The following is a 115,343-nucleotide window of genomic DNA, read 5'->3' on the forward strand; positions in this document are numbered from 1 at the left end:
CCATCTCCCCCTAAATACAACTCACCCGCTGAGCCGTACGGTACAAGCCCTCGACGCCCGTCGTCACTTAACACATATGAGCGCATATACGATAAAGGCTTGCCAATATGAACCTCTGTGCCACTGACATGTGCCATCGTACTGTTCACGGTACATTCGGTTGGCCCGTACACATTACGGATCTCTATCCCTTTAGCGGTATACCCTGCCAAACGTTGCCATAATGCTTGGCTTATTGCTTCCCCTCCCACCAATAAATGTGGCGGTGTAAAATCGTGCCATGTATCGAGCCAGAATTGCAGCACACTCGGCGTGCAATCGAGTAATTCTATATGGTGTGATTGAATATAGTCTTGCAGTCGCTCTGGTTGCGTTTTGATATCTTCAGGCACCACGATTAATGTTCTGCCTGAGAATAAACACACGATCCCCTGTAAAGACGCATCAAAAACATAGCTGGCCCCCCAGCCAAATCGTGTCACACCGGTAAACCAATCAGACATTTCATGCATGAGCGCTTGCGCACTACGATGCTCGATCATCACCCCTTTGGGCTTACCTGTCGAACCCGACGTATAAATCACATACGCCAAATTACTGGACGATAACCCCAATGCCCCCTTATCTAAATTATCGGTACTGTAATGACCATACTGCGCTGCTTCTAAAGACACCAACGCACCCGTAAATTCGCTCAAGGCCGCAGCCCCTGCCCCCTGATGTAATACCAAGCTTAACTGCGCATCTGCCAACATATAACTTAAACGCTCTTGCGGGTAATGTGGGTCCAGTGGGACATACGCCCCACCCGCCTTCAAAATGCCTAAAATCCCGACCACCATCTCCAACGAGCGTTCCACACACAAGCCCACTAAACTGTCTGGTCGAATAGCATGATGCTCTCGCAGGTAATGCGCCAATTGGTTCGACTGCTCATTCAACTGCTTGTACGTCAGTGTTTTATCGGCAAAGACCACCGCAACCTTATCCGGCTGCTGCTGTGCTTGTTGTTCAAATAAGGTATGAATGCATGCCGCTTTATCGTATGCAATCTCCGTATTATTAAGCCCTGTCACTAAATGCGCTGTCTCTGACTCCGACAACATCGCCAAACTAGGCAACGCCACCGTCTCTTCTGTGACTTCACTCAAACTCGTTAATAAACGACACAAGTGTGCGTTTAACCGCGCTATCGCTGCTTCACTGAATAAGCCAATATCATATGTCCAGTTAATACCCACCCCCGCATCGCTCAAGGTCAGCTCAACATCAAGGTCAAACTTGGCCTGTACCGCATCACTCTCATACGCGCTCATCTGCACCCCTGGTAGGGCGACTGACTCACCTTCATGATGCAAACCATAGTCTGTATTCGTTGTCATCATGATTTGGAATAACGGGCTATGTGCCTTACTTCGCGGTACCTTCAATCTATCTACTAACTGCTCAAATGGCACGTCTTGATGCGATTGCGCCTCTAAATGTACCGCTCTGATATGCTTAAAGTATTCCCCGACCGTGTGGTACCCCGTGTTCGCTCTGAGCACTAATGTGTTCACAAAAAACCCTATCAACGGCGTCAGCTCTGCCTGCATTCTATTGGCTACTGGCGTTCCTATCACAATGTCTGCGCTATTACTGTGTCTTGCTAGCAGCAAAGATAACGCACCATGTAATAACATAAATGGCGTTAATTGATATTGCTTCGCCACGGCTTGTAATTTCTCCCCCACAGTACTTGGCAATGAGCCCGATAATAACGCGCCCTCATACGCCTTTATTTCTGGTCTTGGGTAACACAGTGGTAAACTATGCACACCCGGTAACTCATCTAGCTGTTTCGTCCAATAATCTAATTGATTATCCAGTACCTCTCCCTCTAAATGCGTGTGTTGCCAATGTGCATAATCTGCATATTGGATTTCCAGCTCTGGTAATGGGCTTACTTTTCCTTGGCTATACGCGTCATATAACGCAAAGAACTCTTTGGCCAATACATCCATCGACCAGCCATCTGAGGCAATATGGTGCATATTAAATAGCAACACGCCTGCACTGTCAGCCGTTTTGATATAGCTGACACGCAGCATCACATCTTCTGCCAGATTAAACGCCTGCGTAAACTCACTGTCAACCAATGCTTTAACCGCGTGTGCTTGCATCTCACCAGTGAGATGAGATAGGTCTTCGACTGCCACCTCAAAGTGCACCGCTGACATCGCGCAGATCTGTTGCTTCGCTACCCCCGCCACTTCAATGTAGCGCGTTCGCAAAACTTCATGACGCGCAATGATGTCACTAAAAGCACGATTAACCACCGCGATATCGAGCGCGCCCTGCACTTCAAAAGCCATCGGCATGTTGTACTCAGCGGAGCCCCCTTGTAAGCTATCAATGAACCATAAGCGCTGTTGCGCAAAAGAACATACTTCTAAGGTTTCGTGATTGTCATGGACTCTCCTCACAATTTTGTTGTGAGTCAGCTCCAGTTCTTTTTTCTGTAAATAACTTAACAAAGCCTCTTTATTATTTTTGATCAAGATAATTGTATCCTGATCTAAGCGTCCTTTGGAAGATTTGGCTTTCAGTTTGCCCTCATCGATATACAGCAAAGTTCCTTCAGAAATCAGTTTTGAATAGAGCTCGTTCATATTAATCACGTCACCTTAGATTTTTGTTATTGATGTCTCTCAAAATAAATGAAATTACATATCCGTTATGCTTAAAATTTATTGGTTCACTAATACGATCACCAAATTACTTTTCGAGAGATTTTTATAAAGTTTATTCTTCGTTATGTTTCTTAAGTCGAGGCATAATAAGTAATGCACTGTCGCAAAAGCTCAGTGCATTACTTAACTTATCTCATGAGTCCATATCATTAAAACTCATATTCAGTGGCATCTTCTGATTCCAATAAGGCCTGCTGTAAGAGTTCTTCAGCTTTTTGGTGCTCGCACAAGTTACACAAATCTGAAATACTTGCTATATCATAAAGGTCTTTTAACTCAATGTGCGTATAACCAACCTCCTTCAATTGAGCAAGAAAGCGCACCACTAATAGAGAGTGGCCACCTAAATCAAAGAAGTTTGCATTGACACTTATATGCTCAGCATCGATATAAAGCAATTTAGATATCAAATCGATAATTAACCGCTCTGTATCCGTTGTTGGTGCAACGTAATCATGGAGCAATACACTCTCTGCCACTGGCAATGCCCGTTTATCGACTTTACCATTTGGCGTCAACGGCCATTCATGCACTACCACAAAAGCACTGGGTACCATATATTCTGGTAATTGCTCAGTTAAAGTGCTCTTTACTTGCTTCATAAATAACATGTGTTCTTGTGTTTCAAGTCGCTCCGATGGCTGAATATAAGCGACTAATTGTTTACCACCGGCCACCATTTTCGTCATCACTAAGGCTGACTCAACTCGTTGCTGCTGCACTAATTGTGCTTCGACTTCACCAAGTTCAACCCTAAATCCACGAATTTTGACTTGATCATCCGCACGGCCAATGAACTCTAGCGTACCGTCGGCTAAATACCTTACCAAATCTCCCGTACGATATATTCGTTGTGAACTATGTGGATCATTAGCATTAAAATAGGGGTTTTCAATAAACTGCTCTGTTGTAAGTGCTGCGCGGTTTAAATAACCTCGAGCCAACCCATCCCCTCCAATATATAATTCCCCAACAGCACCAAAAGGGACAAGTTCAGTATTCAAATCAAGTATAAGTAACTGATTGTTAATGTTTGGCTGTCCGATAGAGACCGTGCTACATTTTGCATCTGCTTCAGATGTACAATACGTTGACGCTGTAATCGTTGCCTCTGTTGGGCCATATGTATTCATGAGTTGAACATGACGACCCAGCTTTTGATAATGGTGAGATACTGTGGATGGTGTTAATGCCTCACCCCCAACAATGACTAACCTTATCGATGTGTTTGTAAAGACCCCTTTATCAACCAATAATTGCGCCCAAAATGCCGTGGGTAAACTGACTACAGAGACTGTATTCTGCGTGCAAAAATTGATAAATTCCTGTAATCCTTGTCTGCACTCGTCATTACTGATAACTAATCGGGCTCCCTGACACAATGTACCGAAGAACTCTTCAACAAAGATATCAAAGCAAATATTTGAAAACTGCAACACAGCATCATTATCATCGACATTATAAGTTTCACGAATATGCTCTTGGTAGTTAGCTAAAGCACGATGCTCGATCATCACCCCTTTGGGCTTACCTGTCGAACCCGACGTATAAATCACATACGCCAAATTACTGGACGATAACCCCAATGCCCCCTTATCTAAATTATCGGTACTGTAATGACCATACTGCGCTGCTTCTAAAGACACCAACGCACCCGTAAATTCGCTCAAGGCCGCAGCCCCTGCCCCCTGATGTAATACCAAGCTTAACTGCGCATCCGCCAACATATAACTTAAACGCTCTTGCGGGTAATGTGGGTCCAGTGGGACATACGCCCCACCCGCCTTCAAAATGCCTAAAATCCCGACCACCATCTCCAACGAGCGTTCCACACACAAGCCCACTAAACTGTCTGGTCGAATAGCATGATGCTCTCGCAGGTAATGCGCCAATTGGTTCGACTGCTCATTCAACTGCTTGTACGTCAGTGTTTTATCGGCAAAGACCACCGCAACCTTATCCGGCTGCTGCTGTGCTTGTTGTTCAAATAAGGTATGAATGCATGCCGCTTTATCGTATGCAATCTCCGTATTATTAAGCCCTGTCACTAAATGCGCTGTCTCTGACTCCGACAACATCGCCAAACTAGGCAACGCCACCGTCTCTTCTGTGACTTCACTCAAACTCGTTAATAAACGACACAAGTGTGCGTTTAACCGCGCTATCGCTGCTTCACTGAATAAGCCAATATCATATGTCCAGTTAATACCCACCCCCGCATCGCTCAAGGTCAGCTCAACATCAAGGTCAAACTTGGCCTGTACCGCATCACTCTCATACGCGCTCATCTGCACCCCTGGTAGGGCGACTGACTCACCTTCATGATGCAAACCATAGTCTGTATTCGTTGTCATCATGATTTGGAATAACGGGCTATGTGCCTTACTTCGCGGTACCTTCAATCTATCTACTAACTGCTCAAATGGCACGTCTTGATGCGATTGCGCCTCTAAATGTACCGCTCTGATATGCTTAAAGTATTCCCCGACCGTGTGGTACCCCGTGTTCGCTCTGAGCACTAATGTGTTCACAAAAAACCCTATCAACGGCGTCAGCTCTGCCTGCATTCTATTGGCTACTGGCGTTCCTATCACAATGTCTGCGCTATTACTGTGTCTTGCTAGCAGCAAAGATAACGCACCATGTAATAACATAAATGGCGTTAATTGATATTGCTTCGCCACGGCTTGTAATTTCTCCCCCACAGTACTTGGCAATGAGCCCGATAATAACGCGCCCTCATACGCCTTTATGTCTGGTCTTGGGTAACACAGTGGTAAACTATGCACACCCGGTAACTCATCTAGCTGTTTCGTCCAATAATCTAATTGATTATCCAGTACCTCTCCCTCTAAATGCGTGTGTTGCCAATGTGCATAATCTGCATATTGGATTTCCAGCTCTGGTAATGGGCTTACTTTTCCTTGGCTATACGCGTCATATAACGCAAAGAACTCTTTGGCCAATACATCCATCGACCAGCCATCTGAGGCAATATGGTGCATATTAAATAGCAACACGCCTGCACTGTCAGCCGTTTTGATATAGCTGACACGCAGCATTACATCTTCTGCCAGATTAAACGCCTGCGTAAACTCACGGTCAACCAATGCTTTAACCGCGTGTGCTTGCATCTCACCAGTGAGATGAGATAGGTCTTCGACTGCCACCTCAAAGTGCACCGCTGACATCGCGCAGATCTGTTGCTTCGCTACCCCCGCCACTTCAATGTAGCGCGTTCGCAAAACTTCATGACGCGCAATGATGTCACTAAAAGCACGATTAACCACCGCGATATCGAGCGCGCCCTGCACTTCAAAAGCCATCGGCATATTGTACTCAGCGGAGCCGCCTTGCAAGCTATCAATGAACCATAAACGCTGTTGCGCAAAAGACACCGGTTGGATATCTGAGGTGCGCGGTATAGCACGTAAAGGTGTACTGACCATCGCGTCGCAGTGATAGTCAGCCAATGTCAGTGCCAGTGCGGCCAAATTTGGGGTATCAAAAATTACTTGTACCGGTAATTCAACTGCAAAGCGCTGACGTATTTTTGCCATCAAACGAATACTCAATAATGAGTGGCCCCCCAACGCATAAAAGTTTGCCGTGGTGCTAATACCTGTCGCTTCTATTCCTAACAGTTCAGACCAAATCTCAACCAGCCCTAATTCCGTCTCTGTTTGTGGGGCAACATACTCTGTTTCTAAACTCTGACTCTCGATCGCTGGTAAAGCCTTCCTATCTACTTTACCATTCGATGTAAGTGGCCATTCACTTACAACCACAAATAGACTCGGCACCATATGCTCTGGTAAAGCACGACCCAGTGACGCTTTTATATCTGCTACAAAGGTACTCTTATCATCTTCTAGTAACGTATCTGTTGGTTTGACATAGCCTATCAACTGCATTGATCCCGCCACCTCCTTGGCCATCACCAACGCAGAATCAACCAAAGGCGCATTCCCTAACTGATGCTCTATTTCTCCTAACTCTATACGTAGCCCACGGATCTTCACTTGATGGTCGATTCGACCTTGATATTCTATTTCACCATCTTCTCTAACGCGTGCTAAGTCACCTGTTTTATACAATCGCGGTGAACTATGTGGCAAACCCGCATCTAAATAGGGATTATCGATAAACCGTGCTTGCGTTAGCGCGGCTTGGTTCAAATAACCTCGCGCCAATCCATCTCCCCCGATATGCAGCTCTCCTATCGCACCCTGTGGCACCACATTTAAATGCGGATCTAACACCATCAACTGAATATTATCTATGGCTTTTCCTATCGGAACACCCCGACTAATGTCACCCGCACAATCCCAATAACTCACATCTATCGCCGCTTCCGTCGGACCATATAAATTATGTAACTCTGCCGTCGGTAAGTTGTCTCTAAATGCCTTTACATGACCCTGTTGTAGCGCTTCACCACTACAAAAAACTTGTTTCACACTGCCACTATTTTTAAACCCGCTATGCTCTAAAATAACCCCTAACATCGAAGGCACGAAGTGCATTTTTGTGATCCCTTGAGATTGGATCAACTCACACAAATACTCTGGGTCTTTATGGCCATCGGGTTTAGCCACCACAAGCTGCCCACCATATGCCAATGTCCACACAAACTCCCACACCGACACATCAAAGCTGTAAGGGGTTTTTTGCAGCACTTTATCCTCCGCAGTCATCCCATACTTATTGTGCATCCAGTGGATCCGATTAAACAATGCTTGGTGCTCTACCATCACACCTTTAGGCTGCCCTGTTGAACCTGATGTATAAATTACGTAAGCCAAATTCCGTGATAACACCTCTGAGTTCTCGTCATTGTCCGCCGATACAGGCTCAAAGAGCGCTTTATCATCTAATGCAATAAGCTCACCAGTAAAGTCCCCTAGTTGCTGCGTGGTATCGCCTTGGGTTAATACCACAGATAATTCAGCATCCTCTAGCATATAGTTCAAACGCGCCTGTGGGTAACTTGGGTCTAATGGCACATATGCGCCGCCGGCCTTCAAAATACCTAAAATTCCTATCACCATTTCCAGCGAGCGTTCCACACACAAGCCTACCAAACTGTCTGGCCGAATAGCATGATGTTCCCGTAGGTAATGCGCCACTTTATTTGATTGCTCGTTCAACTGCTTATACGTCAGCATTTTATCTGCAAAGACCACCGCAACCTTATCTGGTTGCTGCTGGGCTTGCTGCTCAAATAAGGTATGAATACAGGCTGTTTTATCGTACGCCACTGATGTCTCATTTAATGTATGAGTCAAATGGTAAACTTCCTCTTGCGCCAACATGGGTAACGAATGAATGGCATACTCAGGCTGTGCTTGCAATGTGCTTAATGCAGATAACAGTGTACATAAATGCTGATTTAGCTGGGTAATATGGGCATGCGTAAACAAACTGGTATCATATTCCCATGTTAAGCCCAGCCCCATATCACTGAGACTCATATCAATGTCTAAATCATATTTAGCGCGAATAAAGTCACTCTGGTAGGTTTGTAACTCGACATGAGGCAATTGAAATGACTTTGTGCTGCTGTCATCGTGAATACCATAATCGCTATTGGTGGTCATGACTATCTGGAATAAAGGGCCGTGCAATGAACTACGGGGGATTTTTAAACGTTCTACTAGCTTCTCAAAAGGCACATCCTGATTTGATTGCGCATCTAAGTGTACTTGCCTGATATGCGAAAAATATGCGCTCAGCGTATCATGATTGGTATTTGCTCTGAGCACCAATGTATTGGCAAAAAACCCAATCAAAGGGTTTGTCTCTGACTGCAACCGGTTTGCAACTGGGGTACCAATAACAATATCAGCGCTATTACTGTGCCGAGCCAACAATAATGAAAGCGCACCATGTAATAACATAAAAGGGGTCAATTGATGCGCATTTGCTACCGCTTGTAATTGAGTTGCAATATGCGCTGATAACTGCCCTTGCACAATCGCTACTTTACGCTCTTTTTCATTTGAACGGGCTTTATCTAAAGGCAGAGTATGCTCTGCGGGTACATCCGCTAATTGTTGCACCCAATAATTGAGCTGCTTTTCAAGTACTCCCCCTTCTAAATAGGTTCTTTGCCACTGTGCATAATCACTATATTGAATATCTAACGGGGCCAATCCACTTTCTAGGCCCTCGCTATAAGCATGGTAGAGGGTAAAAAACTCTTTTAGAAGTACTTCCATTGACCAACCATCAGAAGCGATGTGGTGCATATTCAGCAGTAGCACACCTGACTCTGAGGTCTGTTTGATATACCCGACACGAAGCATCACGTCTTGTTTTAAGTTAAATACCTGACGGGTCAATCGGGTCGCTTGTTCTGCAACTTCTGACGTTAACGTCTCACCTGTGAGATGGGTTAAATCTATCTGTGTAATATTGAAATCAACCTCAGACATCGCACGAACGACCTGATATGTCTCTCCTTGCACTTCCCGATATACAGTGCGCAGTACTTCATGACGTTCAATGATGGTGCTAAATACTCGGGTTAATAAGGGGAGATCCAACTCTCCCGACACCTCAAAAGCGATGGGCATATTATATTCTGTCGTGCCCTCTTGAAGGTTATCAATGAACCATAGTCGCTGCTGTGAATACGATAACGGGATATTCACTTCGTGAGTGGGGTGCTTAATTATCTTTTTATATCCGTTGGTATTTATATAATAAACAATCTGTTCTTTGTGCTGCTTTATCCGTTGGATCAGTGCGGGGTCTGGCTGCTCACTGTCAAAGCCTACCTTTAACTGATCATTATCAACTACTTCAAATGAGAATAGCGCCTCTGAACACTCCGCTATCAAGTCTTTAATATTTTCCACTGAAACTCTACCCTTAATATTTAAAATAGCCCTATTCTTAATGACGGTTACCCACACTGCGAACAAAACTTAATCGTGATATTACATCTATAATAATGTGTTGTGACGCTCATCCTATCCGTTGCGATATGTCGCAGCAGCCACGTAAATTCCAATAACTAAAAAATAATCAGCATGCTTTTAAGTCTTCTCGGCGAAAGCTTAACTTGCTCATTTATCCTCTTCAATTCCTCATACCCATAAATTAATGTGAATTGTTGTAATAACATCGACTAAACAAAGCTTCACAAAAGCAATAATGCCAAAATACGCACAACCGTTGCCTAGTTTCGATTCTTGTATGTTCTTATTCTATTCAATAAACAACAACTACTTTATAGGAACCTAGCATTTAACTGATATCTAATTGCATCAACTTATGACTCACCTTATGGCACTCTTACGGTCGCTTTAGTCATAATTGAATAAATTATAAATCACCGATATTTATATTTAACGCCCTGGACGACAATAAACATCGCTTTTTTGCTTCTCAAAATATCATCAATTTTTGATAACAATCCTATTAGACATACCCTTCTTACGTACAACCTCAAGATATAGGATGAGTTAGCATGTTTTTTTATCTGCTCTTCGCACCAATAGTGTTTACCCGATAAACCAATAGCAAAAGTCATCCATTGGACTAAGATTCTACACAATTGCGTAGGAAACAATATTGATATTAAAGCGAGTACTTCTTAGTTTACCGCTAATTTAATTTAAAAAGCAATACCCTTTTGAAGCAGATGTGGGGTGATATTACCAAGACATGGGTTCATTTATAGCGTAAGCAGGCGATTTTTAATTATGGCCTGCTCCAATAATTCACGTTACGCTAACCGGATTACCTCTTGCCAACCGTGATTTTTCATCAACTTAGTTGCATGTAAATTATGCTTTTTATCTATATGCTCATCTCAGCATCTTTATAATGTGGGTAGTGAATAGATTCGAAACTATCCATTAATTGGAACTTGCAACTATAACTCCCCAAACACTGAAATACTCACCACATAACGCTCTCAAAGGCAAAATACCAATGGAAAAGTATTTCATGGTCTCTAATAAAACTCCTTTCTCAGATGAAATTTTAGACCGCTATAATGTTAAAAATGAAAGGGGTTGAGATCCCAATTACAAACACAATTTAGAGATCGCCAGATTAAAACGAGCTCTATGAATCACACTTATAATTCTACGCAAGATCTATACTAAATTAGGTGGAGTTCATTATCCTTAACCTCTAAAATAACCCTATTTTTAATCTGGGTTACCTGTGTAATGTACTACCATAGCAGGTAACCTTTTGTGTAAAGCAAACTATGACATACGTGCCACTGCCATGATTAATTGCTTAAATAGCAGGTAACACAACACTGTAAACCGCCCAGTTCACCGCTCACTTTACTCATGCTAAATAACCTCAGCTCTGGATAAGCGAATTTGCCCAATAAAGCTATTTTTCTCACTCTCGGCGTTACTTTCATTTGTAATAGCCTGCTATTACCGCATAAAAGCGCCTTGATATTGAACAAAATATCATCATTGGATTGTACGTAAGTTTGTTTTCAAAACATTTCCTATTCCAAAACCCTTATCCAAACCTGAGGTTAAATAAGACTTAATTTACAAATAATGTTGAGCTTACTTTTTTATTTTTCGCTTTCCACCAGCTCTCAACAATTAAAGTTCGTAAAAGCCATCGATCTTCACCATTAAATTTCGGCTCATAAGCATTACGGGAATGTACAACTCTGCGATTATCAAAAATGAGTAAGTCTCCCTCAGCCAAAGATAACGAGATGCAATTTTTAACAATCGACTCTTTGACAGCAGCCATTGCATCTTTAGACTCATTGCTACATGCCTCCATGTAGGCTGGATCGTAAATTATCTCAGGATCGGAGGTGCCATCCAACACTTGAACTTTACTGCTTTGCAATTCGCCATCATTAATAAACGTCAAATCTTCCCAAATTAAATAGTCAAATTTGCTCAGTTGCCGCTCGTCACTATCAGATAAATTAAGATGACGTGCGGGCATCAAGTACGTCTGTACCTTGTGATCTTCTCTTAAACAAAGCAACGACACATAGTCTGCTTTCATCTCATGAAAACCATCTTCTACATGCCATTCAAGAAACACACTATTCGTCCCAACTTGTTTATTAGAATCTTGTTTTATAGGAAAAACATCATCCACTAAACCACTGGTTATTTTATCTTTAAAGTTATACAAGTAGCCTAGAGAGACCGATATAACCGATTGTAATAGCGCAGCAAAATCACGTTCTCGGCTAATGACATCATGTTTTTTAGGTGGGGTAGGACATAGACCTGCTTGTAGCGGCAAGTTTTTTAACAGCAAATAGCTATTCGTATTCCCTTTGAACTTAAACTCCAGTAATTTCTTTTTAATTCTCTCTGGAAATTTAGTCCATGTCTCTAAATAGCTATACATAATCTCTGCACCATCGTCTGATTCAACAGACTGATGTTCACCAATAATCTTTTCTATTTTCTTTTTTTCAAGCTCTGATAAAACCAAAACGACACTGGTGCTTAACGTGTCACTGTCGCTCATATTAATTATAGAGCTACACTCTTTTCTCAATTCCATATTTCCCTCCTAAGACAAATACATGTCCCGTTAAAAGTTGTCTGTGCCTGAAATCAAATAGCGCATGCTACACATCTACCAACAACCGCAAGGCCTCGTTGGTTTTTTCTTTGGTAGCCTAAAACCGTATTGCTCAATCAAAGCAATACGGTTAAAGACAGTACTTTTTAACCTGCGATTAGAGGCACCTATACATTATTTTTATATCACTATTGAATTCTTGCTTTCAGACACCACAGGTACGACTGCGGGTTCGGTTAACGCTTGCAACTCAATAACCTTCTCAGCAATATGCTGAATTGTCGGGTTACCAAATACGTCTTTAATAGACACACTCACACCATATTCACTATCAATAGAGGCGATTAATCGACTAATTAACAAAGAATGGCCCCCCAACTCGAAAAAGTTTGCTGTGATACTGATCGTAGTGGCGTCTAGGTTAAGTAATTGCGCCCAAGTATCGGCTAAATTACGTTCCACATCCGTTGTGGGTGCACTATATTCATCCTGCGACAAATCTGGATCTGGGAGTGCTTTCTTATCTATTTTTCCATTTGACGTCAGTGGCCAAGTATCCACCACAATAATCGCACCAGGCACCATGTAATCTGGCAAGTTGGCTTTTAGTGATGCTTTAGTACGTGTAACAATATCTAACTGAGAGCTGTGTTCAAATTCACCATCTAGTTTAATATACCCTACCAGCTGTTTACCCGTTGATGACTCTTTGGCCATCACCAGTGCAGTATCAATATCAGTCAATCCGATTAACTGTGACTCCACCTCACCCAACTCTATTCTAAAACCCCGAATTTTAACTTGGTCATCTGCACGGCCAATAAACTCTAAATTACCATCAGGCAAATAACGGACGAGATCTCCCGTGCAATATAAGACATTTCCAGTGAGATCTTGGCTCTGATTTTGTACGAACTTTTCATTCGTCAGTGCCGTGTTATTATAATACCCCATCGCTAACCCATCACCTGCCACATACAGCGTCCCAGAGACACCTTGCGGTGCTAACTGCAAATTATCATCTAATATATAAAGTGACGTATTTGGAAACGGTGTACCCAATGGCATTGAATGCATGTTAGTTTGCGCCATATCCTGATAATTCGCTTTATAGTAACTCGTATCGATGACGGTTTCCGTTTGTCCATATAAATTGTAAACGTTTGTTTTTTCATCAATGACTTGCGTGAGTAATGCTAAATCCTCTTTTTTCCATGCTTCACACCCAATCGATATATGCTGAAAGCTCGTTAATCGGGCTTTATTCTCCAATAAGTGACTAGTCAGCACTCTAATAACACTTGGCACAAAATCACCGTAGCTCACTTGATGATGCTCTATCAGTCCATGAAGATCACTCGGAGATATCAGCGTTTGGTACGAACAAATAACCAGCTTGCCACCATTACTACATAGCGCCTTAACAATATCGCCCAACAAAATATCGACCGACAAACCAGCCATTTGTAACACTGTGAGCGGCTTCTTATCAATTTCGAATATCTCATCCCAACCTACTTTCCGCGCAATTAAGGCTTTATGCTGAACCATAATCCCTTTTGGTTTACCAGTTGTCCCTGACGTGTAAATTACGTACACCAAGTTTTCAGACGTTAAGCTTATTGATGCCTTATCAATATTATCAATTGAATACTCGGTAAAGATAGACTCACCATCAACCTCCTGATCCAGTATGAGCAGTTTACCCTCAACGCTAGACAATTTATCCGTCAAATGAGCCTGAGTTAATACAACCTCCGGTGTTGTATCCTCTAGGATATCATTGAGTCGCGACTGGGGGTGTGTAGGATCAAGTGGCACATAAGCCCCCCCAGCTTTTAAAATACCCAGTATACTTATCACCATTTCCAATGAGCGCTCCACACATAACCCCACCAATGTATCAGGCTTTACACCATGATTTATCTGTAAGAAGTGAGCAATTTGGTTGGCTTTTTCATTGAGTTGTTTATAAGTGAGTGATTCATTCTCAAAGGTCAGTGCAACGCCCTCTGGGGTTTTTGCGACTTGCTCTTCAAATAACTCATGAATACACTGTTCATTAGGGTACTCTAATTGAGTGCTATTGAGCTTATGGACAAGATGATGAACTTCTTCTTGAGGTAAAATTGGCACAGCATGAGGTGCTTGCTCTGCGTGAACATCCGTATGGCTGAGATTATTTAACAATTCACACAAATGCGTGTTCAACTGAGCTATGTGAGACTCTGAGAACAAACTCACATCGTAGATCCAATTTAAGCTCACACCTTGCTCATTAATACTCACATTCAGCTCTAAATCGAACTTAGACTGAATAAGGTCTGATTGATGCGCCTGTAATTCGACATTGGGTAATTGAAAACACTGGGCATTGCTATCACTATTAACACCAAAATCACTGTTCGTCGTGAGCATGATTTGAAATAACGGACTGTGTTCTGTGCTTCTTGGTACCTTTAAGCGCTCTACCAATTGTTCAAATGGTACATCCTGATTTGACTGAGCATCCAAGTTCACCAATCGAATATGTTCAAAAAAACGAGAGAGCGTCTCATGATGCGTGTTAGTACGCAGCACAAGTGTATTAACAAATAAGCCGATCATCGGCTCTAACTCAGCTTGAAGGCGATTTGCTATTGGTGTACCAATCACAATATCAGCGCTATTACTGTGTCTAGCCAATAGCAATGACAAGGCGCTATGCACAAGCATGAAAGGTGTTAAATTATGACTTTTAGCCAATTCTAACAAACCTTGCGCAAGGTTACTTGAAAGCTCATGTGTAACAATGGCACCGATATGTTGCTTTGTTTTGGGTCGCGGATAATCACACGGTAATGAGTGTATCATCGGCGCGTCATGAAGTTGCTTTTCCCAATAATTTAACTGTTTATCTAACACCTCCCCCTCTAAATATTCTTTTTGCCAATAAGTATAATCTGCGTACTGAATATCCAGTGGTGGTAATGGGTTTTCCTGTCCTTCACTATACACATGATATAAGGTAAGAAATTCTTTGATCAATACTTCCGTAGACCATCCATCCGATGCAATATGATGCATATTGAACAATAATACGCCTGAATTAGATGCTTTTTTCACATAGCTGACACGCAACATTAAATCTTCTTTTAGATTAAATGGCTGGTCCATATCATGACTTATCATGGCGTTCACTGCGACAGTAAGCGCATCATCGCTCAAATGAGTGCAGTCTTCTACTTTAATCTCAAAGTCAATGTCAGATATATCACGAATATATTGATGCGCACGTCCGGCTTCAGCAACGTACACAGTACGTAGCACTTCATGACGTTCTAAAATGGTGGTAAATACACGCGACAAGATCGATAGATCCAGCTGACCTTTTACTTCAAAAGCGACCGGCATATTGTACTCTGCCGATCCCCCTTGCAAGCTATCTATGAACCAAAGTCTTTGTTGTGCATAGGACGTGATTATTGAATCTCCAACTTGTGCCGGCCTTGCTTTTAACTGCGGTGCGTCCGACGTGGCGTATTCTTCTAACAATTCAACAATGTCACTTTTCATGGCCACTATTTGTGCTTTAATCGTATTATCCATCGCGCCGGGAGGCGCTTTAAAAGCTAACTTACCTTTTTCTAAATAAAGTATAATGCCCTTACTATTGGCCTCTTTCAATAAATCTACAACATTCATAATAATCCTCCCTCCATCTCACTTACTTCGCTATCGTGTGTTGCATTTAGTAAGATCATCGGTTCTAAATACGCTGCCAATTCGGCAATTGTTTTATTTTGAAATAACACTCGGACGCTAATATTGACCTCAAATTGCTCTTGGATACGATTAAGTACTTTCATCGCCAACAATGAGTGCCCCCCAATGCTGAAAAAGTCATGAGATGTCCCTATCGTCATCGACGTATCCAATAGCTCTTGCCAAATAGCAACCAACTGAGTTTCCACATCCGTTGATGGCATCACATAATCCGCACTTGTGTAATTTAAAGCCAATGTCACCAAGGCTTTCGAATCCAGCTTACCATTTGATAAATAGCTAAACTCCTCGAGTTCGATCAATTGGGTTGGTACCATATATTCAGGTAACGCTCCTTTCAATTTCAGGATGATCTCTTGCTCAGACACCTTGGCACCAATGTAAAACAGAGACAAACTATTACCGACCACCTTACATTGTGCTTGTTCCGACAAACCATTATTTATGACAAACATGGATACTTCCTCAGGTTCAATCCTAAATCCATTCAGTTTCACCTGATCATCAAGTCGCTCCAGATACATTAAGTTACCATCGGATAAAATTTGTACATGGTCACCGGTTTTATAGAACTTGGTAGACGCTAAATCACAGTACTCAAGCGCAGCAGCAGTGAGTTCATCTTGTCCATAATAGCCAGAAAATACCGAGTCTCCACTAATTTGCAGCTCACCCGACTCACCAACCGCTGCAACCTGGCCACCTTCCGTTATTACTCGGCAGTTCAGGTTATTAATTGGATACCCAATTGGCACAAAGTCAGTCTGTAAACGCTCATCAAAGCGCCAAAATAGTGCATCAATACAACACTCTGAAGGCCCATATAAATTTACAACATCACAATTAAATGCATTCTTTGCATTGAGTGCTGTTATGGTTCTTAACGCTTCTCCCCCACAGAAAATAGTGTCTAAGTGATATGTCTGTGATTCAGAGTTTGATTCTATTAACAAGTCTAGTAATGAAGGCACAATCTGCATGCGCGTAATATGCTGTTCAGTCAAAGTCTGTTTAAATAATGCCTGATCATAATTAATTGCCGGTGGCGCTATTACCATGGTTGCACCAACCATTAGCGGACTCCAAAACTCCCAAATAGAGGCATCAAAGCTTGCTGACGTTCTTTGTAAAAAGCGATCTTGAGAATTAAACTTGAACTCTTCGTTTATCCAAGTCATATGGTTAAGTAGCGCTTTGTGGCTAATGCTAACCCCTTTCGCTTTACCCGTCGAACCAGATGTAAATAAAATATAAGCTAAGTCATCTGGTGCAATCTTAATCGCAGGCGCTGTAGTATCATATTCATGCAAATCCAACTCAGCATAATTAATCGAGTGACACCCCTCAACCATCACATCTCCTTGACAAATCAGAGAGCTGGCCTGTGCATCTTGTATCATAGCGCTGATACGCTGTGCAGGGAGATCAATGTCAACCGGGACATAGGCGGCCCCTGTTTTCATAATGCCCAGCATCGCAATAACAAATTCAATAGATCGAGTAAGGCATAGCGCAATGACATCACCATGACCTATACCTGCGGCGATCAAACAGTTCGCCAATCGATTTGCATCGTCATTAATGTCAGCAAACGTATGCTTTTTGCCATCAATTTGTATTACAGAACCACCCGTTGTGTCTGCAATGTTGGTAAACTGATCCAATACTGAATGACAACTCGCTGCAACAGTGTCACCACGGCCTTGATAAGCATGCTGCTCCTGAGTACGCGCCTCACCAATGTGCTTTATTAAATCAGCTTTACAGCTTGCTACAAAATATGCCATTGCCTGTTCATCCATATAACCTGTGTCATATGTAAACTGTAATCGGCTATTTTTTCCCTGATTAATAAAGATAAATTGTATTTTTAACGCTTCCGATAAACTAATAATTTGTTCAACATCACAGTGCGACGCTGACGATCTGTCAATACTATCAAAAATGAAACTAAACCCTGACATTTCATGGTCATGACTTTTAATAAAGCATTCACCATAATCAATGCCCTGCTCACTTAATGCTTGCTCCTGTTTAATTGCGGTATCAAACACTCCATCCAGGTCAGGAAATAAAGGCACTGCTCGACTTAACGGTCCGATAGCATCGGCAAGATCACAGTCTGCACGACTATCAAATACTCTTGATAGCGCCGCGTCTGATGAGTATCTTTTTAGTGTGTGTCTCAAACTAGCACAAATCACTTCTGCAATGCTCACTTGATGTGTAAATGCATAACTCGCAATGGGATCATACAGGTCATCTAGCGCCATCGTAGCAAACGCATACACACTTTCTGTCGCCTGAACATAACGTTGTAACGACAGCTTTTGCTCTAACGCTCGCTCACTTTTATCTCGAGACCAAAATTTACGGGCATCTAATAATTCTTCATCTAGTAGGAAATCACCTAACCAAGGTGCCAAATCTTCATATTGAATGACCTCGTCATGTAACCGCCCTTGTGCATCCTGAAGGCGGCCGTTACCTGCATCAATTAAAGATTCAGCCAAATAATTCAGTGAGAAAACATCAGTGTTCAACCCCATAACTTCAAGGTGAAGCCAACATGAATCGACCATTTCTGCCACGACAACTCGTATCCACGGTACAGTCACACTACTCATTGACTGTGTTTTTGACTCTTTTTTCTTTTGCTCAGTGACCTCATCTTCATTCAGACCGTGCCAATTCACAGTAGAAAAATGAATTGGCATATCGGTGGCAACGTGCTGCCATAACGCCCCTAATTCATCGGTTTCATAATGTGTGCGGAGGATGTCGAAACACCCGACCAACTGATGTAAGTACGCTTCAATACTCTGAGCATTTAGCATACCAGGGTAGACAGCACTAATAGCGGCAGTATTTAATTGTTCTTTATTCGTATTCTTTAGCTGATTCCAATGCGCTCGTTGGATCGGAGACGCCAGCACTTTATTATTCATTGGTTATTCCTTGTTTTTCCGGTTGATGAACAACCAAAAAATATTCATGTGTGTTTATCTAATTATCAACAAAGAACTCACGACACTTGTAAAAGCATCAATTTAATTTTAGGGAAAGTGATATTTACTGTAAAAATAAGCCTAGCTATATTTAACTTTAATATTATTTAAACAATAAATTTATAAGAAGCTAGCTCTCTCTTAGTCACATCTTTGTTGCTCTAATTTATCTTCCTATAAAAAGCCCATTTCCATTTCTTCTTGCTGGGCATTGTCTGGTTCAGGAGCGTAGGCACCTGTATCCGCAAAATGCTGCATTTCTTGGGCAATTTCACTTAATACAATATTGATATTATCTAATTTTTCTTGATTTTTTCGTAATTCAACTTGTTCACCGACAATGCTAAAATCAAGATACTTTTTAAAAGAAGTAAAATCCTTGTATTGTGCATAGCAACCTGCAAATAAACCTTCCCACCCAGCAAAAGGAGGTGGATACCTGAATTTATCATGCTCTTTAAAACCAAATTTAGGATTAGTAATAATTACTTTAACCGCAATGCCTATTCGTTCAAATTGAGATGGTCCTGACGAATGAAATTGATTGGCCCTGAAAATATAAGCATCACCCAATGAAGGTTTAACAACACAACTTGTTTTCATGTCACTTTTAGAGAGTGTAGAGATTTTTCCTTTTGCATCATAATATAAAAAGCTTTCGTTTAAAGTACGTATGTCCAGCGACGTAAATTCTTGGGCAACACTTAAGTAATCTGGCGATTGTGTTTCGCCATCAATTAAAAAATTACTTTTCGGAAATGAATCTTCATCGTACAAACTCGGTACATCTTCCGCTGTCATTACTTCAAACAAAGGCTTTTCATCTAATTTTTCTAAGGCTTTTTGACGATACAATGGTATCCATAAGTTGTAACAAGGCCCCATCCATTGATCAATTGAATCAATATGCCATTGGTACTTGTTTTCTTTGTTTAACTCTGAAACCGGTCTAACCGCTGAGTTTTCTAAGTTTACTGGTGCAACAAAGTCATTTACATAAGCAATATCACTGCGACTTAAACCAGGATGAAGATCCTTTAAACCATCGATCACAATATCCAAAAACTCATCAGAATTCGACTCAATAAACTTCCTATTTACATAGTGGAGTTGATCATAAAAACAGTCTTTTTTTTCAATACCTGTAATTGTAGAGTGTACTAGTCCCAGTAAAAGCCTATTAGGAATAGGTTTATCTAATTTCAACATAAATGCTGCACCTTTAAATACCGTAAGTTTAAATAAATAATTACATAATAAAAAATTGAGAAGTGCAAATCACCCCTCAAACAAATCCGTAATACAAATTAGAAAACAACACTAACAAAATAAGACAAGTGGGATTATCTTTCTTGAAAGTATATTCATCGCATTTATTTTATATTATTGTACATAATCAATTATTAAATATATTTCAATTAAAAACTCAAGTCAATTAATACTTATTAGAATATAAATCAATTAGAAAAACTTAAGTTTCAATAAAAAATGCGTCAACCTCTCATGCGTGAGACATTAACGCATCATCACTGTTACCCCATCGCAACCAACACTTTACGGTCCCCTTTAAACGGTTTCCTACCGTGTGCGACCAGCCAGTTATCAAGTAGTAGTACGTCTCCCGCAACCCAGTCAAATTTAACTTCTTCTTCGAGATATGCCAAACGGATCGCTTCCACTGTATCATCATCAATTGCGCTCCCATCACCATAACTCGTAGAATATGGAAATTCAGCAAGCGATAAATCTTCTTCCATTCTCGCTTTAACATCTGGGCACAACGTATTTGTATGCCAAAACGAAATATGATTAAACCAAACATTTTCACCACTTACAGGGTGAGCATGCACGGCCTTTCTCACTTGTTCGGTTACCACTTTATCTGCTGCTAATTGAGTGACTTTAAGATCTACTTTTTCTCCATAGGCCTTAATCTCTTCAATGTCATCCATCCCGAATGCTTTCTCAACGCTTGGGCCATATCCATTGCCATAGTTTCTGCGTAACAACCAGCCATCGCGCTTTTCGAATTCGGATGCAATCTCACTACCAATGCGGTTAAGTACTTTACGAACATCAACTAACTGGGTTTGCCCCCCTTCATCAGGGGCATCTAAGCAACAAAATGCTAATTTGTTAGGTGGTTCAGTAACATATGAAAGCTCATTGTGTAAGGAGATCTCTTGGTCTGCTGGGAATTCTGTTGCAGTATACACACCTTTAGCGAGCTTGGTTCTCGGTGTTGCCCCCTCCACATATTTTGCTGTCTCTTTAATACCTTGGGCAACAAATGCCTGAAAGTCTTCTTCACTATGAATATTAAAACCTCTGAACAGTACAGCACCAAAGTCAGCTAAATCCTTTAATACCTGCTGCTCATTCTGATTGTACCATGTTGGTAAATCAACGTTAGGTACATGACATTTATATACGATTGGCAAGGTCGGCGACTCATCTAAAAAGACCCTAGAAACCACCGAACTCTTTGATGTTTTCGTTTCCGAGCTTTTGTTTCGCCACTTGTTAAAACTCATGCTACGTTTCCTTCAATTGGGAATTGTTTTTTATTTTTCACAGGCTTAAATTTACGCTTAGCCGAACGTAACTTACTACGAGCATGTTGATCTAGCTGTGCTTTAACCATAGTTAACGTTAAACTTGACTGCTCACCCAATATCAACAGCTCAATCACTTTTTCTAATTTTGTAAGCTCTGTTTGATTAAATGTACTGCCTTCTAATGACCAAACACCACTCACTAATTGCGAATTTATATTCGTAATTAACAAACTGACTGGACATTTATTTACTGTCAAACCACCTTGTGACTCTTTTATTAAGTTGTTCAAATTGAAATCTAATCGGTAGTCAAATATGTTTTTCAATGTCACTCGATGGAATTTATTATATTCCTGAGTTATCCACGTTTGCTCTACAAAACCATTTTCCAAATCATGATGTAACTTATTCAATGTTTCAATCATATTAGTTTGCACAGTGCCACTGTTATCAAACTGATTAAAAATAAAACCAGACGATGAACCAGCTATTGGTAAGCCAGAAACGGTGTTTAATACACATGTACTTTCTAAATGAATTGCTAAGGCCATATTAAAAATAACTGAAAAAGCTGAGGCCATAGAAACATTATACTGACATGCTAATGTCTCTAATGCAATAGATACTTGTTTGTCTAATAAAAGATCACGCGTGAGCACTCCCTCTCCAACATGTTGACTTTTGCTCATAATATGTTCAGGAGTTGGAAAACCTTTAATCTCTTTTTTCCAAAAAGCAGATTGCTCACTCAGTCTCTTTTTATCAATTTTTCCGTTGCTCAGCAATGGCATACGCTCAACAACAACACAATTTTTAGGCAGTAAGTAAGTAGGCGATGCATCTTTAACCAACTTTTCGAGTCGACTGAGTTGCCCTTGCATATCGTCATTATTATTAATGAAACTTGCATACACAATATTTTCATACACAACAACTTGACGGACCGCTTTGTTTGATGACACAGCCGCTTCTAACTCTAGACTTTCACGAGTCACACTGCCGTCTTTATAATCAATAATCGATAATGTGCCATTGTTCAGCTGTCTCACCTGTAATTCACTATCATACAAGCCTTTACCTGATACGCCTGAAGTATAAAGATGCCCAACTGCGCCCTGTGGTACAGGTGCTGCATTTTTGTATAAAACTTTAGTCTGATCATTGTCGCAAATATGGCCTAAATTTATTGGCTCTCCAGTAACGACTTGTCCTGCACTAATGTAGGTCACCATGTCAACATTGAGTACCGTATTTACGGGGTAAAGTGCGCTCCACTGCCACACTAAGTTTTGGCATCCATGCTCAGCTACCACAGATACCTGTTCAAGATTATAATCATTGCGACAGGGCAACTCTGCCAATAGCGAGGGTGTTAACGTCACATGGCTGATTTCTTTAGAGATTAATACATCTCTCAATGCATATTGATTATCATGTAGCACTAATTTGGCACCTGCCGTTAAACCACTGAGCCACTCTGTTACACACAGATTTGAGGAAGTGGGTAAAATCAACAAAGAAGACTCATCAGTCAGGGCCATACTTTTTTGTTGTCTCAATATTTGCGCACATACCGTACCATGGCTAACCTGAGTACCATTGCCACAGCCGCTTTCAATGGCAGGATCCCCTTCACTCAAAATCACTTCACTAAAGTCTAAATCATCGTCGTCATATTCAACATAAAGAGATTCATCTATAATTAAACTCGTTTTATTGCATGTCTTAGCAAGCTTATTTGCATGAATTAACATGTTACCAGAATGTAGACATTTATACTGCTCTGACAGTGTTTCATACTGTTTTAGTTCATGATAAGCATACACCCCACCCGCCTTTAGCACAGCTAACAATACCACATAGCATTGAATATTTTGCGCTAAACAGACATCAACCGTTTGACCGCTAATTAAGCCTTGGGCGATTAAGTATCTTGCTAATCGATTAGCTTTACCGTTGAGCTGCTGATAACTGATCCATTCATCGTTATCTTGAATTGCAATTGCTTCCTGCTTCGAGTGCGCCACTTGCTCAAACAATTCATTCACTGAATCTAAGCCACTATTTAAATTCTGCTTATTCAAAGCCTTAACTTTAGGAGACAGTGCAATATGTTCAATATCCATATCCACGCTTTTTGATAACTGCTTTAAAACCAAATCAAAGCTTTCAGACAACCCTTTGATTGTTTGTATATCAAATAAGTCCGTCGAATAGGTTAAGTTAAGCCACATCCCCGCGTCATCTTCCTCCGCGACCATTTGAAGATCATATTTCGTTAGCGAGTTTTCACCCATAACCGGATAGGTATCCAAGTCAGCAAGCTTAAACTCTGATTGTTCCGTATTTTGCAATGTAAACATTATTTGAAATAACGGACTATGGCTAAGTTCCCTAGGGATTTTTAATTTATCTACCAATGAATCAAACGGAATATCCTGATTATCAAAGGCCGATAAGGTGTTTTGTCGATTTCTCGATAATAAAGAAGAGAAACTCTCACCTTCTTCCCACTGACTACGGTACATCATGCTATTGATAAAATAGCCAATCATTGGCGCGACTTGAGGATGAGCCCGACCTGCAATTGGGCTCCCGATTACCACATCTCGAGTCTGACTCCAACGCCCAATCAACACAGAAAAGGCACTATACAACAACATAAACAAAGTTGACTGATTGGCTTTGGCTATCGACTTCAAATCATTCATCGTCTCATTACCAATAAACCATGAGTATGTGTCACCGGCAAATTTTTGATGCTGCGCTCTAGGCCGGTCAAATGGTAGGGAGTGACTATACGGCGCCCCTGCTAGCATTTCCTTCCAAAAAACCAACTGATCGGCGATCTTTTCATCTGTATAGTGGTTGCGTTGCCAATGTGCATAGTCACAATATTGAATATCAATCGGTGGCAAGGTGTTTGGCAGCTTTTTACAATAGCTATCATACAAGGTAATAAATTCACCAATCATAATCGCCTGAGACCATGCATCTGACGCTATATGATGAAGTGTAAACAACAACACATGGTCGTGATCAGTGCGTTTCAGCACTTTTGCCTTCAACATTAAATCAGCTTGTAAATTGAAGACTTGATTCATCTCTTTGGCAGACCACTGCTGTACTTGGGCTCTCTGATCCATTTCAGAATATTCACTCAAGTCAATAAGTGGCAACTCCATATGCTGCAATGACTGCACCAATTGACGCACTTCACCTTCTTTCTCAATATATACCGTTCGCAGCACTTCATGCCGTTCGATTAATACATTCAATGCCCATTGTACTGCCGCTAAGTTAATCTCGCCTTTTAAGCCAAACGCAGCATGAATATTATATTGGCTACTTCCCCCTTCTAACTGATCAATAAACCAGAGTCCTTGCTGCGCAAAAGACAAAGGCAATACCGCTTTTTTATCAACCGGTATAATGCGTGTTTTATCTTGTGCTTGCTGCTTCTCCTGCTCTTGTTTTTGTAAATAAGAGCTAATTTCATTTTTATTATTTCTGATCAATGACTTTAAACTTTCTGGAAACTCGCCTTCCTCGCTAATATAAGCCAGCTGCGAACCTTTAAGATAAAGTACAATATTACAAGCTTCTGCATGTGCGATAATTTGTTGTGGTGAATTCATTAAAATGTTCCTTCTTCTACAGCTTTACCCGCTTCTAATAATTGCGCTTTCTTACTCTCAACTTGAGTATCCTCCAGCTCAATCGCCACTTTTTTAGCTAAGTGCTTAATCACTGGCTGTTCAAAAAATTCCGAGATAGATACAACAGACTCTCCGACTGAAAAAGTTTTCCTCACTTCACTAATTACGCGCGTCACAACTAAAGAGTCGCCTCCGAGGTCAAAAAAGTTATCTTCGGTGCCTATTTGTTCAATACCCAAAACATCTTGCCAGATAGCAACCAGCTTTTGCTCTATCTCGTTGCTTGGTTCAACATAATCACTGTCAAGTTCTGGTCGTTCATATAACGTTTGTTGTGACTCGCTAGGTACCTTGTCAACCCACTGTTTTAAACGACTATCCAACGCACCGGTTGAGTGAACTAATTGCGGATAGTACGACATAGATAGCAACTGACTAAAAGCGGTCTCACCTTCTTCGGGAGTCATTGAAAAGCCGATATTATTCGCGGCTTCACCTGAAAAGTCCCAGCCATCCCAATTAACACTGATCCATCGCTCATCTTCTTGAATATGTTTGTTTTGTACAAACGCATCCATATAAATATTTGCAGCCGCATAAGCACTGAAACCCAATCCGCCGAGCACTGACGACAACGAAGACATCAGTAGGCAAAAATCGACATTTCGATTGCGCAATAACTTGTCCAGTACCATAACACCCGCGACCTTTGAACTATATTGTTGTTCAAAGTCCTGCTCCGTTGTTTCAACTAAAGCTGTCATTGACCCATGTAGCTGCCCTGCAGCATGAATAATACCGTTTACCTTGCCAAAATCACGTTCAACCGCATTGAATACTGCTTCCATTTGTGTCAATTCCGCTGAATCTGCAGCCATTACTGACACTTGAGCCCCTCTCGATTCTATCTGTTGAATCTGATTAATACGCTCACAGACCTTTGATTCTGGTTGACTTTGTATTAAGCCCCTCCACTCACTCCGTTGTGGAAACTCCGAACGACCGACGAGCACTAATTTAGGGTTGCTTACCGTTTTACTAATATACCCCGCGAGCAGTAAACCTATGTTACCCAACCCACCGGTGATCAAATAGACGCCATTATCTTTAAGCGTATGTGCCGCTGGCGCATCAGCTGCGATGTGAGTTTGTTCATATTGCTTCTCCCAATACTGTGAGCCTCTCAATGCAGCCGTTGTACTGCGCTGTATTGACATAAGTTCAGTAGATAGCCTCTTACCTAAACGAGTCAAATATGTATCACCCCGATGTGGTTGCAGTTGAATATCAATATGACGACATGATAGATCAGGGTATTCTTGCGGCGCCACCTTACATAAACTGGTTATGGTTGCTTGTCCTGGGTTAATCAACTCCTCCCCTGTCACACTTTCAATCTCATTGGTAATACAATCCACCGCAATATCAGTACTCAGGTCAGCTTTAACAATTGCCTTCATAAAATATAAAGCACTTAAGGCCCCGCTTTGCTGCGTACTCCAAAAACTATCCATATCATCTGAAGGGTTCTGTGCACCAGACGATATGCTCGTTAGGTGTACTAAACGAGTCAGCGGAGTACGTGCATTCACAGCATCAAGTAATGTGTAATGTTCCGCCTCTTGGCTCATATCAAAAGTGTAATTGTTCTCACCAAGGTAACTGAATGTATCACCCGGATACGCGCATACCACCGTGTGACCAAGTGAATGTAAATGTGCCGATAGCTGCTCTGCAACACCTTCAGTATCCATGATGAGCAGCCAAGATTTTAATGCTGTATCGAGCTGCATTTTCCCCTGTTTAACTGCCGCTTTTTGTTTCCATGTCGGCACTGACCACCACATATCTGAAGGTAATTTGGCATTCGGATTGTTAACTCGGGTAGTTGGTAATACGCTTCCCGCCTCTATCCAATAACGTGTTTTTTCAAATGGGTAGGTAGGTAAAGGGACTCGACGTCCGCGCTGACCCAAATTGAATGCATCCCAATTAACATTAATACCATTACTCCACAGTTTGCCTATCGTATTTTGTAGGCTAACGACATCACAAGTCGATTCATTCGGATGTCGTGTCGTGGGTACGATGACATGTTCCCGCGCCTGCGCGCTCTTTCGCGCTAATGTAGATAAACTTCTACCAGGCCCAACTTCAATCATGACCTTCGCAGAACATAAATCTTCATCGTCAGACAAAATCGTCTCAATCCCATCCGCAAATAGCACTGTGCCTCTTAAGTGATTCGCCCAATAGTGTGGATCCTGAGCTTGCTCAGCCGTAATAAACTGACCCGTAAGGTTTGACACATAACGCATAACGGGTGCGTGCAACGCTACACCTTTAATCACTTGTAAGAATTCATCTAAAATGACATCCATCATTTTTGAATGAAATGCGTGCGAAGTATGTAATGGGCGATAGCTAATATTGCGCTCATCCAGTAGTTTCTCTAAATGTGTCAAATCTTCTTTGCTACCCGATGCAACACAGTTATTAGCAGAGTTTACTCCTGCCATACATGTGCCAGTCATAACCAACAGCGGACGTAAATGCTCCGCTGCCATCGATATGGATAACATGCTGCCTGGCGCAGCTTGTTGCATGAGCTGCCCTCTTGCACTCACCAACTTTAACGCATCATCAAGTGTAAACACACCTGCCAAGCACGCTGCAACATATTCCCCGATACTATGTCCTATCATCGCATCAGGCTCGATGCCCCAAGACTGTAATAGCTTCGCCAAGCTATACTCGATTGTAAATAGCGCGGGTTGAGTGATATGCGTTTGATTTAATAGTGTCTGCGCCATATCCGTGGTCACTGAACCATTCTCACTCGGATAAATAATCGCTTCTAGAGATTCTCCTGATAATAATGCTAAGTGCTGTGCACATTGGTCAAATTGTGCTTTAAACGTTGGCTCATTGATATAAAGTTGCTTCGCCATATCTACATATTGCGCCCCTTGTCCAGGGAACATAAATATAATTGAGCGGTTGTCACCTTCATTTTTCACAACCTTTGGATTGTCTTTTAATTGACTAATTGCATCCTCTATCGACTGACAAGACACGTGAGTACTGTATTCATACTGTGTTCTGCCAACCTGCAATGTGTATGCAATGTCGTGCATACTTACGCTACGCTCTGTTTGCTGCTCTAAATGATGGACTAAATTGTGACATGCCGTTTTGACTGCCGTAGGAGATTTTGCCGAAATAGGTATCAGCCAAGTATCTCGTGGTGAGGTACTCGGTGCTACCTCTGGAGCCTGCTCCATAATCACATGCGCATTTGTGCCTCCAATTCCAAAAGAGCTAATACCAGCGCGTCTTACTGCATTCTCTTCACATTCCCACGTTTTCAAGTCCTTGTTAATATAAAAAGGTGTCTTCTCAAAATTTATCTGAGTATTACTTTGTGTAAAGTTAATGCTCGGTGGGATCTGCTTATTTTTCATTGCTTCAACCACTTTAATCATGCCAGCAGTACCTGCAGCAACATCTAAGTGGCCAATATTCGCCTTTACTGACCCCAATGCACAATAACTTTTCTGTGGTGTTTTATAGGCTTTTTGCAAAGCCTTAACTTCAATAGGGTCCCCTATTTTAGTCCCTGTTCCATGCGCCTCAAGATACTGAATTGACTCTGCATCAACATTGGCATTATCCATCGCCTTTTTAATTACCGCCGTTTGTCCCGAAATACTCGGCGCCATATAGCCGACTTTCTGAGCCGCATCATTATTTACCGCGGTCCCTTTGATCACAGCATGAATCGTATCTTGATCGGCCAGTGCTTTATCTAAGCGTTTCAGTAAAAGTACGCACCCACCACTGCCACCGCGAGTACCCGATGCATTCACATCAAAAGGTCGACAATGCCCATCAGATGAATTTACGCCCCCTTCAACATAAGAGTAACCGTCTGGTTTTAATGACGCTAAGCGCGCACCACCAGCCAATGCCATATCACACTCATTAAGCAGTAAGCTATTACATGCTTGATGCACATTAACCAGTGAAGAGGAGCAAGCTGATAATACATTTAAACTCGGCCCCGTTAAGTTCAATTTATATGACAACTTTGTGGCTAAGAAGCCTGCACTCGTGCTAGAAACAAGGCTCTGCGCTGCTCCACCAACTACATCTGGGTTGGAAATTAGATTCTCTATTAAATAGGCACTGTCCGTCACACCAACAAAAACACCCACATCCTTCGGCTGTGACCTGTCACCATACCCTGAGTGCTCTAATGCATCAGAAGCAACTTCAAGCATAAGTCGGTGCTGCGGATCTAATAACTCAGCCTCTCGAGGTGTAAAATCGAAATGTTTCGCATCAAAATCGGCAATGTTATCTAACACGTCCATCGATTTCACATAGTGTGGATCTTGAAGTACGAGAGGATCAACGCCCGCAGCCTTTAATTCTTCATCACTGAAAAACTGTATTGATTCTTCCCCTGAGCGAATATTTTCCCAAAATTTATCGACATTATCAGCCCCTGGGAATCGCCCTGCCATACCAATAACAGCTATGTCGGTATTGCCTAACTCAACTGTTCTTGCTGATTTAGACGGTAACGCTTCCTCTTCTGCTGCGCAATCATCTGATAAGAATTGCGATAAACTATGTATCGTTGGATATTCAAATATATCAGTGAGCTCAACTTCTAAGTCCAAGCGTTCCTGTATGACTTTTTGCAAAGTAATACTCAATAAAGAGTTACCACCCATTTCAAAGAAATTACTATGCGTTGACACTTTTTCTAGCTCTAGTAAGTCACACCAAATAGCCATTAGTGTTTTTTCTATGTCATTCTTAGCGCTAACAAAAACCTCATTACGCACAACATCCCCAGGATGTGGCAATGCATTTTTATCCATTTTACCGTTAGCAGTTAATGGCCATTCATCTACCAAAATAATGAAGCTCGGCACCATATAATCTGGGAGCTGTTTTCCTAATGCCATTTTAATGTCAGCAACCAATATATCCCACTGTTCTGTTTCTGTATCGTGCTGTGCTTTAACATAGCCCACTAACTGCTGTGAACCTGCCACTTTATGTGTTGTGACAAGTGCTGAATTCACCAGTGCTAATTTTTCTAATTGTGCTTCAACCTCGCCAAGCTCGATTCTAAATCCACGGACTTTCACCTGATCGTCAGAACGGCCTATAAATTCAAGGTTACCGTCTGGCAAATAGCGCACTAGATCCCCCGTTTTATATAAATGAGTTGAGCTGTTTGTGGTGTTTTCATCGTAAAACGGGTTCGTAATGAAGCGTTCAGCTGTCAAATCAGGGCGATTTAGATAACCACGCGCTAATCCATTTCCGCCAATATGAAGTTCACCGATACCACCATATGGCACCAGCATATTATTGTGCATGATAAATAGTGATTTACCGGGCAGAGCTTTACCAATACTGACATCATCACGACAGTTGAGCGATGCAACCGTACTCCACACCGTCGCTTCCGTTGGACCATATTCGTTAAACAACACAACTTGTTGATTAGCAAACTTTTGGTAATGTTTTTCAACCACATTCTTTGAACAACTTTCCCCAGCAACAATTGCCCCTTTCAATGCGGGTAGTGTGGTACTGTCGACTTCATTAAGTATCAAGTCATAGAAGCTCGGCACCATCAATAAATGGCTGATTTCATGCGCTTTTAACTGGTTCACAATATATGAGGTGTCACCCTTGTTATGTGTGCTCAGTAAACATAGCTTTGCACCGCCACATAAAGTGGAAAAAATACCTGCAACTGAACTATCAAACGACATCGACGAAATCAGCAAAAAGCTCGTGAACTCAGTGTATGTTTCATATCGGCATTCAGTCGAATAAACCAGTGACTCATGTTCAATCATAACGCCTTTAGGCTGACCTGTTGAACCTGACGTGTAAATAACATATGCCAGATTAGATGCGGTTAAATTTATCGTGCTTGGTAACACGTTTTCTTTCGAGTATTGCGTGAATACATGCGTAACGTGAGCAGCTGCAACTTCTCCCAAATTATCCAATGGTACAATCGTCCCTTGGAAATCGGATAACACATCCTGCACTTGAGATTGACACAATACTAAGCTTAACTGGGCGTCTTCTAGCATGTAATTCAGACGTGATTGAGGATAGTCAGGATCTAACGGTACATAAGCACCACCAGCTTTTAAAATTCCCAAAATACCAATGACCATTTCAACCGAGCGCTCAGCACATAAACCAATGAAAGTGTCAGGTGTTATACTATGATTAGCGTGGATATAATGCGCCAATTGATTCGCTTTTTCGTTCAATTGTTTATACGTTAATTGCTGGTCCTCAAACACAACAGCAATATTATCTGGGTTCTCTTGCGCCTGGTGCTCAAACAATTCATGAATACATTTACCTGTTGAGTAGTTCATTTCATTGTCATTTAAATCATGTATCAAATGGCGCGTTTGCGCTGCTGATAACATAGGCACTGTCTGTGGTGATTGAGTTGATGGAGTTTGGCTCAACCCTGTTAATAAAGTACACAGATGCTCATTCAACTCTTTAATATGTTGCTCTGTAAATAAGCTAACATCATACGTCCATCGTAGCCCAACGCCCTCATCACTGATATTTAAGTCAATATCGAGGTCAAATTTGACCTGAATAAGATCAGATGCATTGGCGCTTAACTCCACATTAGGCAATTGAAATGAATCAATGCCATTTTCACCATCGATACCATAGCTGGTACTCGTGGTCATCATTATCTGAAACAACGGATTATATGCTTTACTCCTTGGGACTTTAATATGATCGATCAATTGTTCAAAAGGCACGTCCTGATTTGATTGTGCATCTAGGTGCACCTGCTTAATGTGTGAAAAGAAGTCAGTCAGTGAGTTATGTTCCGTACTCGCCCTGAGTACTAACGTATTAACAAAGAAGCCAATCAAAGGCTCTAATTGTGTTTGCAACCTATTGGCTACTGGCGTGCCGATCACAATATCATGGGTATTACTATGGCGAGATAGTAATAAAGAGAGTGCACCATGCAATAGCATGAATGGCGTCAACTGATAGTCTTGAGCGACAGACATAAGCTGCTTTGCAATATGACTCGGTAATGTGCCTCTTACCACCGATGCCGCTTGCTGTTTATTAACTGGGCGAGCATGATCAAGCGGTAATGAATGAACCGCAGGGACCTCATCTAGTTGCTTTTCCCAATACCCCAACTGCTTTTCTAGCACCTCACCTTCTAGGTATTCACGCTGCCACTGAGCATAATCGGCATATTGAATATCAAGCGCTGGTAATGGGTTATCTTGATTTAAATAGTAAGCATGATACAGCGTCAAAAACTCTTTTGTTAACACCTCGACTGACCAGCCATCTGAAGCAATATGATGCATATTAAACAGTAATACCCCGGATTGCTCTGTTTTCTTCAAATAACAGACTCGCAGCATTAAGTCACTTTCAAGATCGAATGGTGTCGTAATATCTGCGTCAATCAGTGCTTGTATCGCGTGATCTTGAGTCTCATCCGTGAGATGGGTTAAATCTTCTTGCTGAATACTAAAATTCGCCTCAGCCATATTCTGAACTTGCTGTAATATTTGTCCGTCTTCTTTAAGATATACAGTACGTAGCACTTCATGTCGTTCGATAATGGTACTAAACACAGCATTTAACAGCGTGCTATCAAGCGTTCCTTTAACATCGAAAGCCATTGGCATATTATATTCTGGTGACCCACTTTGCAGGTTATCAATAAACCACAAGCGTTGCTGCGCAAATGACACCTTTGCTTTGCCCGTCGGTCGATCAAACGCCTTGATCTGGTCACCCTCAGTTTGTTCACTGTACATCTCAGCCAATTGTATAAGGTAATCAACCAAAATTGCCTTGTTATTTTTGATTAAATCACGCAGCTCAATGGTGATAGCCCCTTTTGGCGCTTTTGCTTTAAGTTGATTATTATCGTCTAAATAAAGATCAATATCCGACATCGCTAATGTATTAATTATATTTTTTGCATTCATTTTAAAACTCGACCTCTTCCATTTCACTTTCAACACGTTGCGTTAAACGTTCTTTTAATTGCTGTTTTGTTATTATCACATCACACAGCTGTGCCAATTCTTTTATATAAGGCGTGTCATACAGTACTTTTAAGTCTAACGACAAGCCGAATTCGCTTTGAATATGACTAAATAGTCGAACCATCAACAGTGAATGGCCTCCTAAGTCAAAAAAGCTTGCTGTCGTGCTAATTTTACTCGTCTCTAAGTTAAGTAACTCTGCCCAAATCGCGACAAGCGCTTTCTCAGTGTCTGTTTCTGGTGCCGTATATATACCTTCGTGTGCACCCCCTTGTGGTTCGGGTAGCGCTTTTTTATCTACTTTACCATTGGGTGTTAATGGCCACTCATCCACAATCACAATTGCATTGGGCACCATATAATCTGGTAAACGTTGCATCAACGCAGACTTAATCTGGGAGGCATAATTATCAGTTAACGCATCCCCCTGCATATGGCTATGCAGTTTTACATACCCGCTCAATAGCGGTTGCCCATCCACGTATTGCATCATTGCGAAAGCAGAATCTACCCACTCTAATTGCGCAAGCTGTGCTTCAACTTCACCGATTTCGATTCTAAAACCACGTATTTTCACTTGATCATCTGCTCGACAAATAAATTCTAAATTGCCATCTGATATATATCGAACCATATCCCCACTTCGATAAATACGTTCCGATTTACCAGATTCAGTTGTAAAAGTGGTGAACTTTTCTTCAGTCAAATCTGAGCGATTCAGATAACCTCGTGTCACCCCATCACCCGCAATGCATAATTCACCTATAACACCGAGAGGTGCTTGAATACCGTTATTAAGCACGTAGAGCTGAGTATTGTTTATTGGCCGACCTATTAATACACTCGCACTACACTGTGCCAAATCACGTACATCACTGACGGAATAAGTTGTACAACCAACCACCGTTTCCGTTGGTCCATATTCATTAATATATGTCGCATTTGGTAGGCATTCACCTTGCCATTTGTTTACTATTGCTGTTGTTAGCTGTTCACCACCAATCACAATGCTATGTGCATGCAGACATGGTGTCTCATTGGTGAAAAATGGGAATAAACCATCTAAATGCGTTGGCGTTATTTTAAACATCCAACTATCGCCTTGCTCAAATAAGTACCAAGATAACAACTCAAAGGTACGCAGCATGTCCTCAGGCAAAACCACCAGCTCTTTACCCGATACTAACGGTGTTAATAAACTTGTCACCGTTGCATCAAAGCTCAGTGGAGAGCTCACTACAGCCCCTTTATGGTCCGGCTGCCAATATTTCTTCGCATGACATAAATAATTAACAACACCTCGATGCTCAACTAATACACCTTTTGGTTTGCCAGTTGATCCTGATGTATAAATAACATATGCCAAATGGTTTGACGTTAGCGCTTGGGCTTTGCGATTCAAATTGTTGACTGGTAAATGGCCAAACATTGAATTTGTGCTCGCCTGTGTAGTACACAAGTCATCAATCTCAATCACTTGCGCGCTAAACTCACGGTGAAGCTCGCTAAAAGTCGATTGAGTCAATATCAAATGAACATCAGCATCTTCAACCATAAACTTTAAGCGTTCTAACGGGTAACTTGGATCAAGCGGCACATACGCCCCACCCGCTTTTAAGATAGCCAACACCCCAACCACCATTTCCAATGATCGCTCAACACTCAGTCCAATCAGCGTGTCGGGTGTAACTTGATAGTCTGTGACTAATGCATGTGCCAATTGATTGGCTTTTTCATTCAACTCATTATAAGTAAATTCAATGCCCTCAAACACCACTGCAATATGGCTTGGGTTGGCTCTCACTTGTTCTTCAAACAATTCATGGATACACATATCTTTTGCGTAATCACTGTGCGTCTCATTCAGTGTATGTGTCAGGTGTTCCAGTTCATTTTCCGGTAATACCGATATCGCAGTTAGAGGTATACTTTGCTCAGACTCTAAGCTCAATAATAGACCGTTCAGTGCACGTGTAAAATAGTCATGCAACTTTTCAGCACTGGTACCATTGGCTGTTTGAATTGAAATATTAAAGCCACCAGATGCATCATAGTCATCAATATTAATGAATACAGCGTAGTTATTTCTTTCTTGCGCGCCCAATACGTTGCATCCACGTATAATCTCATTCTCACCCTGCATTTCTTGTGAGTGGCGATAGTTTAAAACTGAGTTAAATAGCCCTGAACCTAAAGGCGTTAAGTTAAGTACAGACGATAATGGCGTTTGCTCAACTTCAATCAGTTCCTGCAGGTTGACCGAAACTTGTTCCACAACGTCTTTAACATTTTGCCCCGCAACTGATACTCGAAGTGGCAGAGTATTAATGGCCATGCCCATTGTTCTTTGGCTGCTGGCATAATTGTTTAGCCTACCGGACAATACCGTACCAAACGCAATATCAGTATTATTCGTACATTGCGATGCCACTAAAGACCAAGCCGTATGCAAAATCGATGAAACATTTTGCCCAATACGCTTTGATACATTGCGCAGCACTTTTGCGGTAGAAGGTGCTATATTTTGGCTAAAAATTTGCTCCTCACTCGCTATTTTTGAACTAAATACCTCCGTTTTATCTTCCAAGCCTGCCAGTTTGTCTTGAAAGTACGCCACACCTTGATTTGCGTTATTTTTCATTTTTGCATACGCCACTATATTCCGATAAGGCGTAGGTGGGAGCAGCAGTTCGGTTTGTTGCCCCATAATCGCACTTAACTCCTCAACCATAATATCCAACCCAATATGATCAATGATTAAATGATGGTGCTCAACCAATACGATATATTCCGCTTTTCCTTCACATTTACCCACTTTCAGTTTAAGCAGTGGCCCTTCTTGCAAGCACATTCTGGATTCGAGGTAACTTTCTAATTGTGCACGACCAGCTTCAATAGAGTCATACTCATCCAGCGTTAAATGTCTGACTTCAAGCTCACATTCTTTCAACACAACTTGAGTTGGTTCTGGTAAATCTTCCCAGAAAAAAGTAGTTCTCAATGTATCATGTCGGTTTACCAGCACCCTCATTGCCTCAATAAACCGTTCGAGTACCGCTTTATCATGCAACTGTAAGGTAAACGATGAAAGGTATAAGTCTTCTTCTTTATCCATAATATGGTGGAAAAGCATACCCTCTTGTAACGGACTAAGTGAATAAATATCACTAACGTTGCCCTTCCCCCCAGGCACCTTACTAATCAATTGAGAAAGCTGAGATTCTGAAAGTTCAACCATGTTCAACTGCTCTGCCGTTATAGCATTTCCTGATGAATCGATTGTATTTTTTGGTGGAACGAAGCGCTCAACTTGATCATCATATCTTCGCATTTTATTCGCTAACGCTTGCAAAGAAATCGGCAACAAAATATCGCTTATATTTAAGAAGTACCCCGCCTGCTTAAGTTTTGATTGAATTTTTAATGCCAATAACGAATGCCCACCTAATTCATAAAAACCACTTGTTACACTGACATTATTGGCCTCTAATTTTAGCTCATTGGCAATGATATCCACCAATGCATGCTCAACATCGCCCTCAGGAGCTTGATACGTCGTTAATAATAAATGACTGTCTATTGATGGCAGTGCTTTTTTGTCTATTTTGCCATTGAGTGTCAATGGCCACTCACCCACCACCATGATCACCGTAGGTATCATATAATCCGGTAATTGCGTTAATAGGCTTCGTTTTACCTGTGTGACTAACTCTAAGCGCTCGCTATCATCAAGCTCAGCACTTGACTTAATATACCCAACGAGCTGCTGACTGCCCGCCAACGCCTTCGCCATTACCAACGCTGAATCTACCCCTGAATGCGCCGACAACAGAGTTTCAACTTCTCCCAACTCTACTCTAAAGCCTCGTATCTTCACCTGATCATCAACACGACCTATAAACTCCAAATTATCGTCAGATAAGTAACGTACTAAATCTCCAGTTCGGTATAGTCGTTCCGAGCTATTTGGTTTACCCTGATCGTAATACGGATTGTCGATAAAGCTCTTTGATGTCAGCTCTGGACGATTAAGGTACCCTCGGGCTAGCCCATCTCCCCCTATATATAATTCGCCCACAATCCCCTTGGGAGTCAACTTTTTCTCATGATCCAGTACAAACAAACTGACATTACGTAAATTATTACCAATGTGAATATGAGATCCCTTTAGCTCCCCTACTGTCGCGCATACTGAGGTTTCAGAGGGGCCATAGGCATTAAATAGCCGATAGCTTTTACCCCAAGTATTAATGATATCATCAGCACATTGCTCTCCTGCAACAATCAGTGCTTGTAATGATAAATCACGCCTAAATTGGCTCGACATCAAAAATGCAGGGGGTAGCGTGGCATGCGTAATTTTCTGCTCAAATATAAATTCAAGCAGGAGCTCACTGTTTAGTCGCATCTCTTGATTTGCTATCACGAGCGCCGCACCAAAATTCAGTGCCATCAACCACTCCCAGGTCGCAGCGTCAAAGCTAATCGACGCAAAGTGCAACACCCTACTGTTGGAAGATACACCAAACAACATCGCTTGATTCAAGGATAAATTAACCGCACCTTGATGCTGTAGTAACACCCCTTTAGGTCGACCTGTCGAGCCTGAAGTATATATCACATACGCTAAATGAGATGACGTCAGCGCGAGTGATGATTTCGCTATATTTTCGATACTCTGGTCTTTATAAGAAGATTTATCATCAAGATGAATCACTTGAGCTGCGTAACCGCTTAATACTTCACTCACTTGTGCATGACTCACTATTATTGTCAGTCCCGCATCTTCTACCATATAGTCTAACCGTTCTTTCGGATAGCTAGGGTCTAATGGTACATACGCACCACCAGCTTTAAGTATTCCCAGTATCCCTATTATCATCTCTAGTGAACGCTCAACACATAACCCAATCAATGTATCAGGAGTCACTCCCTGCTGCTCAACTAAGTAGTGGGCCAATTGATTTGCCCGTTCATTAAGCTCCCTGTAAGTCAAAGTCTCATTGTCAAATATCGCCGCAATATTATCCGGATTATCCTGTGCGTGCTGCTCAAATAATTCATGAATGCACTTGTCCTTTGGATAATCCATTGCAGTATCGTTGTGTGCATATATTAGATGATTCATTTCATCATCAGACAGTAATGCTATCTGTGATAACGGCTGTTCGCTCGATTCAATCTCTACAATCCCTTGTAACATAGTGACAAAGTGCGCAGACATACCCTGTATGAAACAAGGTTCAAATAGCGTGTTTGCATAATGCCACTGGCAAATAACTTCACCACGATTTTCAATACAATTTAAATGTAGTTCTATATCTGTCTTTTTATAAGTCGGCTCTAAAATATCGATGTTCATACGACCTAGCGTCGTTACACTCGACTCAAATGCTGAGTAAGTAAACAAAGTTTGCGTCACTAAATCTCCTGATATGGACGCAGTATTTACAATATCATTAAGAGGCAGGTCTTTATGTTCCATAACCTCACTCAGCATATCTTGATAACGCTGTATATTATTTGAAAAAGATACGTGACCATCCACTTGAAACCTAATTGGCAGCGTATTAACAAAGTAACCAACCAATGACTGTAGTTGTGCATCATCACGATTCGCCACTGGCGTCCCAATTACCACATCTTGCTGCTGACTATACCTTGATAGCAACACCGTAAAAGCAAACTGAAGCAACGTATACATGGTCATATTGTGCTTACTACACATTTTTTTCAATTTGCAAATTAACTGCTCATCTAATGTCGTGCTCATTGTCTCGGCAATCAGGGAAGCATTAGCCTCTTTAGTCATACAACTCAAATTTAACGGCCCAGACACATCATTCAAGTAAGTAGACCAAAATGCTCGATCTGCATCAGCAGACGGGTGGTTAAGATAATAATTTTGCCATTGACTAAAATGCCCATACTCATGCTGTAAACTTGGTAAACTGTATGTTTTTCCAGACTCCAGCGCACTATAAATAACATTCAGTTCTTGGTTAATGAGTTCTAATGACCACCCATCTGTTGCAATATGATGACATTTAATGAGTAGGTAATGCTCCGTGTCGCCTTTACTGGCAACATGTGCTTTAAGCATCACATCTGATGCCAGATCAAATTCATAAGCTTGGAAGTTAGCAATCAGCGTATCTAACGCTGCTTGGCTATTGTTATTTTTATGAATCACACTAGATTCAACGGCAAATGAATAATCGTCCAAACATACTGACGCTATCACGCCATCTTTTTCTTGGTAAGTCGTTCGCAATTGTTTATGACGGTGAATAAGCACCGCAAAAGCCTCATTTAATGCTTTATAATCCAACCGACCGTCCAGGCGCAAAATACGGAAAAAGCAATAAGGTTGACCAGATGTGACCTGATCTAACAGCCACATCTGACGCTGACCTTTTGAAATAATAGTGCCATCATCAACGGGCTGAGAGAACATTACAGATTTTTCATTTTGTAATTCTAGTCCCGACAATATCTCTATGATCTTTGACTTATTTTCCTTAATGAAATTTACTTGCTCTAGTTGCAAGACATCTTTTGGTGCATTGACTTTCAACTGGTTGTTATCAACGCTCAACATCACTTGATTATTCAGACAATAATCTAAAAAGGTACTAATATTCATAACTAAATTGCTCTTCTTTTTTTAGGCGGTAGCTAAGCTAGGTAAATGCGTCGGCTCACTTTGGCGTATCGCGAATTGCTCAACTTCTTTCACCGCGCCCGATTCCATTTTTATGACCTTATCGGCACAATCGAAGTACCTATCATCATGTGTAATGGCGACGACCAGCTTTCCTGCTGATCTCAGCTCTGGCAGCACTTCGGTATAAAAGAAATCTTTAAACTCAGGGTCTTGATCCGCAGCCCATTCATCAAAAATATAAATATCTTTGTCTTCCATCAAAGCCACAAGTAAGGCTAAGCGACGTCTTTGACCATCAGACAATTTCGTGGTTGTGAATATATTACCAATAAGCTCAGTTTTTCCGGTCAGTTTAAACATATCCAAGTAACGTTTTACTTTATCTTGGTCAATATCATCTGTAGGTATATAAAGCTTCTTAAATAAATGGTAATTCGAAAAAATAACCCCAACACGCTCTCTTACAGCCATCAAATTCGTTTCTGTTACCGCCGTGTCATCAAATTGCACACTGCCTTGTGTTGGACGATAATGGAATGAAATAAGCTTACTTAATGTTGATTTTCCTGAACCATTACCACCGACAATAAAGTAAATATGACCTTTTTCGAACTCTAAACTAATGGGTTTAATCGCAAATGTTTCTTCTAATTCATCTGACTTATATTGATATTGCACATTTAAGAGAGATAGCTTTTGCCATTCATCTTTAACTGCACCAGCCTCGTTTAAACTATAAATCTCTGGCTCAAGCGTTTGTAATTGATGAATTCGCTCTAATGATACTTGTGCAATTTTTAGTGTTTGCATCATCGATAATATGCCTGCAATTGGCCCTGTAATATACAGTAATGCCATCACCACTCCGAAAGCGCTTGTGCCTGAACTTAATAAATCACTTGGTAAAAGAAATACCACTCCCCCAATGACAAAAAAGCAAATCATCTCACTGGCATTGCCTGCTAAATGGATAACCGCATCACCTTTCTTTTCTTTATTAGTCGAACTACTCAATGGTGCTGCAATCTCTTCCGCCAGAAACTTTCTGCCTTTGCTATGACTTAGCTTCATTTCATAAGCACCAAAAATAAGTCCTCTGATACCTTCTTGTAAAATGTCTTTATCTTCGCGAGAGCGAGTGTAGAGCCCTTTTGCAAATAACACTGGCAATTGAAATAACAACACACCAAATACTATCGCCACACAAATAAAAGCAAACACTTGCAAATTTAGATAGGCTAAGTAGGTGAGCATGCCTAATACTGTCACAAAGGAAACAATCATCATAGGTATCGCCACGGCTGCATCAGTAATACGATTGACATCGTCAACGACAATCGTCAGTATTTTTGAAAAACCGATACGCTCAACGGTATCGACACCAAGCGCTTGTATTCGCTCTGCAACATTTAACTTTAAATTGGCAGACGCTGACTTTGCAATATTGTTCACAAATATTACCGATGTCACTTTCGTCAACAATATCGCAGCAACAAATGCAAAAAAGCCAGCGGAGCCATCTTCCAAAATAACATACCCAGACACTTCAAGTTGTCCGTTTTCTAATCCACTCAAAATAAAAGGAATAATCAAACTATAGAGTGCGCCCGATAACATCCCAAGGACCACAGCAAATATCAGTTGTCGCGGAGAAAAGTTATATAGCAGCCTGCTAAGTGAAGTTAGCTCTTTATTTTTATTCATTGTTTTATGCCTTATTAAAATATCAGCTCTTCGCTATTTGAATCATTTACAATTGTCGCTTGGAGTAATTGCAGCTTGTTTTTATCGCGCTCAGAATCTATTTTCATCGCACACAATCGAATGGTTGGTGCGGTAAAAAATGCCGAAATTGATAAACTGACTTGAAAAACGTCATTCGCTTTGGCAACTAACTTACTCGCCAGCAAAGAGTGTCCGCCTAATTCAAAGAAATTATCTTCTACAGAAATAGAATCAAGCTCAAACAAGTCACACCATAAGTTTTGCATTGTTTTCTCTGTCGGCGTTGCCGGTGCAATATAAACACTTTTCAACTGCGGAATAGGTAACGATTTACGATCAATTTTCCCGTTGGCATTAAGCGGTAATGCATCCAGTTGGCTAAACAATGTCGGTCTCATTGAGACTGGTAAGTGCTCAGTTAACTGCGCTTTGATTTGTGCCAAAGCGTCCTCACTGTCTGCCCCGTGCTTAATACTGTAATACAGTACCAATAAAACATCGGTGTCATTCATCAATTGAGGATGCACAACACAGTGGGTCACTACGCTTATGTCATTGACGCAGCTTTCGATTTCACCTAATTCGATTCTCACGCCTCTTAAACTGATCTGATTGTCTAATCGACCTAAGAACTCATAGTGGCCATCCAAATGGCATTTTACTCGGTCACCCGTTTTATATACTCGTTGCGCTGTACTTTCGTCATAAGTGAAGTGTTTATCCGTTTGCTGCTTGTTGCCAACATAGGCGGCTGCTAATGACAGTCCAGCCACATACAACTCACCACTTAACCCTTTCGGTTGTATCGCACCAAACTGGTTCATTACCAAGTAATTCACATTGGGATGAGGCTGACCAATACAGTAATTTAATGCCGGGACCGACTTTGGATCATAGCTACTGCTCACCACCGATGACTCCGTCATACCATATAAAACCCGAACTTCAACATCTTCACGCCAAGCGTGTATTTTTTTCAAAAGAGTGTCTGGCACGGGCTCACCGCCAACCAATAACAACCTCAAATCAGGATAACAGTCATCACCATAGGCTTTCACTTCATCGATCCAAGGCCCCATTAGGCTCGGCACAGCATGCAATACTGACACCTGCTGTGTTTTTTCAATTAGTTGAGGCAATAAAGATACATCATCTCGAGTAATAATCTCAATTTTCCCACCACTTAATAATGGCACCAAAATTTCAAGCAATGACACACCAAAAGCTTGTGAGCCAATCGTTGGCATCGTGTCATTTTGATTAAAGTTAAATACTTGTTTATTTGCCTGTAGTGAATAATAGATACTGCTATGCGGTACAGCGACTCCTTTAGGCACTCCAGTTGAGCCTGATGTATATAACACGTAAGCAATGTCTTCCTCAGTCAATACCGGGTAAGCGATTTTAACTTCGCTTTTTTGTAATTGTGCCACCGTCACAACCTCAAAATGCGACTGCGAATTGTTGATTGGAAAATGCCCGTCTTGCGTCACTACACATGCCAATTCCGCATTTTGACAGATCTGCGCTACGCGTGCCTGCGGATAACTGGGATCAAGCGGTACATAGGTATAACCAGCACGCATAATTGCCAACATAGCGACCACCATATCGATGGATTTTTCCATGTAAACACCAATTCTGCTTTTGGGGGCATAATGAGTGTCCAGAAAATGGCTTGCAGCTCGAGAAAGTCGATCCACCAACTGTCCATAAGTTAACTGCTCCGAATAATGGCTAATCGCTACTCTGTTTGCATAATCGCTTGCTTGTTCTGTGATCAGTTCCGGTAAACTCTTAAAAACTGGGAACCGATTCGGTTCAATGATCTCAGCTGCTGCATCATGCTTAAAGTGAATACTTGAGAAAGCCATGGTCGGAGACGCAATGAGCTGCGCAATAAAATGCTCTAGATAACGCGCTAAATGCTGAACCCAAGCATCACTAAATAAGTGCGTATTGTATTCCCATACAAACTCCAGCTGTTCGCCTTTTGTATAAATATGAATCGAGAAGTCGAACTTTGACACGTCTTGATCATTATCCATGAGTTCTACTTGGCAGCCATCAAGACGAAATTGCTCTAATGCATTGTCTTGTGCAACTAACATAATTTGCACCAAAGGCAGATGGTTGGCTTGACGCTCTATATTAGCAAGTTCAACGATCTGCTCAAAAGGAACATATTGATACTGCTTCGCATTTTTCACTAGCTTTTGACACTGAATGACTGCTGTGGATAAGCTATCTTCAGCACTGAATTGGAATCTAAAAGGCAATGTATTCGCAAACATACCCACCGTATTAGCAACATTCTCGCCACTACGATTTCCATAAACAGAGCCAAATACAATATCTTGGCTATCACTCATTCTTGATAAGTAACACGCAAATACCGATTGCAATAGAGAAAAACTAGACACTCCTTGCTCTTGCGCACATTGTTTCAACTGACTCGATAGGTCTTTATTTAGCGTCTGCTTCCATCGCTTCCCTTGCACACTCAGCGTGGTAGGTCTAGGGTATTGTATTGGAAAGTTATGACAACTTGACACCCCTTCCAATAGCGCCTGCCAATATGTAATACCTTCTTTTGCATGATCAGACGTTAAGTACGCCTGTTGCCAATCACTGAAATCTGCATACTGCGCAACCCGATGAACCGTGCTACATGGTTGTGCATATTCAGCAGCAAGAGTCTGTAAAATCACCTTTGCAGAGAAGCCATCAGCGGCAATATGGTGAATATTAATGCTCAATACATAATAAGTGTCTAGTTCATAAACATGAACGCGAATCGGCCACTCTTTTGATAAATCAAAGCGATAATTTGCTTCACATTTCAGCGCCTCTACCAAAGACGCTTCATCACGCAGTTTGGAGTGGGGTAAAACAAAATCATGCTGCAACTGAATATGCTGCGTCTCTTCTGGCTTACTGTATATCGTTCTTAATACATCATTGTTGGCAATGAGTTGATTAAATGCATGTTGCAGTTTTTCCAATTGCAGCGAGCCCGTAATTTTATACGCCACGGGTAAGTTATAATATGGCTGTTCTGCAAGTGACTCTAATAGATACATGCTTTTTTGATGGCTTGTCATTTGTGTACTATAGGCCTGCGCTCGAGTGCATATTGCGACATCAAACACATTGCTCTTGTCAGCACTTAAACCGATAATTTCATGCTTATACTTTTTAAGCGCTTGTATCTCTGAACTCGATAAAGCATCAACATGGCCTTCTAATACAAGCTGCCCATCTTGGCATTGCAAAGTGACGCCTTTTAGAGCCAATATTTCCAGTAATTCCGCTAACCTCATAATACTAACTGCCCCGCACTCGCAGCACTTTTTTGCTTACCTGCATACAAGTTAGCTATGCTTTGTTTTAGCGATACATAATCAGCCATAGCGCGAATACTATGATGCTCTAACAAGTCTCGTTCAACCAAATCGATGGCGTCAAAAATGCGACCAACCTCTGCCGCGATCTCTATTGCATTGATTGAGTCGCCACCCAATTGATAAAATGCCGCAGTAACAGAAGCCTGCTCTAATGCTAAGTGTTTACACCACACTTGATGTATGGCTTCCTCAATGACAGTGGCTGGTTGCACTATTTCCGCCATTTCACTGGTCGCATCTACGCTAAACAAAGCTGGCATCGTATCATTTTGCCAATTTGCCTTAGCTTGCTTACGCTGAATTTTCCCACTTGACGTCATTGGAATTGAATACGGTTTCAATAAAACCACTTCTGTTACTTGCACTTCACATTGCTGATAGACATGAGCACGAATACTGTCCGTCACCGCTTTATAATCCGCTTTTCTAAAGGCTTCTCGAGTTAACTCTGTCACTAGTACCAACTCTTCTTCACCCGCTCTATCGACAGAAAATGCAGCACTATAACCGCTACGTACAGCGTCATGCGCTTCACTTGCTGCATGCTCAATATCTTGGGGGTAATAGTTTTTCCCTTGGAAAATAACCAAGTCCTTATGGCGACCCGTTATATATAGCTGCTGATCCTGTAGCACTCCCAAATCACCCGTTCTCAAGTAAACTGGCTTACTTTGTTCACCATTGAGTTGGGTATAACTTTGTGCAAATACCTGCGCAGAAATATCCTCCAGTTTCCAATACCCTGACGCAACACTTGGACCTGCGAACCAAACCTCACCGACCTCACCTTCTGGTAATTGCATTTTTGTATTGGGATCAACCACACACACATGATGATCTTGCTCAGCATAACCACAGCTCACTAACTCACTTGTCAACACGGTGTGATTTTCATCAACTAAGTCTAATTTAAACGAACCAAGTGATGCTTTATCGCATACCAACATAGGAGGCTGATGGTCTCGTGTCACACCAGTAATGAATACCGTTGCCTCTGCCATCCCATAACCTGGGTAAAAACCTTGGCCATCAAAACCACACTGTTCAAAGCGTGCTGAAAAGTCTCGCAGTGTATCAGCATTCACTGGTTCGGCCGCATTATACGCCACTTTCCATGATGACAAGTCTAAATTATCTAGCGCTGAGTCTGATATTTTTTTAGTACATAGGTTATAAGCAAAGTTAGGCGCGCCACACATGGTGCCTTTGTAATCATGAATGGCTTGTAGCCAGTTGATCGGTTCTCTTACAAACGTCGCTGGAGACATTAAAGTCGAGCTTGTTCCCAAGTATACAGGCCACAAAATGGCGGTCACTAAACCTAGGTCATGAAACAGCGGTAACCAATTTACAAATATATCTTCATGTGTCGCACTGGCAGTATGCGTGAGGTGCGTCACATTTCCAATAATATTCTTATGGGAAATCATAACCCCTTTTGGGGCCCCTGTAGAACCAGACGTATACTGTAAAAAGGCAACTTGCTCTAACTCAAGTTCACTACTTTTATAACGCTCACCTAATGGTAAGGTGTCTACTGCTATTGGCTGTACTTGCGCTTGTAGTGCACTATCATGTGCAAAACATTCATTAATTTTATCCATTTCACTTGAGATAGTCAGTGCGACTTTTGCATCACAGCTTTGTGCTACCTTCGTAATTCTATCTACTTTATTGCTCTTGCTGGGCGGGTATAGAGGAACCGCTATAATACCCGCAGCTAAACATGCATAGAAAGTAACGACATAATCTAACCCTGACGGAAACAAAAGTAATACACACTCACCAGGTTGTGCTCTTAGTCTAATTTGCTCGGCTCTTAACTGCACAGCCTCCCACAACTGACTATGACTTAAACTTACTGGTGTTAAGTCTTTATCACTTAAAAAACGAAAAGCAATGTCATGTGGCTTATCGAGACTGTTTTTTTCAAGAAAATCTATAATCGTGTACTTCATGTTAACCCCTAATATGCGCCAGCTAGTTCTAATTGCTCAAATAAATTTTGGATACTTGTTTTTTCAAATTGTGAAGTACGCTTTTTCTTCTCGATAAACTCAAACATCGTGCCGGAGTTTTTATCTCTGAGTGTGAAAATCTGCTTCAACTGATCGCCATGAATAATATTGGTCGAAAACTGCAAACCAGTCTGCATTAAACGGGATTTTGCCTCTTCAACATCATCAACTTCAATGGCCACATGTTGTACACCAGGACCATACTCTGCAACAAACCTAGAAACTTGAGATTCTTTATTCGTACCTTGCACCAATACGATGGTAAAACCATTACCACATAATTCGGCTGCTAACATACCAGAGAACTGACCTTTTACTTCTCGTTGCTTTAGTAGTTCAAACCCTAAAATACCGCAGTAAAAATCAATGGCTGATTCTAGATCTAAAACCGCAATGGCCAAGTGATCGATACGTGTTGCATGATTTAATATCTGTTTCATTTTATTCTTCCTTACTTGCACATATAACGGCCGACTTATTGATCATGAGTTTTAATTTCTATTTTTATTCATAATCTTGGTTTAAGTGGCAATTAGTTAACTTCAATATTTAAAAATTGTTCTCTCCACCTGCTGACTATATGGCTATATACAGTCAGCAGGTTTATGGCTAATCTAAAAAGACAATTCCTGAACAGTGTTACGACTTTCGTTACTGACTAATCTCCAACGCGTTGCCAACGATAAACCCAATTAAAATGCACTGGTACAGCGCCAGTCGTAAGCGGTTCACCCCAAGCAGTCGCGTTGTATGTTGAAACCAATTTATTACCGTTGCTATGTAAAAACTTAAATTTACGTATATGACCAAACTTTAAAGTACTCTCGTCAGTCCCAATCAGTTGCAGTTGGCTTTTACAAAGATCTAGCTCTGTTACTAATACACCATCATGTTGTTCACATTCAAAGCTCACAATTTCTCGCTCATCTGTGACAGCCCAAAAGCCACTAAAGCTAATTGGTCCAGCTTGAATAAGTATTTCACCATTCTCTTTGAACTCAACATCAACCGTTGATAACCCATCCGTATTCTCAAGCGTAAAGCGACCAGGTACTAATGTGTTAGGATCAACGTATCCTTGCGTTAAGAAGTCATGTCCGTATATATCATTACTTTCATTTTGATAAATCGCACTGTAGCCACCGAGTACAGTTCCTGTAAACCCTAAGTCCCAGCTTATGCCATTAGCTAAAGCAACATGCACTTGTTGATCATTCTTATATTCCCAAGTGAATGTTTGCGTATTCTCTGCATTGTCATTACTTGGATCTATAAACGAAATCACGCCTGTATTTCCTTCATGAAAAACAATCTGGTGACCTGCACCATCCGCCGATGCACTAAAGCCTGCAGGTATTTTAGAATAGTAAGTCTCATTTAAGTTAATGCTAAGATCGCTTAACAGCGCAACGGACTCTTTTGTCACTATGGTATGGCGCTCTGTAACCTTAAACTGTGACAAATCTAATTGAGATGCGGTTAGATTGTCCGGCATAACTATCTTACGTGTGATCAGGTAATCAATAACGACACTATCACCGAGTCCACTTCTCAACACAACATCACTTATTTGACTTTCTACATCTAATAACACATCCGCTTCATTCGCCACTTTAAAGCGCTGTGGTTCACTTAATGTGGTACCTTCATGATTATCAAATATGATGCTGTGATCCGATTGCTTAACAGCCCCAGACAAGCGCACATATTTGTGTGTTGAAGCAGTACTAATTGGAAGCAATAAATTAACTACATCATCATTTAAGACCATTTCCAAAGGGCGATCGAAATTATCTGATAACTTCAAAAACTGTTTGCCCGCATGCAGCTGTGTATCACTAAATTCATTTCTAACAACCCGCTCTGAAGTCGTACTTTCGTAAACGCCATCTAAGTCACCGTCTGTTTTGATTTCCCAAGTTGCAGCACTGATATCTGAGCCGCTTAATGTAATTTGTTTTTTTGCACTCACATTACAATAATCTAACGGGACGATACCACATGTTCCATCAACGATATTTAGCGTCACGATCCCTGCAGAATCTAAGCTCCAATGAAATTTTTGAACGATGCCATCATGACTATACCGTCCTGTCTGTACTTGAGACTGTTGCACAAACGAGTTAGAGAAAACTTGATTAAAGTGACTCCCATGAAACTCTATCTGTGCAGTATCTCCCTTCCAGCTACCCAATAACGCATATTCACTTTTAACTTTAAATGCTTTTTTCTCACTTACGACTTGTGTTTCATTATATTGTTGGCTGCCGCACCCTGCAACTAACGCTAAAGCGCCTAATATAACCATGTATTTCATGTAAACTATCTCCTATTCATATTTATCGGTCAGCGACAGCTGAGTCACTATGTGCACCTATTTATCGACAGTCACTCTCTGTGCTAATACGCCACTAAATAAACGATTTAAAAAACCAACTTCAGTGTTCGATAACTCACCCATTACCTCTTTTAACGAAATATATAATTTCACATACTGGTATTTTTCTTGGATCAGCTGAACCTTCTCTGACATTAACCGAGCGCGGTTATCTAACACTCGACTAAATGGCCCTAGGCCACTGAAATATTCATCTTCCGAATTTTTCAATGCTAATTCTACCGCCTCAACAGCCAGCCCATTCGCAGCTAATGAGTGTGAAATTGCACGCAAAGTTCTATGGTTTTTCAATATTTGCTGCTTAACCTCCAACTGTTTAAGCTTTTTCATGTATTTCGCGCGTTCCATAGAAAGCTTTGCTTCACTGCTCGCAGAACTTACACCTCCGCCATTATAAATTGGCATTTCCAAATACACGCCAATATTCCAGCCATGCCGATTTAATGTATCTGGGTGCTGAAAGTTGTACGTCGAATCGGTATTACTATCGGTGTAACTCAACCGACTCGTCACGGTAGGCAAGTGCTTCGCCTTTTTTGCTTTCCAATTTTCATTCGCAACCGTCAAATCTAAACTCGCAAGTTTAAACCCCCAGTTATTCTTAAACTTTTTTTGTAAATGTGTGATTGACTCAGCGGGATTATGCAGTACCGGTATTTCACCAGATAAAGCATGAATAGCATCTACATCAACTTGCGTGACTAAAGATAATTGCTCAAAAGCCAAAGCGAGATCATTTTTTGCAAGTATTTCATCAGACTCAACTTTGAGCTGCTGTGATTCTGACTCTTTCAATTCACTGATTTTGACTAAGCCCACCGCATAGCGATTAGTAATAATACTACTTTGCTTTTCATATGCATCTAGCGTCTCTTGAATAAAGAGTAACTTCTCTTGCGCTTCTACTACATCTAAGTATGCAGATAAAAAATCACTGGTATAGGTAGACAATGCTTGTTGAAATTTGACTTTGGCCTGAGTCGAGCCGTACTGACTACTTTTATAATCATAGTAGGCTGGCAAATCAAATAATCGCTGACTCAGTCCTAATTCATATTCCGCAGCATCCGATGCTGATTTTTGCGCCCCTTTATATTGCAATAGATTATGAGTATCTAACGCCTGTGTTTGAGCATCATAACGCACATGCGCTGATAACTTTAACTGGGGTAGTAGCTGCGCAAAAGACTGCTTCTCACCTTCTAGCCCCGCCAAATATGCAACACGCTCCGCATTGACAGATAAGTTATTTTTAACCCCGTTACTGTATAACTCGATAAGCGTACTGCCATGAGCAGCGCTCATGTATGTCAGTGACATGCAAAGACAAATTAGATTAAACTTCAACGAAACCCCCTACCTCTAACGATAAATAGATCTATCTCACGAGTGAGATATTGAAATAATAAAGACACGCCATAATTGTTTGAAATTCTAACGCTGTCTGCCAAATAAAAATAAATTAAACCTGTTCTGTTTACGCCGCATTTATCGCAAACTGAGTTTCAAAATAAAGATTTAACTGAGCTATAACTTGATGAGGGTGCGTATCAATAAAAAAGTGCCCGCCTGAACATTCAACCTTAGAAAAATCAGAAAAATACATACCCCACATATGAATTTCTTCATCAGAAATAGCATCATCTTTACCAAATAACACGGTGACAGGCGAAGGTATATTCACGTTTCCTTTATAGCTATATTCCCCTGCGACTTTAAAATCAGACCTTAGCATTGGTAAATGCAACTCTATTAATTCTTTGTTTTCAAGAATTTCCGCAGGTGTTCCTTTCATGTCTTTCAATTCTTGAATAAAATCAACATCAGGTAGCTCGTAAACCTTCCGATCAAAACATTTTCTTTGAGGACCCGCACTGCCTGATGCAAAGAAATGCAGCGGAGGCTTTAACCCAACTCGAATAGCCCGAATGATTAATTCAAAACCAATCCGGCTTCCTAAACTATGACCAAAAATAATATAATCAGAGTGTAATATAGGTGCCAGTTCACTAAATAATGATTCAACCAATGATGTCATATCAGCAATCGGCTCTGCGGAAAAATGAGAGCCTCTTCCTGGTAGTTGAATAATATTGAGTTCAACATTATCGGGAAGCAAATCTACCCACGGATAAAAGACAGATACGCCGCCACCAGCATAAGGGAAGCAAATTAATTTAACATCTGCATTAGGTCGAGGTTTTGGCGTGACGCACCATTTGCTCATTGTGCTCTGTTTTTTATTGAGAGTATACATGTCAGATTGCTCCATTAATTTAGCGGTTGAATTAAATTCTCAAGGTCCATTTCCAACTGAGAATTGATTGCTTGTGAATGTAAAAATACACCGTCGGCACCATCCAGCTTTCCGCGAGAGTAACCTTGTTCATATGCCCATTTAACTAACTCAAGCTCTTTTCTAGATAGTGATTTTGCTACTGGCATGCTGCGATCCTTTGTCTTGTTATATAGTTTTACGTATCTTTTTTCATCAGACTCATTGAACATTGCTATTACACCTTTATAAGTAAGCACTATATAAAATGAACATACATGAGCTATTTAAATACGGCATACACATACTTCATTTTTCATATTTTTTAAGATTAGAGAGAAGTTATTTACGTATCGTCTTCATCTCGTCAACAGCACCTAGATTACACAGGAAACCTGAAAAGTTGAAATTATGAAATGTTATCTAACCTCTAAAAAAACACAAAACAAAACCAAGCAACTCATTGTTTTTGGTACTTAAAATAAAAAAAATAACGAAACCGAACATATAACAATTGCAAAAGACAAAAATATTAGTGCAATCCTCCATACTTTTTGATGCAACTAAAAAACAAATAATACTGCTTTTCAGACTATTTGTGGCCGGTCGATTACTTTAAGTATTAAAAACCATATTAACAAGCATTGAAAAATTAAATAAAAACCTTGAAAACAACAACTAACAAAAAACAAAGCAGCAATTTTACAACGACAAAGCGTAAATTAGGTCTTTACCGTCTGCTTTTTAGCTTTTTCAAGCATGATTTAAATAACCCCTTAATTGTCAGATCAGTCGTCACCTCGGTCAAAATCACCCTCTCTATTAATATCGTAAAATGAACGGCCAACTTTCACCGTCTGTACCTATAAGCACTTGGAATAAAAAAGATAACAACAATTCCTGAGTGGCCGAACAACCTTGATTCTGATATAGTCTAGCTATTCAAAAATAATAATTAGCGGCATGCATCGTAGACTGATGATACAACAAGTCATGATATGTCGAACATTTATCATGCAAGTGTTCCGTGTTTCATGACCTAAACAGGTCACACACTTGGCAAAACCACAATTTACTTGAGCAAAAGAACTATGGTAGAAAAACTAGATCAATTACTATTGGCCAGCGTTAACAATAAAGAACTGTTTCATATTGAATCATTTGAGTATAAATCACTTTTTCTTAGCTCAGTTCAACCAGACGATTCAAATGCTAGGTTTATGCCGTGTATTTTTATTGAAGACGAGCATGCAAAGCAGTTTATTACGCGCAATATCACCAAAAGACAACTCAGTGAGATTTACCAAGCTGAAAATCATGTAATGATCGGCAAGTCTTGTATTATAAATTGTCTAAAATATGGGTCTAATGAATGGAAGAAAGCCAATACAACTATCGAGTCCATCGTTGAACTTGGCGAAAATATCTCCGTTTCAGAAATGATTCAAGCACCGACCGTCTTTCCTACAGATGATGGTCATTACCAAATACTCACTGGGCACCGTCGATTTTTCGCATTAGTGTTTGCATATGGTTTCTCTCATGTTGCACAATTTAAAGTGTATGAAAACAAACCACTGCTATCGAAAGTCAAGCAATTCCAGGAAAATGCGAGTCGCGAAGACCTGCCTCAATACGGTAAATTACAAGCATTCTTGTCTGCCATGAGAGAAATCGACTCTCTAGACCAAGCACGCCTAAAGCTAGGAGATAAAAAGCTAACCGTTAAGGATAAAGCGAAGAATTTAGGGATTTCCATGGGTGCTTTTGATAATTATAATGTTTTGACTCGATACCCAGAAGTCATCGAAGCCTATGAAAAAGGCCTAACAAACTCATTTGTCGGTACAAAAAAAATCGTCTTAAAAATTGAAAACGATTACAAAGTAGAGCACGATAAAAAGCTACTCAACTTATCTGATAGAAAGTATATTGGCGATCTCATTGAGCAGCAATTAGCGGGGAAGAAAGCCGCCAAGAAAGTCACCACGACTTATAACTTAAAGAATATTCACTCTGTCGATATTTTAAAAACATTACTTTTTAGCAATGTTGCAGATCTAAACCTTGAATTAGACTGGGATAATTTAGATTGGAATAATGCTCAAAGTGTTAACAATGCACTGTCTGAACTTATTGCTACGCTATCAAATCAAAAAGACAGCGACCTCTAACGAGACAATCATTACTATGCGAAAACTTGACGGCCTTTTCGTCCAGCTTTCGCTATGTTGATGTGCCCTTTTATAAAGCCGCCGTAAGCAACCAGTTAGCAGGTCTCCACTCGACACACCTACATCCTCGAGCAAGAAACTTTAATCAACTTGATTGTATCAAAGTCGCAATGTTAAATTTGCGATGTTCTCATAAAACCTGAACCTTTTACAGGTTCAATTGTTGCATTTTATATAGATTAAAGCATTGAAATACGCTGCCTTATTGCTATAAAATTGCAAGTGACTAGGTAAGTAAAAGGACGATATCATTAAATTCAAGCTTCTCTCGACGTCACAGTTCAAGAATGAGTGGATATTGTCAACGCTGGTATGGACGATAATTATCATGTTGTTATCGATACTTACGATCATCCATGATGCGCTCGTGCTCACTAAGCACCAATTTGACAACCACCCTTTGTGGGCGCCGCAAGAGTGGGGACTATGGTACTTACTGACCCCTATAACATTTCGTTTACTCAATCATTTATACGATCCGGCTCAGGCAACTAAAAAACGACCCTATATTCTCGTTGGCTTAGTGATTTTTTGTTGCTCAATGACCTACCAAGCTATTTTTGATTTTTACTTTTACCATGATGAAATATCAAGAACCTTGGTCTACTTCGCGCCATCTCACCCAGTTGTGATTGGTATTATTATGGCGATATGGTATCACTTCCTAAAAGAACAACCGGCAACAGAGCGTCATGCTCAAACACTGTTAGTTGATAGCGGTAAAGATAAAGTAGCCTTACCGCTCGAAGACATCATAAATATTAACTCAGCCAGTAACTACGTCGAAATTTTTACCCATGAGAAAACGTATTTAAAACGCACGACATTAAAGGAAATTGAACAACGCTTGCCAGCCAAGTACTTTATACGCACCCACCGTTGCCATCTTATTAATATAAACTATATAACGCGCATACACACTTCCCCAACTGGCAGTCTCAGTATCGTGATGAAAAATGGCCAACCGGTCAACCTGAGCAAAACCTATAAACATCAAGTCAAACAACTCTGGCATGATGCCGCGTAATTACTGTTCTCAAGAGCACTCTGATACGCTCCTCCCAATATCAGAGGGATGAATAGCACGATTATATAATTCCTCCCAAAACTCGTCCCAATCATCCCTAATGCTTTGAAGTAGTTAGTTTGTTTATATTTAATAACTAGAAAAATCATACCGAGAGAAAGGAGCCGGTTTTGTATACTCGTTTTAAGCATCTATGTCGCTACTTATTTATAGGTTTGGCGACATGCATCACCCATAACGTCATAGCTAACACCACAAGTATGGGCACACCCAAAATCCTCAATGCTGACCACTGGGGTCAATTCAGTGCCCAAAACGCACTAGACATTATTGAAAATGTCCCAGAGTTTACCCTGGTAGAAAAGCCCAGTGAACGGGGCTTATCAAACGCCACTGTTAATATTCTTATCAATGGGGTTCCTTCAATCCCAGAGCATAGCTCTCCCCAAGCGTATCTCAAGCAAATACCCATTGATCAAATTAAGCGTGTTGATTTCTATAACACCAATCACCCTTACTCTGTTGCAAGCCAATTCTCACAATTGATCAACATCATTACCCATAAAAATAATAGTCAAACCACCCTATACACTGAATTTGCGCAACAAGCAGATAAAGTCATGTTAGATAATATCGCACTCAAAATAGCCATGCCTTGGCAGGGCTGGAATCATCAGTTTAGTGCCAATAGCCAAAACACACGCTATATATCAACAGCTGATATCTATGAACAGACTCCAGATAATATAGCCAATCACATCGGGGATGAATCATATAAAGAAAAAGATAAAAGCCACTCGCTCAGTTTGACTAGCCGCTTAGAAGATCAAAAAAACTTGCTGCAACTTACGATTAATAATGAAAAAAACAACTATCATGAAAGTACGCGCAATTTATTTTCTACAAATTCAAAACAGCTATTTCTAGAAAATACTCAAAAGTCACAGCTAAACGTTGGCGTCGACTGGCAATATAAAGGCCTGAGTACATGGCAATTACACAGTGTGGCTTCACTTAGAAATATGCAGGATAAAACCCATACTCACGCTACATTTTTCAATTCAACAACACATAGTCGCCCACAGGACTCGAGTGTGTTTATGCAAACTCAAAATTGGCGTGAACTGGCAGCAAAAGTCATACTGTCTCAACCAACCCATGCCTTATCACCCGAGCTAGGTATTGCCTATAGTCGTAATGAGCTCATAGCGAGTACATTACCATCCGAGGCACAATCACCACACTATATATCCAGCGATATACAAGAAATTCGCTATGAACCGTATGTCAAATTACAGTATGCATTAAATCAGAATTGGCAAGTGTACGCGCGAATCAATGCTGAAAGCGCCAAGTTAACAACCCAAGGGAATGACAGTTTCGAGTTTAGCAAAGTGTATATTAAACCGTTTGTAAGACTCAGTTTTGATAATAAAAATGCCGTATCTATTTCAGCAACAGTGAAGCAACAAGTCAAACAACTTGATTTTGAACCGTTTATAGCCAGTGAAGAATCAAACTATGATAGGGCATTCATCGGTAACCTTCGCTTAAAGCCGATGAAATATGATGAGCTTGAAATGCAAATCAATTACATACCAAACACACTCGTCAACATTAATCTAAACACCTTTTTTCAATGGCAACGTGATATCCACGAGTACACTTTATTGTCTGACACTGAAGTTGGCATTGGTAACGCAGGGTCCGCCCAATATTTTGGTACTGATTTACAAATAACACTTCAAACCGATAAAATTGTACCCAATAGTCGATTAGAAATGACGCATACTTATCGACATGCCATATTTAACGATTCAATAACAGGTAAAAGAGCAATTACAGGCCTTACCCCACAGCAGTTAAACTTAGACTTTAAACAGGATTTCAATGCGTTATCTTGGGGAGTACATTACCAAAAAAGTCATGTTTATACTGAGTACTATTATGACGAAATTTACACTGAAAAAACGGCCCCACAGTTGAGTTTTTTCACTGAATTTAATTTCAACACCACCACACATATGCGCTTTAATCTCACGGCTTTCGGACGTGATAAAACGGAATTTAAGCGGCAGGTTTTCACTTTAAACCGAGCTAACAGTCTACTTAGGAACCACTTATATTATGATGTAGCTAAACCAAAGATGTCTCTCACTGTGACACTGAAACTATAGTGTCTTGAGTGAGTTCACCGTCTCCAACTCCTCTGCTGCTATTAAGAAAAGCAGGGGAGTTTAATGCTAATTACACAACAATGTAAAAATGGGTTAATTTAAATAAAATAGACCAACTCACAACACCTTGATAAAACCACGCTACAAAGCACAAAAAACACTCACAATAGTAATGATTTGCAATATCACTTGTGTTAGCATAATCCCATAAATACAAATAAAAACAATTCTTAATTAAAGGAAACCATGAAGTTCTCTACTCTCTCTATTGCAATGCGCGCCACTTTTTTATTACCCGCAATAGCGCTCTCAAATGCCACATTAGCAACCGAAGTGGATAAAAAAAACGATGAAAAAATTGAAAGTATCATCGTTACTGGTCATAAAATAGCTCGTAGCTTACAAGAAACCACCACCAGTGTTGCAGTGTTAACCGCTGAAACAATTGAGCACCAACAAATCAACACCTTTACAGACGCTCTCGTTAGTACCGCTAATGCACATGCAACCGATTATGGTTTTAGTATCCGTGGTATTGATGGCTCGAACGTCTCAGGAGACGGGCATAGTGCCCTTGCCAGCGTTTATATTGACGGCGCCCCCATCCCTCAAGGACTCATTCGAAATGGTACTTTTTCTACATGGGATGCCACACAAATAGAAATACTTCGGGGTCCACAATCTACCTTGCAAGGGCGTAATTCGTTAGCCGGAGCGGTGATCTTAAATACCCAACAACCAAGCGACAACAAAGAAGGGCAGTTTAAACTGACCCTGGGTGAAAATGGTAAGCAAGAAGCTGGTATTGCCTTAGGAGGTGGCTTAATAGACGATGAGCTAGCTTTTAGATTTAGTGGCGAAGAGAAGCGTTACGATGGCTCCATTACCAACCTATACGATAACAGCCACTCTGACACTGACAGCGAACATACATATCGCCTTAAACTCCGTTATGAGCCGGCAGGTATCGAAAACCTATCAACGATGCTCAGCGTTATGAATGCAGAACGTAAATATGGAGATGCTAACCTGACTAAGGATGCTGGAGCAGATACCTTTAGCAATCGCTCAACCTCTTATAACGACACGCGACAAAGACAAGTCAAAACAGATTTAATCTCCCTGTCTATCAATTATGATATCAATAACCTCATCTCATTGGCGTCTTACACCACTTATTCAGATGTTGTTGAAATCTACTCATGGGATTCAGATTATCCCCAAGGTTATGGCAACACACCGGTAGTTGATACAGGCAGTGCAACCTTCTATAACAACGAAGAAAAAACGCTAACGCAAGAATTCAGAATTAACTTTGACTATGATAATTTTAGCGGTGTTGCAGGCGCGTATTATTTCAAAAGTGAACAGGAAGAAGTGAGCACAGGCCTTAATAATTATTCATTGGCTCGATTAGGGCTATCGAGTAGTGCTTTACAGTCTCAATATAAGCTCAGCCCACAAATCGCAGGCTTAGTTTTAGGCCAATATGCTGATTTTAACCCTGCAAAAACAAGAGTCTACTCATTAGCAACCAGTAACATTACCAGCTATGCCCTTTTTGCAGATGGCGTTTGGCATTTGAATGAACAATGGGACTTACTTGCAGGTATTCGTTTTGATAGAGAAAAACAAGAAAATGCCAGTGAGGCACAATACGATATTCTTAACAAAAGCGCCTTACCCAACCCCAGCAGTTATATCGGGACTCCGTATGAAGGGATAGTACCGCTGATCAGTGGCATAAACACGCTGGTCGTGGGTCTTGCCGACAGTGCATCGCAAGTCGCGCCATTAAGTGATGCTTCATTCAGTACCGTATTACCAAAGGTCGGTGTGAGCTATCATGTAAATGATGATATTTCAACCACACTCACCTTCCAAAAAGGCTATCGTTCTGGCGGTGTTGGTGTAAACCAAGCTCGTGCAAATGTATTTGAATATGAACCGGAATCAACAGATAACTACGAACTCTCAGTGCGTTCTACTTGGTTAGATGGTAAGCTCACAGCCAATGCAAACCTGTTTTATTTAGATTGGAAAGATCAACAAGTATCAGTCCAACTCTCACCTAATAACTTTGATATACAAACGGTTAATGCCGGCACTTCTGAAGTAAAAGGGTTCGAATTAGAGCTAAATTATACGATCAGTGATAATTTAAAAACCTATGCCGCAATTGGTTTTGCTGGTACAGAATTTACTGATTTTTCAATTAAGATCCCCAACCAAAATGGCAGCAACACGGAGTTTGACTTATCAGGTCGTCAATTTCCTGCACCACAAAGAACGCATAATATTGGACTCACTTACCAAGATTCCGCTGGGTTCTTTGCCAATCTTAATGCCAGCTATGCCAGTGAATCACCAAACAGAGCAAACCCATACCGAGATGGTCTAGAACCAGGGGATCTGTACTTTGATCTCACAAATGATGCAAGAACAGTCGTTGATATACAACTAGGATATGAATGGGATAACTATGGGGTGTACTTAGTGGGCAAGAACATCACTGATGAAGAATATTACATCGCGCATAGAGCACGTAATCCTCGCATTAGTAAACCAAGAGAGTTGTCGCTTACATTCCGTGGTAATTTTGATTGGTAACAAAAAACCGCCCGTAAACAGCGGCTTTACAACCGATAAAAAGATGCTCAGTTAAATGGCATCTTTTTACCGTTTCAACAGTGAAATGAATACAACAATAACTTGAAGGAATAGGAAAAACAATGAGCTACTTTTTTTTATTACCCGCTTACTGGCTATGCGGCATATTGCTCTACGGCGCCAGTCCAAGGCAACAATTTAGAACTGAGAATCAAAAAACGCCAACACGCATGATATCTCTCTTATATGCCAGCATACTCATTATTGTCACCATAGCGACTTTGATGTTCTTTGAACTGAGCTTTTTTATCGCTGTACTTTACACTGTATGTTTCGCCATGTTTTTTATTCCCGCAGCTGTTTTCTTATTGGCACATAAACCCACTTGGATTTGGTCAAGTCTAATAAGTGTCATAGTCCTAAGCGCTTTCTTTCAACTATTAGGAGCACGCTATGTGGCATAAAACCTTTGCAGGTCTGATAAGTGGCCTCATCTTCATGGTCTTAGTGCCCAGTAGTTTAAGCCTATTAATGCCTAGTCAAGTCGGACTGATACTGGCATTGGGGTTGATCTTCGCGCTATCTTCGTGGGCTGGTGTCATGACATGGTGCTATGCCGCTAATACGAATAAACAAGCTTGGGGGCGCGCAGCGAAAGCCGCCTTACCAGTTATTCTCATATTTACAGGTATTTTCTTCACTGCTGCGGGGCCAACAGGATGAATAAAACAACGTTAAAAAACCTCACCCATGCACATGCTTGGCTCGGCCTGATTATTTCAGGCGTACTCATGATCGTTTTCGTATGTGGCTCTATTTCATTATTCCGCCACAATATTATACATTGGGATAGCCAATATCATGCACCTGACCCACTCTCTGAACAAATCGTTCCTATCTCAACAATTTTAGACAAAATAGCAACTCAAGAGCACAACATACCGGCCCATCATGGCGTACTGATCTCAATTCCACAATCAGATCAGCCCTATTACTATACCGCATTCGAAACAGAAACCGCCGACGGCTTGCATATTGACCATCAACTCAATTTTGATGCCAATACCGGACAACTACTCCCTTATAATGGCGAAGATTTTTATCTCAGTGATATGTTGTATCTTTTACATATCAGTTTACTACTCCCTTACGGTACTGAGATAGTCGGCGTGATCACCTTGTTGTTCTTTGTCATGGTTATGTCTGGTATTTGTATTGTGCTGAAAAAACTAGTCAGTCATTTTTATCAATATAGGCTCAATAAAAACAAAGATATTTACCATGATGGTCATACCCTTATTGGCGTATCCTCTTTACCTTTTACCTTCATCTTTGCATTGACTGGGGTCATGTTTAATCTCAGCATTGTATTGCAGGCTGGATTTGGTTTCGCAGTATTTAAAGGAGACATCCCTGCACTGATCAAAACAGCTGGATTCTTCGGCCAGCCTAACGTTGAGTACTCTGGCAACCCAGTCAGTAATACCCACGCCAATACTATTATTAAAGATGTTCAGGAAAAATATCCTAACCATAAAATTGCACGATTAAACTTTTTTGCCATGGGTGACGAAAATGGCGAAGTCGAAGTACGTTTAATCGAACATAATGCCCTAATACCAACAACGCATGTTATTTATTCACTGAAAGACGCCTCTTTGATCAGTGAATATCATGCTCAGCAAGCACCGACTGCAGCCACATATACTGTACTAAGTAGCCTGCATTTTGGAGAGTTTGGGGGGATCACCTTGAAGTTTATCTACTTTATTCTTGGTTTGGGTTGTTGCTATCTCATCTTAACGGGTAATTTATTGTGGCTTGAAAAGCGAGAAAACAACCGCCAGCAAAGTAAACGCGGGTTAGCCTTTGTGAAAGCAATGACATTAGCATTATCAACTGGGACTTTAATTGCCGTTGCTTGCAGCTTTATAGGCGCTAGATTTGCCCCCTTCAGTTGGACACGGACCGATTTACTGCCAACACTATTTTTCTGTGCCATCGGCATTAGTCTGTTACATGCTCTCTTTAATAGTATGCAACGAAAAGCCATTCGCCAGGCAATGGTGCAGCAACTATTAGCCGCAGCGGTGCTCTTTGCGATATGCCCTTTTTATGACTTGATCCAAGTGCTGTTTGGGCACGCTCCACATCCGTATTTACTGTTAGATGTCATTTTAGTCAATTGCGCCTTGTTACTTGTCGCCCTATTTTGTTTTTCACTCGGTAAGCATCAACATGCCACAAGCGGCGCATCAGCCTCAGAGTCAATCACGTTAAAAAGCTCAGTGAGTTAAACAGTACCACTAAAAAATGGCGTATTTCTCAATACGCCATTTTACATTTCCATCAAGCGACACAGAAACAATCAGACTTGGTTACTCTGCGTAGCTAATTTGCCATACAGCAATAGAGCCAGAAATTTCATTACCAATGATTAATAAAGGCTTACCCGTTACGCTGTTCTCAGCCGAAACAAAGGCCATGCCCTCTGGCGCTAAGTCCCCTGACACATCTTCACCTTCCACAGTGCCACGATTAAAAAAGTAATCAACAAAATGCACGCTATGAGGGTTCGTGACATCATAGACCATGACGCCCCCCATTCGCTCTAAGCCAATAAACGCAAATAAACGTCCGCCAACTTTCCCTAAAGTCAATGCTTCAGGCTCTGCCCCTTTGGCATCAGAGCGTGTATCACCTTCATTTTCATCTTCATCATTGTTAAACGCCTCTCCATGCACGGATGCCGTAATTCGCGCTACCTGATCCCCTGAATCAAACACTTGAAGGCCATTGGCATCCCAGATAGAAAACGACCGAGCGCCGTAGGTATACAGTTGTTCATATTGACCATCATTATCTGCATCACCTTTGACGGTAGTGACTTTTAAACGGCCAATATCATCATTATCATTATTTAAATAGGCAAAGTTATTGGCTAGCTTTAAATCTTTTGCGCGTACCTCATCAGTGTATGCCAGACACCCATCATCTTCATCAAACTCTAACCCCCCTTTGTTGACACACTCAGCACTGTCTTTTGCTGCAAAAAAATACTCCCGACCATCCCCTTCATTTGCAGTAACAATAAAGTTTGCCCCTTTCCAGGTATAACTCGCCACGGTGTCAGGCTGGTACATTCCCATCAACCCAGGGTAAGAACTGAAGTTAATTCCGCCATCTTTGTCCGATGCGTCCATCGTCAAGCTTGACCAGTCTTTATAGCCTAGGCCCAGCAGCTTAATACTGTGATCGGTCAAGTCAACGACAGCTAAGCCATTATTTTCTTGCAACGACACATAGGCATAACGGTTATCATTCGATACAGTGACATATTCAGGTTCTAAATCCATCGCCACGGTCGTATTAATCAATTGACCATTAATTGTCCGGCCAGACGGATTAGCAAACATCATTCCCTGGGCCTCTAATTCAGCCTTTTTATTGTTGTACGCAGAAAACCCTATGTGTGTTGCGGTGTCTGCTATTTCGCCGTTGGTAACGGCAATAACACTAATGCTGCCTTCTGGGTCAATACTATAATCTCCCGCAGGTTCACCTTCATTTGCCACAACCACCTTTGCACCGTCGTGGCTAAATGTCACCATATCTGGTAGTGCCCCCACTTCTACATTTTTTATAAAACTTGGGGTATCTCCTGCAATATCATAAAAGGCTATTTTCCCTACCTCTGAGGCTCCCCCTGATGCCATTGCCACCGCTAGCAATTGGTTATTTTCATCAATTGCAATGCTGTTTGCATCCCCAGGGGTGTGATCATTTAACAATACAGTTATCGTGCTATTCAGGTTTGTGGCGGTCACCACACCTTGCGCATTTTTAGTTAGACCGGTTTGAGCTAGATTTGTCATCGGTAAAATATCAACCACAGCCGTTTCACCAGAACTATTAATGGCATATATCCACTGTTTTTTCGCATGATATGCGACAATCTCTGCAGCACCTTCTGGGCTTTGCGCATTTAATACTCCACGACCGACTAAGGTAATGTCAAGTGCAGCATTGCCATCTATACCATCTTTACCAGCTTCACCGACTGTGCCTTGCGCACCGCTTTGACCATCCATACCAGTGATACCATCATCACCATCGAGCGCGCAGCCCGATAAAATAGTCAACAAAGAAAGTGTTAGTAGGGTATGTTTGAACATGGAAAAGACCTCAAATAAGTTATACCAAATTGTGTGGTTGCACAGTCCATCATACAAAGGTGACTTATTGGTTACGTATATTTGGCACTTTTATGGCAGTGTCATAATAAAACTTGGTCTTCTTGCTTGTCTCCTATTTCTAAACACGTAAATTTCGCTACAATCACATCATACTAAAAATAATAAAGGCCACAGCCAACTATGCCATTGCTTTATCTTATTATTTCGCTTGTTATATTAATGCTAACTGGGTGTGCAAAAACCCCATATCAGGTGAAACACCGTAATGACCTCCCTGTTCCTACACAAACCACCAAAACTACAACGCAGCCCCAGAAAAAAAATATTGTCACGGTTAAACCACAAGACGTAGACGATGTATGGCAACGAATCGCATTACAATTGAGCTTCGCACCATCCCAACATAGCAGCGTACACCAGCGAATTCAGTGGTACCTAAAGCACCCAAACTACATGCATGAAATAAGTCGCCGAGCAGCCCCCTTTTTATATTACATAGTGAGTGAAGTTGAACGTCGAAACCTTCCAATTGAACTCGCTTTAATGCCATTAATTGAAAGTGACTTTAATACTGCTGCGTATTCCCATAAGCATGCATCTGGTTTATGGCAACTGACGCCTCTCATTGCAAAACACTATGGGGTAAAAATAGGACCTTGGTATGATGGTCGCCAAGATATTGTTGATGCAACCCATGCAGCGTTAGATTTTCTCACCTATTTACACCGACGTTTTAACGGCAATTGGTATCATGCCATTGCCGCCTATAATACCGGTGAAGGCAGAGTGGCACGGGCAATTAAAAACAATCAAAAACAAGGAAAACCGAGTGACTTTTTTAGCTTAAAACTCCCACAACAAACGCGTCATTATGTGCCTAAATTATTAGCCGCGGCAGCCTTATTACGCCAGCAAGAAATGGAGTTTCCTGCCATCACTAATCAAGCAGTGATAGACGTTGTACCGCTTAAAAACGGCGTTATACTCACTGATGCGTCTGCATGGCAATCTCTTGAATCGCTCAACCCTGGATATACTCGATTTCCAGCACTCCTTGATGGCCCGCAGCATATTGTGGTCAAAACAGCGGATACGGCTAGCTGGCATACTTATGTTGCACAGCAACCTTTGATGCCCAAGCAACAATGGCAGCAATACACTATTGTCCGCGGTGACAGCTTAAGCGTCATAGCGCAACGTCATGATTTAAGTGTGGCACAATTAAAAACCTTCAATCAACTAACTAGCTCTCGCATTCGCGCGGGAAAAACACTGATGCTGCCCATTTTAGCAGACAAGAAAATTGACTATGCCGTCAAGTCGGGTGATAGTCTATGGCGCATTGCTCGCACATTTAATGTCACAGTCAGTAAACTGATGCAATGGAACAGCCTATCCAAAGAAACTTTACGAATAGGGGATAAGCTCACCGTATTCCTCGCACCGCTATAAAGGATTCGCATTATGATAAATGATCCCACTCCATCAAGCACTGAAACCGTGCGCAACGTGAGAATTAAGAGCAGGCCCAGGCTAACTCGCTCAAAAGTGAATACCATGTTGGCACTCTGTGCAATGGCCATTTCCGCCGCCTCATTTTATGCCACCTACCTGCAAGCAAAAGCATCTCAACAACAAGTCGCTGCCGCAGAGCGACAACTTAAAGCGGAAACTTGGCCTTGGTTAAAAATGGGCTACTCCAACTTTGATATTAATGAAGAGCAGCAAACCATTAATATGAATATTCAGAACTCTGGCACTGGACCCGCAATTGTTCATTACATTGAATATATTTATGAGGGTAATCACCATTATGATATTTTAGAATTGCTTAATGATTGTTGTAACTTGGATGCTTATCAACAAGCACTCTTAGACATTGAGCATCACAATTCCGATATTAACTACCGAAATGCATTTGGCTGGTTGGTCTCCAGTACCACCAACAATATATTGTTAGCCAATGGTGAGCAATATCATGTATTCACGATGCAAAAAACCAACTTCAATACCGGTTTATGGCTGCAAATCGATCATAAAATTCGTAAAGTCGTCGCAAAAGCATGTTATTGCTCCGTACTAAAAGAATGCTACACCGTCGATCAAACCTCACATATTGAAGAGGTATCCCACTGTTCTTTACCATCTTTATCTAAAAATATGAGTACTCATGGCACCCAAAAACTTTAACTTTATTGCGAACTTGAAACAATTCGAAGGACAAATTAATCATTTATACCTCGACAGTCGCGGTAACCCAACCATTGGTATTGGTTTTATGATGGCGAACATACAACAGTTTTGTGCACTCACCCTTTACACTCAACAACATGAACTGGCGACAAAAGCGCAAAAAAAAGCAGAATATAACCGTATCTCTACACTACCAACAGGCTATACAGCAGCTTGGTACGGCACACACTGCCAGTTACATTTACCGGATCCACAGTGTGAGGCGATATTGCAAAAGCATTTAACCCTATTTGAGCAAGAACTCAGCGCCATATTTAGTAAAAAGAATGGTTATAAGCGTCCCTTTAAAGCACTTCCTCAACCCGTGAAATATGCGCTTTTAGATATGGCATTTAACTTAGGCAGCCATCACTTAGGTCAGTATTGGCCTAAGCTACATAATGCGATAAAACAGCAGGATTGGCACTATGCGGCACAAGAATGTCACCGCAAACACATCCAAAAAGCCCGTAATGATGCCACAGCCCAATTATTTCTGGCAGCAAAAGGACAACAAAAGAATAGCTTAATGCGACTACCGCTACTACAGTGGTTACTTAATAAATTGCGAACAAAGAAATGCCTTCGCTAAACATATCAACGCAAAGCAATATGACAATAAACACACCTTTCATTGCTCTTAAAGTGGACAGAAAGCTCACTGGATTTATTCGATATGTCCTGAATCACCACACCCATCAGTTGTGCGAGGTTATTCAATAAAATAAACATCATTCGTATATTCGCTTCGTCACACCTTGATGAGCTACTTAAATATCACCTGCTGCGTGCTACGTGTATAAGTACGTCTTTGTGGTGCAGTCCATTGCTGTTGTTTGAGATATTGTGTCGACACTTGCATGGTGTTATCTATATAGCGCGTAGTCGATTTCACTTGCGTGATCCCTTCTTCGCTACCTGTCACGGTTTCATATGCCGCAAACCCACCATCAGATAATCGCTTTATCGTTCCCTGAGTGTAGAAACTTGCCGTCGTAAAATAATAAAATACAACTTCTTGCTTTGCATCATCCCAAAAAATTAATGACTCCCCTCCATACATACCCGCATTAATTGAATGTAAAGTTCGCACAGCGGTACCATTTAATGCTCGCTCCCAATGACTCACATCTTGCATTGCCGGTTTCCCTACAGGCACAGCAAAGTCAGCCTGCCACCCCCCTAAAAAGGGTTGCAAGAACACAAGTTCATCAACCAAGGTCTCATTTTCGGCTCCGTGAGCGGTCACGCCAAAACACATAACAATGACCCAAGAATATAAGCTTTTCGTTACCCTGTTCATCGAAATACACCCCTTCTAAAATACAGTTAATATCTTATATTCTCATTCTAGCGCAATTTTAAAAGACGACATTGCCTATTAGGTATTCACACTGAACATAATAAAACGCTAAAAATTAAATTTTAGCGTTTTATTATGTCACTAACCCATGCCACTAACCCATGTCACTACCTAACACAATCTCCAGCTACTGCTTTTTGTCTGCAGAAAAATACTTACGGCGCAGTAAATCATGAACCACCAGCTCTTGCTCTCGGTTATATGCCTTGAACATCCGGTTATTATGCATATGTAAAATGGATCCTAATAAAGAGTCACGACTACAATTGAGCTGCTCATCTTCAATGAGTACATTTAGTTGTGCCACGCATGGTGCAGCTTGTTGCTGCCATTGCGCTAATAAATCGAACAAAGCCTGCTGCACTTCATCACACTCATGCGCTTTGTCTGTATGTAACTTTTCAAAATCATCATGCAACTGACCTTCATATTCTCTAAATCGATTGCCTAATTGCTTACGTAATACGCTACTTTCGTTGAACTCCCGACCAAAGCCATCACGCAGACTGCTGATCAACTTAAACCTCTCTTCATCGCTATAATGAAACAATGAGAGTAAGCGGTCAGTATAACTTAGCGCCATACGCCAGCGTATTCCTTCATCATATTCATCTATCAATCCACATGTTTTCGCTATCAATGCACTATCAAACATAAACAATGATTCAATCAATGCCATTGACTCAGGCCCGCCATAACGCTCAACCTCTCGTTCATATGTCATCAGCTCAACTTTATGTAACTCGCCACTTTCAACCATCGGATCTAATAACGCATTTAGCTTAGGTAAGAGAACACCGCAGAGTGTGGCTGGATCGCCATGAAAGCGTAGACGCAAATGCCAATCTGGATCACCATAGCGAATAAAAAACCACTTATCATAAAGGGTATTATTGTCTTCTATCAGAGGTAACAATTGCTCACTCAATAACTGTTCCACTAAAGAATTGCCTGAATACACTTTAAGACTTAACCACTGTGAACCTGCACTAAATCGGCGTTTAATAGGCGTGGCCGTAATATTGGCTAGAGGATTATCCGCATAGTGACTATGTGGTGTTGCCAGTTCATTAAAAAATGGCACAATCACTTCATTGTTGTAGTGTAAACCTTGCGCATCCACAGTACGAGATTCAAACTGTGCATACAGTACTTCTTTTAATTCTATTCTTGTTTGTCCTTTTGTTTCACTCAACAGAATATCGAACATATCTGGACTACGTAAATCTAGGTTTAAAACATTGTCTGACATCGCATAGCTCACCAATGGATCTAATTGGTATTTGCTTAACAAGGCTTCTAATTTTGCGTGTTCAAAATGACCATTTTTAGCTATATCTTCAAAGTGCTTACGATCGATCCGCCATGTTTTTTCACTCAAAATTAAATTGTCTAGCATAATGCGTGGCACGAATGCAGCTCGTTCTGTACTACTGGGCATACTAAAATGAGGCGCTCGACCGTCTTGGTGCTGCAACATACATAGAAATTTATAAGCACTCAGACTACGGTTTGAATAATTGTGTGCACATGATAAGCGTGGCACCACTTGTTTATTCAAACGCTTGCTCCATAGCTTGACCTTTTGTCCTTCTACCCAAACATATAGATCACTCAATGGGATCTGATACTCATGCGCGAGACTACTATCCGCCATAAAGACAATTTCATATTCTCGCAAATGCGGTCTGGCAATAACATTGCCTGGCCGACCTTCAGGCATATGTACAACTTCTGCAAAAATCACATCTGGGGAGTGCATTTGCTCTCGCTTTAGCTCCCCAATAACATCTGCTTTTAAAGAATCATCTAAGTGGCAAAAGCGGCCCAACAAATTCGCAGACGATGGTCCGTAGCAGCCATTTAATTTAATGATCGGGTTTTGCTTCTCATCTTGATACAAACTCATCATTGCTGCAAAAGAACTTGGGTATTTACTCACCGCTCCTTTGTTGGTTACTTTAGCTTTTAATTCTTTGCTTTTGAGTGTAATACTGGTGCGACTGCGATTTTCAGGCAAACTGATCGCGTCTTCAATTATATTGTCTAGCACGCTAATCTCAGGGATCGTGGCATTACCTTTTCCTGAGCGTGCTAAATTAAGACCTGCAACTAAGGGCGCTTCATAACCAGTTTCGTTAGACACACCAATGCCTGACTCATCATCCAAAATGACATCTAATGGCACAAACTGCCCCTCGAACCGCGCGTTAAACTTGGTTGAGAACTGATTTAGGGCACTTTGCTCTGGTGATAAGCTTAGTCCTGATAGCAGCTCTAATTGCTTTTGAAAACGCGAGAGTTCCATCTCACTTAAATGGCAAGTCTCAAAGCTGCGATAAATATCAGACTGAAACAGTTTATTTTCTTGCGCTTTAACTGGCAAATTCTCAAAATGGGTGAGTAACTGTTTATATGGCGTTATTTCACCACTTTTTTGCTCATCTAACCTTTCAATTTGTGACAACGCCGTCGCCAAATGGTCGGCGGTCTCTCGCTCTTCAATATCTTCAAGTGACTTCAGTAAAGCGAGATCAGGAGCGTCCCCTGTAAGTGGCAGTGGAATATCAGCAAGTAGTATCCCTTCACTAATCAAATCTTGAATATATGCTTGCACATCTTCACGCTCAGCTTCTGCGTAGTGGTCACAGAATGCGTCAACCAAACCATTTAAGCTTAAGCCTGAACTCGCTTGGTCCAACGCAAAACAAAAGTATTCATCACTTTCCACTGCACTTAATCGGTACTGCATACTTTCATCAGACATATAAGTTTCGATATATCGACACTGTTCTGCAATAAAGTAATGTGATGGGTTGGGTTTATAAGTCAATGTATCTGAATGCGATGCATGCTTAATAAAATGCTCTTTCAATGCCGACAAATAGAACATGTCGAGTCGTGTCTTACGACTATCTTGAGTATGGTCACTCGCACATAACTGTGTACTATCCGTAACCATGCCTTTATGAATGCCCGAAAATAAACCGAATGGCGTAGGCCGTGAACACATTCTCACCATATATTTCAGTAGCGCTTTTGCCACCTTTTTGCCCTGCTTTGATTCTGGCTTAGAACGCCATTGTTCAATGCGTTCAAGTAGAGACGGACTCGCTAAATATACCGCCTCTTCAACGCCAGGCATTGCTAGCCAATTGCTCAATACTGTATTGCTATCAACCTCTGGTTCTGAAAATGACGTTAAGTGCTCTACCGCTAGACGTGGTATACGCACTACAAAAAAACGACTATTTTTTAAAGTCTTAGGCTTGTGATTCACTTTATTTTTATTTAACACCTTCATCTCCTATGACATTAACAAGCAATCAGACCAACTCACATCATCATCTAAAAAGCTAATGAGCCCAATACCTATCCCCGCATAGCCCATCAAGAAACCGAAGTCTTCACTATGCGTTTTATCTAATCCATTAAATGAATACAATGCTTCAATACCCCGTTCATCATATTGCTTCAAACTATATTCAAGCCAAGTATTCATTGCATCACTTAATACTGGGTGGGGCATAATGTGATTCAATAGTTGATAAATTGTCACTAGCCCAACAAAACCATGACACAACCCCGCATCAATGATATGTCCTGACTCAGCATCTCGATGTGCACTGTGTATTGCAATTTCTAATGCCTGTTCAACATAATGAGGTCGATCAATGGCTTTTCCGACACGCGCCAAAGTCAGCGCGATAGTAAGATCTCCATAACACCAGCCTAATCTAGACTCATACCCTTCACCTGCACATGAACCAAAGCAAGCATTTGCTGCTTTGTCTGGATTTTGTTGTTCCAGCAACCAATCGCAACCTCCCTGCAACATCTCTATAACTTGTTCTTTTAATTGAGGAATGTGTACAGCGGGTAACAGGGCAGCAATAATACCGGGTACCCCATGAGCAAGGCCCAAGTTATATTCAGGACCACGGTGAGAGTCTTCATCTTTATCAAATCGATAAACAGACTCTGAAGGTTGTGACCAAGTAATATGGCCATTGTCTAGCTTTGTAGATACGCTTGCTAGGCCATTAACAATCACCGTATACAATTCTGTTTGATCAGTAAAACGCGCTCTTCTAGCGGCATAGGGCGCATAACCTGATAAGCCCAAAACCATCTCTATTTCGCCTAACCATGGGTTATGCGCTAAAGACTCAACAAAAAGCGCATCAACATCTTCTAATAAATCGGCATCATAATCATCTTGATTCGCTTGATTTAAATACTCTAATACCCATGCTTGACCCGCAAGCCCATTGCTTAGCTCAAACGATTGTTCTGCTAATCCTTCTTGTAATAATTCCAGCTTATCAGTAAATTTATTCTCATCTAGAAGACTTGGGTCAAAACGATGCGCATTGTATAAAAAGAGTAAATGCCCCGCCAAACCACTTAATAAACCATTGCCAGCAACCTCATCAGTGTGATTTATGACTTTATTCGCAAGCTCACGAATAATACGATGTATTTTAGTATTTTGTGGCACACTAAGGTGATTAGGCTTGGTCATACTTATCCTTAAGGTAATTTAGTTTTTTTATTATGAGTATCTACACAAGGTACTTAAGAGGAAACTAAAATTCAACAAAAAACAACAAACAACAGCACAACTTCGTCACAAACTATTTCATTATTGTTGCGATCGGTTTCACGTCTTAATTCATTTTTCAAATTGTTAGAGAGGGAATTCGAGATAGTGACGTAGATGCTGATAGGTTACCAATACCGTACGACTTTATTGTTGAGATAACAACCACAATAATGACTGCTTAGCCTGCGTAATATACAACATGTGACACTTTGCACATCTCACTAGATAATATGCAACGTGTCACAGCGTGAACAACTTTAAGAGTTATTCTCCATTGGTTCTTCCTCAATTTTATACTTTTTCAATTTAATTTCGCGATCGGCCGATGCAATAGTTTCCCGTCGGTGCGCAATTATCACTCGTGTGATTTTTAATCGAGATACCGCTTCATTAATATCTGACTCTAAACTGGTGTCTAAATGACTGGTTGCTTCGTCCATAAAAAGAATTTTCGGATCTTTATAAAGAGCACGTGCTAATATAATTCTTTGCTTTTGACCACCAGATAAGCTCGACCCCATATCGCCAATTAAACTATCATACCCCATTGGCATCGCACTAATATCATCATGAATGGCAGCCAAATCAGCACAATACACAACACGTTCCATATCAATAGGTGTATCAAAGAAAGCGATATTGTCTGCAACTGAGCCGGATAAAAGTTCATCATCTTGCATCACAGCTGATATTTGTTGTCGGTATTGACGTGCCCCAATCTGATCTAGTGGTACACCATCAATCAACACTTCACCACTTTTGGCTTGGTTCAAGCCAAGCATGATTTTTAACAACGTCGATTTACCGCAACCAGAAGGGCCGGTGATCGCAACAGATTCACCAGCTTGAATTGTTAAATTAAGTTTATTGAGCACATTAGCTGTTGCATCCGAGTACGCAAAGCTCACATTCTTAATCTCAATATTCCCTTCTATTTTATGCGTTTTCGTTTGATCTGGTTGCAACTCTTCTTTTTCAGTCAGTGCAATGTCTGCTATACGATCAAAATGTAAACCGAGCATTTTGAACTCAATAAGCTTTTCAATAAGATTCGCCGTTTTATCCATAAATTGGCGCTTATACGACATAAATGCAAATAGCATCCCCGTACTAAAGCCCCCTTGGATCACTAAATGTGCCGCCAAGTAAACAACAACAATGTTTTCAATACCAAACAGTGCGCGGTTAATCGCATCATAACCAATTTGAAAGTTACCTAAGCGTATATTCTGGTTAATTGCTTTAGCGTAACGATTTTGCCACTGTCCTTCGCGTTTAACTTCTGAGCCAAACAGCTTTATGGTTTGAATACCGCGAACCGTTTCCATAAAGTTAGAGTTTTCTTCAGCTCGCGCCATTATTTCTTGCTCGCTAATAGTACGAAACGGTTTGTACATCGCCATTCGAACTAATGCATAAGCAATTACAGCCACTAATACCACCAGCGATAACATCGGACTATAAAAGAAGATCATTGCCAATGTTATAATTGCCATTAAACCGTCAATGATTGCTTCTATTACACCCGTAGTCAGTAATTGCTTCACTTGTTGCAATGAGCCAAATCGAGAAACCACATCACCCATATGACGTGTTTCAAAATAAGATAAGGGTAACCTTACTAAATGATGAAATAAGTTTGCGCCTAGTTGAATATTCATCTGATTACCAAAGTGTAACAAGGTAAAGCCCCGCAAGACATTCGTTGCGATTTCGAAAACCATGACCAGACAAAAGCCAACAGCGAGTACCGTTAATAGCGATGTATCACCAGTCAGTACCACATCATCGATGACCAACTGAATATAGTAAGGTGCCGCCAGCGTGAACACTTGCAGTAGCATTGATAACGCAAATATTAAAAATAATGACCTTTTTAAACCAGTTATCCGACTCCAAAAGTCTGAAAATTTCAAAGAAGGTTTCGCTTCTTTTTTTTCAAATTGCTTCGTGGGCGTCAATTCAAGTGCAATACCCGTAAAATGATTCGACGCTTCTTTTAAGGTAAATGTTTTTTCGCCGGAAGCAGGGTCATGAATAACGATTCTTTTCTCATTGGCTTTTTTTAACACCACAAAGTGATTCATATCCCAGTGCAATATACAAGGTGTCTGAAGTGCATCTAAATCTTCTAACTCAATCCGTAGAGGCCTTGATGTTAACTCAAGTTTCTCCGCAAACTGCATGATGTCAAGCAGTGTCGCTCCCTCCATGGAAATGCAAAACCTCTGCCTGAGGGAAATTAAGTCACTTTCATAGCCATGATAGGCAGCAACCATTGCCAAACTAGCAAGACCACACTCTGCCGCTTCTGATTGTAAAATTATGGGAAGTGATTTCCTTGACCAAAACTGTAGCTTTGCTACAGGCGCTTCGTCTTCAATATGCATTATAAGCCGCCTTTATTCTCATTTTTATACAGCTTACAGCTGACCTTGAATACTAAATACTGGGTCAAATAACCATCGCAATAATGACCGCTCTTCTATAATAACATCAGCATCCAACATCATTCCTGGGCGCAACGCTGATGATTTACCATACGCTTGCACCTGTTGCTCATGCAGCGATACCACGACTCTATAAGCAGGATCGGTTATGATGCCTGGCGTATTTGTTTCATCAGGCAGTATAACGCTATTGCTGACCTCAATAATTTCCCCATCATAAACCCCAAACTTTTCATAAGGAAATGCGTGATAGCGTAAGCGTGTAAGTTGCCCCTCATTAACAAAACCAAATGCCGAAGTTGGTACAAAGATCACCGCCTGCATCTTACTGTTTTCAGGCAAAACAGACAGTAAATTTTGGCCTTCAGCGACATTTTTACCTACTTTTGCCAATAACCCACTAACAATGCCAGCTTTTGGTGAGCGTAGCTCCCCTAACCGTTGCTGCTCTATCGAGGAGAGTTGTATTTGTAAATCCGCTTTTTGTGACAGTAACTGTGACAATCGATTACTCTGCTCCAGAGGAAGCTTCGTAAGTTGATTGTCTAACTGCTCAATTTGGCTTTGTAACGATAAGCGCTCAGACTTAATGCTTGAAGCTTGTTGTTTTAATGAAAGTAAGGTATCTCGTTGGCGTTGTAATTCTAATTCTGAAATATACCCAGTACCTTTTAACGTACTAATCTGAGTGACCATTTGTTCATTCAACTTTAAGCGCTCAGAAAACGTACTCGCCTGTAAATCTAGTTCAACTAGTCGAGCTACTGCAACACGCTTCTGTTGGGAAAGTTCATTAATATCAAGCTTATCTTGAAGGTTTTGTTTTTGTAACTGTTGCTCCAAGCTTTGCAACTGAAAGCTATACTGATTCAATAATGCCTGATTTAGCTCCACGGCATGTTTACTGTGCTTAGCCGAGGCAATACGTAAAATAGGGGCATCTTTAGCAACATACTCCCCCTCTTTCACCAAAATTTCTGAGATAACCCCTGTTTGAGATGCTTTTAATCTTAATAGCCCCGTATTGGGTTCAATCACCCCTGACACCCGTTCTTTACGGGTATATTTACCAATGGATAGAAAGCATAAACTGATCACGACAACAGTAAGGATGAGCATTGTCAGAGTTTTAAAAACCGGTGGCTGAACGAGTGACACAGCACCTTCGAGTCGGTGCTGTTTATTTTCCATTACCTCTTTGCGAAATAGATTTTCCATAACTCTACTGCAGACCTTTTAATTATTGTTAATTTTTGATTAACTCACAGTAATGTACCATTTTGCCTAGAAGAAAGGAACACGCTTAAACAGATGAAGTGAAGGCCAATATGCACCTTCACTTTGCGTAATTTTTACGATTTATTTTTAACAGGTCTTTGCCAACCATTTAAATTCCGCTGCTTAGAACGTGCAACTGCCAGCTGGTCATCATCTACATTTGCCGTGATGACTGAGCCTGCACCAATTGTAGCCAACTTACCTATTTCAATCGGCGCAACTAACGATGAATTTGAGCCAATAAAGGCATTATCACCAATAATGGTCTTTGACTTATTCACACCATCATAGTTACAAGTTATTGTACCAGCCCCTATATTGACCTTTTCACCCACCTCAGCATCACCCAAATATGTCAAGTGATTCGCTTTTGAACCTTTACCCAGACGCGTTTTCTTCATCTCAACAAAGTTTCCAACATGAGAATCTTCATCCATCACCGCCCCCGGACGCAAGCGCGCAAAAGGCCCCAACGTACAGTAGGCCGCAACCTGCGCATCTTCAATCAATGTGTTCGCTTTAATCACAACATTGTCACCAATACTGCAATCTTTTAAAACACAATTAGGGCCAATTACCACATTATCACCAAGTGTAACTGTCCCTTCAAATATCACATTAATATCGATATGAATATCTTCACCTGTAGAAACGACGCCTCGCACGTCGACACGAGCAGGATCAGCTAAAGTTGCACCGCCAAGCATTAACTTTTCTGCCTGCCAAGATTGGTATGCTCTCTCTAACGCAGCCAATTGGACTCGATTGTTTGCACCTTCTACTTCCATGGGATCATCAGGTTGAGCTGAAGATATTTCAACACCTTCATTGTGTGCCATTGCCACAATATCTGTGAGGTAATACTCACCTTGTGCGTTGTTATTCGATAAATTTGATAACCACTTTTTCAATAGCCGACCATTCGCCGCCATTATTCCGGTGTTAATCTCTGTAATTTGTAGCTGTTCAGCGGTGGCATCTTTTTGCTCTACAATACCCACCAATTTTCCGTTGTCTCGTAACATCCTGCCATAGCCATTTGGGTTATCTAAATTGACGGTTAATACCGCTAACCCTTCTGAAGGTGTAGCCGCGAGCAGACGTTCTAATGTAGAACGCTTTGTTAAAGGCACATCACCATACAAAACCAATACAATATCATCATCATTAATGTGTGGTGTAGCAACAGCAACTGCATGGCCTGTTCCCAGCTGCTCTTCTTGAAGGACCCAGTTTACATCATTACTTGCTAGCGCTAATTGTAATTGTTCACCACCATGACCGAACACTAAATTTGTCGCACGAGCGCCCATTGCAACAGCATTATCAATAACATGCTGTACCATTGGTTTTCCTGCTATTGAGTGTAAAACTTTTGGGAGTTTAGAGCGCATGCGAGTGCCTTTACCCGCAGCCAAGATAATTGAAGTTAGTGCCATGAACACTTGATCCTTTTAAAATAAAATATGAGCCAATGAAACTGGCAGCTATAGTTTGCTTTTTTACGATAGCAACCAACATTTCTTATTAATCGTATTGTAACGCTCTTCATTCTAATTGGTAAGTGCTGCTGCAAATTGGATATATTTTGCTATATAAAGTGTAGATAGATATGGTCCTTAAATACATACGTCGCTTTACAGTGACTCTATGTCTATAGCGAGTACCAGCCCCCGCTGCATCCCATTGTGCTATAAATTGCAGTGTTCTTTATCGAAAAAAGAGACAAGTGCATCCTGCTTACTTAATTTATCTAGCAAATTGAAACTTCTCTGATCTAAATTACTCGAAATTAAAAGCTTACTTTCTTTTATTTCATCGACGTGAAATTGCCATTGCTCTGAACTGTCGCAAAACCATAAACTGGAGCCTGGTGCAATCATCGGATCATCGGACTCAATCGATGTTTGATATTTTCCTAATACTGTGTACGAAGTCACAATAAATAACAACTGACCTTCAGAGAGTGAATGCCCAGTATTAAGTTCTTTATTTATGAACTCAACATATCCATCCGTTTTAGCATGAAGGCGCCTTGTATTTTGTTCCGATTTCACAGCATATTCTAATAAACTTTGCCCTTTCTTAACGCCACTCCCTACATATAGAACTTCTTTGTTTACAACCGCTCCCGTCTCCCTTGCATAATAGAAATCACTTGCGGGTACCTGCAGTTCTAGCTTTCCATAGAGTGAACCAGCCATAACAGATAAGAAAAGCGGCATACTTATAATATTCAATCGTTAATTTCCTTGTACTTTTGTAACTGCTTCATCGTTTAAAAACGACGTTATATTCCTCCAAACATGTGTTAGCTAGGAGTCTCTTTGGGGAAACCTGCCCTTTTCAGTATCGCTTCTCTTCACTTTAGTTATTTGTGGTCCCTTTATTCACATCATCCACAATAAGCAATATTGACTTTGCATCGAAGGTCGGTTTAATAAGTCACTTCTTTATCTTTTTCGTTCTCAATGCCAGTTTCATCACGCTATGCCTTGTTATTATTATTGGTCAGGTGCCACATCAAAACTTAGTTCGGATTTTTTACCGTCTGAGTAATGGTGTCGGTATTCGTACCACCCGCTATACGCTGTGTTTGCTTTGCATCTAAGGTCGGTTCAATAAGTAGCTTCTTTATCTTTTTCGTTCTCAGTGTCAATTTCATCACGTTATGCCTTGTTATTATTGTTGTTCGGGTGTCACATCAAAATTTAGTTCGGATTTTTTACCGTCTGAGTAATGGTGTCGGTATTCGTACCACCCGCTATACGCTGTGTTTGCTTTGCATCTAAAGTCGGTTCAATAAGTAGCTTCTTTATCTTTTTCGTTCTCAGTGTCAATTTCATCACGTTATGCCTTGTTATTATTGTTGTTCGGGTGTCACATCAAAATTTAGTTCGGATTTTTTACCGTCTGAGTAATGGTGTCGGTATTCGTACCACCCGCTATACGCTGTGTTTGCTTTGCATCTAAAGTCGGTTCAATAAGTAGCTTCTTTATCTTTTTCGTTCTCAGTGTCAATTTCATCACGTTATGCCTTGTTATTATTGTTGTTCGGGTGTCACATCAAAATTTAGTTCGGATTTTTTACCGTCTGAGTAATGGTGTCGGTATTCGTACCACCCGCTATACGCTGTGTTTGCTTTGCATCTAAAGTCGGTTCAATAAGTAGCTTCTTTATCTTTTTCGTTTTCAGTGTCAGTTTCATCATGTTTTTATTCTCGTAATTTATATGTTGCTGCTTTGTGAGTAACTACAGATTAAACAATTTCACTGTTTTTAGGTAATTATAAAACCTTATATATCACCCATAATATTTATCACAAGCAATTGATTTGTATACTTAAATGACAAAGTTCGCTTTTGATAATATTGAAAAGTCATTTCACACCTAAAATTATTTCCATCAACTTTAAAAATAACCCTTATTTATATGCCTTACCACAACTGCAAAGTGCTTCATAAGATACGACTGAATATCAACCAGTAGAAAAACTCAACAAGCTTGCACAAATAAAGTAATGTATCGCATGAAATTAACGAGTACGTATAGAGGGAAAGTGCAAACTGATGGGCGTATAAGTGTAAATTAATTATCATAAATTGCTTTTACGCTGCACAATGACTTTCATGCCACTCAAAAAGGCTGTCACTCAGTCACAAGCCCAATGACTGTTTAATAACAAAGTAATGAAGTGTAGATTTACTCGGTGCAGTAGTAAGGGGACAATAGTAAGTATGTCATATTCCCTGCCACATATTTTCATTTAGAAAGGGATATCAGATTGACCAAGCTTTCTGGGGAAGAGTCGTTGTTTGATGTTATTTAGTAGAGCAATGGGTTAGGCTTTCACACACCGTATCAAATATTACGTCATAGACCTTGCAAATAAGCATCATATAAATTCAATACTCAGTACTTAAAATAGAATTATTCAAACTCTTAGCTATTTGTAAATAGGTACTCTTCAGCTTGGTTCTACAAAAAACACAGAAATAAAACACCGCAAATCTCATGTTTCTGCCAAACAGTATGTAAACACGTTCTACACAATGTGCGAGCAGAGTATTTATCAAGAAACGTGTAGACAAGAGTTTATCGAAGAGAATGAATACAAATCGATGCTATAACAAACAAAGCGCTATGTTACCCACCTGAGAGCACAACCTCCTTCTCTTAACATACTGAAAGTAACCAGCCTAAGGTTGAAGTTTATTAAGGGTGCTCTCACTGGTAGAATTTATCAAGATACCATCAAGTCATATCAGTAATTTTTAAGTCATCTAGATACGAAAAGGTTATTTCACTTAAGCGCTATTTTTAGTAACTGGTTCTCTGATACCGTAATAATATCCAGTAGGATATTGCCATTTATCTCAGAGTATTGAACACCACCGATGACTGAACCGGGATTATATAGCTCCTCTATACTCTCAGGGTCATCACGGTTGATTTTATATACCTTTTCTCCATCAGAATAATAAATATTGCCGTGACCTACAGTAATAGAATGCTTGTACTTTGCTTGAGGTAATTCATATTGCTCTATTTGCTCTCCAGAGAATATATCATAGAGCACAATTTTATCATTCGATGAGAGTGAAACCAAAGTAGACTCATTTAAATGGCCAATCCATAAAGACGTTAAGGCTGGAACCTCTACTTTCTTTTTATCAATAATTGAATATCTAAATGTTTTGCTTTTTATTTTTTTATCACTAACAACAACAAAGCCTATTTGTTCTTTGCCAAGGAACTCGGCAGAAATAACGGTGCCTTCAGTACGAATAGTATCGACTAACCGTAATGTTTTGTAATCATACAGCTCTATTTTGTCAGCGTGTTGCAACAAAAGTTGTTCCGTATCGTAATTATAACGAATTGCGCTAAGGCGCCCTTTAGGGATTTGAAGTGGTTGCCGTTCATTGCTGCTTTTTTGTGTAAAGCTAATGAAGCTCTCACTGCCTCGTCGTGTTAAAAATAAGTACCCATCATCAACTTCTATTCCTGAGCGATCTTCATAATCACTTTCATCCACAATACTAACGTCATTGGTTTGCAAATTAAATTGATGGATATCTCTCAAAAAAGGATAACTGACTAGTAATAACGAATCTTTATCGAACGCTTGAAAGCTGGCATAGGTTTTATCTGTTTCTAATTCAACAATACTATGTATCTTGCGATTAAATAAATCATATTCATAAACAATATTTTCAGTATTATCTAGCCAAACCAACATTCCTGATGGTTCATCATAAGTAACAGCCCATATTCGATGCGAAGCCTCAAATAGTTTCTCTTGATTTCCACCATCAGGGTCTGTCACATATAACTCATTGATATCATATTGGCGTCGCTCAAATAGAATGAGTTCTTTACCTGGAATATACGATAAGAAACGGTCACCATACGAGTTTAAGTTTGGTGATGTAATTTGAAATTCATCGCCAGTCGCTAAGTTCCGATTGACCAATGCGGCTAGTTCATCTCTATTTCTGTACCCTGTTTTGGAATAAATAAACCGATTATTGCCGGCACCGCCCCCTGTCATACTGTCATTTAAGTTACAATCAAATAAAAACTGATTATCTGAATTAAAGTCAGCATTCAACCGCCAGACTTGGCACTTATCTTTTGTTGTTGCGCGATAAAAAATAGCATTGGAGTCTACCGACCACCCTAGCGGAAGGTAATTAACCCCTTCCTCTCCTAGCCGTTTTTCTTGGCCGCCATTAAGTCCTTTCACCACCAATGAATAATGTTGGCTATCGTTTGGAATGAATGAAAAAGCCACCTGCTTTTTATCTGGAGATAATGTGAGTAAGGTATATCGCCCTGGTAACCAAGACAGTACACTTTCTTCGATACTTTTTTGTTGTACTTTAACATCAGTTTTAAAGCGGTATCCTTGATATGCAGCTACCGAAAGTAAGACGGTAAAAATAGTCATAATTACCACTTTCTTTACATTGGAAGAGCCTCGTTTTGATGTTGATTTTTCAAGCCCTATCGCATTATTTTGCTCTCTACCAGCACTTTCTTTTTTGTTTGTTTCTTGATTTTTATCCGTGCTGGATTGGTGATAAATAATAATTGGTTCAAGGAAGAAACTATACCCTTTTCGATAGTGCGTTTTTACGATAATGCCTTTTTGTCGTTCAGACTTAAGTACCTTTCTAAGTTCAGACATCGCTCTATTAATGGCATTATCATCTACATAATTTTGCTTCCAAACATCATCAACAAGATCTTGTCTGGTAATAATCTGCTCACAATTTATCGCCAGATAGCATAGTATGTTAAACAATAAAGGTTCAAGCTCTCGTTCTACTTCTCCGTCATGAATAGTTTGACGCTTTGGATCTAGACTCCACTCGCCAAATTTAACCTCTTTGACCTTCCTGGAAAAGCTAACTTCATTCATTGTTCAAAGCAATATAATTATGAGTAATCTGTTTATTCTATCGAATGGTACAGTGAACACAACTTTTTATTACAAAGTTGTTAGTGTATTCGTAACAATAATAATTTTTTAAACTCTGAAAATTGAAGGGAATAAAATATATTTATCTATATATGTATAATAATTGTAAACAAAAAGCCCACACCAAAAGATGTGGGCTTTTTAAACCAGATAGGTTTGTACTTATTTACGCAATTGACGGATAACGCGTAGCTGAGCAATCGCTTCAGCCAGTTGTGCCGCGGCAGCTTGGTGGTCAAGCTCTGAAGCTGCCCCTGATGCCATTTGAGTTTGCGCTTCACGCTTAGCTTCTTCAGCGGCTTGCTCATCTAGGTCTTCACCACGAATAGCAACGTCAGCAAGGACGGTTACTGTCTGTGGTTGAACTTCTAATGTGCCGCCAGCAACGTAGATGATCTCTTCGCTGCTGTCTGCTTTAACTAAACGTACCATACCAGGTTTTAGGCCAGTCAGGAGTGGGGCGTGACCTGGGTGAATACCCAACTCACCTTCACTACCTGTCACTTGAATTGTAGCGACGCTACCAGAGAATACACTCTGCTCTGCACTTACTACGTCAAGTTGTACTGTCATTGCCATAATAACCCCCTAAATTACATGTTTTTTGCTTTATCAACTGCTTCGTCGATAGAACCAACCATGTAGAAAGCTTGCTCTGGCAGATCATCATACTCACCGTTTAAGATGCCGTTGAAGCCTGCGATAGTGTCTTTCAGTGAAACGTATTTACCTGACGCGCCTGTGAATACTTCAGCAACGAAGAACGGCTGAGATAGGAAACGTTGGATTTTACGTGCACGAGATACAACTTGCTTATCTTCGTCAGAAAGCTCGTCCATACCTAGGATTGCAATGATGTCTTTAAGCTCTTTGTAACGCTGAAGAACTGTCTGAACGCCACGTGCAGTATCATAGTGCTCTTGACCAATTACTTGTGGGTCAAGCTGACGAGATGATGAATCTAGTGGATCTACCGCTGGGTAAATACCAAGAGACGCGATATCACGTGAAAGTACAACTGTTGCGTCTAAGTGAGCAAAGGTTGTAGCAGGAGATGGATCCGTCAAGTCATCCGCAGGTACGTATACCGCTTGGATTGATGTGATTGAACCAGCTTTAGTCGACGCAATACGCTCCTGAAGTACACCCATTTCTTCAGCAAGTGTAGGCTGGTAACCTACCGCTGATGGCATACGACCTAGAAGTGCTGATACTTCAGTACCTGCAAGTGTATAACGGTAGATGTTATCTACGAAGAAAAGTACGTCACGACCTTCGTCACGGAACTTCTCTGCCATAGTAAGACCTGTCAGTGCAACACGTAAACGGTTACCTGGAGGCTCGTTCATCTGACCGTAAACAAGCGATACTTTATCAAGTACGTTTGAATCGTTCATTTCATGATAGAAATCGTTACCCTCACGAGTACGCTCACCAACACCTGCGAATACAGAATAACCACTGTGCTCGATTGCGATGTTACGGATAAGTTCCATCATATTTACGGTTTTACCTACACCGGCACCACCGAATAGTCCAACTTTACCACCTTTAGCGAACGGACATACAAGGTCAATTACCTTGATACCAGTTTCTAGTAGTTCGATTGAACTTGATTGCTCTTCATATGAAGGGGCTGCACGGTGAATTGACATACGCTCGTCTTCACCAATTGGACCTGCTTCATCGATTGGCTGACCCAATACGTCCATGATACGACCAAGGGTCTTTGTACCTACTGGAACTTTAATTGGCTCGCCTGTACCTTCTACTGCAGTGCTACGACGTAAACCGTCAGTAGTACCTAGTGCGATTGCACGAACTACGCCGCCACCTAGTTGTTGTTGAACTTCTAGAGTCAAACCAACTAAGTCGCCTTCTGTAATTTTTACTGCTTCATATACAGCTGGCACGCTATCTTGTGGGAACTCGATGTCCACAACGGCGCCGATAATTTGGACGACCTTACCTAAACTCATGTCTATTCCTCTCGTTAAACTTTGCCGAAGCGTTATACCGCAGCCGAACCACTAACAATCTCACTGATCTCTTGTGTGATTGCAGCTTGACGTGCTTTGTTATAAATCAGTTGCAGCTCATCAATTAGGTCACCAGCATTATCTGTTGCGGCTTTCATCGCAACCATACGGGCAGCCTGTTCAGAGGCAGCATTCTCAACTACACCTTGGTACACTTGTGATTCAATGAAGCGTACTAACAGAGTCTCTAAAATAGCCTCTGGGTTTGGCTCGTACAAGTAGTCCCAAGCGTGAGCTGATACTTCTTCTTCAGCTTTTGGCAAAGGTAATAACTGATCGATTACTGGCTCTTGCTTCATGGTATTTACAAAGTTGTTGTATACCACGAATAAACGGTCAATTTTTCCTTCAGCGAATGCATCAAGCATTACTTTAACAGGACCAATTACGTCCTGAATTGAAGGTGCATCTCCAAGACCCGCTTTTTTAGCGAGTAGTTGACCACCGAAGCGTTGGAAGAAACCAGCAGCTTTACCGCCTAGCGTTGCATATTCTGCATCAACGCCTTTTTCTTTCCAAGCTTGTACGTCTTGTGTCACTTTTTTGAACTCATTCGTGTTCAAACCGCCACACAGACCACGGTCTGTAGAGATAACAATATAACCAACTCGCTTCACATCACGTTCTTCTAAGAACGGATGATGGAAGTCAAGATTAGCTTGAGCAACACGACCGATCACTTTGCGTAAGTTCTCAGCATATGGACGGCTTGACGCCACACGGTCTTGCGCACGCTTCATTTTAGAAGCGGCAACCATTTCCATTGCGCTGGTGATCTTCTGAGTATTTTTAATACTCCCGATCTTGCTTTTAATCTCTTTTCCGCTGGCCATGACTCTCTCTCCGAATCAAGGTGAGTGTTAGCGATAACACCCACCATGCATAACTAAATTACCAAGTTTGCGTTGACTTGAACTTCTCAAGAAGTTCTTTCAACTGCGCTTCGATCTCGGCGTTGTAGTTACCTGTTTCATTGATTTGAGCCATTAGCTCTGCGTATGTGCTGTTTGCAAAACCAATTAGGCCTTCTTCGAAGTCACCGATTTTCGCGATTTCGATGTCTTGTAGGAAGCCTTTCTCAGCTGCAAATAGAGACAGAGACATTTCAGCAACAGACATTGGTGCGTATTGTTTCTGCTTCATTAGCTCAGTTACGCGCTCACCATGCTCAAGTTGAGCACGAGTTGCATCGTCAAGATCAGAAGCGAACTGAGAGAACGCTGCTAGTTCACGATATTGAGCTAGCGCTAGACGGATACCACCACCTAGTTTCTTAACGATTTTCGTTTGCGCAGCACCACCAACACGAGATACCGAGATACCAGCATTTACTGCTGGACGGATACCTGCGTTGAATAAGTCAGTTTCTAGGAAGATCTGACCATCGGTGATTGAGATAACGTTAGTAGGTACGAATGCAGAAACATCACCACCTTGAGTTTCAATGATAGGCAATGCTGTCAATGAACCTGTTTTACCTTTCACTTCACCGTTAGTGAACTTCTCTACGTAATCAGCGTTTACACGCGATGCACGCTCTAGAAGACGCGAGTGAAGATAGAATACGTCACCTGGGTATGCTTCACGACCTGGTGGACGCTTCAATAGCAATGAGATCTGACGGTAAGCAACAGCTTGCTTAGACAGATCATCATATACGATTAGTGCATCTTCACCGCGGTCACGGAAGTATTCACCCATAGTACAACCAGCAAATGGCGCTAGGAATTGTAGCGCTGCTGATTCTGAAGCTGATGCAACAACAACGATTGTGTTTTCAAGTGCACCATGTTCTTCAAGTTTACGTACTACGTTTGCAATCGTAGATGCTTTTTGACCAACCGCTACGTACACACACTTAACGCCTGTGCCTTTTTGGTTGATGATTGCATCGATTGCTAGTGCAGTTTTACCAGTCTGACGGTCACCGATAACCAGCTCACGCTGACCACGACCAACTGGGATCATTGCATCGATAGACTTATAACCAGTTTGTACTGGTTCGTCTACTGATTGACGCTCGATTACGCCTGGTGCAATTTTCTCAACTGGTTCAAAACCGTCGTTATCTAGTGCGCCTTTACCATCGATAGGCTGACCAAGTGTGTTTACAACACGACCAAGTAGACCACGACCAACAGGTACTTCTAGGATACGACCAGTAGATTGTACTTTTACGCCTTCTTTAAGGTCGGCGTAAGGACCCATTACTACTGCACCTACTGAGTCACGCTCAAGGTTTAGTGCGATAGCATAACGGTTGCCAGGAAGCTCGATCATCTCACCTTGCATACAGTCAGCTAGACCGTGGATGCGGATGATACCATCTGTAACAGATACAATTGTACCTTCGTTACGTGCTTCACTTACAACTTCAAACTGCTCAATACGTTGTTTGATCAGCGCAGAAATTTCTGTGGAATTAAGTTGCATGCTCATTTTCCCAATTACGATTGTAGCGAGGCCGCTAGGCGGTCAAGTTTGCCACGGACAGTTCCGTCAATAACGGTGTCACCAGCTTTGATCACAAGGCCGCTAACTACGGCTTCGTCGATGCTACAATTCAGCTTAACTTTGCGTGCGAAACGTTTTTCAAGTGCCGCGACCAATTTGTCTTGCTGTTCACCAGCAAGTTCAGTTGCAGAAATCACGTCAACGTCGATTTCTTTGTCATACTCTGCTTTAAATTCAGCAAAAATATCAGCAACTGCTGGAATGGCGGCTAAACGCTCATTTTCGGCCATCAGCTTGATAAGATTCTGACCCTGTTCGTTGAGTTGCTCAGAACATACTTTCAGTAATACATCAGTTTGTTCTGCAGCAGTTGGCATGCTTGCAAGCAAAGAAGCCACTTGCTCATCGCTGGCCACTTGGCCAGCGAAGAACAACATGTCATTCCAAGCGTCAACATTGCCTTTTTCAACAGCAAGTTCAAAAGCCGCTTTAGCGTATGGGCGAGCGATAGTAGTCAATTCAGACATGCTCATACCCTCCGTTACAGCTCAGCGACAAGTTTTTCAACGATGTCACTGTGTGCGGCTTGATTGATTTCACGCTCTAAAATCTTCTCAGCGCCAACCACTGCCAGAGTAGCAACTTGCTTACGCAGGTCCTCTGTCACACGGCTACGCTCTGATTCAACTTCAGAGTGTCCTTGAGCAATAATTTTCTCACGCTCTTGCTGACCACGAGTAGTCTCCTCGTCAACAATTAACGCTGCACGCTTTTTAGCTTGATCAATGATATCAGCCGCTTGAGTTTTTGCTTCTGTCAACTGCTCTGCAGCCTCTAGACGCACACGTTCAAGTTCTTTTTCGGCTTTATCAGAGGCAGCTAAACCATCTTCGATTTTTTTCTGGCGAGCTTCAATTGCACCATTTAGTGGTGGCCATACGAACTTCATACAAAATAATACGAAGACCGTAAACGCAATTAATTCACCGATAAGAGTGGCGTTTAAGTTCACAACCGCTCCTCCTTAAATAGTAAGCTGTTCAAAGTTAAATTAAAGTACGAACAACAATACCATCGCGATACCAACACCGATCATTGCAACAGCATCGATTAGACCAGCTAGGATGAACATCTTAACCTGTAGTGAAGGCGCAAGTTCAGGCTGACGAGCACATGCTTCAAGGAATTTACCACCCATGTTACCGAAGCCGATCGCTGTACCGATAGCACCGAAGCCGATAAGTAAAGCAACTGCGATGTACTTAAGACCTAATACTAGTTCCATTTTTTTCTCCAAAGTTTCAATTGTAAATTAAAGTTAAAATATAAAATAAAAATTAATGATTATCTGAGCTTGCCATGCTTAGGTATACGATTGTAAGCATCATGAATACAAATGCTTGCAGAACGATTACCAAGATGTGGAATACAGCCCAAATAAAGTGCAACGGTAGTTGCATTAAACCAACTGCGCCGATCAAGATGAAAATCAACTCACCAGCGTATAAGTTACCAAACAAACGAAGCGCCAACGAGAACGGCTTAGCAACCAGTGCTATCGTCTCTAGTAGCAAGTTAAACGGGATCAAAAGTACTTGAACCAGTTTGTTATCTGAACTGAACGGGTGCAACGTAAGCTCTTTAATAAAGCCACCGATGCCTTTGATTTTAATTGAGTACCCGATCATCAATAAGAACACACCAATTGCAAGCGCTGCGGTCAAGTTGATATCAGTGGTTGGTACAATCTTCATGTACACATCGTGAGAATCCATACCAAATGCGGTTTCACCAACAACACCAGCAAATGCAGGTAAGAAATCTACAGGTATTAAATCCATTAGGTTCATTAAGAACACCCAAACAAAAATTGTTAGAGCTAATGGAGCTATCAGCTTGCTACTACCATGATAGGTGTCACGTACGTTGTCACCAACGAACTCCACGATCATTTCAATGAAACACTGAAATTTACCCGGTACACCTGTGGTAGATTTAGTAGCGGCACTACGGAAGATCCATAAAAATATCAGACCTAACCCGATTGACCATGCGAGGGTATCTACGTGCCATGTCCAGAAACCACTGTCCGCGCATGCTTTATTGAAGGCAAGACCGGCGTCGGTCGAACACATCTTGGCATTGGTCAAGTGATGCTGAATATGGCTTGATAGAGTAACTTCTTCTGCAGCCATGTTTTATCCCAAAAGTTAATGATTAAAAAAAATCGGTGCCAACCATTGTGTGAACATCACCAGTATATAACAGCAAAAAAATGGCAATGCCATGACTGAAAAATACTTAAATACCAGTGCGAACAAACACACAGTCAGCAAAAACTTTAATCCATTGCCTCGTTTTATCGAGTCAAATACTTGCTCTGCTTTACTCGCGCCCATATATCTAAAGGCGTATAAAGCGAACACTAAGCTAGGAAGTACTGAAACTAGGCCACCAGCTATTGCAGATGCCCCCGCATGCACTCCCCAAGCGATTAAAACTATTACTGCAGCGACGATTGCTACGATACCCTGAAGTAATACGCCTTTTAATGCGGCTCGTCTATACGGGCCAGCTAACGAATGAGTCACTTTTTATTAACCTTTATGACCTTAAACTTAATCAGGGTATGAAAACTGGCGAAATTATACTTATTTTTGGTGATTTTGCAACTTGAAGAGACGAATAGTGGCGCTTTTTCAGCACCACCATTGTTTATTTATTGGTCATTCAGGCGGTTGTTGCATGTCTGGATGAATGCGGCCCAAAATGCCATCGAGTTCATCTAAGCTAGTATAAGAAATCACCAACTTGCCTTTACCTCGATTATTATAATTAATTTCCACTTTAGCACCTAGATTTTCGCCTAATTGTTGTTCTAACAATTTGACATCTGGGTCCTTTTCCTTTGTTTCTTTTTTATCCACTGGGGTTAAAATACTACGTACCAGTTTCTCTGTTTCACGGACTGTCAGGGCTTTTGCAACAGCGGTACGGGCAACCTCAGATTGCGCTTCTCCAGAGAGTGCCAATAAGCACCGAGCATGACCCATTTCGATGTCACCATGTTCCAACAAAATTTTAACATCATCATTGAGATTATTGAGACGTAGTAGATTTGTCACTGTGGTACGTGATTTACCAACCGCTTCAGCCACTTGTTGATGCGTTAATTCAAACTCTGTAAGCAAGCGATGCAATGCGACCGCTTCTTCCATCGCGTTGAGATCTTCACGCTGAATATTCTCTATTAATGCGATAGCAACCGCAGCCTCATCAGCCACCTGTTTCAAAATACAAGGCACAACATTTAATTGTGCTAATTGCGCAGCTCGCCAACGTCGTTCACCAGCAATAATTTCATAATCCGTATCACTGATATGGCGCACAACAATAGGCTGTAATATGCCTTGTGAGCGAATTGAACCAGCCAGTTCTTCAAGCGCTTGTTCCGACATGTCTTTACGAGGTTGATATTTTCCTGGCCTTAAATATTCAATCGGCAACCGTTGCAGCTCACCATCAGTATGTTCAATTTTACTGTCAATGTGCTTTTCGGTAACATCGCTTTTTACTTCTTCCACGGTATCAATGGCAACTGGCTCAGATGAAGGAGCCGGTTTTGCAGAGCTCAATAAAGCGTCCAAACCTCGGCCTAAACCACGTTTTTTAACCGACATGTTATTATTATCCTCTTAGGCAACCGCAGCAGATTGCTTTTCTTTTCGACGCAACATTTCCCCAGCTAACGCCAAATACGCTTTTGCACCACTTGATGCCCTATCGTAGTACATTGCTGGTGCACCAAAACTCGGCGCTTCGGCTAATCGTACATTACGTGGGATCACAGTACGATATACTTTTTCACCAAAATGCTGTTTTAATTGTTCAGAAACATCATTGGCTAAACGATTACGTGGATCATACATGGTACGTAAAATCCCCTCAATCTGTAAATTTGGATTTACTAATTTAGCTAATTGGGTAATGGTATCCATCAAGGCAGTTAATCCTTCCAATGCATAATATTCACACTGCATCGGCACAAGAATTGAATCTGCGGCGGCCATCGCATTCACCGTCAACATATTCAATGAGGGTGGACAGTCAATAAATATAAACTCATATTGATCTTGGATGGACTCCAGTGCATTTCTTAAACGCACCTCACGCGCAAATAATTCCATCAATTTAACTTCAGCAGCCGTAACATCCCCATTTGCTGCAATTAAGTGATATTCTCCTGATGTTTCTGTACTGATCACTTCAGAAATAGCTAATTCTTCAATTAACAAATCATAAATTGTGGGTACATCACTATATTTATCAACGCCACTTCCCATTGTCGCATTCCCTTGAGGGTCTAAGTCAATAAGTAGGACTTTACGTTTGGTCGCAGCCATCGATGCGGCTAAATTTACAGCCGTGGTGGTTTTGCCAACGCCACCCTTTTGGTTTGCAATTGCAATAACTTTTGCCACAGTGTCCTCAAAAAGCTCAATCTTTAGAAAGAATAATTAAATGCCGCTCAGCATCCAGTTCTGGAACTTCTAAGCTAATCTTTTGCTCAAAGTGCACACCCGTCGGCAAGTTTTCTAACTCTTGCTCAGGAAATTGACCTTTTAGCGCAATAAAGCGACCTGAATTATCAATTAAATGCTCACACCATTGCACCATATCTTGTAAAGATGCGAAAGCACGGCTCAGCACACCATCTAATTTAACATCTGGTTGATAATCTTCAACACGAGACTGCACTGGCATGACATTATCTAAGCCAAGCGCATGTTTTACTTGCATTAAAAAACGCACTCGTTTACCAAGGCTATCAAGTAATACAAATTGTGTTTCTGGTAATGCAATAGCTAATACGATACCCGGTAATCCAGGACCCGTACCCACATCAATATAATGCTTACCCGATAGGTGAGGTGCAACCATCAAAGAGTCCATGATGTGTTTAACCACCATTTCGTTCGGGTTACGTATAGAAGTTAAGTTGTAAGCTTTATTCCATTTGTCTAATAATTCAACATACTGCACAAGTTGCTGTTGTTGGCGTTCAGTTAGCACAATATCCGTTTGCGCTAATAAAGAAGATAGTTGTTGATGTAACACGAGATCCCATTGCCGTTACGCTGATTTGCGCAACAGCCCTTGCTTTTTCAGATACACTAATAATAGCGAAATCGCCGCCGGGGTGATACCAGAAATACGAGAAGCTTGACCAATAGTGTCAGGTCGAGCATCAGTTAACTTTGCAACAACCTCATTTGATAAACCACTTACCTGACTATAATCAAACTCTTTTGGTAGCAATGATTCTTCATGCCGCAGTTGTTTATTGATTTCATCTTGCTGACGTGCAATGTATCCAGCATATTTCGTTTGGATCTCAACTTGTTCAAGTGCTTGAATATTCGTAGCATCAGATCCTAAACCTTCAATAGCCATAAGATCATGATAGTTGATCTCTGGGCGACGGATCAGATCTTCTAAACTGGCTTCACGAGTTAATGGTGTTTTAAGTAACTCATTAACTTGATCAATTGATGGGTGATCTTTATGGATCCACGTTGCTTTTAAACGTTGTGATTCTTGTTCCATAACCTCTAGTTTATCATTAAATGCAGCCCATCGTTCATCATCAACTAAGCCAAGCTCTCGGCCTTTCTCTGTTAAACGTAAATCGGCGTTATCTTCACGTAATAACAATCGGTATTCAGCACGGCTAGTAAACATACGGTACGGTTCTTTGGTACCAAGAGTCGCTAAGTCATCAATTAGAACGCCGGTATATGCTTGATCTCGACGTGGTGTCCATGCATCTTTGCCTTGCACTTGTAACGCAGCATTCATACCAGCAATAAGACCTTGTGCACCAGCCTCTTCATAACCGGTAGTCCCATTTATTTGTCCAGCAAAAAATAAGCCGCTGATAAATTTAGTTTCTAAAGATTGTTTTAAATCTCTCGGATCAAAAAAGTCATATTCAATCGCATAACCGGGCCTACAAATATGTGCACTTTCAAATCCTTTAATTGACTGTACTATTTGCAACTGCACATCGAAGGGTAAGCTGGTGGAAATGCCATTAGGATATAATTCATAAGAAGTAAGTCCTTCTGGTTCAACAAAGATCTGATGTTTATCTTTATCTGCAAAACGCACTATTTTATCTTCAATTGAAGGACAGTACCTAGGACCAATCCCTTCAATAACACCAGCATACATAGGAGAACGGTGTAAATTCTCACGGATCACATCATGTGTTTTTTCATTGGTATAAGTGATATAGCAAGGGATCTGTTGCGGATGATCTGAATGTTTACCCATAAATGAAAAAGTGGGTGTGGGTGTATCGCCAGGCTGTGTTTGCATCACAGAGAAATCAACGGTTCTGGCGTCAATACGCGGTGGTGTACCTGTTTTTAATCTATCAACACGAAATGGAAGTTCACGCAAACGCTCAGCAAGTGCAATTGAAGGCGGATCGCCAGCTCTTCCACCTTTGAAATTTTCCATGCCAATGTGAATTTGTCCACCTAAGAATGTACCTACAGTAAGTACCACTGAATTAGCACCAAAACGTAACCCCATTTGAGTTACAACGCCTTTTACTTGGTCTTGCTCAACAATTAAATCATCACAAGATTGTTGAAAGATTTTCAGGTTCTTTTGATTTTGTAAAATACTTTGAATTTCAGCTTTGTATAAAACACGATCAGCTTGTGCTCGTGTTGCTCTTACCGCTGGTCCTTTAGACGAATTCAGAGTTCGAAATTGAATACCTCCTTTGTCTATCGCTTTCGCCATAGCTCCACCAAGCGCGTCAATTTCTTTAACTAAATGTCCCTTGCCGATGCCACCAATTGCGGGATTACATGACATCTGACCCAGAGTATCCATATTGTGTGTTAACAATAAAGTGTTCATACCCATTCTAGCAGCAGCAAGCGCAGCTTCAGTACCTGCGTGTCCGCCACCAACTACAATAACGTCAAAATGTTCATGATAAATCATTTACGGGATCCTACTTAAAAATTACCGGTTAGATTTTGAAAGGATGCGTATTCTACCTAGAAATACTCAGAAGTGAAATGATTAAATAGTAACCAACAAGAAAAAACCAAAAAGAGATCTTTTAATATAAATAAGATCTTTTTAAAGATCTTTATTAGATCTTACTACTACTGAACTCAATATCTGTGAGTAAGGTTTAATATCTATTTAATAGCAATAACTTAGATCAGATCAATTGATGTGAATAGGATCGGATCAAGTATCTAATAAGCTCTGATCAAAACAACGATTTATACACAGGGTCAGATCAACTTATAATTATCCCAAGGATAACTATGGTTAGATCAGCAGGTAGATCAAAGGTTATCCACAATACGATCTAAAAAAAAGCAAAAATGTGAATAACATCTGTGTAAAAGATCTGTTGGTGCCTATGAATATACCGTAAGCCTATCACTGAATTGCGGTAACCAAGCCAGCGCAGTGTCTTCTGGTAGAGATTCATCGAGTATATTGATCTCTAAAGTCGGCAATATTTTACTTGCTCCTTTATTAATCAATAACTTAGCGATATTTTTAGCTGCATAATTGTAAGTGTCATAACTTGTATCACCAATGCCGATAACAGCAAACTGAATGCCATCCAAATTATCTTGTTGATTTATTTGATCAATAAAAGGCAATAAGTTTTCCGGGTAGTCACCCGCACCGTAAGTTGATGTAACGACCAGCCATACATTATATCCACACTGAGTGAGGTCCGGTTGTTCTTGTAAATTTACAGTAAACCCTTGATTATCTAAGCCTTCTTTTATTTGATCAGCAACATATTCAGCTGATCCCATTTGACTACCTACGACGATCTCTATTTGTGGCATTGTAATTGATCAAGTCTTTTTAATGCCGTCATAATATCGTGCCTGTGGAAGAAGTAAAGAGGAGGGGAGTTTGATTGGATAAAAAATGACGTGTGTTTATTGTTCAAAATGAAATTTTCTACTTTATCTTGTTGAATTTTAAGCTGTAAATAAAATATTCCATGCGGTTATTAAGTGAAATTTATGTGGATAAACTGAGAATATCTTTTCGATAAGTTTTATTCAATGAATGCATTATATGATGATTTTCACTAAATTTGGTTTGAATGAGGATGATTTTCATGATGTGGACAAATTGAATGTGTATAACGATCAAGTCTTTGATTTAGATCTGTTTTTTTAGATCTATTAAATTAGATCTATATATTAAAAAAGTCTAATAACATTTAAATTAGATCGGAGCTGTTATTTGAACGGTTAGATTTTGACTGACTTGCTAGCTATTTGGACTCATGGCTTGGGATGAGTTGTGGAATTGAGTAGTCAGCGGGATTGTCTGTGTTGGAATTGTTTACAAATTATAAAATAGGTATGCTTATATTCGGATCAAAATCTATTTTCTGTCTTTAATCTATTGTTACTTATGATGTTATGTCCGATAAATAACGCTCTCATTTTAGCCAGTGATATTTCTCACTAGTATGGTAAATATACTAAACGATGAGTTATTAGAATACCTATGGGTATAGAAAAGCTTTAATTAAAACCTTAAAGGGGCTAGATCTTTTAAGGTTTTAACTGCGGTGTGCGTATTATTTACCGATACAAAATGAGCTGAAGATCTTACCCAGTAAATCGTCGGAGGTGAATTCACCGGTAATTTCGTTTAAATATTGCTGCGTTAAACGTAGCTCTTCAGCAAGAATTTCACCTGCAATGTGCATTTCTAACTGTGTTTTACCAATATCTAAGTGCTCTGCTGAACGTTCTAACGCATCTAAGTGACGGCGGCGTGCCATAAAGCCACCTTCCGTAGCTCCCTGGAAGCCAATACAAGCTTTTAGATGATCGCGTAGCAAATCTATGCCATCGGTATTTTTTGCACTCAAACGTAAGACAGGGTAATCGCCTTGTTGGCACATCCCGACCGCTTCTTGTGATAAATCGATTTTATTACGAACGACGGTGACTGCCATACCTTGAGGGAGACGCGCCATAAATTCAGGCCAAATTTGCATCGGATCAGTGTGGTCTGTGTCAGTACCATCGACCATAAACAATACATGATCGGCTTGGCTTATTTCATCCCAAGCACGTTCAATACCAATTTGCTCTACTTTATCAGGGCTATCACGCAGTCCTGCGGTATCAATTATGTGCAGTGGCATACCATCTATATGAATATGTTCACGCAGTACGTCTCGGGTGGTACCCGCAATGTCTGTCACGATAGCGGCTTCGCGGCCAGCTAATGCATTAAGTAAGCTAGATTTACCTGCGTTTGGGCGACCCGCGATCACCACACGCATACCTTCGCGCATGATGCTGCCTTGCTTTGCTTGTTTACGGACTTCATTAAGTTGTTCGATGATTGCGTTTAAATCACCACTCACTTTTCCGTCAGATAAAAAGTCGATTTCTTCATCTGGAAAGTCGATAGCTGCTTCAACATACATACGCAAATGGATAACTTTCTCCACCAGCGTATTAATATGATTAGAGAAATCACCTTGTAAAGAGTGAAGGGCACTTTTTGCTGCTTGTTCACTAGTGGCATTAATTAGATCAGCAATCGCTTCTGCTTGTGTTAAGTCCATTTTGTCGTTTAAGAATGCGCGTTCTGAAAACTCACCGGGCTGCGCTAAGCGCACGCCAGATATTTGGCAAATTTCTTTGAGTAGCATATCAATGACAACAGGGCCACCATGACCTTGCAGTTCTATAACATCTTCGCCAGTAAAAGAATTAGGGCCTGCAAAATAGAGTGCGATCCCTTGATCTAATTGTTCACCTTTTAAGGTATTGAAAGGTAAATATTCGGCATAGCGCGTTTTTGGGCATTTCCCAATAATATGCTGCGCAACGTCAGAAGCTAATGCACCTGATATGCGGATAATACCTACGCCGCCGCGTCCTGGTGCTGTCGCTTGAGCAACGATGGTGTCTTGTGTATTCATAAGGCCGTTAATGAAGCGTTTATATTACTTTTAATTGTACAGCAAAGGGGCAAACTGGGCTATTAACAACCATGACATATTGCATTCGCTTTTGTATATTAGGGGCACTAGCGTATATAGGGAATATAAGAAAACGTGTATCAATTTAAACAGTTTACATTTGAACCTGTTTTAGAGCAGTTGCATGTTGATGAGCAGATCGTAACTCTACGACCTAAAGTCGCACAATTACTCTTATTATTTTTAGATCAGCCAGGCAAGTTATTGAGCCGAGAAGAGATACTTTCACGGCTATGGCTTCATAGTGAATATCGTGATGCCGCTTTAACGCAGAGTATCCAGGAGTTACGAAAACACCTTGGTGATAACGCCCAGAACCCGCGCTTTATTAAAACTTACCCGCAGAAAGGGTATATTTGGATCAGTCCGGTACATAGAAAGTATAAAATAGCTCGATTCTTAAATAGGACTAATTTTTTTCGATCGAACTTTGGTTCTATCATGATGCTGTTTATTACGATGATCGGGGTTGTATTATCGCTTTCTCTACCAAATTTCTTTGATAAAAAGCAGCAACAAGGTGCACATGTAACGGTATCATTACCGACACTTATTGTGATGGACATCGATAATTTAACAGGGAAGGTTGAATTTGATTGGTGGGGCTTTACGCTGCAGCAACAATTAAAAAAGGGTGCAGGGCATACCTTTAGTATTGGGAATGAAGCCACATTCATTGATCAACAAAATGATACACACAAGCCAGACAAAACAACCATATTTTCAGCGTCTTTAACCCAGCAACAGCAGCGATATGTATTGAATTATCAAATAACACGTAATAATCAAGCACCGATATACGGTCAGCTATTCAGTGAGAATCTGACTGCACCGCTAGATAATATGGTCACTGAGTTGGTGCAACAATTAAATGGTGTCGTGCAGCCGGTATCAACAGAAGTTGTTTCAGCAAATCATGATTCAAGGATCAGCTATTTAAGTGGGTTACATGCGTTAACTTATTATGGTATCTCCGCGGCAACCCCATTTTTTCAAGCCGCTTTATTACATGATGATAATAATCAAGCTGCACGGTTAGAACTTGCCAATTTACTATGGAAAACGGGGCAATATTCTTTAGCACAGCATTATTTTGATGGTATTGACTTGGATGAAAGTGATGAGTTTTTAACGGTTCGATACCACCTTTATTATGGCCAATTTTTATTACATGAAGGCCGCTTTGATTCTATAGAGGTATCATTAGCAAAAAGTATGCAGTTTGCCAACGAATTAAAGCACCGCAGCTTACTTGGTCAAGTGTACCAATTAGAAGCTGATTTGGCTTGGCTGAAGTTTGATTGGCCTCGCCACCATCGAGCGGTACAAAATATGAAATTAATAAATGGGGGACTGTCTGTGAGTTTATTGGAATCGCAACGTGCATTTTATATTGCAAACCCCCCTCAAGCAGGTCTGGAACAAAACACCGAATTAGACATTGAAGATAATTTAAAGGTGATAAATCGCGCGATTCATTATTATCAACAACAAAAGCAACTCGCCCCGTTAATGAAAAGCTACTTTGCATTTGGGCAAAATTATCAAGCACCGTTAGGGCTGAGAAAAGAAGCGCTATACAAGAGTTTGAATATGGCTAAAACCCAAGGCAATGTGTATTTACAACAACAAATACTACTCTATTTGGGGTTCTTTCATATTCAGTTACACGAGGGGAACGCTGCATTGACGACCCTTTGGAAGTTAGAAAGTATGAATACTCTCTCAGCTAATATTGCAATACAAGCTGAGTTTTTAATATCGATGGCGTACATGGATAATGTGCTACGAGCAGATATATTTGATAAAACATCTTTTATTAGTGCGAAGCGAGGGTTTGAAAAGTTAATTTCGGATAATAAAAGTGGCCATATTACTCAGGCGAATGCGCAATTGTTGTTAGCTTGGTTATTAGTTCATCAACAAGACTATACCGCTGCTATGTCATTAACGGATCAGGCAATTACGACGTACAAAGCGTATAAGTTTGTCGATAGCCTAGCGTATGCACACTACACTAAAATGTATATTTTGCTTCAGCAAGAACAGTTTGAGCACTCACTGTCATTTGCTATGAAAAAACCAAAACATAAATTAACGGCTATTTATAAAAGTGCGGCGCAGTGGCAATTAGGCCATTTTGATCGTGCTATCAAATCTATGACTGAAACTAAAGTGCGTTTTCATTTACAGTGGCAAAGTACGGATCAAAATCTATTACACCATTTTATAGAAGCAAGAAATGAGGGAGTTAAATTGGATTCGCTCCCTCAATTATTGCCACCACCTTACAGTGTGTATTGTCAATCTGAATGGGTGTTTGAGTAGTGGGGTGTATGCAGCAAAGTTTTACTTGGTGGTGTATTACCTCTATACATCACATTTCCTTGGTTATTAAGTAATATCCAATAGGGCAGTTCAGAGACTGAGAATTGCCTAAAAAGCACATTATGTTTATCAAATATCACTGGATGAGTGATGTAAAATTGTTGCTTATAAGTATGTGCATCTGCAATAGAGACGTAAAAAGGCTTAATGATAGTGAGCTTTTCTATTTTGCTGTTTAAATCAAGTTGGTTATGCGCTTTAATCTTTTCTACACAATCGGGTAAGTGGTGTTTAGGGCAAAGCGCATCACTAAAAAATAATAGTCGAGCAGGGTGCTTGTCGGACTGATTAAAATCAAAATGGCTATTTTGCAAGCTAGTTAATCGCAATTGCTCTGCAGTGATAGCTAGGTGCTCTTTGTTTGGTAAACTAACGAGTGTATTTGGTGTATATGTATTAACGACTTCCCCCTGTTTTAAGCTAATCACTGTTGGTGTTTTTTGTACCGAAAAGTGTTTTGCTAAGCGGTTGTTTTTGTCTATTTTGAGCGTCTTAAATTGTGGGTATGCTTGTATGAAATGTGCAAGGTCAGCGGTATTTACGTTCATATCTATTTGAAAATAACGACGTGGAAGGTGTGATTTTGGAAGGTTGCTTAATGCGGCATATTCACTCCATATATCAATAAAGACGACTTCTTCATGGGCCATTGCTGTTTGAGCTTCAGTGATTTTTATATTACAGATCATCAATATGTTAAAAAGGAACCATAGTAGGGGTTTATTCATGATGTTGTCCTTGTGTCGTTAAGTCGAGGAGCTTGGCTTTGAGCTCATCTGTTAATAGTGCGCTGCGATGGATGATGTTCCCTTGTTTATCAATAATGATATGAGTCGGTGTGCCAGTAATTTTAAATCGCTCCACGAGTGAGCCATCATCAAATACGGTGGGAAAGGTATAGTTATATTGAGATAGAAAGCGACTGACCAATTGAGGTGATTGATTTAAACCCACGTTAATCGAGACAACATGTGTCTGTTCCCGCTTTGTATTGGCTGTTTTTTGTAAGTGGGGCATCTCTTCTATACAGTAGCGACACCAAGTGGCCCAAAACTTTAGGTAAGTAATTTTGTTTTGAGTGTGAATTGTCTTCCCCTGTATTGTGTTTAAAACGAGTGGTTTGATGAGTTGTGATGCATAACAGGCATTGTGTGTTAGACCTATTAAAAGTAGTGAGTATATGACTGCGTAATATCGTTTCATGATGTTTCCGTTATTGTATTAAAAGAATAGCGCTTGTCCGGCGCGTATTAAGTAGTACTGCGCCATGAATAGCATCAGTAGTGCAAAAATAGTGGGTGGGAGCGTTAACCAACGTCCGGACTTGGGAAGAACATTGAGTAAATGACTAAATACGCCCAGTATAAATAGCAAAGCGCTCATCCCTAATGCAAAGCAAAAAAGCAGTGCAGCACCAAAGCCACTCTGTTGTTGCTCTGCGACAAAAAGTAATAAGCCTGCCAGTATAGGAGAGGTACAAGGGGCTGCGACTAATCCACTGGCCGCACCCATGAAAAACGGCTTTTGACTCGATAAGGAGACGTTTGAAAGTAAGTTTGGAAGTGCTAACCAACCTTTGAGAATGGCAGCAAAATAGAGAAGTAAATTAGCAAAACCAATTTGAACCCATGGATCACTGGCGACAGATCCAAACATTTTACCGGACAGAGCAGCTAACCAACCTAACGCGGCATAAACTAATGCAAAACCTAAGCAGTAGTACGCGGCTCTGCGTTTTTTGTACTGTTGTTCGGAATTTCTAGGTGCTAATGAAGCAATTGTTATGGGGAGTAGAGGGTAAATGCAAGGGGATAAACTGGCTAATACACCACTAAAAAAAGCGCTCAGAAGTAACCACCAGCTTAATTGCAGTACATTAAGTTGGCTTAATAGCAATGTTTCTAATTCAACAACCATGACAAACTCTATGAAATCTTGAAATTGTCGATGAGTATTTTATAAGGTCTCAGTAAAGCCTATCAAATAGACATAAAATAGAGATAAAAAAACATTAAATAATTGATATATATAAATATAAACCCATAAAAAAGTGAATGAAAGGCGAGGGGGATTAGCCGTTGAATATGGGAAATAAAGATAAGCGCTAGCGCATACTGTTCAGTAATTTCGTATTCATTGCATTACACGAGAAATCTCTGTCTGCGCTAAACTAATAATCGTATTTTATGGGGTAATAATTTGAAGGGTTATTACTTAACCTGAGCATAAAGGTAACTCGCTGTAGTTCTTATACAGATCTCAGGTTACTTATATTAAAGTGGTGTAGTACATAAATGGGGGGTTGTCTAAATAAGAGGGGTAAAGCATCTATGCTAGCGGGAGTAAATAATTGAAAACGCCTGCAAGTTAGCAGGCGTTTGATCGATAACAAAAAGCTGTTTTACAATGGCTTTATCTTACCTTTAATCCTTTCTTTTCCATCCCGCGGTAGATGATAAGCATCTGTGCAATGGTGATCAGGTTCGATACTAACCAGTATAAAACGAGGCCTGATGGGAAAGGGAAGATTAAGAAGAATATCGTAAATACCACAGGCATGTACGTCATCATCTTTTGCTGCATTGGATCTGTGACAGTCATCGGCTGCAGCTTTTGCGTTAGAAACATACTCGCACCAAATAAAATAGGCAGTACGTAGTATGGGTCTGCCGCCGACAAGTCTGTAAGCCAGAACATGAATTCAGCGTGGCGTAACTCTGTCGACTCTAAGAATACATAGAACAAGGCTAAGAAAATTGGCATTTGTAGTAATAGAGGTAAACAGCCACCCATCGGGTTAACTTTCTCTTTGCGATATAGTTCCATCGTAGCTTGACCAAACTTCTGGCGGTCATCGCCATAACGCTCTTTTAATGCCTGCATTTTTGGCTGTAGCATGCGCATTTTAGCCATTGAGGTGTATTGCGCTTTAGTCAGTGGGTAAAGTGCAGACTTCACCAAAATAGTGATCGCGATAATGGCTAGTCCCCAGTTACCTATCAGGCCATATAAGAACTTAAGTAATATGAACAGTGGCTGAGAGATAAAAAATAACCAACCATAGTCTACAGTTAAATCTAAGTTATGATGAATTGCTTCTAAAGCATCTCCATCTTTCGGGCCCATGTAATAGGTAGCTGACAGGTTAACTGTACTATTGGCTTGGACATTCACCGGCTCGCCTTTTAACCCCATAATACCTTGACCATTACGCACTGCGGTATAAATGGTGTTATTTGACTCTTGCATTGGTACCCATGCACTTACAAAGTAATGCTGAATAAATGCGACATAGCCACCTAACGTATTCTTGTTAAGATTCGCTTCAATCATGTCATCAAAGCTGTATTTTTCATAGGGCTCTTCAGCTGTACCGTACGCCGTACCAAGGTAGGTTTGATCAACCATGCTGCCTTTGGCCTGAATTGTACGTTTAACCTGAGTATACAATTGCACTTGTATAGGATCTGCCGTTGCGTTGTTAACGCTATATTCAAGGTTTACATCGTATTTACCAGCTTTAAATACATACGTTTTGGTAAACTCAACACCTTTGGCATCAACAAAAGTTAAAGGCACACGCAACTCATCACCATTCAATTGGTATTGCGTATTAGAACTTGTATATACAGGACGACCATCTTGTGATGCATCAGGCCCATTTAAGCCAATTAAGCCACTTTGCGAGATATATTGCTTACCTTCAAACTCACCTAGTAGTAAGTAAGGGTCTTCACTACCATGCGTTTCAGCATGCTTTAGAAGTTTAGCTTCAACAATGTCGCCCCCTTTAGTATCAATTTGTACCGCTAAAACGTCAGTTGTTACTGTGATCACTGAACGAATTGCTTTAGTTGCGGCTACAGGCACGTCGCCTTGACTTGATACTGGTACATCATTTTGTGATGCAGCCGATGATACATTTGGGGTAGTTACTTGTGTTGTGGCACTGGTATCGATTTTTGGTTGGTTGTAGTCATTATTCCACTCTTGGAATAATAAATACGACACAAGCAATAAACCGATAAATAAAAACGTGCGTTGTGATTCCATAACAGCTCTTATTTCTCGTGTTGATGTTTAACTTGGGTTGATTTCTCAGGTACGGGGTCATCCCCGCCTGCACTTAAAGGGTGACATTTTAATATGCGTTTGACCGCGAACCAACTCCCTTTTAACAAACCATGACAATTAATTGCTTGTATGGCATAGCTAGAGCAAGTTGGATTAAAACGACAATGTGGACCTAACATAGGGCTAATAAAGTGTTGGTAACCTTTAATCAATAGAATAAAGATACGCTTCGGGGCATCAAGTAATATGGTGAACCAAGGCTTTAGCACTTTAATTATCATTGCCATACTATTAATGTTCAAAAGGTGAGCTAAAGATACCCTAAATCAAGGGCTAAAGCTACGAACGGGGTGTATTATCGCGCTTTTGCGGCGAGTTTGCTTTTTTTACATTCTTTGCTGGGCGCTTTTTAAACGGTTTAGGCTTTGGTGCTCCCGGTTTACAACGTTCATTGAGTTTTCGCCACATTTTATTAAGTTGTTGCGTTAACTCGGCATTACTTTGTTCATCAACACCGCTTTTAACCATTAATACAATATCAATGTTATCAAGTTTATGCTGATTTAAACGAAAACTTTCGCGAGCAAGCCGTTTGATGCGGTTGCGTTGGCAAGCCAGTTTACAGCGTTTTTTAGCAACAGTAAGGCCTAAACGAGGACGTCCAATATCATTAGGTTTTGCTAGAAGAGTAAAATAAGGTGTCGCTGCGCGAGCAGGTTCTTGAAATATTCGAGAGTAATGCGAGGGAGTTAACAGACGTAACTCCCTGCCAAAGCTAAAGCTTTCCACTTATTAAGCAGAAAGTACTTTACGGCCTTTAGCACGACGACGTGCTAGTACTTTACGGCCATTTACAGTTGCCATGCGAGCACGGAAACCGTGAGCACGTTTGCGTTTTAAAACGCTAGGTTGAAAAGTTCTTTTCATAACAATTCCGTCCGATCGGTTAAGTTAAAACATCCTATGCAGGTCGCGATCCTGGCACAGGTGCCATTGCGAGCGCGAGATAGTAATGCCCATTGCCTCGAAAGTCAATAACTATCTCTGGCGCTGGTGGTTTTTTAACTAATACTATGTAGGTCTCTACGTAGTTGGTTATTAGTAGTCGCTATTATATAAAGCTGCTGCATTATAAAGGTGATCTTTCGATCGCACCAGTAGATCTGGATCGATCTGATCTAATTAGAGTTTTCCACAGGCTTTGGGGGGAATATGGAAAAAACCTTTGGAAAACTAAAAATGATCGTAAAATAGCAGTGAGATCTTGTCTATTTTTTGCTATGATCTAACTCTTGGATCTAAAATAAAATTTCATTTAAAACAGCTGTTTATTGTTTTTTATCAACAGGATCCTCATTTTTTGAAAAGTCAACATTGAAGTTGTGGATAAGATCCATTCATAATACTCGGCTTCCATTATTAATTTAATGATAATAAAAGAAAATTTCTGGGTGAATTTTAGCCTTTTTAGGTGCCCGGGAATATTAACTATGTATTGGAGTTCAGCGTGTATCTGTCGGTTTGGCAAAGTTGTTTATATGTGTTGCAAGATGAATTGCCGTCTCAGCAATTTAGTATGTGGGTTAGACCACTACAAGCAGAAAGTACCGATGATACCTTAACGATTTATGCACCTAACCGTTTTGTGCTTGATTGGGTGAGAGAGAAGTACTTAAATCGTATTAATGAATTACTTATTGAGATCTGCGGTGATGAAGCGCCAAAGTTACACTTTGACGTAGGTAGTAAACCTATTTTAGGTCAACAACCTAGTGCTGATACCCAACAAGTACCGATGGTAAGTGCACAGCCTGCAACAAGTACGCAAAGCGTTGCTGCGCCAGCCGTTGAAAAGATTGAACCAGCACCAAAATCAGCATATCGCCCTAATATTAAAGAAAATTATACGTTTGATAATTTTGTTGAGGGTAAATCTAACCAATTGGCAAAAGCTGCCGCCACTCAGGTTTCTGATAATCCTGGCTCGGCATTTAATCCTGTTTTTATTTATGGCGGGACAGGCCTAGGTAAAACACACTTATTGCATGCTGTCGGCAATGGTATTTTGGCTAAAAAGCCAGACGCAAAAATTGTGTATATGCATTCAGAGCGCTTTGTACAAGATATGGTTAAAGCACTACAAAATAATGCAATCGAAGAGTTTAAGCGATATTACCGAAGTGTTGACGCCCTGATGATTGATGATATTCAGTTTTTCGCCAATAAAGAGCGTTCTCAAGAGGAGTTTTTTCATACCTTTAATGCGTTGCTTGAAGGTAATCAACAAATCATTTTAACGTCAGACCGTTATCCTAAAGAAATTGTGGGAGTAGAAGACAGGCTTAAGTCTCGTTTTGGGTGGGGCTTGACGATAGCAATAGAGCCCCCTGAGCTGGAAACACGAGTTGCGATTTTAATGAAAAAGGCGCAGCAGAGTAATATTAACTTACCACATGAAGTTGCATTCTTTATTGCTAAAAAACTTCGATCTAATGTACGTGAATTAGAAGGTGCGTTAAATCGTGTGATAGCCAATGCAAATTTTACAGGCAGGCCTATCTCTATTGACTTCGTAAAAGAAGCATTGCGTGACTTATTAGCACTACAAGATAAGTTAGTAACCATTGATAATATACAACGTACTGTTGCTGAATATTATCGTATACGTGTATCTGACTTATTATCAAAGCGCCGTAGCCGCTCTGTAGCGCGTCCACGCCAAGTTGCGATGGCGTTATCTAAAGAGTTGACCAATCATAGTTTACCAGAAATAGGCGATGCTTTTGGTGGACGAGATCATACAACGGTATTACATGCCTGTCGTAAAGTAAAAGCACTTCGTGATGAATCACATGAAGTAAAAGAAGATTATCAGAATTTGATTAGAACATTGTCGTCTTAAGGGCTCGTTTTTATTATGCAAATAACCATTTCTAGAGAGCAGTTTTTAAAACCGCTAACCCAAGTTTCCGGTGCAATTGAGCGTAAGCATACGCTACCTATTTTATCGAATGTACTACTTGAGATTAAAGATGGTACGTTGGCTATGACAGGGACTGATTTGGAAATTGAGCTGGTCGCAGCAGTGCAGTTGGATGAGCCAATTAGCGATGCAAAAATCACTTTACCCGCAAAAAAGTTGTTGGATATTTGTAAGAGTTTGCCTGATGGCTCTGATATTAAGTTGGCAAGTCAAGAGCATCAATTATTACTCACCAGTGGGAAAAGCCGCTTTTCATTAACAACTTTGGCCGCTGAAGATTTTCCTAATCTTGAGCAATGGGATGGCGAAGTTGAATTTCAGCTAACGCGGTTAGAATTACGTAAGTTGCTGGAAAGTACTCATTTCTCTATGGCAAACCAAGATGTTCGTTATTATTTAAATGGCATGTCATTTGAAGTTGATAACAGTGAAATTAAAACGGTCGCGACAGATGGGCATCGTTTAGCAATTGCACACAAGAAACTATCCGAATCTGTTGAAATGCAAAGGCAGTTAATTATACCGCGTAAAGGTGTTCAAGAAATTATGCGATTGTTGCCAGCTGACGATGAGTTATTAAGTATTCAGTTTGGTGCAAACCATGTGCGTATTGTCGACAGTGAATTTACCTTTACCAGTAAGTTGGTTGATGGGCGCTTCCCTGATTATCGGCGCGTGTTACCTCGAGGCGGAGATAAACTTGTTACTGCCAATAGAGAATGGCTGCGCAGTGCTTTTCAACGTGTGTCTATTTTATCAAATGAAAAGTTTCGTGGCGTTCGCCTCAATTTATCAAGTGGTCTTTTAAAAATTAGTGCCAATAACCCTGAACAAGAACAAGCAGAAGAAGTTGTCGAAGTGGGTTATCAAGGTGATGATTTGGAAATAGGTTTTAATGTTTCTTATGTATTAGATGTTTTAAATACAATAAAAACGGAAGACGTACAATTTACTTTAGCTGATTCTAATAGCAGTGCGTTAATTGAGGGCGCTGGAGATGATGAAGCAATGTATGTCGTGATGCCAATGCGTTTATAAAATGAGCCTTACCCATTTGAGCCTCGGTGACTTTCGAAACATCGAGGCGATTTCTTTAGAGCCCAGTCCAGATATTAATGTGATTATTGGCGCGAATGGCAGCGGTAAAACGAGCCTGTTAGAAGCCATTTATTTTCTCTCCCACGGTAAGTCTTTTCGTACTAATAGGCATAAATTATTGATCCGACATGAACAGACCCGCTGTTCAGTTCACGCCAAAAAACAACACCTTAGCTTGTCTATACCAGTTGGTATTGGGAAAGATTCTTCGGGAGAAACCTCTTTACGGATCCAAGGGCAATCAAGTCGAAAAGTGTCTGAGCTTGCCCAGCTAATACCAGTTCAAGTTATTACACCTGAAAGCTATGATTTATTCTTTGGTGGCCCTAAAGAGCGTCGTAAATTTATGGATCTAGGGGTGTTCCACGTGGAACATGGTTTTTTTCAAGAGTGGAAAGATTTCAACAAAGTACTTAAACAACGAAATGCACTCTTGAAGTTAAGACCCAATAACTACGCTGAACAAATTCAATATTGGGACAAAGAGTTTGTTCGATTGGCAGAGAAAATAAATAACCACAGAGAAGCGTATATAAGTAGGTTTAAAACGCTTTTTTTTGATAAAATAGTTAGTCAAATACCCGTATTCTCAGGGCTTGAATTGCGCTATGATGAAGGGTGGAAAGAAAGCTTAGCTGTCACATTGAAACAACAGTTTCACCGCGATACAAAGCTAGGTTATACAACCAAAGGGCCACACAAAGCTGATTTCAGTTTTTATATTCATGGCCATAGTGTAGAAAGTATTTTATCTCGGGGTCAATTAAAACTACTTCTATATGCGCTTAAAGTTGTACAGAATAGCTTAATTGAATCTGAAACCGATAAGCAGTCGATATTGCTTATCGACGACTTACCTTCAGAATTAGGTGAAGAAACTATGCAGTACGTGTCGACATTATTGTCGCAGTGTCAGTCTCAACTGTTTATTACTGCAATCACCACTGAAAGTATTTCTGCTGTCGTGGAACCGATGAAACGTGAACTAAAAATGTTCCACGTGAAACATGGCAGCTTAATAACAAAATAATTGGAAGAAACCATGTCTGAAAATTACGATTCATCCAGTATTAAAGTACTGAAAGGATTGGATGCAGTAAGAAAGCGTCCAGGAATGTATATAGGGGATACAGATGATGGCACCGGTCTGCATCATATGGTATTTGAAGTTGTTGATAACTCAATTGATGAAGCATTAGCTGGTCATTGTGACGATATCTTTGTAACAATTCATCTTGATGGCTCTGTATCCGTGCGCGACAATGGTCGTGGTATTCCAACTTCTATTCATGAAGAAGAAGGTGTATCTGCTGCAGAAGTTATTATGACTGTACTACATGCTGGTGGTAAGTTTGATGATAACTCATATAAAGTATCAGGTGGCTTACATGGTGTAGGTGTTTCTGTTGTAAATGCACTTTCTGAAAAACTACAATTAACAATCCGCCGAGAAGGCAAGGTGCATCAACAAACATATTCAATGGGTGTACCTGATGCGCCATTGGCTGTTATAGGTGAATCTGACACTACAGGAACTGAATTACGCTTTTGGCCAAGTTCAGAAACCTTTACTGATATAAACTTCCATTTCGATATTTTAGCGAAGCGATTACGTGAACTCTCATTTCTGAATTCTGGTGTTAGCATTATCTTAAATGATGAACGTGAGGAGAATAAACAAGACCACTTTAAATATGAAGGTGGTATTCAAGCGTTTGTGGCTTACTTGAATCGTAAAAAAACACCAGTTCATCAAAGTGTTTTCCATTTCACGAGTGAACGTGAAGATGGCACGAGTGTTGAAGTATCAATGCAGTGGAATGATGGTTTCCAAGAAAATATTTATTGTTTTACCAACAATATCCCACAGCGAGATGGTGGAACACACTTAGCAGGTTTTCGTTCGGCATTAACGCGTACACTGAATACGTACATGGAAAAAGAAGGCTTTCACAAGAAAGCGAAAACCAATAGTAATGCAACCGGCGATGATGCGCGCGAAGGGCTAACGGCCGTTGTTAGTGTAAAAGTACCTGATCCAAAGTTCTCTTCACAAACAAAAGACAAACTTGTTTCAAGTGAAGTGAAGGCGGCGGTTGAGCAGGCTATGGGTGAGAAATTGGGTGAGTTCTTACTTGAGAACCCTGCAGATGCCAAAATTGTTGTCAATAAAATCATCGATGCTGCTCGTGCAAGAGAGGCAGCACGAAAAGCAAGAGAGATGACTCGTCGTAAAGGTGTGATGGATTTAGCTGGCTTACCAGGCAAATTGGCAGATTGCCAAGAACGGGATCCTGCACTTTCTGAACTATATATAGTGGAGGGTGACTCAGCAGGTGGATCGGCTAAACAAGGCCGTAATCGTAAGAATCAGGCCATTTTACCGTTGAAAGGTAAAATACTGAATGTTGAAAAAGCACGATTTGACAAAATGTTGTCTTCACAAGAAGTAGCAACACTGATTACTGCGCTGGGCTGTGGCATTGGTCGTGATGAATATAACCCTGAAAAGTTACGTTACCATCGTATTATCATTATGACCGATGCGGATGTGGATGGCTCTCACATTCGTACATTGCTTCTGACGTTCTTTTATCGCCAAATGCCTGAAATCATTGAACGTGGCTATGTCTATATTGCCCAGCCACCTTTATATAAAGTGAAAAAAGGTAAGCAAGAGCAATATATTAAAGATGATGCAGCCCTAACGGTATACCTTACAGCATTAGCGCTTAATGGTGCTGCGTTGTATCCAACTGAAAGTGCAGCTGCGATAGAGGGTGAACCATTGGCAATCATGGTTGATGATTATCAAAATACCATGAAAATCATTGAGCGATTAAACCGTAAGTTCCCGTCATCGGTGACTAATCGCCTGATTTACCAATCAGAGCTAACAGAAGCTGACTTAGCAGTGCAAACAAAAGTAACGCAATGGACAGAATCATTCATAGCGGATTTAGTTGAGCGTGATGAAGATGCCACTATATTTGAAGCTGATGTAAAATTTGATGAAGAGCGCAGTTTATATTACCCCGTTATTAAAATTCGCCAGCATGGAGTAGATAAAGCGTATACGCTAGATCATAGCTTTATTACTTCTAAAGACTATGTGCGTATTGCCAATACAGGTAAAAATATAGCGAACTTGATGGGTAATGGCGGATATGTTCAACGTGGCGAGAAAACGCTTGAAGTCGATAACTTTGTCGAAGGCTTAGACTGGCTGATCAATGAATCGAAGCGTGGCTTGTATACACAACGATATAAAGGACTCGGTGAGATGAATCCAAGTCAGTTGTGGGAAACAACCATGGATCCAGATGGCCGTCGTATGCTACGTGTTACAATTGAAGATGCGATTGCAGCAGATCAGTTGTTTGCTACTTTAATGGGTGATCAGGTAGAGCCTCGTCGAGAGTTCATCGAGACAAATGCACTGCGAGTGGTTAACTTGGACGTATAATTCTAAGTGACAGAAAAATGAAAAAAAGGAGGGTTTTCCCTCCTTTTTTTGTGTCTAACGCTTAAAACCATGCTGCGCTCGCGGTATACTGAGCATAATTTTCACTCATTTGAAACCCTTCACTGATGTAAGTAAAAACAGTGTAATACGGGTTTAGTCATGAACCAAATAATATAATTAAGCCAACTATGCAAAAATACGATGTTAAAACCTTTCAAGGGTTGATCCTGGCATTACAGGATTACTGGGCACAGCAAGGCTGTATCATTGCTCAGCCATTAGATATGGAAGTAGGCGCGGGAACATTTCACCCGCTGACGTTTTTAAAATCAATTGGCCCAGAGCCAATGTCGAGTGCGTACGTACAACCATGTCGTCGTCCAACTGATGGCCGTTATGGTGAAAATCCGAACCGACTACAGCACTATTACCAATTCCAAGTTGTGCTAAAGCCATCGCCGGAGAACATTCAAGAGCTCTATTTAGGATCATTGGAAGCTGTGGGCATTGATACGTTAACGCATGAAGTACGCTTTGTTGAAGATAACTGGGAATCTCCAACACTTGGTGCATGGGGCTTGGGTTGGGAGATTTGGCTCAATGGTATGGAAGTGACCCAGTTTACCTACTTCCAACAAGTAGGTGGTATTGAGTGTGCGCCGGTGACAGGCGAAATCACATATGGTTTAGAGCGTTTAGCCATGTATATACAAGGTGTAGATAGTATTTATGACCTGGTATGGACTGATGGCCCTATGGGTAAAGTAACCTATGGCGATGTATTCCATCAAAACGAAGTCGAGCAGTCGAAATATAATTTTGAGCATGCAGATGTCGATGCTCTCTTTGCACAATTTGACCATTGTGAGAAAGAGAGTCAAAAATTGATTGAAGCAAGTTTACCACTACCTGCATATGAACAAGTTATGAAGGCATCACACGCATTTAATCTATTAGATGCTCGTCATGCGATCTCTGTGACTGAGCGCCAACGTTATATTTTACGTGTTCGCGCTTTATCTAAAGCCTGTGCACAAGCATATTATGATGCTCGAGAAGCGCTTGGCTTCCCGCTTTGTAAGGATTAAGCAATGTCGACTGAAAATCTATTAGTAGAAATTGGAACTGAAGAGTTACCACCAAAAGCATTGCGTAAGCTTGCACAAGCATTTGCTGATAATATGTCAGCAGAACTGACATCTTTAGAATTAGGCTTTCACCAGATCAATTGGTACGCCTCACCACGCCGCTTGGGTGTGCAAGTGTCAGCGTTAGAAACCCAGCAGCAAGACAAAGTTGTGGAGAAGCGTGGCCCTGCGACTAAGGCTGCTTTTGACGCTGAAGGCAACCCGACCAAGGCAGCACAAGGTTGGGCACGAGGGTGTGGCATTGACGTTAGTGAGGCTGAAACACTAGAAACAGATAAAGGTGCATGGTTATTACATCGTGCGACCGTATCTGGCAAACAGTCAGTTGCACTACTTGCGGATGTTATTGCTAAAGCACTTGCTAAGTTACCTATTCCAAAACCCATGCGCTGGGGGGCCAATAAGACTCAGTTCATTCGTCCGGTACATACTGTGGCTGCCTTACTCGGTAGTACACAGGTCAGAGGCGAAGTACTAGGTAAATCAATTAGCAATGAATTACAAGGTCACCGTTTTCACCATCCAGCACGTGTATCAATTAAGCATGCCGATGATGCATTTGAGGTATTGAAGGGGGCGTATGTGATAGCTGATTATGACAAGCGCAAAAACCTGATCCGTGAGCAGATAGAAACAGCTGCTAAAGTGGTTCATGCGCAAGTAGCGATGGATGAGGATTTACTTGATGAAGTGACATCATTGGTTGAGTGGCCGGTGACATTAACAGCCTCATTTGAAGAAGCTTTCTTGGATGTACCATCAGAAGCCCTGATCTACACAATGAAAGACGACCAAAAATACTTCCCGTTATTAGATCAAGAAGGCAACCTAATAAATAAGTTCCTGTTTGTTTCTAATATTGAAAGTAAAGATCCCAATGTCGTCATTGCCGGCAATGAAAAAGTGGTTCGCCCTCGTTTAGCCGATGCGCAGTTCTTCTTTGAGACGGATAAAAAGAAAACACTTGAAAGCAGGTTATCTTCGTTAGAGTCTGTATTATTCCAAAAGCAATTAGGTACGCTTAAAGATAAGTCTGAGCGTATTGCGGCTTTAGCAGGTTATATTGCTGAGCAAGTTGGCGCTGATAAAACGTTGGCAGAGCGTGCAGGTCTTTTGAGTAAAACTGACTTAATGACTGAAATGGTCATGGAGTTTACAGATGTGCAAGGCGTGATGGGAATGCATTATGCTCGCATTGACGGCGAAGCGGAAGATGTGGCATTAGCACAGAATGAGCAATATATGCCGCGTTTTGCAGGGGATACATTACCGTCAAACCCAATAAGCTATGCGGTGGCACTTGCTGATAAGTTCGATACGCTTGTGGGTATTTTTGGGATAGGTCAAGCACCTAAAGGTGACAAAGACCCATTTGCACTTCGTCGTGCAGCCATTGGTGCATTACGCATCATGGTTGAAAAAGAGCTGCCGTTAGATATTAATGACATCGTAGCGAAAGCAAAAACTCTCTTTGCTGATAAGTTAAGTAATGACCAAGTGGCAGAAGATGTCCTCGAATTTATGCTAGGTCGTTTTCGTGCATGGTACCAAGACGAAGGTATAAGTGTGGATGTTATTCAAGCTGTACTGGTTCGCAAACCAACATCGCCTATTGATTTCGATCGTCGTGTTAAAGCCGTTAGTCATTTTAGAGCTCTCTCTGAAGCAGATGCTTTGGCTGCCGCGAACAAGCGAGTGAATAATATCTTGGCTAAAAATAACGTCACTAGTGATGCACAAGTTAATGATGCACTATTAGCTGAACCCGCTGAGCAAGTGTTAGCACAACAAGTGAGTGCTCTGACCGTTGAGTTGGCACCTGTGTATGCGGCAGGTGACTATCAACATGTATTAAGTCGTCTTGCAAGCTTGCGCGACGCCGTCGATGACTTCTTTGATAACGTAATGGTGATGGCGGATGATGATGCGGTTAAAAATAACCGTTTAGCATTGCTCAGCCAGCTTAGTCGCTTATTCTTAAACACTGCAGATATTTCTGTATTACAAAAATAAGTAATTTGTTACGTTAAAAGCCAGCAATAAGCTGGCTTTTTTATTACCATATGCATTGTTATACGGTATAGCGTGTACTTACTTATTATTTAAATTGAAGACACTGGAGTTGTAATATGAAAAAGCTCAGTACAGTTTTATTTATGCTGTTATTGTCAGCTTGCGCAAATCAGGTACAAATTACAGACTCTCAGCAAACAAATACGACAGTAGCTCAAGAATTAAATAGACCGATGTACTTACGAGGTGATTTTACCTTGTGGGATGCAGAATCGCATTACATGCTGCAAGAGTCGAAGAAAGGTGTATATTCAGTCAAAGCGAAGTTTATGACGCCTGGTAAAGTATATGAATTTAAACTTGCGGATGACGCATGGTCAAAAGGGTTTAATTGCGGGTATAAAGTACAGGGTACATTGCGGTTAAATCAACCTCAATTAGCAGACTGCGATACAGTTTATAATTACTTTAGCTTTATGCCGAAAAAAAAGGGTTGGTATAAGATCACGCTAGACTATTCTGATAATCGATCACCTAAGGTATTGGTCACCAAAAACTAAGGTGCTGTTGGTGCCTTGACCCATTTCGGTACAGTATTTTTCTATTTTCTGGGATGGTAATAAAACCTAAATGTCATTTACCTTTTTTAATAAGGTATTGATAGGGTGCCGCAGCAATATCTTGGGTGATCAGTGTGTGGTCCATAAATTCACAAAAGCTGGGAATATCTCGGGTTGTTGATGGATCATCAGCGACAATTAATAATGTTTCACCGGTATTCATTTTTCTGACCATACCGCGGATCATCATCACAGGCTCAGGGCAGCGCAGGCCAATTGCATCTAACGTATGGTCTGGGTTTGAAAATGGCATGGGTTAACTCGCTTAGCTGACACTGAATGATTTTGTGCGCTATTTTAACCAGTGTTTTTAGACAAATAAACCACCCCTTAGAAAAAGCTGAAAATAAATGGATTTACCATGATATCAGCACGAAAAAAGGCAAAGCGATGTGCTCACTTTGCCTTTGTCACCAAGTTGAAAGGGTTTGTCAGTTAGTTACTCGACGCGCTCAAAT

General features: G+C 40.8%; 73 protein-coding genes (2 of these 73 running past the window's edge). 18 read left to right on the plus strand and 55 right to left on the minus strand.

Features of this window, described 5'->3' with window-relative positions; translation table 11 throughout:
- The 18 genes from PAUR_RS18110 to PAUR_RS18195 form a co-directional block, all read right to left on the minus strand.
- A protein-coding gene (locus tag PAUR_RS18110; RefSeq protein WP_192509132.1) for a non-ribosomal peptide synthetase crosses the window boundary here: on the minus strand, nt 1–2,651 show its 5' portion. The gene continues 1,837 nt to the left of window position 1, outside the view; 2,651 of the gene's 4,488 nt are visible here — the first part of the coding sequence; its start codon is at nt 2,649–2,651; its stop codon lies off the left edge, out of view.
- A 230-nt stretch (nt 2,652–2,881) separates the two neighbouring features.
- Entirely contained in the window at nt 2,882–9,595 is a 6,714-nt protein-coding gene (locus PAUR_RS18115; protein ID WP_192509133.1) for a non-ribosomal peptide synthetase, read from the minus strand.
- 1,663 nt (nt 9,596–11,258) lie between these two features.
- Entirely contained in the window at nt 11,259–12,257 is a 999-nt protein-coding gene (locus tag PAUR_RS18120; protein ID WP_192509134.1) for a TauD/TfdA family dioxygenase, read from the minus strand.
- A gap of 201 nt (nt 12,258–12,458) precedes the next feature.
- Nucleotides 12,459–15,962 (minus strand): non-ribosomal peptide synthetase, encoded by a 3,504-nt coding sequence (locus PAUR_RS18125; RefSeq protein ID WP_192509135.1) that lies wholly within the window; start codon nt 15,960–15,962, stop codon nt 12,459–12,461.
- Nucleotides 15,959–18,991, minus strand: a complete 3,033-nt coding sequence (locus tag PAUR_RS18130; protein WP_192509136.1) for an amino acid adenylation domain-containing protein — start codon at nt 18,989–18,991, stop codon at nt 15,959–15,961. Before PAUR_RS18130 ends, PAUR_RS18125 begins: the two co-directional genes overlap by 4 nt.
- A gap of 234 nt (nt 18,992–19,225) precedes the next feature.
- Nucleotides 19,226–20,260 carry a hypothetical protein gene (locus PAUR_RS18135; RefSeq protein WP_192509137.1) on the minus strand — a complete coding sequence of 345 codons (1,035 nt, stop codon included), beginning with the start codon at nt 20,258–20,260 and terminating at the stop codon, nt 19,226–19,228.
- Between the two features lie 323 nt (nt 20,261–20,583).
- The gene (locus PAUR_RS18140; protein WP_192509138.1) at nt 20,584–21,585 is read right to left on the minus strand and encodes a TauD/TfdA family dioxygenase; all 1,002 of its coding nucleotides are present in this window, start codon (nt 21,583–21,585) and stop codon (nt 20,584–20,586) included.
- On the minus strand, nt 21,582–25,247 hold the full coding sequence (locus PAUR_RS18145; RefSeq protein WP_192509139.1) for a condensation domain-containing protein: 3,666 nt from the start codon (nt 25,245–25,247) through the stop codon (nt 21,582–21,584). Before PAUR_RS18145 ends, PAUR_RS18140 begins: the two co-directional genes overlap by 4 nt.
- Nucleotides 25,247–33,313 carry a non-ribosomal peptide synthetase/type I polyketide synthase gene (locus PAUR_RS18150; RefSeq protein WP_192509140.1) on the minus strand — a complete coding sequence of 2,689 codons (8,067 nt, stop codon included), beginning with the start codon at nt 33,311–33,313 and terminating at the stop codon, nt 25,247–25,249. Before PAUR_RS18150 ends, PAUR_RS18145 begins: the two co-directional genes overlap by 1 nt.
- Before the next feature lies 1 nt (nt 33,314).
- Nucleotides 33,315–40,019 carry a non-ribosomal peptide synthetase gene (locus PAUR_RS18155; protein ID WP_192509141.1) on the minus strand — a complete coding sequence of 2,235 codons (6,705 nt, stop codon included), beginning with the start codon at nt 40,017–40,019 and terminating at the stop codon, nt 33,315–33,317.
- Between the two features lie 21 nt (nt 40,020–40,040).
- A complete protein-coding gene (locus PAUR_RS18160; RefSeq protein WP_192509142.1) occupies nt 40,041–41,744 on the minus strand; it encodes a cyclic peptide export ABC transporter in 1,704 nt (567 codons plus the stop codon).
- A gap of 14 nt (nt 41,745–41,758) precedes the next feature.
- On the minus strand, nt 41,759–45,088 hold the full coding sequence (locus PAUR_RS18165) for a non-ribosomal peptide synthetase (RefSeq protein WP_192509143.1): 3,330 nt from the start codon (nt 45,086–45,088) through the stop codon (nt 41,759–41,761).
- Nucleotides 45,085–47,130: an AMP-binding protein gene (locus PAUR_RS18170; protein WP_192509144.1), complete on the minus strand. Its 2,046-nt coding sequence runs from the start codon at nt 47,128–47,130 to the stop codon at nt 45,085–45,087. The genes PAUR_RS18165 and PAUR_RS18170 overlap by 4 nt, the downstream gene beginning before the upstream one ends.
- Nucleotides 47,131–47,138: 8 nt before the next feature.
- Nucleotides 47,139–47,630, minus strand: coding sequence for a VOC family protein (locus PAUR_RS18175; protein ID WP_119862558.1), 492 nt, complete (start codon nt 47,628–47,630; stop codon nt 47,139–47,141).
- A 218-nt stretch (nt 47,631–47,848) separates the two neighbouring features.
- Nucleotides 47,849–49,507, minus strand: a complete 1,659-nt coding sequence (locus PAUR_RS18180) for a hypothetical protein (protein ID WP_192509145.1) — start codon at nt 49,505–49,507, stop codon at nt 47,849–47,851.
- A 57-nt stretch (nt 49,508–49,564) separates the two neighbouring features.
- Nucleotides 49,565–50,935, minus strand: coding sequence for a TolC family protein (locus PAUR_RS18185; protein WP_225738486.1), 1,371 nt, complete (start codon nt 50,933–50,935; stop codon nt 49,565–49,567).
- Between the two features lie 130 nt (nt 50,936–51,065).
- Nucleotides 51,066–51,815: a thioesterase II family protein gene (locus PAUR_RS18190; RefSeq protein ID WP_192509146.1), complete on the minus strand. Its 750-nt coding sequence runs from the start codon at nt 51,813–51,815 to the stop codon at nt 51,066–51,068.
- Nucleotides 51,816–51,859: 44 nt separating this feature from the next.
- Nucleotides 51,860–52,033, minus strand: a complete 174-nt coding sequence (locus tag PAUR_RS18195) for a hypothetical protein (RefSeq protein WP_225738487.1) — start codon at nt 52,031–52,033, stop codon at nt 51,860–51,862.
- 921 nt (nt 52,034–52,954) lie between these two features.
- Between PAUR_RS18195 and PAUR_RS18200 the strand changes: the two genes are divergently transcribed.
- From PAUR_RS18200 to PAUR_RS18230, 7 genes are all read left to right on the plus strand, one after another.
- Entirely contained in the window at nt 52,955–54,037 is a 1,083-nt protein-coding gene (locus PAUR_RS18200; protein ID WP_192509148.1) for a hypothetical protein, read from the plus strand.
- 388 nt (nt 54,038–54,425) lie between these two features.
- Nucleotides 54,426–55,124 (plus strand): LytR/AlgR family response regulator transcription factor, encoded by a 699-nt coding sequence (locus PAUR_RS18205; RefSeq protein ID WP_192509149.1) that lies wholly within the window; start codon nt 54,426–54,428, stop codon nt 55,122–55,124.
- 170 nt (nt 55,125–55,294) lie between these two features.
- Entirely contained in the window at nt 55,295–57,301 is a 2,007-nt protein-coding gene (locus tag PAUR_RS18210; RefSeq protein ID WP_192509150.1) for a TonB-dependent receptor, read from the plus strand.
- Between the two features lie 246 nt (nt 57,302–57,547).
- Nucleotides 57,548–59,911 (plus strand): TonB-dependent receptor, encoded by a 2,364-nt coding sequence (locus PAUR_RS18215; RefSeq protein ID WP_192509151.1) that lies wholly within the window; start codon nt 57,548–57,550, stop codon nt 59,909–59,911.
- A gap of 122 nt (nt 59,912–60,033) precedes the next feature.
- Entirely contained in the window at nt 60,034–60,375 is a 342-nt protein-coding gene (locus tag PAUR_RS18220; protein ID WP_192509152.1) for a hypothetical protein, read from the plus strand.
- The gene (locus tag PAUR_RS18225; protein WP_192509153.1) at nt 60,365–60,634 is read left to right on the plus strand and encodes a hypothetical protein; all 270 of its coding nucleotides are present in this window, start codon (nt 60,365–60,367) and stop codon (nt 60,632–60,634) included. Before PAUR_RS18220 ends, PAUR_RS18225 begins: the two co-directional genes overlap by 11 nt.
- Nucleotides 60,631–62,208, plus strand: a complete 1,578-nt coding sequence (locus PAUR_RS18230) for a PepSY-associated TM helix domain-containing protein (protein ID WP_192509154.1) — start codon at nt 60,631–60,633, stop codon at nt 62,206–62,208. The genes PAUR_RS18225 and PAUR_RS18230 overlap by 4 nt, the downstream gene beginning before the upstream one ends.
- A gap of 81 nt (nt 62,209–62,289) precedes the next feature.
- Here the strand turns inward: PAUR_RS18230 and PAUR_RS18235 are convergent, their stop codons facing one another.
- The gene (locus tag PAUR_RS18235) at nt 62,290–64,086 is read right to left on the minus strand and encodes a choice-of-anchor I family protein (RefSeq protein WP_192509155.1); all 1,797 of its coding nucleotides are present in this window, start codon (nt 64,084–64,086) and stop codon (nt 62,290–62,292) included.
- A gap of 201 nt (nt 64,087–64,287) precedes the next feature.
- Between PAUR_RS18235 and PAUR_RS18240 the strand changes: the two genes are divergently transcribed.
- Genes PAUR_RS18240 through PAUR_RS18250 form a run of 3 tightly spaced genes read left to right on the plus strand, consistent with a single transcriptional unit; the run spans nt 64,288 to nt 66,931 of the window.
- Entirely contained in the window at nt 64,288–65,559 is a 1,272-nt protein-coding gene (locus PAUR_RS18240) for a LysM peptidoglycan-binding domain-containing protein (protein WP_192509156.1), read from the plus strand.
- A 12-nt stretch (nt 65,560–65,571) separates the two neighbouring features.
- Nucleotides 65,572–66,297, plus strand: a complete 726-nt coding sequence (locus PAUR_RS18245; protein ID WP_192509157.1) for a hypothetical protein — start codon at nt 65,572–65,574, stop codon at nt 66,295–66,297.
- Nucleotides 66,278–66,931 (plus strand): lysozyme family protein, encoded by a 654-nt coding sequence (locus PAUR_RS18250; RefSeq protein ID WP_192509158.1) that lies wholly within the window; start codon nt 66,278–66,280, stop codon nt 66,929–66,931. Before PAUR_RS18245 ends, PAUR_RS18250 begins: the two co-directional genes overlap by 20 nt.
- Before the next feature lie 174 nt (nt 66,932–67,105).
- Here PAUR_RS18250 and PAUR_RS18255 read toward each other — a convergent pair whose 3' ends face one another.
- The 27 genes from PAUR_RS18255 to mnmE all read right to left on the minus strand — a co-directional run bounded on the left by PAUR_RS18255 (nt 67,106) and on the right by mnmE (nt 97,035).
- Entirely contained in the window at nt 67,106–67,642 is a 537-nt protein-coding gene (locus PAUR_RS18255; protein ID WP_404821706.1) for a hypothetical protein, read from the minus strand.
- A gap of 187 nt (nt 67,643–67,829) precedes the next feature.
- Nucleotides 67,830–71,000, minus strand: coding sequence for a lantibiotic dehydratase (locus PAUR_RS18260; RefSeq protein ID WP_318782631.1), 3,171 nt, complete (start codon nt 70,998–71,000; stop codon nt 67,830–67,832).
- A gap of 9 nt (nt 71,001–71,009) precedes the next feature.
- A complete protein-coding gene (locus PAUR_RS18265; RefSeq protein WP_192509160.1) occupies nt 71,010–72,227 on the minus strand; it encodes a lanthionine synthetase C family protein in 1,218 nt (405 codons plus the stop codon).
- A 338-nt stretch (nt 72,228–72,565) separates the two neighbouring features.
- Entirely contained in the window at nt 72,566–74,698 is a 2,133-nt protein-coding gene (locus tag PAUR_RS18270) for a peptidase domain-containing ABC transporter (RefSeq protein ID WP_192509161.1), read from the minus strand.
- A gap of 33 nt (nt 74,699–74,731) precedes the next feature.
- A complete protein-coding gene (locus tag PAUR_RS18275) occupies nt 74,732–75,976 on the minus strand; it encodes an HlyD family efflux transporter periplasmic adaptor subunit (RefSeq protein ID WP_192509162.1) in 1,245 nt (414 codons plus the stop codon).
- A gap of 134 nt (nt 75,977–76,110) precedes the next feature.
- Nucleotides 76,111–77,475: a bifunctional UDP-N-acetylglucosamine diphosphorylase/glucosamine-1-phosphate N-acetyltransferase GlmU gene (gene glmU, locus PAUR_RS18280; RefSeq protein ID WP_192509163.1), complete on the minus strand. Its 1,365-nt coding sequence runs from the start codon at nt 77,473–77,475 to the stop codon at nt 76,111–76,113.
- Between the two features lie 252 nt (nt 77,476–77,727).
- Nucleotides 77,728–78,276, minus strand: coding sequence for a hypothetical protein (locus tag PAUR_RS18285; protein ID WP_192509164.1), 549 nt, complete (start codon nt 78,274–78,276; stop codon nt 77,728–77,730).
- A gap of 290 nt (nt 78,277–78,566) precedes the next feature.
- Nucleotides 78,567–78,701, minus strand: a complete 135-nt coding sequence (locus tag PAUR_RS23825) for a hypothetical protein (RefSeq protein ID WP_263973709.1) — start codon at nt 78,699–78,701, stop codon at nt 78,567–78,569.
- A 46-nt stretch (nt 78,702–78,747) separates the two neighbouring features.
- Complete coding sequence (locus tag PAUR_RS23830; protein ID WP_263973709.1) at nt 78,748–78,882, minus strand: hypothetical protein; 135 nt, start codon at nt 78,880–78,882, stop codon at nt 78,748–78,750.
- Between the two features lie 46 nt (nt 78,883–78,928).
- On the minus strand, nt 78,929–79,063 hold the full coding sequence (locus tag PAUR_RS23835; protein WP_263973709.1) for a hypothetical protein: 135 nt from the start codon (nt 79,061–79,063) through the stop codon (nt 78,929–78,931).
- Between the two features lie 46 nt (nt 79,064–79,109).
- Nucleotides 79,110–79,247: a hypothetical protein gene (locus PAUR_RS18290; protein WP_192509165.1), complete on the minus strand. Its 138-nt coding sequence runs from the start codon at nt 79,245–79,247 to the stop codon at nt 79,110–79,112.
- 1,093 nt (nt 79,248–80,340) lie between these two features.
- Nucleotides 80,341–82,464 (minus strand): winged helix-turn-helix domain-containing protein, encoded by a 2,124-nt coding sequence (locus PAUR_RS18295; protein ID WP_192509166.1) that lies wholly within the window; start codon nt 82,462–82,464, stop codon nt 80,341–80,343.
- Nucleotides 82,465–82,686: 222 nt separating this feature from the next.
- On the minus strand, nt 82,687–83,106 hold the full coding sequence (locus PAUR_RS18300) for a F0F1 ATP synthase subunit epsilon (RefSeq protein ID WP_040698348.1): 420 nt from the start codon (nt 83,104–83,106) through the stop codon (nt 82,687–82,689).
- Nucleotides 83,107–83,117: 11 nt separating this feature from the next.
- Nucleotides 83,118–84,503, minus strand: coding sequence for a F0F1 ATP synthase subunit beta (gene atpD, locus PAUR_RS18305; RefSeq protein ID WP_010366182.1), 1,386 nt, complete (start codon nt 84,501–84,503; stop codon nt 83,118–83,120).
- 32 nt (nt 84,504–84,535) lie between these two features.
- Nucleotides 84,536–85,396, minus strand: a complete 861-nt coding sequence (gene atpG, locus PAUR_RS18310; protein ID WP_010366183.1) for a F0F1 ATP synthase subunit gamma — start codon at nt 85,394–85,396, stop codon at nt 84,536–84,538.
- Between the two features lie 58 nt (nt 85,397–85,454).
- Nucleotides 85,455–86,996: a F0F1 ATP synthase subunit alpha gene (gene atpA / locus PAUR_RS18315; RefSeq protein ID WP_010366186.1), complete on the minus strand. Its 1,542-nt coding sequence runs from the start codon at nt 86,994–86,996 to the stop codon at nt 85,455–85,457.
- Between the two features lie 14 nt (nt 86,997–87,010).
- On the minus strand, nt 87,011–87,544 hold the full coding sequence (gene atpH / locus PAUR_RS18320; protein ID WP_010366188.1) for a F0F1 ATP synthase subunit delta: 534 nt from the start codon (nt 87,542–87,544) through the stop codon (nt 87,011–87,013).
- 14 nt (nt 87,545–87,558) lie between these two features.
- A complete protein-coding gene (gene atpF / locus PAUR_RS18325; protein WP_010366190.1) occupies nt 87,559–88,029 on the minus strand; it encodes a F0F1 ATP synthase subunit B in 471 nt (156 codons plus the stop codon).
- A 39-nt stretch (nt 88,030–88,068) separates the two neighbouring features.
- Entirely contained in the window at nt 88,069–88,302 is a 234-nt protein-coding gene (atpE, locus tag PAUR_RS18330) for a F0F1 ATP synthase subunit C (RefSeq protein WP_004335261.1), read from the minus strand.
- Between the two features lie 52 nt (nt 88,303–88,354).
- Nucleotides 88,355–89,212, minus strand: coding sequence for a F0F1 ATP synthase subunit A (gene atpB, locus PAUR_RS18335; RefSeq protein WP_192509167.1), 858 nt, complete (start codon nt 89,210–89,212; stop codon nt 88,355–88,357).
- A gap of 15 nt (nt 89,213–89,227) precedes the next feature.
- On the minus strand, nt 89,228–89,608 hold the full coding sequence (locus tag PAUR_RS18340) for an ATP synthase subunit I (RefSeq protein WP_010366214.1): 381 nt from the start codon (nt 89,606–89,608) through the stop codon (nt 89,228–89,230).
- Between the two features lie 135 nt (nt 89,609–89,743).
- The gene (locus PAUR_RS18345; protein ID WP_192509168.1) at nt 89,744–90,697 is read right to left on the minus strand and encodes a ParB/RepB/Spo0J family partition protein; all 954 of its coding nucleotides are present in this window, start codon (nt 90,695–90,697) and stop codon (nt 89,744–89,746) included.
- A gap of 15 nt (nt 90,698–90,712) precedes the next feature.
- Nucleotides 90,713–91,498 (minus strand): ParA family protein, encoded by a 786-nt coding sequence (locus PAUR_RS18350; protein ID WP_192509169.1) that lies wholly within the window; start codon nt 91,496–91,498, stop codon nt 90,713–90,715.
- 16 nt (nt 91,499–91,514) lie between these two features.
- Nucleotides 91,515–92,135, minus strand: coding sequence for a 16S rRNA (guanine(527)-N(7))-methyltransferase RsmG (rsmG, locus tag PAUR_RS18355; RefSeq protein ID WP_192509170.1), 621 nt, complete (start codon nt 92,133–92,135; stop codon nt 91,515–91,517).
- Between the two features lie 15 nt (nt 92,136–92,150).
- Complete coding sequence (mnmG, locus tag PAUR_RS18360) at nt 92,151–94,040, minus strand: tRNA uridine-5-carboxymethylaminomethyl(34) synthesis enzyme MnmG (protein WP_192509171.1); 1,890 nt, start codon at nt 94,038–94,040, stop codon at nt 92,151–92,153.
- A gap of 431 nt (nt 94,041–94,471) precedes the next feature.
- A complete protein-coding gene (gene mioC / locus PAUR_RS18365; RefSeq protein WP_192509172.1) occupies nt 94,472–94,918 on the minus strand; it encodes an FMN-binding protein MioC in 447 nt (148 codons plus the stop codon).
- A 752-nt stretch (nt 94,919–95,670) separates the two neighbouring features.
- Nucleotides 95,671–97,035: a tRNA uridine-5-carboxymethylaminomethyl(34) synthesis GTPase MnmE gene (gene mnmE / locus PAUR_RS18370; protein ID WP_192509173.1), complete on the minus strand. Its 1,365-nt coding sequence runs from the start codon at nt 97,033–97,035 to the stop codon at nt 95,671–95,673.
- A gap of 135 nt (nt 97,036–97,170) precedes the next feature.
- Between mnmE and PAUR_RS18375 the strand changes: the two genes are divergently transcribed.
- The gene (locus tag PAUR_RS18375; protein WP_192509174.1) at nt 97,171–99,423 is read left to right on the plus strand and encodes a winged helix-turn-helix domain-containing protein; all 2,253 of its coding nucleotides are present in this window, start codon (nt 97,171–97,173) and stop codon (nt 99,421–99,423) included.
- Here PAUR_RS18375 and PAUR_RS18380 read toward each other — a convergent pair.
- The 7 genes from PAUR_RS18380 to rpmH form a co-directional block, all read right to left on the minus strand.
- On the minus strand, nt 99,399–100,211 hold the full coding sequence (locus PAUR_RS18380; protein ID WP_192509175.1) for a thioredoxin family protein: 813 nt from the start codon (nt 100,209–100,211) through the stop codon (nt 99,399–99,401). The genes PAUR_RS18375 and PAUR_RS18380 overlap by 25 nt on opposite strands.
- On the minus strand, nt 100,204–100,686 hold the full coding sequence (locus PAUR_RS18385; RefSeq protein WP_192509176.1) for a TlpA disulfide reductase family protein: 483 nt from the start codon (nt 100,684–100,686) through the stop codon (nt 100,204–100,206). The genes PAUR_RS18380 and PAUR_RS18385 overlap by 8 nt, the downstream gene beginning before the upstream one ends.
- An 18-nt stretch (nt 100,687–100,704) precedes the next feature.
- Nucleotides 100,705–101,400, minus strand: coding sequence for a cytochrome c biogenesis protein CcdA (locus tag PAUR_RS18390; protein WP_192509177.1), 696 nt, complete (start codon nt 101,398–101,400; stop codon nt 100,705–100,707).
- 495 nt (nt 101,401–101,895) lie between these two features.
- The gene (gene yidC / locus PAUR_RS18395; RefSeq protein WP_192509178.1) at nt 101,896–103,536 is read right to left on the minus strand and encodes a membrane protein insertase YidC; all 1,641 of its coding nucleotides are present in this window, start codon (nt 103,534–103,536) and stop codon (nt 101,896–101,898) included.
- Between the two features lie 8 nt (nt 103,537–103,544).
- Nucleotides 103,545–103,832: a membrane protein insertion efficiency factor YidD gene (gene yidD / locus PAUR_RS18400; RefSeq protein WP_404821708.1), complete on the minus strand. Its 288-nt coding sequence runs from the start codon at nt 103,830–103,832 to the stop codon at nt 103,545–103,547.
- Nucleotides 103,833–103,896: 64 nt separating this feature from the next.
- Nucleotides 103,897–104,346 (minus strand): ribonuclease P protein component, encoded by a 450-nt coding sequence (gene rnpA / locus PAUR_RS18405; RefSeq protein WP_192509179.1) that lies wholly within the window; start codon nt 104,344–104,346, stop codon nt 103,897–103,899.
- 3 nt (nt 104,347–104,349) lie between these two features.
- Nucleotides 104,350–104,484: a 50S ribosomal protein L34 gene (gene rpmH, locus PAUR_RS18410; protein ID WP_004335215.1), complete on the minus strand. Its 135-nt coding sequence runs from the start codon at nt 104,482–104,484 to the stop codon at nt 104,350–104,352.
- A gap of 580 nt (nt 104,485–105,064) precedes the next feature.
- Between rpmH and dnaA the strand changes: the two genes are divergently transcribed.
- The 7 genes from dnaA to PAUR_RS18445 all read left to right on the plus strand — a co-directional run bounded on the left by dnaA (nt 105,065) and on the right by PAUR_RS18445 (nt 114,825).
- Nucleotides 105,065–106,459 carry a chromosomal replication initiator protein DnaA gene (gene dnaA / locus PAUR_RS18415; protein WP_192509180.1) on the plus strand — a complete coding sequence of 465 codons (1,395 nt, stop codon included), beginning with the start codon at nt 105,065–105,067 and terminating at the stop codon, nt 106,457–106,459.
- A 15-nt stretch (nt 106,460–106,474) separates the two neighbouring features.
- Complete coding sequence (dnaN, locus tag PAUR_RS18420; RefSeq protein WP_192509181.1) at nt 106,475–107,578, plus strand: DNA polymerase III subunit beta; 1,104 nt, start codon at nt 106,475–106,477, stop codon at nt 107,576–107,578.
- A gap of 1 nt (nt 107,579) precedes the next feature.
- A complete protein-coding gene (recF, locus tag PAUR_RS18425; RefSeq protein ID WP_192509182.1) occupies nt 107,580–108,668 on the plus strand; it encodes a DNA replication/repair protein RecF in 1,089 nt (362 codons plus the stop codon).
- A gap of 12 nt (nt 108,669–108,680) precedes the next feature.
- Entirely contained in the window at nt 108,681–111,104 is a 2,424-nt protein-coding gene (gene gyrB, locus PAUR_RS18430) for a DNA topoisomerase (ATP-hydrolyzing) subunit B (RefSeq protein ID WP_192509183.1), read from the plus strand.
- A 188-nt stretch (nt 111,105–111,292) separates the two neighbouring features.
- The gene (gene glyQ / locus PAUR_RS18435) at nt 111,293–112,192 is read left to right on the plus strand and encodes a glycine--tRNA ligase subunit alpha (RefSeq protein ID WP_010366281.1); all 900 of its coding nucleotides are present in this window, start codon (nt 111,293–111,295) and stop codon (nt 112,190–112,192) included.
- Between the two features lie 3 nt (nt 112,193–112,195).
- A complete protein-coding gene (glyS, locus tag PAUR_RS18440) occupies nt 112,196–114,265 on the plus strand; it encodes a glycine--tRNA ligase subunit beta (protein WP_192509184.1) in 2,070 nt (689 codons plus the stop codon).
- A gap of 116 nt (nt 114,266–114,381) precedes the next feature.
- Nucleotides 114,382–114,825: a hypothetical protein gene (locus PAUR_RS18445; protein WP_192509185.1), complete on the plus strand. Its 444-nt coding sequence runs from the start codon at nt 114,382–114,384 to the stop codon at nt 114,823–114,825.
- Nucleotides 114,826–114,898: 73 nt separating this feature from the next.
- Here PAUR_RS18445 and tusA read toward each other — a convergent pair whose 3' ends face one another.
- Together tusA and fadA are read right to left on the minus strand one after the other, a co-directional pair.
- A complete protein-coding gene (gene tusA / locus PAUR_RS18450) occupies nt 114,899–115,138 on the minus strand; it encodes a sulfurtransferase TusA (RefSeq protein ID WP_192509186.1) in 240 nt (79 codons plus the stop codon).
- A 186-nt stretch (nt 115,139–115,324) separates the two neighbouring features.
- Nucleotides 115,325–115,343: the 3' end of an acetyl-CoA C-acyltransferase FadA gene (gene fadA / locus PAUR_RS18455; protein ID WP_192509222.1), read on the minus strand. The gene runs 1,148 nt beyond the window's last position; the window shows 19 of its 1,167 coding nt (coding positions 1,149–1,167); its start codon lies beyond the right edge, outside the window; the stop codon is at nt 115,325–115,327.

The sequence above is a fragment of the Pseudoalteromonas aurantia 208 genome (assembly GCF_014858725.1).
Classification (GTDB): Bacteria; Pseudomonadota; Gammaproteobacteria; order Enterobacterales; family Alteromonadaceae; genus Pseudoalteromonas; species Pseudoalteromonas aurantia.

Bases quoted from the DNA above. Each gene is read 5' to 3' on its own strand.
- PAUR_RS18150 (WP_192509140.1), bottom strand. From the start codon at position 33,313: ATGAATGCAAAAAATATAATTAATACATTAGCGATGTCGGATATTGAT.
- PAUR_RS18135 (WP_192509137.1), bottom strand. From the start codon at position 20,260: ATGTTGAAATTAGATAAACCTATTCCTAATAGGCTTTTACTGGGACTA.
- PAUR_RS18255 (WP_404821706.1), bottom strand. From the start codon at position 67,642: ATGAACAGGGTAACGAAAAGCTTATATTCTTGGGTCATTGTTATGTGT.
- glyS (WP_192509184.1), top strand. From the start codon at position 112,196: ATGTCGACTGAAAATCTATTAGTAGAAATTGGAACTGAAGAGTTACCA.
- PAUR_RS18445 (WP_192509185.1), top strand. From the start codon at position 114,382: ATGAAAAAGCTCAGTACAGTTTTATTTATGCTGTTATTGTCAGCTTGC.
- atpD (WP_010366182.1), bottom strand. From the start codon at position 84,503: ATGAGTTTAGGTAAGGTCGTCCAAATTATCGGCGCCGTTGTGGACATC.
- atpB (WP_192509167.1), bottom strand. From the start codon at position 89,212: ATGGCTGCAGAAGAAGTTACTCTATCAAGCCATATTCAGCATCACTTG.
- PAUR_RS18125 (WP_192509135.1), bottom strand. From the start codon at position 15,962: ATGAATGTTGTAGATTTATTGAAAGAGGCCAATAGTAAGGGCATTATA.
- PAUR_RS18225 (WP_192509153.1), top strand. From the start codon at position 60,365: ATGTGGCATAAAACCTTTGCAGGTCTGATAAGTGGCCTCATCTTCATG.
- PAUR_RS18230 (WP_192509154.1), top strand. From the start codon at position 60,631: ATGAATAAAACAACGTTAAAAAACCTCACCCATGCACATGCTTGGCTC.
- PAUR_RS18295 (WP_192509166.1), bottom strand. From the start codon at position 82,464: ATGAATGAAGTTAGCTTTTCCAGGAAGGTCAAAGAGGTTAAATTTGGC.
- PAUR_RS18385 (WP_192509176.1), bottom strand. From the start codon at position 100,686: ATGAAACGATATTACGCAGTCATATACTCACTACTTTTAATAGGTCTA.
- PAUR_RS18380 (WP_192509175.1), bottom strand. From the start codon at position 100,211: ATGAATAAACCCCTACTATGGTTCCTTTTTAACATATTGATGATCTGT.
- mnmG (WP_192509171.1), bottom strand. From the start codon at position 94,040: ATGATTTATCATGAACATTTTGACGTTATTGTAGTTGGTGGCGGACAC.
- PAUR_RS18190 (WP_192509146.1), bottom strand. From the start codon at position 51,815: ATGAGCAAATGGTGCGTCACGCCAAAACCTCGACCTAATGCAGATGTT.
- PAUR_RS18170 (WP_192509144.1), bottom strand. From the start codon at position 47,130: ATGAAGTACACGATTATAGATTTTCTTGAAAAAAACAGTCTCGATAAG.
- PAUR_RS18160 (WP_192509142.1), bottom strand. From the start codon at position 41,744: ATGAATAAAAATAAAGAGCTAACTTCACTTAGCAGGCTGCTATATAAC.
- PAUR_RS18235 (WP_192509155.1), bottom strand. From the start codon at position 64,086: ATGTTCAAACATACCCTACTAACACTTTCTTTGTTGACTATTTTATCG.
- atpH (WP_010366188.1), bottom strand. From the start codon at position 87,544: ATGTCTGAATTGACTACTATCGCTCGCCCATACGCTAAAGCGGCTTTT.
- PAUR_RS18290 (WP_192509165.1), bottom strand. From the start codon at position 79,247: ATGATGAAACTGACACTGAAAACGAAAAAGATAAAGAAGCTACTTATT.
- glyQ (WP_010366281.1), top strand. From the start codon at position 111,293: ATGCAAAAATACGATGTTAAAACCTTTCAAGGGTTGATCCTGGCATTA.
- PAUR_RS18390 (WP_192509177.1), bottom strand. From the start codon at position 101,400: ATGGTTGTTGAATTAGAAACATTGCTATTAAGCCAACTTAATGTACTG.
- PAUR_RS23835 (WP_263973709.1), bottom strand. From the start codon at position 79,063: ATGAAATTGACACTGAGAACGAAAAAGATAAAGAAGCTACTTATTGAA.
- PAUR_RS18140 (WP_192509138.1), bottom strand. From the start codon at position 21,585: ATGAGTTTTAACAAGTGGCGAAACAAAAGCTCGGAAACGAAAACATCA.
- tusA (WP_192509186.1), bottom strand. From the start codon at position 115,138: ATGCCATTTTCAAACCCAGACCATACGTTAGATGCAATTGGCCTGCGC.
- PAUR_RS18205 (WP_192509149.1), top strand. From the start codon at position 54,426: ATGTTGTTATCGATACTTACGATCATCCATGATGCGCTCGTGCTCACT.
- PAUR_RS18270 (WP_192509161.1), bottom strand. From the start codon at position 74,698: ATGCATATTGAAGACGAAGCGCCTGTAGCAAAGCTACAGTTTTGGTCA.
- PAUR_RS23825 (WP_263973709.1), bottom strand. From the start codon at position 78,701: ATGAAATTGACACTGAGAACGAAAAAGATAAAGAAGCTACTTATTGAA.
- PAUR_RS18250 (WP_192509158.1), top strand. From the start codon at position 66,278: ATGGCACCCAAAAACTTTAACTTTATTGCGAACTTGAAACAATTCGAA.
- PAUR_RS18175 (WP_119862558.1), bottom strand. From the start codon at position 47,630: ATGAAACAGATATTAAATCATGCAACACGTATCGATCACTTGGCCATT.
- mnmE (WP_192509173.1), bottom strand. From the start codon at position 97,035: ATGAATACACAAGACACCATCGTTGCTCAAGCGACAGCACCAGGACGC.
- PAUR_RS18120 (WP_192509134.1), bottom strand. From the start codon at position 12,257: ATGGAATTGAGAAAAGAGTGTAGCTCTATAATTAATATGAGCGACAGT.
- PAUR_RS18275 (WP_192509162.1), bottom strand. From the start codon at position 75,976: ATGGAAAATCTATTTCGCAAAGAGGTAATGGAAAATAAACAGCACCGA.
- mioC (WP_192509172.1), bottom strand. From the start codon at position 94,918: ATGCCACAAATAGAGATCGTCGTAGGTAGTCAAATGGGATCAGCTGAA.
- PAUR_RS18155 (WP_192509141.1), bottom strand. From the start codon at position 40,019: ATGAATATTAGTACCTTTTTAGATTATTGTCTGAATAATCAAGTGATG.
- PAUR_RS18195 (WP_225738487.1), bottom strand. From the start codon at position 52,033: ATGCCAGTAGCAAAATCACTATCTAGAAAAGAGCTTGAGTTAGTTAAA.
- PAUR_RS23830 (WP_263973709.1), bottom strand. From the start codon at position 78,882: ATGAAATTGACACTGAGAACGAAAAAGATAAAGAAGCTACTTATTGAA.
- PAUR_RS18200 (WP_192509148.1), top strand. From the start codon at position 52,955: ATGGTAGAAAAACTAGATCAATTACTATTGGCCAGCGTTAACAATAAA.
- PAUR_RS18345 (WP_192509168.1), bottom strand. From the start codon at position 90,697: ATGTCGGTTAAAAAACGTGGTTTAGGCCGAGGTTTGGACGCTTTATTG.
- atpG (WP_010366183.1), bottom strand. From the start codon at position 85,396: ATGGCCAGCGGAAAAGAGATTAAAAGCAAGATCGGGAGTATTAAAAAT.
- PAUR_RS18130 (WP_192509136.1), bottom strand. From the start codon at position 18,991: ATGAATAATAAAGTGCTGGCGTCTCCGATCCAACGAGCGCATTGGAAT.
- yidC (WP_192509178.1), bottom strand. From the start codon at position 103,536: ATGGAATCACAACGCACGTTTTTATTTATCGGTTTATTGCTTGTGTCG.
- dnaN (WP_192509181.1), top strand. From the start codon at position 106,475: ATGCAAATAACCATTTCTAGAGAGCAGTTTTTAAAACCGCTAACCCAA.
- PAUR_RS18180 (WP_192509145.1), bottom strand. From the start codon at position 49,507: ATGAAATACATGGTTATATTAGGCGCTTTAGCGTTAGTTGCAGGGTGC.
- PAUR_RS18165 (WP_192509143.1), bottom strand. From the start codon at position 45,088: ATGAGGTTAGCGGAATTACTGGAAATATTGGCTCTAAAAGGCGTCACT.
- atpA (WP_010366186.1), bottom strand. From the start codon at position 86,996: ATGCAACTTAATTCCACAGAAATTTCTGCGCTGATCAAACAACGTATT.
- PAUR_RS18245 (WP_192509157.1), top strand. From the start codon at position 65,572: ATGATAAATGATCCCACTCCATCAAGCACTGAAACCGTGCGCAACGTG.
- recF (WP_192509182.1), top strand. From the start codon at position 107,580: ATGAGCCTTACCCATTTGAGCCTCGGTGACTTTCGAAACATCGAGGCG.
- glmU (WP_192509163.1), bottom strand. From the start codon at position 77,475: ATGGCACTAACTTCAATTATCTTGGCTGCGGGTAAAGGCACTCGCATG.
- PAUR_RS18220 (WP_192509152.1), top strand. From the start codon at position 60,034: ATGAGCTACTTTTTTTTATTACCCGCTTACTGGCTATGCGGCATATTG.
- PAUR_RS18145 (WP_192509139.1), bottom strand. From the start codon at position 25,247: ATGAATTCACCACAACAAATTATCGCACATGCAGAAGCTTGTAATATT.
- PAUR_RS18240 (WP_192509156.1), top strand. From the start codon at position 64,288: ATGCCATTGCTTTATCTTATTATTTCGCTTGTTATATTAATGCTAACT.
- gyrB (WP_192509183.1), top strand. From the start codon at position 108,681: ATGTCTGAAAATTACGATTCATCCAGTATTAAAGTACTGAAAGGATTG.
- PAUR_RS18265 (WP_192509160.1), bottom strand. From the start codon at position 72,227: ATGACCAAGCCTAATCACCTTAGTGTGCCACAAAATACTAAAATACAT.
- PAUR_RS18215 (WP_192509151.1), top strand. From the start codon at position 57,548: ATGAAGTTCTCTACTCTCTCTATTGCAATGCGCGCCACTTTTTTATTA.
- rpmH (WP_004335215.1), bottom strand. From the start codon at position 104,484: ATGAAAAGAACTTTTCAACCTAGCGTTTTAAAACGCAAACGTGCTCAC.
- atpE (WP_004335261.1), bottom strand. From the start codon at position 88,302: ATGGAACTAGTATTAGGTCTTAAGTACATCGCAGTTGCTTTACTTATC.